A 115,343-nucleotide genomic window follows, 5' to 3' on the forward strand; every position below is an offset into this window, starting at 1 on the left:
AACGGGAATACTCTGGCGAGTGTTCCCGTTTGTTATTTAAAGCAGTTGATCCGGCGGCAGTTTGATTTGACACGCCAGACTTAGGATCTGGTGCCGCGAGGCATGGGGGTTCGAGTCCCTTCATCCGCACGAAATAACGGGAATACTCTGGCGAGTGTTCCCGTTTGTTATTTAAAGCAGTTGATCCGGCGGCAGTTTGATTTGACACGCCAGACTTAGGATCTGGTGCCGCGAGGCATGGGGGTTCGAGTCCCTTCATCCGCACAGAATGAAAATCAACAGGTTAGAAAAGCTTCCGCAAGGAGGCTTTTTATTTTAACCACCTTTTAAATGTGAAATGCCCTTTCAAGGTCCCTCCCTTTTTTCAACCTGAAATGAATAAAAAGCAATACCATAACAACCGGTGCCAGGCAGGCGGACACGATAACGCTCCAGCTTAAACGCCATATTTCGCTCCTGAAATGGGAAATAATCGCTTCCGTACACAGGCATAACAACGCAGCACCCAAAAACGCGTAGGCTATCAGGTTGATGCCCTTGTACCTCGCCGATCTGACAACCATTATATAAAGCACTGCTATCACGCTCAGGCACAAAAGTAATGGTATTGCCAGCCTGAATGCCCAGTTGACGCCACTCGTGATGATATCCAGGATAAACAGAAAAATGCCGGATAAAATAAATCCTCCCGCTATCTCCAGCACAGCATCCTTATTCCAGAAGGCAAAAACCGAAACATAACAAAATATCACGACCCCTATGCCAGTCGTGTATTCGGACCAGGTAATGCCATGACTGATAATAAAATCAACGATGAACGCAGCCACGATGCCGGACCCGAGCGCCAGGGAAACGATCTCCCATGTAAATTTCTTTCGTTTCCTGCTTACGGAAGGAGGAAGATATATCTCCTGTTTATCAAATGCGGAAGCGTGACTTTGAACAGCATCATGCGGACCATTGACAGGTTTCCCGCAGAGAGGGCATACCGGCATATCATCTTCCAGTTCTACACCGCAGTTTTTACAATACATGCCGTTATTATTTATAGATTTTTACAGGAATGCCGCTTTTTGCGAGGAAAGAAAGAAATATCCTCTCAAGTTCCCTCGAGCGCGTGATATTGCCAAAAGCCAACACCAGTTTATCCTCAAATCCCACCAACGCGCAATTGACTTTTAATACTTTGCTGGGCGGAGGAGGGATAAATATAAATTTGTCGATCAATGCGTTTACGTCCTTTCCCAGGTCCACCTTCCCAAGATTGGTAACTACCCCGCTGTATTGTTTGGTGCCGGTAGCATATAACCTCGACATGATAAAAGATTTGATAAACAACGGTACTCTCCTCAGAAAAGCGTTCCGCTCTCCGCTTACATTACGCGAGATCATTTTGCTGATCAGCTTTTTATCCGTCTCCAGCTGCATCTGATGATATACGGTTTTCACTATTTCTTCAAACGTAAAATGCCCGAGCCGCAAATCTATACCGGGGATCACATAAAGGGAAAAATTTCGCATGGTACGGGAGGGAAAGATCCGCCGGAGATTGACCGGCACCTCGATCCGGAGTATTTTGTTGCTTGTGCGTTTTTCAAACTCGGAAAGTTCTTCGTACAGCTGCTGCAACGAATAAAGATACACCGCCGTAAGATATTCGGTAAGGCTGACATTATATTTTTTGGCAACGTCCACAATGTCCCTGCTGGGCACAACCGCTTTCAACACATCGAAACGGGGATGGCCCTTCAGTTGAAAAGGAACATGAAACGCCGATTGAACTTTTAACTGCCTGACATTGATCTTCTTAAAATACTGGTTGTATGCATCGGCAGATTCTTCGGCATGCGGCGCTTCCCGCGCGTCGAAATGATGAAAGTCGGGCGGCACTGGCAGGCAACATTTTTCAAAATAAACCGCCAGCAGGGTTTTGAGAAATTCAAATGCTCCCGTGCCATCTGTAAGGATATGGGAAAACTCCACGCTGATCCTGTTTTCCCTCACCAGCACCCGGAACATCAGTTCATTTTTTTCGAAGGAACGGCAAGGCGTTGCGGTATCCGCCTCCACCGCAACAGGCAGATTTTCCGGCTCCAGGTAATACCAGAAAAACCCGGCCCGCAATTTTACTTTGTAATATGGGAACCTGTTTTCGATCCCGTTCACGGCCTCCAGAATTTCCTTTGCCCTGATACGTTCTTTCAGCTCCACCCCGATTCTGAAAACCGAGGTCAACTCCCTGTCCCTTATAGCCGGGTAAATCTTTGCGGCATTGTCCAGCCGGAACCAAAGGTCGTTATGATGAATGGGCGGTTTCATAAACAACAGTAAACATATTTGGAGAGATATGCCTTTCAAGATCAATTATAGTGCCCTTTTAAGTACCTTCAGTAAATCTCCTTTCATTACGTTAACCATATTATTTTGGCAAGTTTTCAAAGCAGAATTTTTACAGGTCTTTTACGGCTGGTCAACAAAAAGGGATTTCTCGGCCGGCAGCTGAAAAGAGGCAGGTTCAACCGGTTTGATTGCCCCGAACCGCCCGCTGCTTTATTTCACAGCATCGAGCGCGATGAGCTGCACGGCAGGAAGTATTTTTCGTTAAAACCACCGGGAGGGAGCAGTACGGGGAAACATATTTTATACCTGCATGGCGGCGCTTACGTTCAGTGTTTTACGCTGGCGCACTGGTATTTCCTGTCTGATGTGATCGATGGAACAGGCGCGGAAATCATCGCCCCCGATTACCCGTTGGCGCCGGAATATACCTATAAGGACGCTTTTGTTATGGTCGAAACATTGTACAAACAAATGCTTTCGATGTATTCCCATTCGGATATCGTCGTTATGGGAGATTCGGCAGGCGGCGGTTTTGCGCTTGCGCTGGCCCAGAAATTAAAAACTGAAAACATGCCTGTACCCGGGCAGATCATATTACTTTCCCCATGGCTGGACATAACGCTGGAAAATCCCGAAATAAATAATCTCGACCAACTTGACCCTTTCCTGGGGAAAAAGAGCCTACAGCAGGCGGGAAGGCTGTATGCCGGTTCCACCCCGCCGAATTATTACCTGCTGAGCCCGATTAACGGTCCGCTGGATAATCTTGGCAGGATCACCGTGTTTGCGGGATCTCACGAGTTGCTGGCCGCCGATACCAGAAAACTAAAACGCATGGCTTCATTAAAAGGAGTTGCCCTGGATTATCATGAATATCCCGAAATGGTCCATGCATGGATGCTTTTAAATTTCCCCGAATCGAAAAAAGCCCGGCAGCAGATCATTGACCTGGTTAACCAGGGTTAAATACGGAAAATGGCCGGGCCAGGCAGCCCATTGTGGAAAATACTACACGGTTGGACGTTTCACCGGGAACGAAGAAAAGGCTACACCGGCTTCCCGATTTTCAATATGTAAAAAAACCGCGCTTTTAATCAGCCCGGCTTTTAATTATTTAATAATCTCGATCTTCTGCCGGTCCACGATCACATTATTGTTATCCGTATCGTAGAACACCAGGAAATATACGCCCACGGCCGCATTGGCAACATTCACGGACATATTGGTGCCGGTAATTTTCGTCGTATAAATCACCTTCCCTTTGATATCGATCACATCCATTCTCAGCAGGTTGCGTACGCCGGAGAGTGTGATGGTAAATTGCCCGCGGTTCGGGTTCGGAGATGCGGTGATCTTGAAATTCCCGGGCACGGAGCGGATGGGCGAATACGTGCTGTCTCCGTTACGGCTGATGGTTTTGAGCCGGTAGTAGCTCATGTCGCCGTAATAGTTATCGTCCATGAACTGGTATTGCCGGTTCACGTTGCTGTTGCCGGTGGGGCTTTGCGTGGGAAGGACGGCGATGGCGCGGAAGTCGTTTTCATGCTCCAGCCTGCGTTCCAGCTCAAAATGCTGCACGTCGCGCTCGCGCATGGTGAGCCAGGTGGCCTGCACCTGCCGTACGTCGCGACGTATGGCGTCGAAGATCAGCGATACTTCAAAGCCGGGCGCCTCGGGCACCTTCAATGCGAACAGCGACAGGAAAGTTCCGCCCGGCGTGGCAGACAGCGTGCGCGAATGCATATACGCCTGCCTGAGCGGGTTGCCGGTAGTGAGCGTGCCGGGCTGCGAAAAACCCGTTCGCGGAACGGTGTCCCAGCCGGAAACGGGGCTGTAGCGGGAAATAAAGCTGCTGTCGATATTTCCGGTAAAACCCGTGTTCTGATCAGCGGCGTTGTGTTGAAGGGAAACGGCGATGCTGTCTCCGTTCGGTATCCCGTTCTGCAGGATCTGCCAGGTCTTCGGCACGAGATTTCCTTCAAGCCTGCTGCCGGTTTGGGCATTGGCGTACACATTGTCGAACACCCTCACGCGGAAGTTGTCTGCCCGCCGACCGTTATACCGCAAGGCGAGCGGTGTATAACTGTCCGTGCCTGTGCCGATGGGGAAAACCACCTCTCCTGTTGCGGCGTTCACGTTGTAGAGATATAAATATCCGCCGTAAGGCGAAGTGCCGGTTACGATAAAACGGCGGGACGTATAGCCTGTGATGCTACTTCTGCCGGTGGGCTCGCCCCCAACGGCAACGTCCCAACCGTTCAGGTATAGGTGCCCGCTCTCGAAATGCAGATTATAACGGATGCGCAGATCGCTGAGGTCCGCCAGCTGCACGCCGGAGGGGTTGTTGATATATAAGTTCGGAAAACTGGCGCCGATGCCGGTAGCGGAATTATACCCGCCGAAGATCGTTTGCCGCCCCTCGCCGGTCAATGGCTGCATGAACCTGAATACGCCGCCGCCAGGCGGCAGCGCAGGATCATAAAAACGTTCTTCCGGCAGCAAAGCCTCGTCGGTATTGCTCCACAGGCCACCGTAAAACAATACCGCCGAGCCGGTGGCGCTGCCAAAGCGTCCCTGGTTGGTCACATTGCTGAAGATGGACACCGTATCCGCACGGTGCGCCATCACGTTCGCGCCCGGCGGTATAAATACGCCGGTTTGCGCGCGAATGGCCTGGCCCGCGCACAGCAGGCATATGAATGATATGTAAAGTTTACGCAACAAACGTATTAAATGGTTTAGTTCCCTTCCACACGAATGTAGAGCCGGGTGTTCGTGTCCGTATGCGGCTCGAGCGCGAACTGCGGTGTATTGATATCCGCGCTTTCCATCACCCGTACCGTTACGCTGCCGTTCGTATTGCCCGTCACCACCGCGATGGGCGCATTTCCAACGTCTGTCCCTCCTTTTGCCGTTACCTGTATGCTCAGTACGTTAGCGAAAGAAATGTTAGCCGGGAAATTGATGGTCTGTTCACCGGAACTGGTATTGGGCACATCGGCCACCCACACTTTCGTTACTTCTTCCACTGCGGCGCTGCCGCCCGTTGCGCCGTTTGCTCCCGCGCCGCCGCTGTAATACACTACCTTGTTCGTTTTCACCACCTTTCCGTCTCCATCTATGCCCAGCGCCGCGGCATTGGGCGTAATGGCGGAAGATGCGGTCAGGTTCTCGAGCTTCAGCCCGCTGTCGTCCGGCTGGCCGGTACGTATATGCATTACCGTTGTAGGCGATGCAGTGCCGATGCCGACCCGTCCGTCTGCGGTGATGCGCATCCTTTCCAGGTTGTTGGTGACGAACGGAAGCGCCAGGTTGTTTACCGTGCCGAACGTGGCCAGCGCGGGAAGCGTGTTGCCGCCCTGCAGCCACCCGGTAACCGCGTCCGTCATCGGCCGCCAGTACCCTTCTTTGCGGACAAGTATGCTGTTCAGCGGCGTGTAATAAACGATCGTGCCGTCGGGCGCGGCAGCCAGGGTGCTCAACGTCGTGTCTGCCACGCGGGACAGTAAAAGCCCCTGGCTGCTGCTTTCCAGCTCCAGTATGGAAGATTTGTTGATACTCGCCGGGTTCTCGCCCAGCTTCAATTGCGCCCGGAGGGCGGAAGGGATCACCGTAATGGCGAGCAGCAGCAACGGCATCCAACCGTATGGTCGTATGTTCATAGCTGATCGTTTGGTGAAGCCTTATTTTTTGATCACGTACCAGTTGGTGCCGTCTGTCTGTAAGGTCACGAACGTCCAGTCGTTGTAAATGATGTAATCGGCGTTACCGTCGATGCTGCCTCCGGTGGGCAGAATGGTCAGCGCATTGTCGATGCCGCCGGTACCGATCTTTTTGATGGTGTATATCCTGCCCGCGATGGTGGTAGGCGCCGGAAGCGTAACGGTAATGGCGCCGGTGGTCGTGTTGGCGAGAATGGTATTATCCGATTCGCCGGCCGTATGGTCGCCGGTTACCGTCGTGATGGCGGCAGACATGGAACCATTCACCTGGAAAGTGGAGTTGGGGGCGGTACCCGCCGCGAGACCTACGCTCAATGAATCGCGCACGTTTTTGGCGCCGGCGAAAGTTTGCGCTACGATAGACACGCCGCCGGGATTGGATTCGTCCGCGGGATGCAGGCGAACGGAATCGCCGTTGATGCTAAGACCGGTAGCGGAAACGTCGCTGCTGTACGCGGTAGCGAGTATCTGATATTTTGCGGCGGAATCGAAACGCACCCAATCGTTATAAGAGAGGAAACCGCGGGAAACCGCGCTGGTACCTTCCTGCGTGGGAATGTTAAACACGTGCTCCGCATCGCCGGTGGTGCCGTTCACCGCGGAAGTGATGGTAATGTCGGAGGTAACGGCGCTGTCTATACGAAATGTTTGCACGGTGTCCCTCAACCCGTTGATCTGAACGATGGCGTTGCTGAACGCGGATTTGGCGATGGTTCTTTGCATGAGCGTGCGCGTAGTGGGATCGATCACCATCACCTGCACCTGGTCGGTACCTTCGGGGATCACGTTGTTACCCACGATGATGCTGCCGCCGGCGGTCAGCCTGAGGCGTTCTTCATCGTTGGTGCGGAAGATCACCGCCTGCTGGTCTGTAGTACCAAGGAAGTTTTTGGTAGAATCAAGACCGGCGTTGCCCAGTACGTTCCAGTTGGCGGCGTTGGCCACGCTGTCTACGCTCATTTTCTGCCAGAGGTCGTTTTTACGAATGAAGAGGCTGGCGGAATCCGGCACGTAAATGATCATACCGTCCGGCGCGGTGCTCAGCGGGGCATCGGCCAGGTTGGCGCCTGGTATCCTGGGAAGCAGCAAACCCTGGCGGGTGCTTTCCAGTTCGAGTATAGAGGATTTGTTGACGCGGCTGGGATTGGTGCCGACTTTCAGCTGTGCGGAAGCAACACTGCCAAGCAATAGCAATGCCGCAGCAAGAAATAAATGTTTCATGCAGGTGTACTTTACGGTTTAAATAGAAAAAATAAATTGCTTTGCCAGTTCAGGCGAACTGACGGTAATAGGAATACGGTATTCGGTTTCGGTTTATTTAGTATTAATTTTTTGCCTTAATTCTCTATATGGATTTCTCTAAAAAGGATGTGGTTAATATTTTGGGTATAGGCAAGGCGCAAAGGTATAAAGCCGATGTTGTAGTTTTCTGCTACGAGCGTGTGATTTTTTATTCCGGATATTTTTCTATCGGGAATTTCTTTCGCAGATGCGTGCCGGCGAGAAAATTTAACGGGAGGATAAAATGGGAACGTTCCCTGCGAAACCGTACTATTGAAAATCAATCCTTCATTCCGCACATCCGGTTATTGCCATTCTTCGTAAATTTCTTTGCCGATTTGCCCGAAACAGGTAATAAGGCCTTATTTTTGACATATCTTGTTGACAGCCATAGAACTAAGAGAGTCACAATAAAAAATTAAAACCGGATAGCCGGTATCGTTGTTACTATGAAAAAGCCGGGGCCGTTAAATTTTAATCCGTTATGAGTAAAATCCTCCTGATCGAAGACGACGAGGTGATGTCTACCATCGTCAAAAGAATACTTCAAAAGGCAGCATACCAGGTTGACCACGTTCGCAACGGAAAGGAGGCTTTCGAGATACTGGAAAAGACCGGGTTTGGTTTCGACCTGATCATCACCGACATCATGATGCCTTACGCGAACGGCTTCGAAATACTGAGCCGCGTGCGCAATCTCCCCGGCGGCAGGAAACTTCCCGTGATACTGCTTTCTAACGCCGGCGTAGACGATATGATCAACGAAGGCCTCAAGCTCGGGGCAGACGATTTCCTGAAAAAACCCGTGCTGCCGGCCGAACTGCTGATGCGCATACGGCGGCTGTTGAACGAAGAAGCCACCTGAACCGCACCAAAACGCTACAGACCCGCAGCAACATCCTACTGAAAAACACGTATATGAACTTTTCTCTGCTAGACTTCCTGGAGAGTATTTTTTTTGAATTCCGCTATGCGCCGCTGATCATACAGGTTGCGATCATATTTGTTTTCGTGGCCGTTACCCTCACCCTGCTCGCTTACTTTTCCATCCTCCGCCGCCGCTTCCGCGGCTCGCAGCGCGATAAAAAGATCACCCGGCTGAACGAGCTGATCGACGACCTGCTGATCGAAAACGTGCTCTCCCAAGATCCCGAAACCGTTGAAACGCCCGGGCAAACCGCCGAAACCGCCGCAGAGGCCTTTCATCTGCCGCAGTTCTCCAAACGCTGGGGCCGCCAGGTGCTGATCGACCGCCTGCTCAACTACCGCAACAACGTCCGCGGCGCCATGGGCGACGAGATCCGCACGCTCTACCTGCTGCTCGAACTGGACAAAGACAGCTTCAAAAAACTCAAGTCCCGCAAATGGAACCGCAAAGTACGCGCCCTCAACGAGCTTAGCAGCATGGAAATAGGCGTGGCTGATGTGATCATCCTTCCCCTCACCAATTCGCGCAACCGCGAACTGCGCGCCGCCGCGAGGCATGCGTATATCAAACTGTCGAAAAACGAGCCCTTCAAATTTTTCGACCTCGCCACCGAGCCGCTGCTGCTCTGGGACCAGGTGGAGCTTTTCCGCATCATCACCACCACCCGCCACATCGCCATTCCCAACTTCGCGCAGTGGATCACCTATTCCAGCAATAAAAGCGTCATATCCTTCTGCCTGAAGCTCGTGGTGCATTACAACCAGCTCAAAGCCATTCCCGCCGTGCTCAAACTGCTGGATACCAAAGACCACCTGCTCCGCGCCGAAGCCATCAACTGTCTTGGCAAAATGAAGATCGCCGACGTGGAAGACAAACTGGTGTACATCTACAACAACCAGCCGCTTAATTGCCAGATCGAGATCTTAAAGGCGCTCGGCCGCATCGGCAGCGGGAAACATACCGAATTTCTCCGGCAGGAATTTATGTTGTCTACCGACTTCGAGCTGCGCAAACACGCCGCCAAATCGCTCACCAATACCGAGCCGCCAGGCAGCGAACTGATCGGGGAACTAATGGAAACATCTACCCCCGAAAACCAGCTGATCCTGAAACATTGTATGAACCCATTAATCAAATTCTGATGCAGCGGATCTGGGAAATAGCAGGTAACTTTTTCGAAACGGCCGTATTCATTTACGGTGCGGTGCTGCTTGTGTCTTACGCCGTGCTGGCCATCTGTTCGCTGATCGCGGTGAGAAAATGGGTGATGTCTGAAAAATACCAGGGCGGCGACGTATTGCTCACTTCTCCCCTGGCGCCGGGCATTTCCGTGATAGCGCCCGCTTTCAACGAAGGGCTCACCATTATCTACAACGTGCGCTCGCTGCTGACTTTAAAATACGTGCGGTACGAGATCATCGTGGTGAACGACGGCAGTACGGACAACAGCATGGAACAGCTGATAAAGGAATTCAGCCTGGTACCCGTGGATTTTGCGTACAACGCCAAGATCCAGACGCGGCCGGTGAAAAAGATCTACAAATCGACCGATCCCGCCTACGCCAAGCTCACCATCATCGACAAAGTGAACGGCAAAAGCAAGGCGGACGCGGTGAACGCGGGCATCAACGCCGCGGCTTTCGATCATTTCGTATGTACGGACGTGGATTGCGTGCTCGACGAAAACACCATCATCGAGCTGATCAAACCGGTGATGAAAGAAAAGAAAAAACGGGTGATCGCTATCGGCGCCACGTTGCGCGTCGCCAATTCCAACATATTCGACCAGGGCGTGATGGTGGGCGTGCGGCCGCCGAAACAGCTGCTGCCGCGCTTCCAGGAAGTGGAATACATACGCGCCTTCGTGCTAGGGAAAATGGGATGGACGCTGATGAACTGCGTGCCGAACGTTTCCGGCGGCCTGGGCCTGTTCGACAAGGAAATTACCATCCGCTGCGGGGGGTACGACCATACTTCTTTCGGGGAAGACATGGAGCTGATGACCCGCATGTGCCGCTACGCGCAGGACAATAAAATTCCTTACGCCATCCGTTACATCCCTCAAACCCTCTGCTGGACGGAAGTTCCTTCCACCATCAAAATATTCGGCAGGCAGCGCACCCGATGGGCCAGGGGCCTCGCACAGCTGATGCACACCCACTTCAGCATGTTCCTCAAGCCGAAATACGGCAGAATGGGCATGATCGTGTTCCCGTACAACTTTTTCTTCGAGCTGCTGGCGCCCATCATCGAATTCGCCGGCATCGTGTATTATATCGTGATGGTGGCCATGGGTCATATCAACTGGCCAACGGCCCTGGTGCTGCTGGTGTTCGTGTACACTTATTCCATCATGATCACGACGCTGGCCATCCTGTACGACCAGATCACATTCCGATATTACAACTCCTGGCGCGACGTGGCATTGCTTTGCCTTACGCCGTTCCTCGAGTTTTTCCTTTATCACCCGCTGATCGTATTTTTTTCGCTCCGCGGGTATTATTTCTTTTTGACCGGGAAAAAAGCGGGCTGGGGGAATATGCAGCGCCGCGGCTTCCAGGTGGCGCCGAACCGGTAGCCGCCGGCATTTTAACCATAATAACAGCGCATGGAACTGTTCAGGAATTTCTACGAAGGATCGATCTTTTTTTATGGCCTCGCCATGCTGATCATGTATGCCTTGCTGGCGCTGCTTTCCTTCCGCGGCGTGGTCCGGTTCAAACGGAAAGACAGGAATACCGATTACACCTGCCTGCTCAACTCCGCCCTGGCCCCTGGCATTTCAGTGATAGCGCCCGCTTTCAACGAAGGCGTCACCATCATCTCCAACGTACGTTCCCTGCTTACCCTCAATTATTCCCGTTTTGAAGTGATCATCGTCAACGACGGCAGCACCGACGATACGCTGGAAAAGCTGATCCACGAATTCGAGCTGCGGGAAGTAGCCTTCGCTTACAACGAACGTATCAAAACGCAGCCGGTCAAAAGGCTTTTTAAATCGACCAACGTAGCGTACGACAAACTGCTCGTGATCGATAAAGTGAACGGCAAAAGCAAGGCGGACGCTTCCAACGCGGGCATCAACGCCGCCGCGTACGATTATTTCCTTTGTACGGACGTGGATTGTATTATCGAAAAAGACACACTGCTGCGCCTCATCAAACCCTTCATGGAAGAGGAATACAACAAAATACAGCAGGTGGGCGAGCCTTGCCCGGAATGCGGGTATGTGCACATCATCGAAGAAGGGGTGCGCGTGATAGCGGCCGGGGCTACTTTGCGGCTGGCGAACGACTGCGAGATAGACCAGGGGGTGATCGTGCGGGTGAGGCCGCCGCGCAAGCTGCTGCCGCGTTTCCAGGAAATGGAGTATATCCGCGCCTACGTGCTCGGCAAAATGGGCTGGAGCATGATCAACTGCGTGCCGAACGTTTCCGGCGGCCTCGGCCTGTTCGACAAGGAGATCGCCATCAAAGCAGGCGGGTACGACCACAAATCGTTCGCAGAAGACATGGACATCGTAACGCGTATGTGCCAGTACATGATCGACAACAAAATGCGTTACGCGGTGCGTTACATTCCCACCACGCAATGCTGGACGGAAGGGCCGCCCAACATGAAGGTCTTCAGCCGCCAGCGCACCCGCTGGGGCCGCGGTATGGCGGAGATCATCACCATTCACCGGAAAATGATCTTCAACCCGCGTTATAAAAAAATGGGCCTCGTGGTGTTGCCCTGCAGCCTGCTGTTCGAGTTCCTCGCCCCTATCATCGAGTTCACGGGCCTGTTGTATTACGTCTATCTCATTATCACGAACAGCATCAACTGGGATTTTGCCGTCATCCTGCTGGCTTTCGTATACCTCTATTCAGTGATGATCACGACCATCGCCATTTGCTGGGACCAGCTCACGCTGCGGTATTATAAAACCTGGCGGGAAGTGATGGGCCTGGCCCTGATGGCTTTCCTGGAACCGATCATTTACCATCCGCTCATCGTGTTTTTTGCATTGAGGGGATATTGGTTTTTCCTCACCGGCAAAAAATCCAACTGGGGAAATATGCAGCGGCAGGGCTTCGGGCGCAGAACAGTACAAACCGCATGATTTACGACATTCATCCATACAAGCATATGCAACGAACGATCAGCTACCTATTGACAGTGCTTTTGCTCAGCTTCGCCACCCTGGCGCAGGCGCAGATATTCAACACCAAAAAGAACAAGGATGCGGACGAATTGTACGCGGAAGCAGTTCGGGCCACCCGCGCCGGGCAATACCGGCAAGCGATCGATCTGAGCCAGCAGGCGTTGAAAATACGGCCCGATTTCACCGACCAGGAACTGCTGCTCGGCCGGCTTTACATGCTCACCAACAACTTCCCCGCAGCCCGCCAGTATGTGCACAAAGTGATCGGGAAAAGCCCCAATTACCGCGACGCATACCTTTACGCGGTAAATATAGAGATGCTGGCGCGGCAATATGCGCAGGCGGAAAAGTATGTGAACGATGCATTAAAACAATTCCCGGGCGATAAGGAATTTCTGCTCAAAAGGCTCGGCATCCTGGACGTAACCGAACGTTTCCAGGGCGGCAACGTGTTTGCTGAAAATTTGCTGGAAACCTTCCCCGGCGATACTTCCGTTCGCAAAGCCTATGTGGGCCATTACCTCCTGGCCGGTCATTTCTACCGCCAGCGCGGCATTCCTTCGCTGGCAGAGCAGCATTACGAAAAAGCGCTCGCCATGCAGCCCGGCAACCAGGAAGCCACCGGCGCCATTACGAACATGTACATGCGCAGCGGCAGTTATGAACGCGCGCTGGAACAGGTGAACGCGCAGCTGGCCACCAACCCGGCTTCTTACGACCTGCTGATGCGCAAGCTCGGCCTGTTGCAGGACATGCACAACTATCCCGAAGCGCTGAACGTGCTGCAACAGGTCCTGAAAAATTACCCCGGCGACGCAAAAGCACGCGGGCTGGACGTTTCCCTGCGCATGGAAGCCGCTTCCTGGTATGCCAATACCGATCCTTATATGTTGTATACCGGCATCCTGGAAAAAAATCCCGGCAACCGGGAAGCGCTGGACAAAGTGATCGGCCTGAGCATGGCGCGCGGCGCGTACCGCGAAGCCCTGGCATGGATCAACGCGGGATTAAAAAACAATCCGAACGACCAGCGCCTGCAATCGCTCAAGCTGGACGTACTGGAAAGCGACCGCAAATTCGGCGAAGCGGCAAACTTAGCCGAACGCCTGCTGCACACTGCGCCCACGGCAGAAAAACGCCAGCGGTACATTACCCTCCGGGTTGCTTCCGGCCGAGATTATCTCGCACAGCAGCAATACGATCTGGCCCTGGCGGAATTTGAAAGCGCCCTCCGCGAAAACCCCGCCGATACCGCCGCGCTCGATATGACGGCCAACGCCTACATCACTCAAAAAGATTACCCCCGCGCGCTCGAAGTGCTCAATACCGCCATCGCCGCCCATCCTTCCAACCCGTGTTTCCTCATGAAAAAAGCTTCCGTACTCGCCGAAACAGGGCAATACGACGAAGCTGCGGACATTGCAAGAGGGCTGCAGGCAAGGTTTCCCGGCAATCACCGCTACACGGACCTTATCACCGATATGCACCTCACCGCCGGCAGAAAGTTCATGCAGGCGGAAGAATACACGCTCGCCAAAGGGCAATTCACGCTCGTGCTGGACAACGAGCCCGGCAATATGGAAGCGCTCAATTATCTCGTCAATCTTGAATCCGCCCGCCAGCAATACGACAGCGCGATCTATTATGCGGATGTTGCCCTGCAACTCGAGCCGGACAACAAGGATATGCTGCTGAAAAAAGCCTCCGTATACACCGATATGAAACGATACGCGGACGCGAACGTCATCAACAACCAGCTGATGCAACGTTATCCCTACACCGTAAAATATCGCGCCGCATACGTGGAAGGCCTTGTGTCCGAAGCGCTCGCCCATTGGCGGAACAACCGGCCGGACAGTGCTTTTCCCATTTTCCAGCAGGCGCTGGCTATCAACAAAAAAGATTCGCTGGCGTTGCTGAACAGCATGAACATTCTTTATGCGCGGAAGTCGTACGACAGTGCGTTGGCATATGCCAACGAAGCATTGAGATATTACCCTGAAAGCGAAAATTTCCTCCAGCGGCGCGCATTGAACCTGGAGGGATTGCAGGACTATGAAGCCGCCGCCCGCGCGGCGGACACGCTGGCCAGGCGTTTCCCCACGGCGGACAATAAAGATTATGCGGACCTCATGGCGTCTAAAGGTTTGAAGAACCAGTTCGGCCTTTTTTATCTCAATTCCAATTACGACTACGCCAGCACCAATTACAATATTGCCACGGTAGAATACCGGCGTTTCTTCAAAAAAGGCTCCTGGGCGGCGCGCGCCAATTATGCGGGGCGCGAGGAAGGAACCGGGCTGATGGGCGAAGCGGAATTGTATTACACGCATAACAAAACACTGTATTCCTACGCGCTGGCGGCTTATGGCAACAAGATCGTGTTTCCCCGGCTGCGGCTCGCCTATTCCATTTTCAAAACATTCAACCACGAAATAGAAGGCGAACTGGGCGCGCGTTACCTGTTGACGGACAGCGCGAACGTGATCACCGGCGTTACCTCCGTCGCGAAACCTTTCGGGGATTTCTGGGTGAACCTGCGCGCGTATTTCATCAGCGATGAAGGGGATTTCAACACCTCCTTCAACCTCACGACGCGTTATTACATGAACCGCCGCCAGGATTATCTTTCGCTCATCGCCGGCCTCGGCACTTCGCCTGACGACCGCAGCCGCCTGGTACAATTCCCGCAGCTGAGCGGCCTGCTCACGCGAAGCATCGCGGCGGGCTACCAGAAAACGATCCGTTACCGCACTACACTGGGCCTTTTCGGTACCTGGATCAACCAGAAGATCGAAGATAACCGGTTCCAGAACCAATACGACATCTACATCACCGTACAACGTAAATTCTGATGGCGCACATGATGAACACCTTCTTTTTTACGCTCATGCTTTTCCTGCAACCCGGCTGTCATGCGGCCAAAGACATCGTGCTGGTGGAAAACGGGAAGGCCCGTCATAAGATCGTATTACCGGCAGACGCTACGCCCGCGGAAAAACGCGCGGCAATGATATTGAAAACTTATCTCGGGAAAATATCCGGCGCAACGCCCGCGCAGATCAGCGAAAATGCCTACAACGAAGGAGATGCGGCCATTTTTATCGGCAACACAGGGCACGTGGAAACGTTTGGGGCGGACAAATTAAAAGGAGAAGGATTTCTCATCGCCACAGACGACCAGCACCTCTACATCCGCGGCGGCAGCGGGAAAGGCTTGGTATATGGCGTGTATACATTGCTGGAACAATATTTCGGCTGCCGCAAATACGCCGCCGGACCGGCATTCGTGCCTTCCAAAAAAACGATCAATATAAAACCGCAGCTGCTCGACCGGCAGGAGCCGCAGTTCGTGTACCGCGAAACCTACTACCCCGCCCCGCTGGACGCCGAATACCAGGAATGGCACAAGCTGCATAGTTTTGAAGACCTCTGGGGCCTTTGGGGGCATTCCTATTTTAAGCTCGTGCCGCCGAAAGAATATTTTTCCGCGCACCCGGAATATTTTGCGCTGGTGAACGGCAAACGCCAGGCCACCCAGCTTTGCCTGAGCAACGAACAGGTGTTCAAAATCGTCTCGGATTATTTCCGGAAAGCGGTTGCAAACAACCCGGATGCGCTGTACTGGAGCATTTCGCCGGAAGACGGCACAGGTTATTGTACCTGCGACCAATGCGCGTTGACGGATAAAGAAGAAGGCAGTCATTCCGGTTCGCTGATACGTTTTGTGAACCGCGTAGCCGCGCAATTTCCAGCGCAACAGTTCACCACGCTGGCTTATACGTACACGCTGCAGCCGTCGGCACGCACCAAACCGGCTTCCAACGTGGTGATCATGCTCAGCAGCATCGACGCTTACCGCAACCAGCCACTTGCCGATGCGCCGTCCGCCGCTGTTTTCCGCAAAGCGCTCGCGGACTGGAAACACATTTCCAATAACATTTTCGTTTGGGACTATACCACGCAATTCACCAATTATCTTGCGCCTTTCCCGGATTATTTCCTTTTGCAAAAGAACCTGCAATATTTCGCGGACAACGGCGTAACGGGCGTGTTCTCCCAGGGCAGCGGCGGCACGTATTCCGATATGTCGGAACTGAACGCATACCTGCAGGCGAATGCATTGTGGCAGCCCAAAATTTCTACAGACAATGTTTTCAGCGATTTCATGAACGGCTATTACGGCCCGGCCGCGCCTTTCATTACAAAATACCTGGAAGCGCTCGCCCGGAACCTTCAAACTTCCAAAGCCCCGCTGGACATTTACGGCAGCCCGGTAAACGATCGCAACAATTACCTCGTCCCGGCTTTCATCGATGAATATTCCACCTTGCTCGACCAGGCTGAAAAAGCGGCGGGAGACGATGCGAAGCTGCTGGAAAAGGTTTACAGGGCAAGACTTCCATTGGAATATGCGGCGTTACAGCAGTCACGGTTATACGGAACGGCAAAATACGGCTACCTCGTGCCTTCCGGCAATGGTTTTGCCCCAAATCCGAAGTGGGCTGAAAGAGTAAAACGGTTCACGCAGCAAATAAAACAGGCCGGTGTAACGGAGCTTTCCGAAGGCGGCGTCAGCCCGGAAGCATATCAACAGGAATGGGAAGAGCTGTTGGCGCGCCCATGGAAATCCAGCCTGGCATTCCGCAAAAAAGTAACGTTGCAATATCCATTCACGCCGGAATACACCGCAAAAAAAGAAGCCACGCTTACAGACGGGCTTGTTGGCGGGAAAGATTTTTCACTGAACTGGCTTTTCATCTATGGCAACGACCTCGTGGCAACGATCGACCTTGAACGGGCGCAGAAACTCAGCCATATTCAACTTAATTTTTTACAGGACGCAAGACACAATATTTTTCTCCCGACGGCGATCAGCGTTGAAGTTTCCGCGGACGGCCGGTCTTTCCGGCAGGTAACACAGCAGGCGGTGAAAGCCGTAACGGAAGAAGATTTCAGCGCGCGCGTGGAAACGTTCAAACTGGCGGTGAATGCGCCGGATGCGAGATTTGTGAGGATTACCGCGAAATGTTTGCCCAAAATGCCGCTGTGGCGCGGGAATGACAAAAAACCCGCGATTTGCTGCGATGAAGTGTTCGTGAATTAGCCGCATTTCTTTATCTTAAGGTCATTATCCCCTCAACCTGGTGAAATGAAACCACTCGAACAGCTAAAGGCCATGCTTGGCAAAACTTACGAAAACGAAGACGGCGAAGAATATTCCATTGAGTTGCAACCGGGGCTATCCGATGAAGAAATCAATGCGCTCAGGCAACGTTTGCCAGGTAATTTTATACCCGCGGAAATCGAGGAGCTGCTGCGTTTTGCGGGAGGTTTCGAATTTTATGCAATGGAAGAAGGGCGGTTCGATTCATTGGAATTTGGGATGGAGGACCTGTTTCCTCATGCTATCCAGCTTTGCGGCGATGGTTTTGGAAACTTCTGGATCGTGGACATTAATGCTTCGGGAGAATGGGGGCCGGTGTATTATGTTTGCCACGACCCCGCCGTTCTCGTTAAACATTCAAACAACCTCGCCGAATTTATCGCACACCTGGACGAATACGGAAGATTACTCGAAAAATCCCACCTGGACCAGGTCCATGAGAAAATCGTTTTTGATATCTGGGAAACGAAAAATGGCATCATGGAACAATATGAAAAAGATCCCGGCTTCCCGCCGGAATTTATCCGAACGCTGCCCAAACTTTTCATGATCGCGGATCTTACCAATGCACCCAATGGAGCCGGTTTTGCATGGGGGAAATATGGGCCTAACACGAGGATCATCCGGTTTGAGGACAAACCCGTATGGGTGGTTGAAAAGAAAGTAAAACAAGGGTTCCTGCACTGGTTATTTCACCGGCAAAAGTAATTCCGGCCCGTGCATTAAACTCGCCAAAGCCACGCCCCGCGAATCTCCCACGTATGCAAACCAATGATCGCTGCCGGCGGGAATTTCAGCAACATATTTTTTCCCGGATTTTTGCGCGGGCACTGCAGTCCATTTTTTGTGCTGCCAGTCCGCCGACGGAGCGGCACAGTACAACATCACCGAATCAACGGTAATTCCTTTCGGCATTCGCACCGTTATTGTTACGTGCTTTTTTCCCGGCTTCGCTTCCACTTTTCCGAAGGGTTGCCCTTTTCCTTTGAGATAATAATCAAAATATAATTCCTGCATTTTCCCGCCGCCTGGGATCTGTTTGTGGTTGATGTTCGGGCCCCAGACGAGGTTCTTCTCTCCCTTTATCCGCCCGAGCGTGGCCATCACGGCTTCCGGCCAGAAGTAGGTGTCGTTGGAAGCGGCTTCCATAAAAAAGGGCGCTTTGATGTTTTTGGCGCGCCTGCCCGCATCGAAATATTGCAGCCAGGTTTTACGGTCGGCCTCCGGCAGTTGCGCGATGATCTCTTTCCAGAAAGAACCCAGGTCGTAGAAACCGCTGCCGAACACGGAATACGCGGCCTGTACTTTATTCCCGAGCAAGCCGGTCAGCATGGTGGTGGAATAACCGCCCCAGGAAAATCCCGTGATGCCCATGTGTTTTACATCCACATCCGGGCGGGAACGCAGCAGGTTGAAGGCTTCCAGCCCGGCGACGATCGCGTCCGCAAGCGTGCTGCTTTCAGGGCCGTTAGCCAGGTCGAAACGCGGGGCTTCGCCATTGGGCCGCGATTTCCAGGGACCGGTGGAATGGGGCGTTTTCCCATTGCCGCAAATGCCCGGCAGATCGGGCGCCAACGCCACATAACCACGCCGCGCATAATCCTGTACGCGGCCCAGCATATCTTCCGCGCGGCTGCCGCCGCCATGCAGGAAAAGCATGCCGGGATATTTGCCTTCACGCGCGGGGAAAGCCATCACGGCGTAAACCGTATTGGCCCCGTTCCGCGATGTAAAAGTGATCTTGCGTGTTACGATCGCTTCGGCGCCTTCGCCGGTAAGCGTATCGCCGATCACCGAAACAATTTCCGGAACGCTCGAAAGATAAGCCCTGAAAGGGTCCTGCGCGCTGACGGGCACGAACCACAACAGCTGCAGGAAAAAAATGATCCGTTTCATTATTTGCCGTTTCCTTGTTCTGAATGTTGTAATACCTTACCGGCTTTGGGATGACTGATAAACACTCCTGCTCCGCCGTTATATTGCGTGATATTTTTTTCCAGCGTAAAGTTCTTCACGCCGTCCATCAGCGCGTCCAGCCGGAGGCCGTTTTCGTCGTTGCCTTCTGAAAGATTATTTCGAAAGCGCACGTTGCTGCTTTCGGTGCAGCGGATGCCGGAAAGTTTGTTCCTCGCCGTTTCATTTCCTTCCACCCCCGCATTCGTACAAAAAGACAGATCTATGCCGCTGCCCCAGGGCGATGTATCGAAACGGCTGTTTTTCACCGAAACGCCCTGTACGTGAGAGAGATGAAGGTTATGGTGAAAACCCGCGCCAGGCACAACAGACGAGCCGTTGTCGCTGAAGTCGCATTCTTCCACCGTTACATTTTCAGCCCCGCGAACGGACACGCCGTTTTTGGTAAAGTTCTGCACCGTGAGCCTCACAAAACGGATGTTCCGCATCTGCCCCGCGCGATCGGACATAAACAAAATGCCTTCGCGGCTGGGAGCGTTCATGTAGGAACGATTGCGCCTGTCCGCATTCGGATCGTTGTTCGTCACCGGGCTCACCGCCCCTTCGATCAGCAGGTCGCGGATAGTAACGTCGTGCATCGTGGAATCGGCATTCACGATCGTTTTTGTGCGTTGTTCAGGTGAAAGTATGAGGATGGACCTGTTTCCTTTTCCCGCAAGCGTTACGCCGCCGGGCATTTTTAAAGGCGCTTTCAAAATATGAACGCCCGTGTCCAGCACTACCCATTTTCCTGTGCCAGCCGCCGCATCCAGCGCCTGTTGTATGTTTCCGCCCGGAGTTATCACCACCGAAGATGCAGGCGCTTCTTCAACAGCCTTTTCCAGCGCGCCGCGCAAAGGCGCATAAGGAAGAAATGCCGTTTTCACGGGCTTCGTTTTCAACGGCGCGCGGATGCCCATCAGCACGTCCACCGCGGAATCCCGGCGTGTATGCTCATCCAGCACTCTTTTTGTGAAAGGCATTTCCAGCCCTTTTACTTCGTGGTAATGATGATAGATACTTTCGTAAATATCGCGGTAATGCTCTTTTGCGCGGTGCGACAACACGCCGTACACAGGAATTTCGCCACCGAGCATAAACTTCGCGGTGTATTCGTAACCCAGCGCCAGCCGGTTGTTTGCGGCGCCGTAAAAATCCTCTCCCTGCGTCCACGCCACCTGCGCGGCTTTGGCGAACTCGCCGATGCCCAGCTGCACGTGGCCCCAGTCGCGCGTCGTTTCCTGCACCTGGCCGTTGGAATAGATATATTTCGTGATGCCCGAATTGCCCGGGCCGCGATAAAATCTTTCCACCGCCGAATTAAATATCTCGCGATTGTCCGTAAACACACCGATGCACAGCAAAGTATTGATGATCGCGGCGTCCCAGTTGCCGTTGGCTTCCGTGAAGAAGTCTTTCACCGTGGGATAATACACCGTCAGCATCAGCCGTTTGAACTGTTCCATGTCTTCCTGTTTCCAGCCGGAATCGCTGTATTTCAGTATTTCCGCGGCATTCAGGAAATAATACGCGGTGAGCGCCACGCTGAGCTTGGCGTTGTTGTCGTCGAAATCCCAAAGCCGGTATGCCCAGGCGTTCAATATTTCGATCGCTTTAGCCGCGTACGCCTTGTTGCCGGTAATATACCACATCAAAGCATGATCGTACACCGCGTTGGCGCTCATCGAAAGCTCGCGCCCGCCGCTGCTGTTGGCCCCATACGGGCCGATGGAAATATGCGCGCGCGGAGAAGGCTTGAAATCCAGCGAAGTATTTTTCTGCAGCTTCGCATAAGCATTTTTCCAGGGTTCTTTGCCGGAAAGCACCTGCTGTTTCATGTAAGCAAGGTCTTCGCGCGTCTGCATCATACCCGGATGTACAAATTGCTGCGCCTGCAAACTCCCCGCCAGAAATGTTAAAACGATGGTCAGTATCTTTTTCATAACCTGATCTGTAATTATGGCCTGCTGGCCGGTTTCGCGCCGAAAGCGTAATTCGGCTCCGGCCCCATCACGATCTTCATTTCCCCGCCTTTCACGATGTCGCTGTGAAGGATAAAGCTTTTGTCGTATTTTTTTCCACGCATGTATACCGCCTGCACGTATTTGTTCTCCGCGCTGTTGTTGCTCACTGTCACTTTAAAATCCTTTCCGTCCGCCAGGTGGATCACCGCTTCGTCGAACATCGGGCTACCGATCACGTACGCGCCACCCGCCGGGAATACAGGATAGAAGCCAATGGAGGAAAAAATGTACCAGGCAGACATCTGCCCGCAATCCTCGTTGCCGATCACGCCGTCGGGTTTGTCGTGGTAAAATTCCGTCATGATCTGCCTCGCCCTTTCCGCCGTTTTCCACTGCTGCCCGCCATACGCGTAAAGGTATGCGATATGGTGGCTGGGCTCGTTGCCGTGCGCATATTGCCCGATGCCGCCGGTAAGGTCTATCAATGCCTGCGGATCAGGCTCCGGCTCGAGCGTGAAGAATGTATCGAGTTTGTTGAGAAACATTCTGTCCCCGCCCAGCATGTCTTTCAGCCCGTGTACATCCTGCGGCGCAAGCCAGAGGTATTGCCAGGAATTTCCTTCCGCATAATCCGACGCCCAGGGCCGGTAAGACTTCACCGGGTCAAAAACAGGGTTCCAGCTGCCGTCGGACATCTTGCCGCGGATGAACATCGCTTTCGGATCGTAATAGAGTTGATAGTTTTTCGCTCTTTTGGAAAAATACGCAGCGTCTTCCTTTTTGCCCATCGCCTTGGCCATCAGGGCCACGCTGCCGTCGCCGATGGCGTATTCCAGCGCGCGGGCCACGGGGCGGAACACCTTCACGTCTGAAGGGATCGGTTTAAAATCGCGCACATAACCCAGGCCCAGTGTGTCAGACATCAAAGTGGCGCGGATCGCTTTCCAGGCGCGCTCCGCATCAAATCCCCTGAATCCTTTCAGGTACGCTTCCGCGATCACCTGCACGCTGCTGATGCCAACCATAGTCCCGGTTTCCCAGCCCATCAAATGCCAGATCGGCAACTTTCCCTGCTGATCGTAGATGGCCAGCATTGAATTGACCATATCGTTCACGCGCTGCGGCTGCGTAAGCGCGTACAGCGGATGCACGGCCCGGTACGTATCCCAGAGCGAAAACACGGAATAATGATCGAAGCCCGCTTTGGTCACCACTTTTTTGTCCGCGCCGCGGTAACTTTTGTCATGGTCGTTGAACAGGCTCGGGTTGATCATCGTATGATACAACGCCGTATAAAAAATGCGTTTATGCGCTTCGTTATTGGTTTTGATGCTGATGGCGGATAATTCTTTCTCCCACAATTCATCGGCGCGCCGCGCAATGCCGTCGAAGTTCCAGCCGGGTATCTCCGCTTCGATGTTCGCCAGCGCATTATCCGCGCTTACCGGCGACAATCCCACCTTCAGCTCGAGCGTTGCGGGCGGCGTGTTAAAACTGATCAGGCCTTTGATGGACAAGCCCTGCGCTTTGTTTCCCTGCAGCAACGAATCTTCTTCGTACACGGCAAATTTGCCGATCGGTTTAGACAGCCTGATGGCGAAATACACGCGCTGGTCTTTCGCCCAGCCGCGCGAATAACGGTATCCTTTCAGCGTTACAGCGTCCGTTTGTTCGATGTAGGTATCGTAACTTTTGTCCTGCATGCCTTCTTTCAGGTCGATGATCACATGCGCGTCTTTTCCCTGCGGGAAACGGTAACGGTGATAACCCACGCGCTGCGTGGCCGTCAGCTCCGCGTCTATGCCATGATCTTCCAGCCTTACGGCATAATAGCCCGGCTTTACTTTTTCATGTTCGTGCACGTACTTCGATCCGTAACCTTTCCGGTAGGTTTCCTGTTTGCTTTTTCCGGTGCGGATCTCGCCGGTGAAAGGCATCACGAGCACATCGCCGAGGTCGCCGATGCCGGTGCCGCTCAGGTGCAGGTGCGTAAACCCGATCAGCGTACTGTCCGTATAATTGTAGCCGGAAAGCCAGTCCCAGCCTTTGTAATAATTCATCGGCCCCGCCTGCACAGCCCCAAACGGCACGTTGGCACCCACAAACACGTGCCCGTGCCCGCCGGAACCGATGTAGGGATCTACATACCCCGTAAGCCGCTGCGCTTGCGCAACCGGGATCACAGCCAGCAGCAGCAGGCTTTTTAAGATCGATCTCAGAAACATATGCATGGTTTTATTTCCCCGGTTTTGCGGCGGGGATCTGTTCACGGAATGGCACTTCTTTACGCAGCATTTTCGCGGCATAGCCGGTGAGCTGCAGGTAGTGGTCAGACGGCTCGCCTGCGGCCAGCTGCACGAACGGGCTTTTGCCGACGGGCGGATCTTTGGATATTTTGAAGATGGCGGTCGCTTCGTCTACTTCGTCGAACATGGCCACATACAACATTTCAGCGCCCGCGCCGATGGCCCCGGAAATTTGCTTCCAGAAAAACGCACCGTTGTTGCGCGGGATCTGGTTGAGCGGGAAACGCGGGTACATGTTCGTCCAGCTGAAGCCGGGGAATACCACTGGCACGTAATCCACTTTATTTTCGCGGCACCAGGCAATGTCTCCTTTTATTTGCTGCAAATAGTTCGCATATTCTTCTTCATTTTTAAACCGCCCCACTGCCCATGGATGCACGATATCCGCGCGTCTGAGCACGTCGTGCAGGTGCGGGTCGCTGGCGGCGTCTTTCGCAAGATCGCGCCAGTACGCCGGAACGCCCAGCAGCACGGCGCATCCGCCATACACGGGATCGTTCTGTAAAAAGTCCATCAGCCTTTCGATGCTCCGCAGCGTGTAGTTTCTACCAGCGAAACCTACGCCCCATAAAGCTACCAGCGGTTTGCCGTTGTGATAAAGATAAGTTTGTTTGTTGCCGCCGTCCGTCATGTGCAGACTGTCTACCAGATTCTTCCAGTCGTCGATCAGCATCGGCACATCCACGCTGTCGCGCATCCCGGAAAGGTCGTACATCACGGCAATAGCGCGGTTGTACTTTTTGGATGCGTCCAGCGCATGATGCATCACGCGGTTGTTGTGATGCCGGTTGGCGCCGCCTCTTACCTGGCCTACGAAACGTTGCACAAATACGCCGTCTACCCCGTATTCCTTCATCCATTTGAAATGAAGGTCTGTGGTAGATGCATCGTAGGAACTGAAAACGTTGGCGGGACTGCCATCCGCGCGAACGAACGGCGTTTTATAGGTCTTTTCGTATTCTTTTGTTTCCGGCCAGAGGTCTACTTTGATATTCCCAGGCTCCAGCCGGCCTTTGGCCACCCAATGGTTCCAGTTGCGGCCGGCGCCGTCTTCCGGCGTGTTGAACCAGCCCTGGTACCCTGCCATCACGAGGCCTTTATAACTTTTGTAGTAGGACGTTTTGCTGTGTTTCTGCTGCGAGAAAGCGCTGCCGCATAAGCATAACATTGCCAGCAGCATGCCGCTTCCTTTTTGAAAAGTGCTCATCATGCCTGATTCCGTTTAAATAAAATGAAAAGAAAACCGGGGCGGGCCCACGAAAACCCGGCCCCGGCACAAGCGTTATCACGGTGCAACCGTGACAGTGCTGATAGTAGTGTAGTTGTATTTTTTGAAGCTGTCGTTCACACGTACGCCCACCCTCACGTAATAAGTGGTGGCATATTTCATCGGCGCAGTGGAAGTGATCGTTACGTCGGTAGCTTCTTTGCCGGGCGCGGCCTGCGCTGCGCCCACGATGGTATTGTCCCAGTTATTGTTGCCCACGTATTGCGTGGTGGAAATGAACAGCTGGTAATCCAGCAAAGCGGGCTGCGTTTTGCCAGGAGGCGCCGCGTTGCGGGTAAAACGGAATGTAGCGGTCACTTTTTTGTCCGCGGTAACGGAAGGCGGCGTCACCCATTCCACGTTGATGTAGGGCACCACGGTGAAATCCACGCGGGTGCTGGCGCCGGAGTGAAGGTCAACGATCTTCATGTCCGCGCTGTCGATGGGATAAAAAGGCCCGTCTACCGGCGCAACGCGGTATTGACCGGGGAAAAGTTTGTTATTGCTAAAACTGCCGTCCTGCCGGAAGTTAAGGAACATCGGGATGGGCGTGGCGCTCCAGCTCAGTTCGTCGAGCTTGAGGCGTACGCTGCCGCCGCCCTGCTCCAGCTGCATGCCGGCCTTGCCATCGCTCAAAGTACCTTCCAGCGTGGCGTCGGGCATGGCATAGTTGTCTTTTTTGCAGGCCGCGCCGGATACGATGGCGGCAAAACATAACAGGCTATAAAATATCTTTCTCATTACGCTTGTTTTAAAATCCATTAATAAAGGGCATTCTGCACCAGCTTCGGGTTCTTCGTCAGTTCGCCGCCCGGTATCGGTTCGTAATACATCCTTACCTGGAAAGTGAATGCGGAGTTCCGCTCATCGAAACGGCAGTCGAAAATGTATTTTCCTTCCACGTAATCGATCGTAACGGGGTCCGCGCCTTTGGCGAACAGGAAAGGATTGCATTTGCGCCATGTCCTGGCGTTCACTTCCTGGTCGAAGGTTCTCCAGCGTTTCATGTCCCAGTACAATTTATTTTCAAACGCCAGCTCTTTTCTCCTTTCGATGCGGATGATCTGCAGGCCGCGGTTGGGCGCGAGCACATAACCGCCCTGCTCTTTGGGAACGGATGCTCCTGCTGAAAGATCTGCGGGCGTAGCAAGCATTTCCGCTCCCGCTCTTTCGCGGATGGCGTTGATGGCATTAAATGCATCCTGCTGAAGATCTACTCCCGGCACGGAACCGCCGTTCTGCGCCAGTTCCAGCGCGGCTTCGGCGCGGTTCAGCAATACTTCGGCATACCGCATGTCTATCCACGACTGGGTGGAACGGTGCAAGGCCGTAGCCGCTGAAGGCAGCGCGGGGTCCATGTATTTCCTGCCGCAGAAGCCGGTTACCGTAGCGCCGTTGGTGGAAGTCGGACCGTCCAGCCCGCCGGGATATATTTTTTCACCGGAAGTAAGCGTGATAGCCACCTGGCCCGTAGGTTTCCAGTCGCTGGATTCTTTCACATGATCTTTGTACCACTGCAAACGCGAGTACGCAGTTTTTTCTTCATCAGGATAAAATTTATTGATGGGCACCGCCGGGTCAACCGATTCGATGAACGTGCCCCGGCGGATGTCCACAAACCCGTCTTTGAATTTCTGTCCGGGCAGCAGCACCGTGCCTCTCAGCCTCGGTTCGCAATCCGCCCACAGTTCGCCGACATTGTTGAATACTTTGTAAGTACCGTCCGCATTCAGCGTGTTCAGCTGACCTTTGGCGTTTTTCGGCAGGCCGTCGAACAGCTCCACGTAATCGAGCGTGGGACAAAAACGGTCGCCGTAAGTGGAGGTCAGGTGCGGGGGCGCGTTCACCGCATCCCAGCTGTGCACTGCTTCGGGATAGGAATAACCTTTGCTGAAAATGGTTTCCGGGCTGGATTTGTCCAGGAACAGATCGGCGTAGTTGTCTGCCGTGGCGATCTTGTCGGTGGCAGACCATTTCTTTTTATACAAACTGTACACGCCTTCCACGCTTTTTGCAGCGTCGTAGGCGGCTTTAAAATAATCGTTCGCTTTGGCGGCCGGAATGCCCGTTATCATTACGCCGTTAGGCGCGTAGGGTGTGCCGTAGCGGGCGATGGAACCGGCGAACAGCATCACGCGCGATTTGAACGCGGCGGCGATGTTTTTGTTCGCGCGGCCGGAATTTTCACTCGCCGGCCCCATGTTCTCCATCGCGTAGTCGAGGTCTTCACCGATAAAATCGTAACATTCCTCTTCGCTGCTGCGCGGCACCTGCAGCGGGGCTACGTCTCCGCCGTTAAATTCCTGCACTTCCGTTACGATGGGCACGCCCCCGTACCGTTTTACCAGCGCGAAATAAGTGTATGCGCGGATGAAGTGCGCCTCTCCCACCCAACGTTTCACATTGTCCGGGCTCAGCACGCCGCCGTATTTGGGCAGGTTGGTAATGAGGTTGTTTGCCTGGCGGATCACGCCGTAAGCCTCGCCCCAGTAGCCTCTCGCGGGATCGGTAAAACCGCCGTTGTTGCGGTTGGCGTTTTCGCCGGTGTTGATGGAAAGACTGTTGATGATGTTCCAGGTGTTGAAACCTTGCGTGCCTTCCACCGTACTGTATTTAAAATCCTCGATGGGCATGCGGCTGTACAACGCGGCCATATAGGCCATTACGCCGGCATCGTTGGTAAACACGTCCTGGTCTTGCAGCACGTTCACGGGCGGAATATCCAGCTTGACGCAGTTGAAACTTGCGCCGCAAAGCAGGAAAACAGCGATATATTTTAATTTCTTCATAGTTGCAGAATTTATTAGAATCGAATACTGGCGCCGAAATTCACCGTTTTGTTCAGCGGGTACAGGTACCCGTAAAGGTCGGTGGGATGTTCGGGGTCAATTCCTATGGCTTTAGTGAACGTGAGCATGTTGTACCCGTTTACATACACCCGCAGGTCCTGTATGCCGACTTTATTGATCCAGCGCGCGGGCAGGGAATAACCCAGCTCCACGGTTTTCAGGCGCAGGTAATTGCAGTTCTGGATGCCGCGCTCGGAGTTGATGTCGTACACGGTGCCGGTGTATGCATTGCGGCCGGGTATCCATTTCGTGGAAGGATTGTAAGGGTCCATGGTCGGGTCTTCCGGGTGCCAGCGGTCCATGAAAAAGTCGAGCGCGTTTTGGGAAATGGTCTGGTACATTTCGCCGAATGCCGCGTAAGACATGGCGCCGCCCTGCCAGAGCAGGTTCAGGTCGAAACCTTTGTATTCCGCGCCCATCGTAAGACCGAAGGTCATCAGCGGGTAGCTGTCCTTATCCCTGAAATCGCCCGCCGTCGGGTTTACCGTGGTGGCAATCGGGTGACGGTCCATATCGTCTATCACGCCGTCGCCGTTCCAGTCTTCGTAAATGTAATCGCCGGGCAGCACGGAGCGGCCGGTATACACAGGGTATTTCGCGATCTCGTCGTAAGAGGAATATTGCCCGTTATACCCCCAGCCAAACCACACGTCGTTGTAACGGTTGGTGTAGTTGTTCCGCCAGTTGGAATAAGAGTTGCCATCTCTCGCGCGCTCGATATACTTGCGCATGGCGCGTGTAAGAGCGATGTTGCCGCTGAGGTTGTACCGGAAATCGCGGCCGATGGTATTGTTGTGGGTCAGCATCAGCTCAAACCCTTTGTTCATATCGCTGTTCAGGTTTTCCTGCGGCAGGTTGGCGCCGAAAGTGCCGGGCAGGGACAGCAGCCTGTTTGCCAGCAAACCTTCGCGGTCGCGGCGGAACACGTCTACCGTTACGCCCAGCAGGCCTTTCCAGAAATTCGCGTCGAGGCCGAGGTTGAGCGTGCGTACTTTATACCAGGTGATGTTCATGTTGGGCGAGTTCCGGAAGCCGAGGGAGCTTACCCATTTGTCGCCGAACAGGTAACCCGCGGCCAGCGCCTGTGAATTGCCGCCGCTGGCGGGATAATCGTAACCGGAAATGAACTGGAAGGAAGAAGCGCCGTCGTCGCCCATTTCACCGTACGACCCGCGGATCTTGAGGTTGTCGATAAAGGCGAGCGATTGGTTGCCTTTCATGAATGCTTCTTCGGAAATACGCCAGCCTGCGGACACAGCGGGGAAAAAGCCCCATTGTTTGCCCGGCGGGAAGCGGGAAGAACCGTCGTAACGGAAGCTGAAATCCAGCAGGTATTTGGAATTGAAATCGTAGTGCACTTTACCCACCAGGCCGCGGTTCGCGTTTTTGAACACGCTGCCCGTGTTGTTGTTGCCGATCTGGTTGGCGGAGTTGCCCGCAAACAGGTACGGCAGCGGGATGGTCAGCTCGCGCTGCGCGAAAAAGCTGTCGCCCGTGCCTTCGCTTTCTTCATACAAAGCCAGCACAGACATATTATGCAATCTCGCGAAGGTACGGTTGTAGTTCAGCGAAAACTGCATCAGCGTGCCGGGCAGCACCGCGTAGCTCCTGTTGAGCGTATTCGGTATCTGGTATTTGTACGGTACGTAAATATCGCCGGCTTCGTTGTATTCGTATACGGAAAATTCTTTCTGGTAATTGGTATTGTCGTTGATGGTAGCGTCGTAGCTGAACATGCCTTTCGCCACCAGTCCGTCGATATACGGCACTTTATACTCGAGCGAGAAAGTGCTCATGAACGTTTTGGAATTGCGTTTCTTGAAGCCGGACACCAGGTCGTCTGCAATTGCGCCCGGGTGATAGTCGGCGAGGTTGTGATAGAGATATTTCGGATCGTTGTTCGCGTAATACGGATCGTCAGGGTGCGAGCGCCAGAGGTTTTTGAAGATCTCCCAGGAATCGCGGTACGGGCTGTCTTTCTGATCGAGAATGGCGTTGAGGCGCAGCGACGCCGTAAGCCGGTCCGTGATCTGCGCGTTGAGGTTGGAGCGCAGGTTGTAGCGTTTGTATTTAAGACTGTTGCTTTTCCAGAAGCCGCCCTGCTCGGTGTAGCCGAGATTCACGAAATAGTCCATTTTTTTACCCGCGTTGCCGTTCACACTCAGGTTGTGGTATTGCTGCGGGGCGTAATCGCGCATCACTTCGCCGTACCAGTCGGTGCTTTGTTTGGTGCCGTCGCGGTAAGGCGCAATGATGTCTTCGGGGAACACCCAGGTAGGACTGTTGATGTTGTGCATGCTCTGCTCGTTGAAGATCGTGAAACGGTCTACGGCATCGAGCGGGCTGGGCAGGCCGGAAGGTTTCTGCAGGCCGTAGTACATCGAATAATCGATGCGGGCTTTGCCGCTGGTGCCGCCGCTTTTGGTGGTAATGAGCACTACGCCGTTGGCCGCGCGCACGCCGTACACCGCCGCGGAAGCGTCTTTCAGCACGGAGATGCTTTCGATCTCGTTCGGGTCCAGCCGCTGGATGTTGCCGCGCGGAACGCCGTCAATTACGATCAGCGGCGCGCCGAAGCCGCGGATATCGAACTGGTTGGTGAAGTCCCCCGGCTCGGAAGTATTCTGGATCACACGCAGGCCTGGCACTTTACCGGTCAGCATGTTCTGCACGTTCTGGTTTTTGGTGGTCACGATCTCTTTGTTGGATACGGTGGCCACGGCGCCGGTGAGCGTTACTTTCTGCTGCTGGCCGTAACCTACCACCACCACTTCGTTGAGGCTTTTATTGTCTTCTTTCAGCACAATGTCCAGCGGCGCGGCGGAGGTTACCTGCACTTCCTGGGAAACGAAGCCCATGAAGGAGATCACCAGCGTAACGTTGGCGGAAGGCGCGGTGATGGAAAAGTTGCCGTCGCCGTTGGTGAGCGCGCCGTTGGAAGTGCCTTTCACCTGCACGGTTACGCCGGGCAGGGGCTCGCCTTTTTCACTCGTAACCTTACCGGTGATCTTTACCGGCGGCGCCGGGGAAGAAGACGAAGGCACCGCGCGGTCTGGCTTCCGCACGATGAACACCGTTTTCTGTTTGATGAAATATTCGAGCGGCTGGTCTTTGAAGCAGCTCTCCAGCAGGGCTTCCACGGTGCCCTGCGAAACGTTTACGGTAACGGGTTTCGCATTTTCGAGAATCGCTGCGTCGTAAAAGAATACGTACCCCGCCTGTTTTTCGATGGCGGTGAATACTTTTTTCAGAGGCACGTCCTTACCGGAATAAGTGACCTGCTGCGAGAACCCGGTGGCACTTACCTGCAAAGAAGCGGCGGTAAGCAGAAGAAAGGATAATCTCATAATCTCCCAGAGTTTACTTCGCTTGTGAAGCATTTTGGTTGTTCCAACGAAAAGGCCGGCGATCCGTTTGATACACTGGAATAGCGCACCGGCTTCGTTTTGGCACAAAGCAGTTAATTTCATAACTTCGATTTGGGTGATAAAAATGTGTTTTGCGACTTTTTTTACGCCTTTCAGGCCCTGTATGCTGAGAACATACAAGGTCCGTCCGCCTCGCTGAAACGGGGCGGATTTTTGTATAAGGCCTGCTTTAAAAAACTGGATTACTGATTCATAACTGGATTTTAGATCGGTTTCTGTAATGAAGTGGAATGTCTATTGTATCGTTATTGTCTCACTATGATCTTCCGGCCTTCGATCCTGAACTGCACGTTGTTTTTCCGCAATGCGTCCAGCACGTCCGCCAGGTTCAGTTCCCTTTGTATTTTTCCCTCGAATACTGCGTTGCTGTTGCCGCCTTCGTAAGCCACTTCCACATCGTACCAGCGGCTCAGCTGCCGCATTACGGCGCGCAGGTCGGCGTTTTTGAAGCTGAACATGCCCTCTTTCCAGGCAACCGCCTCTCCCGTATCTACTTCCTTCACCTGCACGGCACCGCCGCTGTTGCCATAGATTACCGTGCCCTGCTGGCCGGGTTTTAATATGTTTTGTTTCCCAAACACCGCCACGCTCACCTTGCCTTCGAGCAAAGTGGTGCGGATGTTCGATTCGTCTTCATACGCGTTTACGTTGAAGTGCGTGCCCAGCACGTTGATCTCCGTCGATTTATTGATCTGTACCGTAAAGGGCCTTTTTTCGTCTTTCGCCACTTCGAAATACGCTTCCCCGGTGATCTCCACCCTTCTTTCGCTGCCACCAAAAACGGCCGGGTAACGAATGGAAGACGCCGCGTTGAGCCACACCTGCGTGCCGTCGCTGAGCGCAATGCGGTACTGCCCGCCGCGCGGCGTGGCGATCGTGTTGTACACGCTGGCGGAAACTTCACCGCCATCGCCGACATAAGCCAGCTGGCCGTTCCCGAGCTTCACCACGTTAGTGCCGCCCTGCTGCGCCAGCGTACCGTCCGCCGCTTCGTCGAGCACGATGGTGGAACCGTTCGCCAGCGTAAGCACGGCTTTGTTTCCACCAGGGCGTATTTCGTGATGAACCGTGTCTGCCGCGGGTTTCAGCGATACGATCTGCCGCGGCTGGCGGTTGAACAGGTACGCTCCCGCGCTGAGCAACGCCAGCAAAACGGCCGCGGCCGCCCACCAGCGCGTACGCGTGCGCACAGGGCGCATTTCCCCCTCCATATCGCCGATCCGCTCCCTGATCCGCTCAAACAAAACGGTATCGGCTTCGCCGGGAACGCCGCGCTGCTCCACGATCTGCGCATACCGCTCCGTTACGGCGGTGAACTCCCGCCCGTCCAGCGATTGCAAAAGTTCCGACAGTTCGCGCTGCTCAGCGGCGGTCAATCCGCCGGATGCATATTTGTCCAGTAACTGGTAGATTTTTTCCTGGCTCATAACCTTGCTTGCTAATAAGACTGCCCGAAAAAGAGAAAGCACACCTTTTGCCGAAAAAAAAATTTCAGCCGGGGTCAGAGGTTGTGTAAAATATTGAAAATGAGGATAATGCTGCCGATCTTCAGGTCGGCGTGCGTGCTGAGGCAGGCTTTGAGATACCAGGTGGCCTCGTACAGCTGCTTTTTAACGGCGAACTTGGTGATGTTGAGCTCGGCGGCGATCTCGTCGAGGGAAAGGCCCTGCTCGTTGCGGAGGATGAAAATGCGGCGTTTCTGTTTGGGAAGGCGGTTGATAAGGGCGCGCGCGATGCGGTGATATTCCCGCAGCTGGAGATTTTCCTGCACGTCAGAATGCGCTTCGGATTGCTGCAATTGGAGCGTTTCGATCGCTTTGCGCTGCTGCGCCTGTTGTGTGCGTAGGTCAGACAGGCGGTTGCGCGCCATGGTAAAAAGGTATGCCTGCAGCGAAACGATATTCACAAGCGTTTCCTTGCGCAGCCAGAGTTTGATAAAAATATCCTGCACTACTTCATGGGTATCGGGCAGCGAAAAACCAGTGAGCGGATAAACGAAAAGATGCAGTTTCGGTTGGTAGATTTCATACAGGCTGGCGAACGCGGATTCATCACCAGCGGCCATCCGCCTGCACAACGCCGATTCTGATGAGTTACTGTTCATTTGGTTGAATATTGCGCCCTTCTGCAGGGCGGGCATATGTTTTGGTCACATGGAATTTTTTCAGGAACGGGTTCCTTGCGTTGTAAATCTAAATAAAAGGAATTGTCCAACCAAGCCTTTGCTAAATCCTTTTACCTAAATTACAGGAAACGTATCGCCGGGGCTCAAATTCATTGTTTTTATGAGCCGGTGTAATTTTTACACGTTAAATTCCCGGTCGTCATCCTATAAAAACCTTTTACCATGGACGCTTGCAAAACCGGCGGCGTCACGCAGCAGACATCACAAGCAACGGCATCGCCACCATATACGATCAATTTGCGCTGGAGAAAAGCGCCATTACCAGCGCCAACAGTTTCGACGTGGGCGGCGGGGTGTCTTTTTCGCTGGACCCGCTGAGCCTGGGCGTGGAAGCCCTGCACCGGAGCTACGTGGTGGAAGGCGATCTGCGGTCGCAGCGGGTGGTGGGTGTACTGAATTACCGGCTGGGGAAAGACCTGTACCTGATCGAAGATCCCGGCGCTTTTCGGGCTGAACTGGGGTTTTGGCAGCGAACGGCTGGCATTCCCGGAATAAGCGGCCGGAAACAAAAGCCGCCGCGGGCTTAGGGCTGGCGGCGACTTTCGTATTTCATTCCCTTTTTATATGACCGTTTTCCCCTTCAAATCTCGCATAAACGCACTATCTTCGCGCTTCGCCGGTGGTGACTTTTTTCTGCAAACAGCTGACAGTTACCGCTTTACAGCAACCGGCGGGATGTTCGGGAAACGGGCAGGGGAAAAGGCGGGAAATGATAATTTGTCCGCCCCTGCCTGTACGGTTTCTGCTAAAAAGGCAGGATTTCCCGCTCCGGGCCCCGTGGCACAATCTTCGCAGACTAGTGCTTCACAGCCATCAAAAAAGCTTTTTTATTCTGTGTTTTAATATATTAACAAAAAACAAATGGCAACCGTAACCAGAGAGAACATTGGTTTATTAAATGATAAGATCACTGTGAAAGTGAGCCAGGAAGATTACCTTCCCAATTTCGAGAAAGCAGTGAAGCATTTTTCAAAAAATGCGAACATCCCGGGATTCCGGAAAGGCCAGGTTCCTGCCGGCATGATCAAAAAAATGAGCGGCCAGGCCCTTTTCCAGGACGAGGTGCTGAAAACCGTTGAAAAAGAACTGATGGGTTACCTTCAGCAGGAAAAGCTGGAGATCTTCGCCCAGCCGCTGTCCCTGGATACAGAAGCCAAATCACTTGATTACGCACAACCTTCCGAATATAATTTCGAGTTCGAAGTGGGCCTGAAACCTTCTTTTGACGTAGACGCCCTGCTGGCTAAAACGGCGCTCACCCGCTACAACGTAACGGTAACCGACGAGATCGTGAACCAGGAAGTAGAACGCCTGCAGCTGAAAGGCGGCAAAATGTCCGAGCCCGAAACCATCACTTCAGAAAACAATGTGCTCAGCCTGGAATTCCGTGCATCAGACGCCAAAGGCAATGTAGCTGAAGACGCTGAGAAAAAGGAAAATTCCCTGCTGGTAAAATCCTTCTCCGAAGCCGCGCAGAAAGAGCTGCAGGGCAAAAAAGCCGGCGACACCCTCACGGTGCAGCTTTCCAAAGCCTTCGACAAAACGCAGGGCGAAGCGATCGTGAAAGACCTGGGCCTGGCAACCGATAAAGAAGCCCTGGACAAATACTTCCAGCTCACCATCACCAAAGTGGGGCTGATCGAAAAAAGAGAACTGAACGAAGAGTTCTTCAACGAAGTATATCCCGGCCAGGAGATCAAAACCGAAGAAGCATTCAGGGAAAAACTGAGAGAAGAGATCGGCAAGTACTGGAAGCAGGAAGCGACCAACCACATGCACAACGACCTTTTCGAGACCCTGGTGCACGAAACCCCCATCGAGCTTCCCAAAGATTTCCTCAAACGCTGGCTGCAGAAAGGCGGCGAAAAGCCGAAAACAGCCGAGGAAGCCGAGCACGAATACCCGAGCTTCGACCATCAGCTTCGCTGGACGCTCATCAGCGACAAACTGATCCGCGATAATTCACTGGAAGTATCCTTCGAGGAACTGAAAGAAAACGCCCGTGCGAAAATCATGGGTTACTACGGCCTTGGCGGCGAACAGGCAGAATGGATGGACAGCTACCTGGACCGCCTGCTGCAGGACGAGAAGTACGTAGACCAGACCTACCGCGAAATGATCACCCAGAAGCTGTTTGACTGGGCCGAAACAAAGGTGAACGTAAAAGAAGAGGAAATTTCTGCTGAAGAATTTGTTAAATTACCTCATAAACATCACCATCATGAACATTAATAACAACGAATTCAGGAAATATGCCATCCAGCACAGAGGGATCAGTAGCCTGGTTGTAGATAGTTACGCGCGCGCTCATCAGCATCAGATCAATTCGCTGACGCCGTACATCATCGAGGAGCGCCAACTCAACGTTACCCAGATGGACGTGTTTTCCCGCCTGATGGCAGACAGGATCATCTTCCTGGGCGACCCTATCAACGATTACGTAGCCAACGTGATCACCGCCCAGCTGCTGTTCCTGGAATCCGCCGATCGTAACAGGGACATCCAGATGTATATCAACAGCCCCGGCGGCTCCGTTTACGCGGGCCTGGGCATTTACGATACCATGCAGATCATCAGCCCCGAAGTGGCCACCATCTGCACCGGTATGGCCGCTTCCTTCGGCGCCGTGCTGCTCGTGGCAGGCTCCAAAGGCAAACGCACCGCGCTGAAACACGCACGCGTAATGATCCACCAGCCGCATGGCGGCGCCGAAGGCCAGACCTCCGATATCGAGATCACCGCGCGCGAATTCGTGAAACTCAAAAAAGAGCTCAACGAAATCATCGCCACGCACAGCGGCCAGTCCGTTAAACGCGTGGAAAAAGACGGCGACCGCGACTACTGGATGACCGCGGACGAAGCCAAGGAATATGGCATCATCGACGACGTTCTGGAAAAGAACCCGAAGAAAAAAGCAGCGGAAAATAATCCTCAATAATGCTGAAACGTCCCGCTCCGGCGGGACGTTTTTCTTTCATCCACCACCGGAAAACCCGGGGCCGTTTTTTCACCCTCCCCCCGAAAAAATGCTTAAATTTGTGGTTCCCGCAAGGGACACAGCATTCATATTAAAATTATTTAGATGAAAGAATCCAAGATTCGCTGTTCTTTCTGTAACCGTAACAAAGACGAGGTAAGGATACTGATCGCCGGTGCGGAAGGGCATATCTGCGAGAACTGCGTAACCAACGCGCAGGAGATCATCGAGCAGGAACTGAACCCGGGCGGCGAGGTGAAAAAATCCACCCCCTCCCATTTCGTTCCCAAAGTAGCCAAACCGGTAGAGATCAAGCACTTCCTGGATGAATACGTGATCGGGCAGGACGACGCGAAAAAAATACTCGCGGTAGCCGTATACAACCACTATAAACGCCTGAACCAGCAGGTAACGGAAGACGATGTGGAGATCGAAAAAAGCAACCTGATCATGGTGGGCGAGACCGGTACGGGTAAAACCCTTCTTGCCAAATCCATCGCCAAACTGCTGAATGTGCCTTTCACCATCGTAGACGCCACCGTGTTCACCGAAGCCGGTTACGTAGGCGAAGACGTGGAAAGCATTCTCACCCGCCTGCTGCAGGTGTGCAATTACGACGTGGAAGCGGCCGAAAGAGGCATCGTGTATATCGACGAGATCGACAAGATCGCGCGCAAAAGCGACAACCCGTCCATCACCCGCGATGTGAGCGGCGAAGGCGTGCAGCAAGGCCTGCTGAAACTGCTGGAAGGCACCGAAGTGCTCGTTCCCCCGCAGGGCGGCCGAAAACATCCCGAGCAGAAACTCATCAAGGTGAACACGCAGAACATCCTGTTCATTTGCGGCGGCGCGTTCGACGGCGTGGACCGCATCATTTCCCGCAGGATCCAGACGCATTCCATCGGTTTCACCGTCAATAAAGAAAAAGAAGAAGACGCGCGCAAACACATCCTGCGGTACGTGAACTCGCAGGACCTGAAACAGTTCGGCCTCATCCCCGAGCTGCTGGGCCGTTTACCGATCGTTACCTACCTGAACACGCTGGATAAGGAAGCGCTTTCCGCCATTCTTACGGAGCCACGCAACGCGCTCATCAAACAGTACAAAAAACTGTTCAAAGTAGAAGGCATCGAGCTGACCATAACACCGGAAGCGGTGGACTATATCGTGGACAAAGCCCTGGAATACAAGCTGGGCGCCCGCGGCCTCCGTTCCATCTGCGAAGTGGTGCTGGCCGAAGCGATGTTCAACCTTCCTTCCAGCAACGAAAAAACTTTTGTGCTCTCCCGCGAATATTGTGCGGAGAAGCTGGACAAGAGTACGCTCGTAACTTTAAAAGTAGCCTAAAAACGACCTCATGCAGGAACTGATCCAACAACTGAAAGACAAGGCCGGGATTAACGACGAACAGGCCGTAAAAGCGATAGAAGCCGTGAAGGATTTTGTGAAAAGCAAGTTGCCGCCGATGATCGCGGACAACGTAGACAAATGGTTCGAAGGAATGGCCGGCAGCCCCAAACAGAATGCCGCCGACGACTTCCTTGATTAAGCAGCCCGGAAAATGGCGCGATAAGCATCGTAAAAAAAGCACAACGCCAGGTCGCCCAGGTTCCTTACAGCAGAAATGATCAATAAAAGCATGCAGATGATATTTAAGCAGAGACGCCTTCGGGCGTCTCTTGTTGTTTATAATACGGTTCCAGTTCTTTAAAAGTACCGTTTTTCTTCGCTCTTTTGCCGAGATAACCGAACAGCCATTCCTGCAAACCGTGCGGCAGGAACGTCAGGTAAGTTTCGCCCAATGCCATCAGCGCCGCGAGGTGACTGAGTTTTTTCGGTATCCCTTTTTTATTCGTCTTTCCGTCGGTAGCCAGCCCGTAAGCCACGCGCAGGCAGGCTTCGAACTGCCTGGCCGGCCTGATCGTGACCTTGAAGGTCACGGGATGTTTGCCGCTCGGGTTAAAAAAGAGATGATGAATATGTAACGGCACACTTGCGGTGCCACCCCTACCCAGGAAAAGAAATTCTTTTCCCACACGCAGCCCCAGCTCCCCTTCCACGACTTCGAAATGTTCGGTGAAAGTAGTGTGGTAATGCAGCCCGTTCTTCCCGCCGGGCGCCAGTTCTACCAGTACGGTAACGTGCGAGCCGTTGGTGTCCTCCGCGGTTTCAAGAAAAGTTACCCTGTCGCCGATGTCAGGATTGGAAATTGTGCGCGGTAAAGCCATGATGAAACGTTTTAAGACCCCGGGAGGTTACAGTGTTTTGAGATAGAGGTACAATGCCTGCAATTCTTCGTCCGTATAATTCGCCGTCATTTTCCAGGGCATGTCTTCATTCTTCAGCTGGCGCCCATCGGGCGTTTTGCCGCTGCGCAGCACGGCGGTGAACTGGCTCAGCGACCATTTACCCACGTTGCCGGCGGCAGTGATGTCTCTCGCGGGAGTACCGCCCGGTACGGGATTGGGGCCGCCTTTGAGATGCGGCTGGTGGCAGCCGGTGCAGGACATGGAAAGATATTGCCCGTATTCCCTGGTGGGGCCGCGTTTCACGACTTCTCCGGGTTTGTACTGATGATCGATCTTTTCCGCGGGTATCAGCGGAAGTTTACCCAAACCCGACAGTACAATGCCCAGCGGGCCCAACTTGGGTTTCGGCAATTCATGATCCACCGAAGGCACAGATTTGAGATAAGCAATAAGATTCGCCAGGTCATGGTCCGACATTTTATAAAATTCGTAAGAAGGCATTACCAGCAAAGGTTTGCCGTTGGCTTTCAGCCCGTGGCGCATGGCCATCAGCCATTCGCGGTCTGAATAATTCCCCGGGCGGCCGCCTTTGCCGAAGGTGAGATTGGCTGCCGATAATTTGCCGAGCGCGTCGTCGTCGATAAAAATTTTCCCGGAAAGATCATCGCCATGGCAGTCTGCGCAGCCCTTGGTAGCGTAGATATGCGCTCCTTCCGCCACAGACGCGGAATCCGAGGGAATATCGATCATCCGTACTTCTACGTTGTACGTTTTGCTCTTCCTGTTATTCACCATCATATACATGGTGAAATAAAAGATAAGTATGAGGGCCACCAGTACACCTATGATGCCGCCCGTCCATTTCAGTATTTTCCGCAACATGTTTATGTTTATTTTTACGGGATCAAAATTAAACCGCGTAACCCCGGCGGTTAGTACGACAAACGGATAACTTAATACGTAAAACGGATTTTTAGAAATGACCCCAAAACTCACCCGCGACGCATTAAATGCGATCGCCAGCCACGCGTTCTTTAGAGATCATGCTACACTCGCACAAGAACAAACATTAGACAGCGACGACTTGTGGGACCCCCTGCAGGCATTGATGCATTTCCAGGTAACGGCGTTGCCGGGCGCACAACGTATATCCATCGTGGATGCGGAGCGTTTACAGGCCGTGAAAGATTACCTGCGCACGGAATTCCTGAGCCCGCAATTGAGCCTCGACCTGCTGTGCAGGCGTTTCGGGCTGAATGAATTTAAACTGAAGAAGGGTTTCAAGCAGCTTTTCGGCAACACCGTATTCGGTTTTGTGCAGGAACTGAAAATGAAAGCCGCCAGGCGGATGCTGGTGGAGGAAAGACTGAACGTGAACGAAGTGGCCGACAACCTGGGCTACAGTTCGCCCAATCATTTTTCGGCCGCATTCAAAAAGATGTACGGGTACCCGCCCGCACGGCTCAAAACATTTATCCAGGGCATCTTTCAGCCCCAATAGAAAACCGCCTCAATAGAGGCGGTTTTACAATTTGGAGTAGAAATTTTCTCGATCTTTCTGTTTTGTGTTTAGGTTGATAAATTGGTAAGGAAAGTAATTAACCCAAATTTAACTTTCTGTTTACACATTTCCATCACACTAAGGTGTAAATATTGAAAAAATTGTAAAAAACCAAGCGCTGGCCCACTAAGTTTTAGCAAGCCAGCGCCTTTACAATTTATCAAAAAATATACTTTGTTGAAAGAAAATTCGAGGATTGTTCGCTGACGATCTGGTTGATCAGCGCTTTGTTCTCTTCCGTCTGTTTGGTAGCCACCAGCGAACGGATGCTGAAGGCCCTGAGCGCGTCGAAAACAGACAGCGTGGCCTCGGCTGAATCTTTCCTGCCGGTGAAGGGGAAGATGTCTGGCCCGCGCTGGCATTGACAATTGATGTTCACGCGACTCACCTGGTTCACCAGCGGGTCTATCAGCGTAGCAAGCTCTTCCGCGTCGTTGGAAAAGATCGCCACCTGCTGGCCGTGGTCCGCCTCGATCAGGTAATCGATCGGCGTTTCGATGTTATCGAAGGGAATGACGGGGATCACCGGCCCGAATTGTTCTTCGCGGTACAATTTCATTTGTTCGTTAACCGGGTACACGATCGCCGGATACACAAAAGAGGCATTTGCAGCCCCGCCGTTGGGGTTGATCACCTTTGCGCCATGCGCTACCGCATCGGCCACGCAACTCTGCAAATAACCCGGTTTCTGCGGCTCCGGGAGGGGCGTGAGGAACACGTCTTTCTCCCAGGGCATGCCGAATTTCAGTTTACCGACGGCGGCGCTCATTTTTTCCAGGAAAGCGTCCGCCACGCTGCTGTGCACGAAAATTATCTTGATGGCCGTGCAACGTTGCCCGTTGAAAGAAAGCGAGCCGAGCACGCATTCTTTTACGGCGAGATCGATATCCGCCTTATCGGTGATGATCGCGGCGTTTTTGGCGTCGAGGCCGAGGATGGCGCGGAGGCGGTTCACCTTGGGGTGCATTTTTTTGAGCTGGTTGGCCACTTTGCTGGAACCGATGAGCGTGAGCACGTTGATCTTGCCGGATTCCATCAGCGGCTGGATGATCACGTTGCCGCGGCCGTATATGGTGTTCACCACGCCTTTCGGGAAACATTCGCGGAAAGCTTCGAGCAGCGGGTAATGCAACAGGGTGCCGTGTTTCGGAGGTTTGAACAGCAGCGTGTTGCCCATGATGAGCGCGGGGATGAGGGTGGTGAAGGTTTCGTTGAGCGGGTAGTTGAACGGGCCCATGCAAAGCACGACGCCCAGCGGGCTGCGCCTGATCTGGCCGATAATGCCCTGTTCTATCGAAAAGCCGGACGATTTACGGTCGAGGTCTTTTAAAGCGTCTATCGTAGCGTGGATGTATTCCACGGTGCGGTCGAATTCTTTTACGGAATCCGCGTAAGACTTGCCGATCTCCCACATGATCAGCGATACTACTTCCTGCTTTTTTGCGATCATTTTGCCGGTGAATTTCTCCACGCAGGCGATACGTTCGGCCACAGACATCGTGGGCCATTCGCCGCGGCCGTCGCGGTACGCGAGGATAGCGTCGTTGAGCGAAGCCATGGCTTCTTCGGCGCCACAGAGCGGGTACGAGCCGATCACTTTTCTTTCGAGGCCGCTGGCGGTTTTGATGCAAACGGGCGATAATACGGTGTGCGTGTCGCCGGTCCAGGGTTTCATTTCACCGCCGGAAAGATATTCGCGCTGGTGGATTTCAGCCGGCAGGCGGAACTCGGCGGGGATAGCGTCTGCTGTTAGGAAAAGATGGTCTAGTTGTTCTTCAAAAGTGGTCATAATCGAGGGTAGTTAAAATAAAAATATCGGATAATAAACTGGTGCTCATGCTATAACAGTGTAAAATACGACTTGCTGATAATAATTTCCCATTAGAATATGAGAAATTAATACCCATTGTTGGCTAAACACCTTAACCTTAGCACAGTTTGGATGCCGAATGCAAACGATTGCAAAAATACACGGATATTCGAACAAATTTGTCATGCGCGCTTAAAACTTCATCGCAGTAAAGCCTGCCATTGCGGCTATCGCCCAGCACACGTCAGAAAACTTTTACCAAAAAAAGTTAATGAACATCGTATGTAAAATTTGATCCGGACACGTCGCCGTTTTACTTAATGTAAAAACCATAGGTTGCAGCTATGCAATGCCTACGTCATCGAAACGCATGCGCCCCGAATATGCGATGCAAACATTTGCTTGAAAATTCGGCCGGCTGGAGTTCTACAACCGTCCGTAAGTCTTTTTCCTTACCGGCCTATAAACAAGAGGGTGTATCAGTTTTTGATACACCCTCTCTTTATTTGACCACTGTTGTTTGCTGCTGGATGTGAAACGTTACTGTTTCAGCGCTTCCCTTGCGATCACGATCTTCTGTATCTCGGAAGTGCCTTCACCGATGGTGCAGAGTTTGGCGTCGCGGTAAAATTTTTCCACCGGGAAATCTTTCGTATAACCATACCCGCCAAAGATCTGAACGGCGTCGTTAGCGGCGGACACGGCGATCTCGGACGCGTAGTATTTCGCCATGGCGGCCTGTTTGGTCATGGGCAGTTTTTTGTTTTTCATATCCGCCGCCTGCATGGTGAGCAGTTCGGCCGCCATGATCTGTGTAGCCATATCTGCGAGTTTAAACGACACGCCCTGGAAATTGGCGATCGGCTGATCGAACTGGTAACGTTCCTTGGAATATTTCAACGCGGCGTCGTACGCGCCTTTCGCGATGCCGAGCGACAGCGCTGCGATGGAAATGCGGCCGCCGTCGAGCACTTTCATGGACTGTATGAAACCTTCGCCTTCTTCGCCGAGGAGATTGGCGGAGGGAATGCGGCAATTGTCGAAGATCATTTCCGCGGTTTCGGAAGCGCGCATGCCGAGTTTATTCTCCTTTTTGCCGCCGCTGAAACCGGGCGTGCCGCGTTCCACTACGAAAGCGCTCATGCCCCGGCTGTCCCGCACTTCGCCGGTACGCGCGATCACTACGGCTACATCGCCGCTTTTGCCGTGCGTGATCCAGGATTTGGTACCGTTGATCACCCATTCGTCTCCCTCTTTTTTCGCCACGCATTTCATGTTCATGGCATCGGAGCCGGTGTTGGGCTCGGTGAGGCCCCAGGCGCCGATCCATTCGGCGGTGGCGAGTTTGGGAAGATATTCCTGTTTTTGTTCTTCGTTGCCGAATTGCAGGATGTGGCCGGTGCACAACGAATTATGCGCGGCCACGCTGAGGCCTATGGCACCGCAGAACCGCGCGATCTCGCTCACGACCGTTACGTATTCGAGATAACCGAGGCCGGAGCCCCCGTACTGTTCGGGCACCAGCACGCCCATGAGGCCGAGCTCTCCCATTTTCTTGAAAAGTTCAGTAGGAAATACCTGCTCTTCGTCCCATTCCAGCACGTGCGGCTGGATGTGAGCCTTACCGAAATCCCGGATCACCTGGGCGATCTGTTGTTGCATGTCCGTGGGCTGAAAGTTCATAACCTGAAATTGGGTTTAGTTGACCGTTAAGTATTTTTCAATTTTACGATAAATGGAATCATCTACCAAAGCAAGGCCGTGAAGCGCTTCCACCGCCCTGAAAGGCCCATGGGCACTGCGATAACGTACGATCACACGGGCCATATTCGTGTTGATGTATGGATGGAGGGCTAAAGATTTTTCATCTGTATCGTTGAGACTGATCTTTCTTAGAGAAACATCACCCAGTCGCAGGAACGGTTGAATTTTTTTAAATACGGAGTCCGCCAATCCATACACTTCCCCCACCTGGGCGGTAGCATAAAAGCCCCCGAGCCGCTCGCGGAAGCCCACAATCCTCTTTGCGAGCGTTGGCCCGATGCCTGGCAACCGCTCCCATTGCGCGGAATCTGCGGCGTTGATATCCACTTCCTGAATGGGCTTGCGAAAATGTTCGTTGTTCTTATAAAAGAACGTCTTTTTGTAACGGCTGCTGTCCCACTGAAACCTTTGTGTATACTGCCTTTCCCCGCGACGGTCCTTCCGGTTTTTCCAGGGCTTATTCCGGCCGCTGTCCCGCCACTTCGCGCGGTATTGCAGTTCAGCGGCTTCCCGTTCCGCTTCTATCAAAGCGGCCACTTCCGCGGCAACACGGCTCAATCCCGCCGTGTCCGCCATGGGCGGCGAACGGAAAACAACCTGCCAGGCTGAAGGTAAAAAATACAGGAGAACGGTCAGGCTTAACAAACACGCGATCCCCCATCGCTCCTTGCGGGAAAATTCAAAAAACGGGCTCGGCACAAACAATGGTATTGATGTATACCGAATGTCTGATTAATTATTGAACGGAAAAAATTTTCGGCGGAAAAAAATTATCATCACAATTCCACTTCCAAACCATCGTACGCCAGCGCCATGCCCTTGGGCAACGTAGGATCTACCTCCGCATGCAAACCAAGCTGGTGGCTGATATGCGTGAAATACACCTGCGGCACTTCCAGTTCTTTGCCCAACGCGATCGCTTCGTCGAGCGTGAAATGCGAGATATGTTTTTCGCGGCGCAGCGCGTTGAGCACAAGTACTTTTGAGCCGCGTATCTTTTCTTTTTCCTCCGGCGCAATGTAGTTGGCGTCGGTAATGTAGGTGAAGTCGCCGAAGCGGAAGCCCAGCACGGGCATTTTATGATGCAGCACGTTTATGGGAATGAACGTGAGGCCGTTGATGGTGAAAGGATCGTCGAGGATGGTGCGCAGGTTCATTTCGGGAATGCCCGGGTATTTGAAATCCGCGAAAGCGTATGAAAACTCGCGGATGATCACGTTCTGCGAATAATCCGAAGCGTAAATATCGATGGGCTGCTGCTGGAAATAATTGAACGCGCGGATGTCGTCCATCCCGGCGATATGGTCTTTATGCGAATGCGTGATCACCACGGCATCGAGGCGTTTTACTTTTGCCCGGAGCATCTGGTAGCGGAAATCGGGCGTGGTGTCTACCACGATATTGCCTGCTTCGGACTGGATGAGAATGCTGCTGCGCAGGCGTTTGTCCCGCGCGTCCGCCGAGGCGCAAACGTTGCAGGGGCAGGCGATCACCGGCACGCCCTGGGAGGTTCCCGTTCCAAGGAAAGTAACTTTCACGGCTGCTTATTCTGTTTCGGGTTCGGAGGTAGGCGTTTCTCCGGCGGCGGCTTCAGCGTCTTTGCTGTCGAGCACCTGGCGGTATAGTTTCTGGCTTTCCGGCGTCAGGAAACCTTCTTCCAGGTTAATGGAAGGAAGAATGTCCATCAGCGTGTTGATGCGCCCTTCCACATTCAGGAATTTATTGATCACCACCACTTTTTTGTGCTCCAGCACGCAGTAGCCGGAATTGAAGGTGCCTTTTTCGTACCGCAAAATGTATTTCGCCTCCTCGAATATCTTCTCCAGCTTCGCCAGGTTGTTGGGCGTACTCTTCAGATTCATATTGTCTCCTTTTTTTCTTATTTGCTGACCATTCTCGCTACCGGCACGATCATTTCCTCGAGGGAAATACCGCCGTGCTGGAAGGTATTGCGGTAATAGTTCACGAAATAATTATAATTATTGGGATAGCAAAGATAGCCGTCTTCGCGGGCAAAGATATAAGAAGAATTGACATTCGGCTTCGGCAGCCCCGCTTCGCGCGGGTCGCGGAAGGCCAGCACTTCTTTCGGATCGTAGTTCAGGTTGCGCCCGTGTTTGTAACGCAGGTTGGTGGTGGTTTGTTTATCGCCGATCACTTTTACGGGCGTTTTTACGCGCACGCTGCCATGGTCCGTGGCGATGATCAGGTTGATCTTTTTATCCGCCAGCCTTTTCAGCGCCTGGTGCAGCGGGCTGTGCTCGAACCAGCTGGCCGTGATGGAGCGGTACGAGATCTCGTCGCCCGCCAGCTCTTTGAGCACTTCCATTTCCGTGCGCGCATGGCTGAGCATGTCTACGAAGTTGTATACGATCACGTTGAGCGGGTAATTCAGCAGGTTGTGCATGTTATTCACCAAATGCTGCCCGTCCGCATGGTTCACCACTTTCGTATAACTGAACCGCGGGTCCATCTTCAGCCGGGCGAGCTGTGCGGCGAAAAACGCTTCCTCGTACAGGTTCTTCCCTCCTTCTTCATCGTCGTTCTTCCATTCCTGCGGGAATTTCGTTTCGATGTCTACCGGCAGCATCCCTGCGAATATGGCATTGCGGCTGTATTGGGTGGAAGTGGGAAGAATGCTGTAAAAAGTATCTTCATCCACCATCCTGAACGACTCGCCGAATATCGGCTGGATGGATTTCCACTGGTCGTACCGCAGGTTGTCGATGAGGATAAAAAAGTTCGGCATGGACGGATCGAGCTGGGGCACTACTTTTTTGCTGAAAAGTGTGTGGCTCATCACCGGCGCGTCCGTCGCTTTCGGCTGCATCCAGCTGCCGTAGTGGCGGCTGATGAATTTGGCAAACTCGGTATTGGCCTCGGCTTTCTGCGAGTGCAGCACTTCGAGCATTTCGGGCGCGTCGCTTTTGCTCATTTCCATTTCCCAGTACACGAGTTTTTTATAGATATCGGCCCATTCGTCATGGTTTGGGTTGTCGTTCAGCGCCATAAACAGCGTGCGGAACTGCTGCTGGTAGGCCGTGGTGGTCTTTTCAGCCACCAGTCTTTTGTTGTCGATGATCTTTTTGAGGCTCAGCAGTACCTGGTTTGGATTTACCGGCTTGATGAGATAATCGGTGATCTGCGAGCCGATGGCTTCGTCCATCACGTTTTCCGCCTCGTTTTTGGTGATCATCACCACGGGTATCTGCTGGTCCATCTCCTTTATTTTCCCGAGGGTTTCCAGGCCGGTGATGCCGGGCATGGATTCGTCGAGCAGCACTACGTCCACGATATTGTCCTTGAGAAATTCGAGGGCGTCGTATCCATTGGTAAGGGCTGAAACTTTATAACCTTTGTTTTCGAGGAAGATGATCTGGGATTTGAGCGATTCGATCTCGTCATCTACCCAAAGTATGTTGATTTGGCTCATGCTGAACGATTGATATGAATTGACAGGATGCCCCCCGGGGTTGTCAATTACGAATTACGAATATATTTATGATTTATTGCTATTTATTTGAAATTGGTCAAAAATCGTACCCGCCGGCATGATTTGAATGGGGGTAAAGACCTTGGCGTGCGTCAGTGTATTAAAAATTTTGTTAAATTATCGACTGTCACGTAATACCTTGCAATCGGAAAAGTTACCTTCAATGGTGTAGATTTGTACCGATTGTTCATAAAAAAGCCGAATGACTGACCGAAAACGCAAGATCGTGAACGACCCGGTGTACGGGTTCATTACCATCGATCATCCATTGATTTTCAGCCTCATATCGCATCCGTATTACCAGCGCCTGCGGCGCATTCACCAGATGGCGCTTGCACACCTGGTATACCCGGGCGCGATGCATACGCGTTTTCATCACAGCATGGGCGCTTATCACCTGATGAGCTGCGCGTTGATCGAACTCAGGGGAAAGGGCGTTATGATTACGGAAGACGAGGAAGTGGCCGCTAAAATGGCGATATTATTGCATGATATAGGGCATGGGCCTTATTCCCATGCTTTAGAGCATACCCTGGTGGAAGGCGTGTCGCACGAGGAGATCTCGCAGCTGCTGATGCAGACCCTTAACCGGGAAATGAACGGCGCCCTGGACCTCACGCTGGAGATATTTAACAACCGGTACCCGAAAAAATTCCTTCATCAGCTGGTTTCCAGCCAGCTGGACGTGGACAGGATGGATTACCTGAGCAGGGACAGTTTTTATACCGGCGTATCCGAAGGGGTGATCAGCTACGACCGGATCATCAAGATGCTGACGGTTCACGGAGGGGAGCTGATGGTGGAGGAAAAGGGCATCTATTCCATTGAAAAGTTCATTGTGGCGCGGCGGCTGATGTACTGGCAGGTATACCTTCACAAAACCGTACTGGCGGCGGAAAGTATGCTGGTGAAAGTGCTGCACAGGGCCAAAATGCTGGCCGGCAAGGGCGTGGAGCTGTTCGCATCGCCCGCACTTCGGTATTTCCTGTACAACCGCATCGGGCGGAGGGAGTTTGAAGAAGGGCGGGAATGCCTGGGAGAGTTCTGTTTATTAGATGACTATGATATTATGGGGGCCATTAAAGTATGGGCCCGCCACCCGGACAAAACGCTCAGCCTCCTTTGCGGCTGGCTGGTAAACCGGGAGCTTTTTAAGGTCCAACTCAGCGACAAGCCGTTTGAAACGGGGCTGGTGGCGGATCTTCGGGAGCAGGTTCGTAAACGCTGGGAATTGACGGAAGAGGAAGCGGATTACCTCGTATTTACGGATACCGCCAGCCTCAAAGCCTACGATGCAGACGACGAAAAAATCAACATCCTGTTTAAGGACGGACAGGTGCGGGATATTTCTTCTATCGACAATGCCCTTGTATCGCATACTTTGGCAAGACCGATAAAAAAATTCTACATTTGTCATCCAAAATTCCAGGCTTGACAACGTTTTATACGGACGCAACATGTTAGGGAATACATTTATATAATCCAGAGACGGCCTGGAAGGTAACATTTCAACTTATAATTATGCAATTTAGCGCATTACAGCTGGCAACCATACTGAACGGGAAGCTGGAAGGAGACCCGGAAGTGAAGGTGCACAATATCGCCAAGATCGAAGAGGCGGGAGATGGTATGCTGAGCTTCATCGCCAATCCCAAATACGAGGAGTTCATTTATACCACCCAGGCGTCTATCCTGATCGTCAACGATACGCTGGAGATCGAGGGGGCCATCAAGCCCACGCTCATCCGCGTAAAGGACGCGTACAGCGCTTTCGCCCTGCTGCTTGAGAAATACCAGCAAATGGTCGGTGCAGGGGCTAAAACCGGTATCCAGCAGCCTTCCCACGTGCCCGCCACCGTAAAAATGGGGCTGAACGTGTTTATCGGCGCTTTCGCCTACCTCGGCGAAAACGTGGCGCTGGGCGACAATGTGAAGATCTACCCCGGCGTATATCTCGGCGATAATGTGAAGATCGGCAACGGCACCGTGCTGTACCCCGGCGTGAAAGTATACGACAACTGCGTGGTGGGCCAGCGCGTAATTCTCCACGCCGGTTGCGTGATCGGCGGAGACGGCTTCGGCTTTGCGCCGCAGGCGGACGGTACTTATAAAAAAGTGCCCCAGGTGGGCAACGTGATCATCCACGACGACGTGGAGATCGGCGCCAATACCACCATCGACCGGGCCACCATGGGATCTACCGTGATCCATTCCGGCGTGAAGCTGGACAACCTGATCCAGATCGCCCACAACGTGGAGATCGGCAACAGTACCGTGATTGCGGCGCAAACCGGCGTTTCGGGCAGCACCAAGATCGGGAAGAACTGCGTGATCGGCGGGCAGGTGGGCATCGTTGGCCACATCCAGATCGCGGACGGCACGAAAATCAACGCCCAGAGCGGTCTTTCAAAATCAATAACCGCTCCCAACACGTCTTTAACGGGTTCCCCGGCTTACGATTATAAAAGTTCACTGAAAAGTCAGGCAATTTTTAGAAATTTGCCCGACCTTGAAAAGCGGGTCAAAGAACTGGAGGACATGGTAAAACAACTGCTGGCCGAAAAAGCCGGCGTATAGGAAGGGTTTCCCGCGGTACTGTTCCACCGAGAGAAAGGAGTTTTAACGCATTGAATAAGAAGCAATAATGATGGATACTCAGCAACAGAACCAACAAACCCTGCAGGGCCCCGTAACCATATCGGGAGTTGGTTTGCACACAGGCGCTCATGTGAATATGACGCTCAAGCCGGCGATGCCTGGCTTCGGGATCAAATTTCAACGCATAGACCTTCCCGATCAGCCGATTGTAAAAGCGGACGTGGACTATGTGGTAGACACCGCGCGCGGTACCACCCTCGAGCACAACGGCGCCCGCGTAAGCACCGTGGAGCACATTCTCGCCGCGCTCGTGGGCAAAGGGGTAGACAATGTGCTGATCGAGCTGAACGGCCCCGAGATCCCCATTATGGACGGCAGCTCCATGCCTTTCATCGAAGTGATCGAGGAAGTGGGCATCCAGGAGCAGGACGCCAAAAAGATCTGGTATTCCATAGACACCAATATCAATTATTACGACGAGGTCAAAAAAGTGGAAATGGTGGCCCTCCCCGCGGTGGATTACCGCATCACGGCCATGATCGACTTCAACTCGCAGGTGCTGGGCACGCAACACGCCAACCTGAAGAGCCTCGACGACTTCAAAAAAGAGATCGCCCCCTGCCGCACCTTCGTATTCCTGCACGAGCTGGAATACTTGCTGGCGAACAACCTCATTAAAGGCGGCGATATCAACAACGCCATCGTGGTGGTAGACAGGGCCGTGTCTCCTGACGAGCTGAAACGCCTGGCCAAGGCTTTCGACCGTGAAGAGATAGCGGTGCAGCAGCGCGAAGGCATCCTGAACAACGCGGAACTGCACTTCCCCAACGAACCGGCGCGCCACAAGCTGCTCGACATCGTGGGAGACCTTGCCCTGATCGGTTACCCGATCAAGGCGCACATTATCGCCAACCGCCCGGGCCACGCTTCCAACGTGGAATTCGCCCGCAAGATCAAGGCGTACATCAAAAAGAACAAACACAACAAGGACGTACCCATTTACGATCCTAATCAGCCGCCGATCTATGATATCAACCGGATCGTGCGCACCATGCCGCACCGTTACCCGATGCTGCTGGTGGATAAAATCATTGAACTGAGCGACACCCGCGTAGTGGGCGTGAAAAATGTGACTTTCAACGAACAGATCTTCCAGGGGCACTTCCCCGGGAACCCGGTAATGCCGGGCGTGCTGATCTGCGAAGCCCTTGCGCAGGTAGGCGGCATCCTCGCACTGAACCCTATGCCAGACCCTGAGAACTATGATACCTATTTCCTGAAGATCGATAACTGTAAATTCAAACAGAAAGTATTGCCCGGCGATACGATGGTGTTGAAGATGGAGCTGCTCAGCCCCATCCGCAGAGGTCTGGTGGAAATGAGAGGAACGGCGTTCGTAGGCAATAAAGTTTGCACCGAAGCCGACATGGTTGCTCAAATTGTAAAACGCGAAGGAAAATAACAGCATGATTCACCCGCTCACATACATTCATCCGGACGCCAAAGTTGCGCCCAACGTAAAGATCGATCCGTTCACCGTTATTCATAAAAATGTCGAAATAGGCGAAGGCACCTGGATCGGTTCCAACGTGACCGTGATGGAAGGGGCACGCATCGGCAAAAACTGCCGCATCTTCCCCGGCGCCGTTATCGCCGCCATCCCGCAGGACCTTAAGTTCGAAGGGGAAGATACTACCGTCGAGATCGGCAACAACACCACCATCCGCGAATACGTCACCGTGAACAGGGGCACCAAAGACCGCTGGAAAACCTCCATCGGCAACAACTGCCTCATCATGGCCTACAGCCATATTGCGCACGACTGCACCGTGGGCAATTACTGCGTTTTTTCCAACAACACCACCCTCGCGGGCCACATCACCGTGGGCGATCACGTAGTGCTGGCCGGAATGGTAGCCGTTCAGCAGTTCTGCAAGATCGGCAACCACGCCTTCGTAACCGGCGGCTCGCTGGTGCGGAAAGACGTACCTCCCTACGTGAAAGCGGCCAGAGAACCCCTCTCCTATGTGGGCGTAAACTCCATCGGTCTCAAACGCCGCGGTTTTTCGCTGGACAAGATCAACCACATCCTGGACATTTACCGGATACTTTTCGTAAAAGGCAACAATATTTCCAAGGCCATCCGCATCATTGAAGCCGAATTCCCGGCCACGGACGAAAGGGACGAAATACTCTCCTTTATCCGCGATTCCGGCCGCGGCATCATGAGAGGGTACAGCACCAGGGCGAATGACGATCTCGCTTAACCAGGTAGGCAAGCGGTTCAACTACGACTGGGTTTTCCGTCGTTTTACCTATACATTTTCCGGTACGGGCCATTACGCCATTCTCGGGCCGAACGGGTCCGGCAAATCCACTTTGCTGCAGATCGTAAGCGGCCATCATCACCACAGCGAAGGAGAGTTGCAATACCTCTTCAACGACCAGGTGCTTCCACAGGACCGGTTCTTCCGCCATTGCGCCATTGTAGCCCCTTACCTGGAGCTGGTGGAAGAATTTACCCTGCAGGAATGTTTCGATTTCCATCTCCATTTCAAATCTTTCCTGCCCGGCTATACCGGCCGAGATATTGCGGGCCTCGTCGGGCTCGACAAAGCCTGGCATAAACAGGTGCGCAATTTTTCCTCCGGGATGAAACAGCGCGCCCGCCTCGCCCTGGCCATTTTCTCCGATGTACCGGTGCTGCTCCTCGACGAGCCTTGCACCAACCTGGATGCCCCCGGCATTGCGCTGTACCAGCAGCTCGTACGCGACCACTGCGGCAACCGGCTCGTGATCGTAAGCTCTAACGACGAAGCGGAATACGGATTTTGCAGGGAACGTATACAGATCAGCGATTATAAGTAGTACATTTATTCATTCATGTGAATACTAAAAATTCCCTATGAGCATTCCAAACAAAAAAGTAGTGAATGGCTGGGCCATGTACGACTGGGCCAATTCAGTGTATAACCTCGTTATCACTACCACGTTTTTCCCTATTTTTTACCTCGGCGTTACCCGCAGCAAATTCGGTGGCGACGATGTGGAATTTCTCGGCGGCACCCTGAAAAACTCCGTGCTGTACGACTACGTGCTTTCCGCCGCCTATCTCATTATCGCGATCAGTCTTCCCATTCTCTCTTCCATCGCGGACACGAGGGGCAATAAAAAGAATTTCCTCCGTTTCTTCTGTTACACGGGCGCGCTTGCATGCTCTTCCCTGTTTCTTTTCCCGAACCTGCCGCTGGAATTGTCCATGCTTTCCGTGATGCTGGCGGCCATTGGTTTCTGGGGCGGACTTGTGTTTTATAATTCTTATCTCCCCGAAATCGCCGCGCCCGAATACCAGGACCGCGTGAGCGCACGCGGGTTTTCCTTCGGTTACCTCGGCAGCGTGCTGATGCAGCTGATCGGTTTTGCACTGGTAACACTTCACGGCGCGCTCGGCGTGAGCGAAGGAATGGCCGTGCAGATCACTTTCCTGCTCGTAGGCATCTGGTGGTTCGGTTTCGCGCAGGTCACCTTTAAACGCCTTCCCGCCTCTAAACCCGCCATCAGCGATCATACCGGCAGCGTGTTCAAAGACGGGTTCGTGGAGCTGAAAAAAGTGTACGCACAGGTAAGGGTGATGCCGGTGCTGAAACGTTTCCTCCGCGCGTTTTTCTTTTACAGCATGGGCGTACAGACCGTGATGATGGTGGCCGTTATTTTCGCTTCCGTGGAACTGAAAATGGAATCCACCAACCTTATCATCTGCGTGGTGCTGATCCAATTGGTGGCTATCGTTGGCGCCTGGGGAATGGCGCGGCTTTCCGGCCGCTTCGGCAACTTTAAAGTGCTGATCGCCACCGTGCTGCTGTGGATCGGCGTGTGCATCAACGCGTATTATATCACCACCGAAACGCAGTTTTACATCCTGGCCATGGCCGTGGGCCTGGTAATGGGCGGCATCCAGTCGCTGAGCCGCTCCACTTACGCCAAACTGATCCCCGAAACACGGGACACGGCTTCTTTTTTCTCCTATTACGACGTTACCGAAAAAATGGCGATCGCCATCGGCGTGTTCAGCTTCGGTTACATCGAGCATATGACCAACAATATGCGCACTTCCGTGCTCGTATTGATCGGATTTTTCACGATCGGCCTCATCTGGCTTTTTTCTGCTTTGCAGAAACAACGTAGATTAGCAAACGGAAAACCGCAGGCGCCCGCGTTCGAAAACCGGGCATAACCGCCACGGCAAATTTGAACAGATGCAACTACACACCATCAACACCGGCCTTTTTAAACTGGACGGCGGCGCCATGTTCGGCGTAGTGCCCAAATCTATCTGGCAGAAACTGAACCCGCCCGACGAAAACAACCTGTGCACCTGGGCCATGCGCTGCCTGCTGCTCGAAGACAATAACCGCCTCATCCTGATCGATAACGGCATCGGCAATAAACAGGACGATAAGTTCTTCAGTCATTATTACCTCCATGGCGACGATACGCTCGACAAATCGCTGAAAAACCTCGGCTATCACCGCGATGATATCACCGACGTATTCCTCACCCACCTGCATTTCGACCATTGCGGCGGCAGCATCGAGCGGCAGGGCGACAAACTCCTGCCCGCTTTCAGAAACGCCACTTACTGGAGCAACGAAGCGCACTGGAAATGGGCCACCAATCCCAACGACCGCGAAAAAGCCTCTTTCCTGAAAGAAAATATCCTGCCCATCCAGCAAAGCGGGCAGCTGAAATTCGTGGAGCAGAAAGACGGTGTAGCGTTTACCGATCACATGCGCGTGCGTTTCGCTTTCGGTCATACCGACGCCATGATGTTGCCCGAGATCCGTTACAACGGTCGTACCCTGGTATACATGGCCGACCTGCTGCCCTCCGCCGGGCACATCCCGCTGCCTTACGTGATGGCTTACGATATGTTCCCGCTCACCACCCTCGAGGAAAAGAAACGTTTTCTCATGGAGGCCAACGAGCGGCAATATGTGCTGTATTTCGAGCATGACCCGAACCTCGAATGCTGCACGCTGCAAAGCACCGAAAAAGGCATCCGGATGAAAGAATCGTTTCCCTTAAACGCATTGTAATTTATTCACCCATAAAACATTTAACCATGCAGCAATCATTCTTACGTATTCTGCCCGTAGCCGTGGCCATGGCCCTCGCAGCCTGCGGCGGCAACACAACGGCGAGCAAAGCCGCCCTCGCCGATTCCCTCGAAATAGATTCCCTTTCCGCCGTGGTGATGGGCATTCACGACGAAGGCATGGCCCAAACGATGGCCATCCGCAGGCTGAAAACCCGCGTGGAGGAAGTGAAAGACAGTCTTGCCGCCAAAAAGGCCGACACAGCCGCCTACGCCACCGCCGGCCGTTTGCTGGACAGCGCCAATGCCGCGATGGATGCCTGGATGCATGGCTACGACATGGAACTGAAAGACAAGACGGCCGCCGAGAAAAAAGCCTATCTCGAAGCCGAAAAAAAGAAGATCTCCGATGTGCACGACCTGATGGCAAGCTCCATCAAAGGCGCTAAAACATTGCTGAAAGAAGAATAGTTCCCTATATTGATCTACTGAAAATCTATCCACATGGCTAACCAGGAAGCATTTCTCGAATACATCAAAAACGGCTATACGTTCAAAGGCGAACATTTTAAATTGGGCTGCGCCATGCTGAACGGTGAAGTGATAACGGGCGCGGACGTGTTCCTCCCGCTCAAAACCCTCAACCGTCATGGTTTGATCGCCGGCGCCACCGGTACCGGCAAAACCAAAACCCTGCAGGTGATCGCCGAAGGGCTCAGCGACGCCAGCGTGCCCGTGATGCTGATGGACATCAAGGGAGACCTTAGCGGCATTGCCGCAGCGGGTGCTTCCAACGCGAAGATAGAGGAACGGTATGCGAAGATCGGCGGCACATGGTCGCCCGCGGCCTACCCGGTGGAGCTGCTGAGCCTCAGCCACGAAAAAGGCGTGCGCCTCCGGGCCACCGTTACGGAGTTCGGCCCCGTGCTGCTTTCCAAAATACTGGAGCTGAACGATACGCAGGCCGGCCTGGTAGCCATGATCTTCAAATACTGCGACGACAACAAACTGCCGCTGCTCGACCTGAAAGACTTCAAAAAAGTATTGCAGTACGTGAGCGACGAAGGAAAAAAGGAACTGGAAAAAGATTACGGCAAAATATCCACCACTTCCACCGGCACCATTCTCCGCAAAGTGATCGAGCTGGAACAGCAGGGTGGCACGGTGTTCTTCGGCGAAAAATCGTTCGAGGTAGACGACCTGATGCATATCGGCGACGACGGGCGTGGGAAAATTTCCATCGTGCGCGTAACGGACATACAAGACCGCCCGAAACTCTTTTCCACCTTCATGCTCAGCCTGCTGGCCGAACTGTACGCCACGCTGCCGGAAGAAGGCGATATGGACAAACCGAAACTGGTGATGTTCATCGACGAGGCGCACCTGATCTTCCAGGAAGCCAGCGACGCGCTGCTGCAGCAGATCGAGACCATCATCAAACTGATCCGTTCCAAAGGCGTGGGCATCTTTTTCTGCACGCAAAACCCGATGGACGTGCCAGCTTCCGTGCTGGGACAACTGGGCCTGAAAGTACAGCACGCTTTACGCGCGTTCACGGCCAACGACCGCAAGGCCATCAAACAAACGGCGGAAAACTATCCCCTCTCCGATTTCTACAAAACAGACGAGCTGCTCACGCAGATCGGCATCGGGGAAGCGCTGGTGACCTGCCTCAGCGAAAAAGGCACACCTACCCCGCTCGCCGCCACCATGCTCACCAGCCCCCGTTCCAGGATGGACGTGCTCACCGATGCGGAACTGGAAGCGCTGGTAAACGATTCCAAACTCGTCAAAAAATATAACACCGAGGTAGACAGCCAAAGCGCTTACGAGATCCTCACCGCCAAGCTGGAAGAAGCGGCGGAACGCACCAAAGCCGAAGAAGAGGAAGCACCCGCCAAAAAAGGAAGGGCGAAGGAAGAAAAAGGCCTCCTGGAAACGATCATGACCAGCTCCGCGGCAAGACAGGCCGGCCGAACCGCCGCTAACATGATCACGCGCAGCCTGCTGGGCGCGCTGGGCCTTGGCGGGAAAAGCAGAAAGAAAAGCAGCTGGTTTTAATCACAGCTTTTCGATAACGAAGGAAATCCGAAAAAATAATTCAAGATATGTCAGCACCGATCAAAACAGGTTTATGTTCCTACGGCCACAGCGGCTACGCTTTCCATGCGCCGTTCATTCACGTGCACCCGGGCTTTGAGCTTACCGCCGTAGTGGAACGCAGCAAACATCTTACGCAGCAGCGTTACCCGTACGTAAAAATATACCCGGACGTACAGTCATTGTTCAAAGACCCGAACCTTGAACTGATCGTGGTGAACACCCCGAACTACACGCATTACGAATACGCAAAAGCCGCGCTGATGGCGGGGAAGAACGTGATCGTGGAGAAACCTTTCACCGTTACTTCCGCCGAAGGCGAAGAGCTGATTCAGCTTGCCGCTTCGAAAAAGCTGCTGCTGAGCGTGTACCAGAACCGCCGTTACGACAGCGACTACAAGATCGTCCGGAAAGTGGTGAACGACGGGCTGCTGGGCGACATCCTGGAAGTGGAATTTCACTACGACCGTTTCAAGGAAGAGCTGAGCTACAAAGCGCATAAAGAAGTAGCGCAGCCGGGAACGGGCTGCCTGTACGACCTCGGCTCGCACCTCATCGACCAGGCGCTCACCATTTTCGGCATGCCCAAAGCCGTGTTCGGCGATGTGCGCATCATCCGCAAAGGTTCCGTGGTAGACGATTATTTCGAAATGCTGATGTATTACGACACCCTGCGCGTGCGCCTCAAATCCAGCTACCTGGTGCGTGAAGCGCTTCCCGCCTACATCCTGCACGGCCGCAAAGGTTCTTTCATCAAATCGAAGTCAGACATCCAGGAAGCCCTGCTCATGAAAGGCGTGCTGCCCGATACGCCGGATTGGGGCGCTGAAGCGCCCAACGAATGGGGATTATTGCATACGGAGATCGACGGCAAAACCGTAAAAGAATACCTGCCCGGCGGCAACGGCAACTACCTGGACTATTACCAGGGCATTTACGCTGCGCTGCGCGAAAACAAACCCAACCCCGTAACGCCGGAAGACGGGCTGAATGTTGTAAAAGTAATTGAAGCTGTTTTCAAAAGCAGCGAAGAGGGCCGCGTGATCAACCTTTAACGGCGGAGAGCATGCCGTCTGCGTCACGCAGCACGATACCTTCTGCGATCAGGAACTGCAGGGTGGCCAACACCCTGCTTTCCTCCGCATCTACACGGTCTACCAGCGCCTGCACGGTTCCTTTCTCCCGCAGGGCTTCCACGATAACCGCAGCCAGTTCGCCAAACTCTCCCGGTTTGATTTCTCTTTTCGATTTTTTCACGCATACGTCGCAAACGCCGCAGGGCTGCGCGTTTTGCTCTCCAAAATAGGCCACCAGCTGCTGCGTGCGGCAGGTATTGCTGTTGCGCGCGTAGGCGGCAATGGCCGCGATGCGCCTTTCCATCACTTTTTTCCGCGCCTCCACCCGCGCCATATTTACCTGCAGGAACTGCGCGCTGACGCGTTCTTCGAGGAAATTCAGCTGCGGATTGTCTTTACGCGGGTAATACCGGATGATCGCCTGCCGGTGCAATAGCTGAAGGTCGTGGATCACGTCCTGCTCGTCTATCCGCATCAGCCGCGCCACCTGTTTTTCGAATATGGGCACCGGGTTTTCGAGGATGCCTTCGTAAGTGCGCAACAGTGTTTTGATGAGGGGCTCCATGGAAGGATTGGCCGTTTCATATTCGTCCATTCTTTCGCGGCCGGTCACGAATTCCACTTTCGAAGGGAGGTATACGCTTTCGCTGAGCTGCCAGACGCCCTCCTGTTCCAGGATGCGCAGCACGCTGAGCGCGGTGGTGATATTGAGCGAAAAACGTTTTACAAATTCATTGATGTCGAAGTCGTAATACACGCCTTCCGTGCCTTTAGGCACCTGCAAAAAATTGACCACCGCCTGGAACACTTCGCGGATCTCGTCCAGCGACGGGAACTGCAGCGGGATGCGGGCTTCCATTTCGGAGATGTCCCGTTCGGAATACAACATTACGGCATAAGCTTTCTGTTCGTCGCGGCCCGCGCGGCCTGCTTCCTGGTAATATGCTTCGATGCTTTCGGGCGGCGCGTCGTGGATCACGAGGCGCACGTCCGGTTTGTCGATACCCATGCCGAAGGCATTGGTGCATACCATCACGCGGATGTCGTTTTTGATCCAGGCTTCCTGGCGGGCGGAACGTTCGGCGCCGGAAAGGCCCGCGTGGTAATAACTTGCGGTGATGCCGCGGGCGGACAAATGGCCGGCCACTTCTTTCGTTTGCCGCCGGTTGCGGCAATACACGATGGCGGCGCCAGGCACACGGTCCAGGATCTGCTGGATGCGGGTGAGTTTGTTTTCGCCTTCAGACACGCTGTAGGAAAGATTCGCCCGCGCAAAACTTTTTACGAACACGGCGGGGTTGCGAAGGTTGAGCTTTGCGCAGATGTCTTCCTTCACTTTTGGCGTGGCGGTGGCCGTGAGCGCGAGTACGGGCGCGTCGGGGAATTGTTCGCGGATGGATGCGACCTGCAGGTAGGCCGGCCTGAAATCGTAGCCCCATTGGGAGATACAGTGCGCTTCGTCTACCGCGATCAGTTTCACCGGCAGCACTTCGCAATACCAGAGAAAACGGCGGCTTTGCAGTCTTTCCGGGGACACGTACAGGAATTTGATCTCCCCTTCGCGCGCCAGCGCCAGCACTTTTTCCACGTCGCGGGCCTGCATGCCGGCGTAAATGGCGAAGGCCGGGATGCCGCGTTTGTTAAGGTTTTCCACCTGGTCTTTCATCAGCGCGATCAGCGGTGTAACTACAAGGCAAAGCCCGTCGTTCATCATGGCCGGCACCTGGAAACAGATGGATTTTCCGCCGCCGGTCGGCAACAGCGCCAACGTATCCCGGCCGCCGGCAACGGACGCAACGATCTCGTCCTGCAAAGGCCTGAACTGCTGGTAACCCCAGAAGCGATGTAATATGGAAAGCGCGGAAACCATTTCGTTTAATGTTTCTGTAAATAGGGTAACGACCAGCCTTTTTTCAGCGCGGTGAGCCGGATGCCGATCACCAGCAGGATACTCGCGATCATGTTCCAGTCGCCGTCTACCCCGAGATGCCGCAGCCCGATGTACAAAGCTGCGCCCGCAAGACAGGCCGTGGCGTAGATCTGCCGGCTGAAGATGAGCGGGATCTCGTTCACCATCATGTCCCTTATCACCCCGCCGAAAATGGCGGAGATCATGCCGAGGATCACCGCTGCCCAGGGATGCACGCCGTAAAGCAGCGCTTTCTGCAAACCGATGACGGTATAAAAACCGATGCCCACCGTATCGAAGAAAAAGATGGAACGACGGAAACGCAGCAGCCGCGCGCGGAATAAAATGGTGATCAGTACGCCTGTGCCGATGGCGATGATGTAATTACCGTCTCCCACCCACACCGGGCGTACACCCAGGATGAGGTCGCGCATAGTGCCGCCGCCGATGGAAGTAACGAAGGCGGTGAAGCTCACGCCAAAAATATCGTGGTACATTTTTTTGTCCCAGGCCGCGAGAGCGCCAGACATGGCGAAAACGCAGGTACCGAAAAGGTCTAGCCAGTATATCATTCAGTCAACCGGTTATGATATACGAATTAACGACAAATTTTAATGGCTTACGTTTTTGAAGCGGAGACGAACGGAATTAATCGCCAGCACCACGTCCGAAAGCCCCATCACGAGCGCGCCCACGATCGGGTTAAGAAAACCCAGCGCCGCGACGGGAATGGCCACCACGTTGTAGATGAACGCCCAGAAAAGGTTCTGTTTGATGGTGAGGTAAGTATGTTTGCCGAGGCCCATCGCCAGCGGCAGCGCGCCGAGGTGATTGTTGAGCAGGATCACGTTTGCGCTTTGCATGGCCACCTGCGTGGAATCGCTGAGCGATATGCCGATGGTGGCTTTTGCCAGCGCGGGCGCGTCGTTGATGCCGTCTCCCACCATGGCGGTGGGCGCGTGCTGCATCAGCTGGTCGATCTTTTGCAGTTTTTGCTGCGGTGATTGTTCGGCGAACACCTCATCGATACCCAGCTCTCCCGCCAGCTGTTCGCATTTGCGCCGCATGTCGCCGCTGAGAAGAATGGTGCGGATGCCGTTCTGTTTCAGTTCGGCGATCACTTTTTGGGCTTCGGGCCGCAGCTCGTCGATAAAATCGATCCAGCCGGCGAGCATACCGTTGCGCAGCAGGTAGATGCTATGTGTATCGTCTGTGGTCGCCTCTTTCGCCATGATGTAAGATCCCAGCCTCCATTCGTTGCCTTCTTTGTCTTTAGCCGCCATGCCGGTGCCTTTATGTTCGCGCACCTGCTGCAACGGGGTTTCCGGAACGCCTTTCCAGGCGGTGGCCAGCGAGCGGGCAATGGGGTGGGAAGAATATTTTTCGAGGCTGTACACCAGCGAGCGGAAGGTTTCGTTTTCCATCCCGATGGCTTTCCATTCCCCGATCTGCAATTTGCCCGTGGTAAGCGTGCCCGTTTTGTCGAACACGATCTGGCGGATATTGCGGAAAGATTCCAGCGTATTGGCGCCTTTGATGAGGATGCCGTTGCGCGCGGCGCGGCCCAGGCCCACCATCACGGCTGCGGGCGTGGCAAGGCCCATCGCGCAGGGGCAGGCGATCACCAGCACGGCTACACTGCGCATGATGGCAACGTCCAGCGGGGTGCCGCCGATAAAATACCAGCCCAGGAAAGTAAGCAGGGCGATGCCCAGCACCACGGGCACGAAAATACCGCTGATCCTGTCCGCCAGTTTTTGCATGGGCGGTTTGTTGTGCTGGGCCTGTTTTACCAGTTCGATGATGTAAGACAGCACCGTGTCTTTCCCCGTGGCCGTTATGTACATTTTGATACTGCCGTTGTCCAGAAGCGTGCCGCCGATCACTTTTTCCTTTTCATTTTTTGACACCGGCTCGCTTTCACCGGTGATCATCGATTCGTTCACATGGCCGCTGCCCCAGTAAATAGTGCCATCCATGGGGATCTTGTCTCCGGTGTTGACCAGTACCCGGTCGCCTACACGCAGCGCGCTGTTGTCTACCTCGTCGATATGTTCTTCCCCTTTTTCGTTCACATGTATCTTTTTTGCTGCCGTATGCTGCATTTTGGCAAGCTCGGCAATAGCGGTGGTCGTGGATTTGACGGACCTTTCCTCCAGGAGGTTGCCCAAAAACACCAGGGTGAGAATGGCGGCGGCGGTTTCATAAAAAAGATAATCCGCACCCATGTTCATCAGCGTACCGGTAAGGCTGTACAGGAATGCGGCGGTGGCGCCCAGGGTAACGAGCACGTCCATGTTCGCCATCCCGTTCTTCAGCGACCGGAAGGCGCTACGGCCGAAATGCAGCATGCCGGCGATGTATACCGGCAGGGTAAGCGCCAATTGCACCCAGGCATTGTGCAGCCAGTGCCAGTTCACCCACATATGCAGCAGCAAAGGCGCCGTGAATACGAGGCAGAACCAGAACTTAAACGTAAGGGTGGTATAAAAAGGCTTCGTGGCGCCGCCCTGGTCGGGGAGCACAACTTCATAGCCCAGGCTGTTGATACCGTTGATGATCTCCCCGGCGTTGGCGCCCTGGGGAACGTTAAAGCGCAATTCCTCCGTGGCTACGCTGATGGCCACATCTTCCATGCCTTTTTTCTCGAGGTATTTGGAAATGGTAAGGGCGCAGCTGGAGCAGTTCATCCCTTTTACCTTGCAACTGATCGTTTCCATCGCTTATCTGATTATTCGGGGGGTTAACCGGATGCAGTGCAAAATTACCACATACGGCCTTTGAAAAGGAGTGATTTTATTGCAACGGCGGTGCTTTTTACGGCCCGGGGCGGAACGTTTCCGGCTATGGGAGCGGCTTACGGGGAAGGGGAACTATTATTGCAACACCCGTGCTTTTTCGGTGAGGCGCAGCGGGATAATGGGAGGGAATTGCTAATTTTATGGCTTATACCAGGGATACAGCGTATGAGGATCACATTTTCACATGCGGAGCTGCCGGAAACCGCCCGCCAATTTTGGGAAACTTATGCCAGCGAGCAGGTCTTTGCGATGAATGGCGAAATGGGCGTGGGAAAAACCACTTTCGTAAAAGCGCTCTGCTCCGCCAAAGGCGTGGAAGATTCCACCGCCAGCCCCACTTTTTCCATTATCAACGAATACCGGTATACGGACGCGCGGAACCGGGAAAAACTCATCTACCACCTGGACCTTTACCGTCTCAAAAGCCTGGAAGAAGCGATAGAAGCAGGCGTGGAAGACTGTCTGTACCATCCGGACGCCATCTGTTTCGTGGAATGGCCCGATGTGGTGGCGCCGTTGCTGCCGCAGGACACGGTGTATGTATACCTGTCCGTAACGGCGGACCAGCGCAGGAAACTCGTCGCCGGATCGGCCGACCCGGGGGAATTTACGCCGTCGCTGCAATAATAAATGTATCTTTGGAAGCACCTAACACACTCAATTTTCTACGATTATGGAGCCAAGGCAAAAAACTGTCGTGAGTGCCGGATTTACATATTCCCCTTTGGAAGAAACGCTGGACATACCCCTGAAAAACTCGAGGTTGTTCATTGGTATCCCCAAAGAAACTTCCTTCCAGGAAAGCCGCATTGCGTTAACGCCCGATGCCGTCAGCATTCTCAGCAACAACGGCCATCACATAGTCGTAGAGCATAAAGCCGGCGACGGTTCCCACTTCTACGATACGGATTATTCCGAAGCCGGTGCGGAGATCGTGTACGATAAAAAGGAGGTATTCAAAGCCGACATCATCGTAAAATCAGCCCCGCTTAATGACGAAGAGATAGAACTGCTGCACCCTCACCAGATCGTTATCTCGCCCATTCATTTGTCCGTGTTGAAGGCCGAACAGCTGCAGAAGATGATGGACAAACGCATCACGCTGCTGTCTTTCGAGAACCTGAAAGACGATTCCGGCACATATCCCATCGTGCGGGCCATGAGCGAAATAGCGGGCGGCGCGGTGATGCTCATTGCCGGGCAGTATCTCAGCAATTCGAACAAGGGCAAAGGCATCCTGCTGGGCGGCGTTACGGGCATCCCTCCCACCAAGGTGGTGATCATCGGCGCGGGCATCGTGGGGGAATTCGCGGCGCGTACGGCGCTGGCGCTGGGCTCGTCCGTAAAAGTGTTCGACAACAACATCTACAAGCTCAAAAGGCTGCAGAACAATATCGGCGTACGTGTATTCACTTCCGTTATCCAGCCTAAAGTGCTGGCGGAGCAGCTGCGGAATGCAGACGTTGCGGTGGGCGCCCTTTCCTCGCAAAGCGGCAGAACCCCCATTGTAGTGTCGGAAAGCATGGTGAGCAATATGAAAGCCGGCTCGGTGATCGTAGACGTAAGCATCGACCGCGGCGGCTGTTTCGAAACTTCCGAGGTAACCACCCACGAAAACCCCGTTTTCAAAAAATACGACGTGATCCATTACTGCGTGCCCAACATCCCTTCGGGTTTCGCCGGCACTGCGTCGCAGGCCATCAGCAACGTCTTAATGCCCCTCCTGCTGGAAGCGGCCGACGACGGCGGTTTCGAGAACCTGGTATGGATCAAACGCGGCGTGCGCAACGGTATTTACCTTTATAAAGGCGCGCTCACCAATTATCATCTCAGCGAAAAATTCAAATTGAAGTACACCGATCTGGAGTTGTTGCTGGCGGTGAAGGGGTAGCCCGTCAGGACGGTTTTTTTCCTCGTCGTTGGTACAATCAAAACAACGTATACCTCACCAGCAATTGCAGGCTCATCACATGGGAGTTCAACGCCAGGAACGGGCTGATGTTATGCGGGAACGTATATCGCAATTCCGCGTGCAGTTTTTCATAACGCACACCCACGCCTGTCAGCACCGGGAGAAAAAATTCCCTGCCGCCGTCCAGCGCTTTTTCGGGCTCCGGCGTAAAAGAACTGTTCTCAACGATCCTTCTCAGTTCGTCTTTACCACCGATCGAGATCGCGCCGGCCACGCCAACGTTGGCGTAGGGCCGCAGCTTGCCTTTCGGGTAAGTGTATTTTACCAGCGTTTGTATTTGTATGTATTGCAGGTCGATGTCGGCTTCGTAATGGAGACCGCTGCGCATGAACGAGGATGACATGGGGCGGCTCGTGTACACCACCTCGTTGTTCCATGAAAATTTCTGGCGGTTGCGGGAAATCGGGATGTCCAGAAAAATGCCGGCCACGGGTGAAAATGTCGGGTCGTATTTGCCCCTGGCAAGCGGATGATCGCCGGTGAACCGGATGAAGTTCATGCTGCCGCCCGCCATCACGCCGAAGGTAGCTTTCGTTTGCCGGTCTTCCTTGCGAAGCGTCACCTGTTCGCCCGGGTACCGGCAGGTAACATACTGTTGCAGTATTTTCCGGATATCCTTTTCAGAATAATCCAGCCGCAGTACTTTTTGCTGCGCCACACATTTCCCGGCGATGTTCGCCAGTTGCTGCCGGTAGAAATAATGCGTCATCAGTTTGCTGTAGTCCGGGGAATCCTGGTCGTGAACATACACCACCTTTTTCACGAGCTGGGTAACGCTGTCTTTCTCCACCACGGCGAAATGCTCGCGGCTGTTACGGTCCGCGTACACCAGGAGTTTCACGGGGCCGTTCATGAGCACGCGGAAAAAAAACGCGCCGGAAACCCAATCCCTTTCCCGGGAATCGGAAAGAACGTCTACGGTTTCTTTTGTAACGTCCATCCTGGCGTTGATGGAAAGATAACTTTCTTCGTTCTCCGCTACGCGGAAACCTTTGATATCTTCGGGTTTATAAGTCTTTTCGGCGCCGCCGCCGTCGCGGAAAACGATCTGCAGCGGGCTTTTATCCCACTTGCGGTAATCGATCAGGCCGCGGGCGCTGTCTCCGTTCGGGAACGTAACGGTACCGGGAATGAAATTTTGCTGGGCGGAAAGGGATAACGTTGCCACCAAACAGGCACAGGTAAGGTACAGGAATCGCATGTATTAATTTTTTCCGTTTTTATGCTTCCATCCGGTAGCCCATAAAAAAGGCCGCCAGGATGATGATACCAACGACAATACGGTAGTAACCCCACATTTTGAAGCCGAACTTCTGCAAAGCGCCGATAAAGAACTTGATAGCGAGCATCGCCACGATAAACGCCACGATGTTGCCGATCGCCAGCAGTTTGAGATTTTCGCCGGAGCTGAGGAGAAGATCGCGGTGCTTTAACAGTTTGTAACCGGTGGCGGCGGCCATGGTGGGCACCGCCAGGAAAAAGGAAAATTCGGCCGCGGCATGACGGGTCAGCTTCTGCTGCATGCCGCCGATTATGGTGGCGGCGCTGCGGCTTACGCCGGGCACCAGCGCGAGGCACTGGAACAGGCCGATGCGGATCGCTTTGAAATAGTCCATTCCTTCATCAGAGGTGATAGTGGGAGAATTGAACCATTTGTCTACATACAGCAATACGATACCGCCGAGCAGCAGCGTGGCGCCAACGACTTCCGGTTTTTCCAGCAGGCTGTCTATCTGGTCCCCGAGCAGATAGCCGAGAATGAGCGCGGGCAGTACGCCCAGGAACAGTTTCAGGTAAAACTGGGGTTTGCTGAAATTGAAGAATTTTTTCCAGTACAGCACCACTACCGCGAGGATCGCGCCCAGCTGGATGCATACCTCGAAGAGTTTGGTAAATTCGTCTTTATTGATCCCCATCAGGCTGCTGGCTATGATCATGTGGCCGGTGGACGAAACGGGGATGAATTCTGTCAGTCCTTCTACAATCGCAATGATAATCGCTTCTAAAGTGCTCATGGTGCTGAAAAAATAACAAAAGCGATGAGGTGATCATCGCTGTATGAGAAATGTTTTCCGTTCCGGGTTATTGTTTGGGTTTGCGCATGATGGCGTATACTTCCACGGCGAGGCCGAGCAGTATCACGATGGGTGCCAGGGTAATGCGGCGGAAGCTGTAAACTTCATCGGGCGAAAAGCGGCTTGGATCGTCGCTGTTGCCGCCCATCATCAGCAAAAAGCCGATCACGATCAGCGCAACGCCGGCCAGCATCAGCTGGTAATTGGATTTTCCGAAGAGGCTTTGTTGTTCGCCCTGTTTAATTTCTTTAGCCATTATCGTAAGTTAACTTTTGATCAATATAAATCGTCCAGTTTCAGTTTCAGGTACTTCATCACCGCGCGGTGCGTGCTCAGCAGGGAGATCACGATGCCGATGGCGATAAGCCCGAGAAACAGCAGGCCCGTCATCCAATAATCGCGCATGCCTTTCAGTTCCGGCAGGGCCGATTCAGCCGTGTACATCAGGGCGATGAGGCCTGCGATGGCCAGTACTGCGCTGATGGCGCCGTTGATGATGCTGCGCATATCGAAGGGTTTGGCGATGAACCAGCGGGTGGCTCCCACCATTTGCATGGTTTTTATCAGGAAGCGGTTGCTGTACATTGCCAGGCGGATAGTATTGTCTATGAGGAAAAGCACGACGATCGCCATGACAATGCTGATCACGAGCAGCACCATCCCGATCTTCTGCGCCTTGTCCAGCACCTGGGTGACCAGGGTTTTCGGGTAATTCAGCTCACGAACGGCCACCCTGTTCTTGATATGATCTTCGATCATCTTCAGGCTGTCCGGATGTACGTAACGTTCGTACAGGGTGATGTCGATACTTGCGTCCAGCGGGTTGTAGCCCAGGATGGCGAAATTCTCTTCCGGGTTTTCCTTTTTGAAACGTTCGGCGGCCATGTCTTTCGACACGTATTCGATCTGTTTCACGAAGGGCAGAACGGCCAGTGAATCTTTCAGCAGGATGGCCTGCTGGTCTTTCACGGTTTCGCGCAGAAACACCTGTAACTCAATGCTTTCCTTGAAATAACGGCTAAGGTTCCGGGCATTGATCATAAAAAGGCCGAGTACGCCGAGCAATATCAATACCAGTGTAACACCAATGATTGAATAGATATACGACGGCTTCGATTTCTTTGCTGATGATTTCCCTGATTGAGCCATTCCTCTTTAGTTTATGGGCGAAAATAATAAAAATTAGGAGTTATGTTTACATTTGCCATCCCAAACGGTATTTTAACATTTTTTATTATGTAAAAATGGGGCCGGTTGGAAAATGCCGTGCAAAACATTAAATTACTTATAACCGCCCGGAAATCCGGGCTTTTTACGCATATGGAGTATAATTTCAGGCAGATCGAACGGAAATGGCAGGAGCACTGGGTAAAAACCGGGGCTTACAAGGTCAGCAACAACAGCAGCAAGCCCAAGTGTTACGTGCTGGACATGTTCCCGTACCCTTCCGGGGCGGGTTTGCATGTGGGCCATCCGCTGGGGTATATTGCATCGGACATATACGCCCGTTTCAAACGCCTTAAAGGATTTAACGTGCTGCACCCGATGGGGTACGACGCATTCGGCCTTCCTGCCGAGCAGTACGCCCTCGAAACCGGTCAGCACCCGGCCGTGACCACGGAAGCCAATATCAATTCCTTTCGCAGCCAGCTGGACAATATCGGTTTCTGTTTCGACTGGGACCGTGAGTTCCGTACCAGTGACCCTTCTTACTACAAATGGACGCAATACATCTTCCTCCAGCTGTTCAACGCCTGGTATAACCGCCACGCAAACAAAGCGGAGCCGGTGGAAACGCTCGTACGCATCTTCGAGGCCGATGGCAACGCGCACCACGAATGCCCCGGCGACCGGCAGATCCGCTTCAATGCCGACGAATGGAACCAGTTTTCCTACGAGCGCCAGCAGGAGATCCTGATGGAATACCGCCTGGCTTACCTGGCTTATGCCGAGGTGAACTGGTGCCCCGCGCTGGGTACCGTGCTGGCGAACGACGAAGTGGTGAACGGCGTGAGCGAACGCGGCGGCCATCCCGTGATCAAGAAAAAAATGCGCCAGTGGTTCCTGCGGATCACCGAGTATGCGGACAGGCTGCTGGAAGGACTGGAAAAAGTCTCTTACAGCGAGGCCATGAAAGACATGCAGCGCAACTGGATCGGCAAAAGCCAGGGCGCGGAGATCAAATTCAACATCGCCGGTTCGCTGGACGACATCGTGGTGTACACTACGCGGCCGGACACTATTTTCGGCGTGGACTTTATGGTGATCGCGCCGGAACATGAGCTGGTGGAACGTATCACCACTTCCGAACAACACGAAGCGATCGCAGCATACAAAGAATACGTACAAAGCCGCTCCGAGCGCGAGCGTATGGCCGAGGTGAAACAGATCACCGGCTGTTTTACGGGCGCTTACGCGGTCAATCCTTTCGACGGCCGGAAAATCCCGATCTGGACATCGGAGTACGTACTGGCCGGTTATGGCACCGGCGCCATTATGGCCGTGCCCTGCGGCGATCAGCGCGACTTCAGCTTTGCCAAACATTTCAATATTCCCATCACCAATATCCTGGGGGATGCGTTTAACGGTGAAGAGGCCAATCCGACCAAGGAAGGCAAACTGTTCAACAGTGATTTTATCACCGGCGTGGAAATGAAAGAAGCCATGAACCTGGTGGTCGACAAAATAGAAAACCTTGGCATCGGCAAGCGGCAGATCAATTTCCGCATGCGCGACGCGGGTTTCAGCCGCCAGCGTTATTGGGGCGAGCCGTTCCCGATCCTTTACCGCAATGGTATTCCCGAGGCGCTTCCGGAAGACCAGTTGCCGCTGGAACTGCCGCACGTGGAAAATTACCGTCCGGGCGAAGAAGGCGAAGGCCCGCTCGCGAATGTGACCGACTGGGTGAACCTGCCTGCAGCCGCGGGCACTTCATTGCGCCGGGAAACCAATACCATGCCCGGTTATGCCGGCAGCAGCTGGTATTTCCTGCGGTATATGGACCCGCATAACGACCAGGCTTTCTGCGACCGGAAGATATCCGATTACTGGGGCCAGGTTGATCTTTACATCGGCGGCACGGAACATGCCGTGGGGCACCTGCTCTATTCCCGCATGTGGACGAAAGCCTTATTCGACCTGGGTTTTATCGGCTTCGACGAGCCATATAAAAAACTGGTGAACCAAGGCATGATCACCGGCAGCAGCAGGTTGGTATACCGTGTTCGCGGTACGAACCAGTATGTGTCTGCCGGGCTGAAAGATAAATACGACACCGACGAGCTGCACGTGGACGTGAATATCGTAGACGGCGTAGAGCTGGATACCGAGGCGTTCCGTCAGTGGCGCGCAGATTACTCCAATGCCCAGTTCATCCTCGAAGACGGAAAGTACATTTGCGGCACACTCTCCGAAAAGATGAGCAAAAGCAAGTTCAACACCGTGAACCCGGATATGCTGGTCGATAAGTTCGGCGCGGACACGTTCCGTATGTACGAAATGTTCCTCGGGCCGGTAGAGCAGAGCAAACCCTGGGAAACCAAGGGCATCGAGGGCGTACACCGTTTTCTCAAGAAGTTCTGGCGCCTGTTTATGGACGAACAGAAGGGCCTGATCGTAAAAACCGGCGAGCCTACGGCCGACGAACTGAAAACTCTGCACAAGACCATCAGGAAGATCGAGGAGGATACCGAGCGTATGTCGTACAATACGGCAGTGAGCGCGTTCATGGTATGCGTAAACGAACTGACCGACCTGAAATGCAATAAAAAAGCGGTGCTCGAGCAAATGCTCGTGTTGCTGACGCCTTATGCTCCGCACGTCTGCGAAGAGCTGTGGCAGGCGATCGGCAACAGCGGTTCCGTGCTGGATGCTTCCTTCCCTGTATTCGAGGAAAAATACGTGGTGGAAAGCACCAAGGAATACCCTGTTTCCGTGAACGGCAAACTGCGTACGACCATTAATATTTCACTGGACGCGAGCACCGAAGAAGTGCACCAAATCGCACTTTCCAACGAGGTGATCCAGAAATGGACGGACGGGCAAACGATCAAAAAAATCATTTTTGTGCCCGGCAAGATGATCAATGTGGTGATCTGATGCAAGGTTGAATGATATCGGTCCCGGTTGAATTGTTTCACCCGGGATTTTTTTTGTCGCCCGTTTGCAGGATGGCAGTGCTTCGCTGCGGTCTGGTTGCATCGGCTGATCATACCTGCGCGGTATCCGCCGCTGTCTCCTTTTTGCATTATTGGCATAACGTTCTGTTGCCACCATGGCTACTGCGACCATGGGCTGCTGCAGCCAGTAACGCTATATACCGGCAATCCGGCACTTATCTGTTTTTGATTCTGCTTTGCTTACCTATATAGCAACCAGCAGCCCCATGCGGGCGTAAAGCCTCCAGCGCTTCGTTTTTCTAATGCCCTGCACTAAGACATGCCGCTGTGATCGCAGCCGTAGTTATCAACAATGCCTGTATCCAAGTTGTTCCCTCAACGATCGCGATCGCCCCATCTCCCGCGATCATGCAGCCGCCTCCTTCCAACGAACACGGCCACAGCCGCCGCGACGTTCCAAATGCAGCCAATCCTCCCCTTTGTCTTCATCCGGCCTCGTTATCCGGCCTCTTTATCCGGCTTCCAGACCCGCTCCGACGCCCTGCACCACAGCGGCCTAATCCCTGCGCCCGTACCCACAGCAAATGATCTTGCAGTAAATAATCATGATAAAAGGTTTCCACATCCCGCGATTCCTTCTTAATTTCCCATTAACTAAAATCACCCAGCTTTATGAGAGCTTTAATCCCCGTGCTCCTGGCCGTTTTCCTGTACCCGCCGGCCCAGGCGCAAACCACAGAAGCCTATTTCACCACCTATCCCACCCTTACCCCGGATGGACAGACCGTGATCTTCAGCTACGAAGGCGACCTCTGGAAAACAGATATACAACGTCCCCAGGCTACCCGCCTCACCGCCATGCAAGGCAATGAGACCCTTCCCAAGGTATCCCCCGACGGCAAGTGGATCGCATTTACCGCTACCCAGTTCGGCAACGCAGACGTTTTCCTGATACCCATAGACGGCGGCGAAGTAAAACAACTCACCATCCACGAAGCATCGGACCAGGTGGAATCCTGGAGCTGGGATTCCCGCTCCGTTTATTTCACTTCCAGCCGCTCCGGCAATGCCCACAGCTACAAGGTCGGCATCGACGGCGGAACGCCCGTGCGCGTATTTCCCCACTTCTTCAATCTCATCCACAACGTAGTGGAACATCCCACTTCCGGCGAACTGTTCTTCAACGATACCTGGGAAAGCAGCTCCATGGCGAACCGCAAACGCTACAAAGGCGACTTTAACCCGGATATCCAATCCTACATACCCGCCACCAAAACCTATAAAAGGTATACCGATTACCGCGGCAAAGACCTCTGGACCACCATCGACCGCAAAGGGAATATCTATTTCACCTCCGACGAAAGCAACGGCGAATACAATCTTTACACCTTCGCAGGCGGCGCCAAAAAAGCGCTCACCAGTTTTCCCACTTCCATCAAAAGGCCCTTTGCCAACGCCAACGGCGGCAAAGTGGTGTTTGAAAAAGACTACCAGATATGGATTTACGATGTTGCAGCCGGCAAAGCCGAAAAGCTGGCCGTCAAACTCTTCCGCAACCCTGTGCTTCCCAAGGAACAGAACTTCGAGGTAAAAGACAAGATCACGCACTTCGACGTTTCTCCCGATGGTAAAAAACTGGCCTTCATTTCCCGCGGTGAGCTGTTTGTATCAGACATCGAAGGCAAATTCGTAAAACAGCTCTCCCGCCCCGAAGAACGCGCGGTGCAGGTGCAATGGCTGGCAGACAACCGCACGCTGCTGTTCAACCAGACCCTCAACGGCTACCTCAACTGGTATACCATACCGGCGGACGGTAGCGGCAACGCCAAACAACATACCGGCGACAAACGCAACAACCGCGCGCTGAACATGAACAAAAAACGCACACAGGCCGTGTATCTCAGCGGGCGCGACGAAGTACGCATCCTGGACCTCAAAACCCTCGAATCCAAAACCATCGTAAAAGACGAGATCTGGGCCTTCCAGAACGCAGACCCCAGCTTCTCACCCAACGATGAATACGTTGTGTTCACCGCCTACCGCAATTTTGAGCAGGACATCTTCGTACACAACCTGAAAAAAAATACGACCACCAACCTCACCGGTACCGGCGTTACGGAAACGTATCCATACTGGTCGCCCGACGGGAAATATATTTACTTCACTTCTTCCCGCACCAAACCCGCTTATCCGTTCGGAATGAGCAACGCGAAAGTGTACCGCATCGCGCTGGAGAAAGTGGACCAGCCTTTCCGCGCCGATAAATTCGACGAGCTCTTCAAAAAAGAAGAAAAGAAAGATACTTCCAAAACAGCCGCCAAAACCGAGCCCGTCGTGAAAGACATCACGATCGACGCGGAAAAGATCATGCAGCGCACGCAACAGATCAGCCCCGACTTCGGCTCCCAATACGGGCCTTTTCATATTTCGCAGAAAGGCGATAAAACCACCGTATACTACGCCTCCAATCACTCCGACGGCAAATCCGCATTATGGAAAACCGTGATCGAGCCATTCGAGGAAAATAAAACGGACAAGATCGCCGGCACCGAAAGAGGTGTATCCGTTATCTGTGAAGTGGACGGCAAACTCTACGCGCTCGCCGGCGGCAATATCAACAAGCTGAACCCCGACGCCAACAAGCTCGACGTCATCAATATCAACCAGTCTTTCTACCGGAACCTCAGCGCCGAGTTCAGCCAGATATTTTATGAAACCTGGGCCAACGTGGAAGAAAATTTCTACAATGCAGACTTCCACGGCGCCAACTGGGCCAGGCTCCGCGACGATTACGCCCGCTTCCTCCCATATATCAACAACCGCGCGGACCTGCGCGTGATGCTCAACGATATGCTGGGCGAACTGAATTCTTCACATCTCGGGTTCAACAGCTACGGCGATGAAGAAAAGATCACGCTGAGCTACCGCACCATGGAAACGGGCATCCAGTTCGACAACCTGCAGCCCTACAAGGTAAACCGAATCATCACCAACAGTTCGGCAGACAAACAGAACATCGACATCCGGCAGGGAGACATTCTCACCAAAGTGAACGGCACGGCGGTAGATAACAAGCTCTGCCGCGATCAATACTTTACCCGCCCCGCCTTCGAAAGAGAAATGACGCTTACCTTCGAACGCAACGGCAAACCATTCGACGTAAGGCTGCACCCGCAACCCTACTACTATCTCAACGATCAGCTCTACGACGAGTGGATCGCGGATAACGAAAAACGCGTAGACCAGCTCAGCAACAACAAAGTAGCCTACACCTGCATGAAAAACATGGGCACTTACGAGCTCGAAAAATTCCTGATCGACATGGCCGCCAAACTCGGCAGCAAAGACGCGCTCATTCTCGATCTCCGTTACAATACCGGCGGCAACGTGCACGACGAAGTGCTGAAATTCCTGTCGCAGCGCCCGTACCTGCAATGGCAATATCGCGAAGGCAAACTCTCCCCCCAGCCTAACTTCGCCCCCGCCGGCAAACCCATCGTACTGCTCATCAACGAACAATCGCTGAGCGATGCGGAAATGACCGCCGCCGGTTTCAAAGCACTGAAACTCGGCAAGATCATCGGCACGGAATCCTACCGCTGGATCATTTTCACATCCGGCAAAGGACTGGTAGACGGCTCGTTCTACCGCCTGCCTTCCTGGGGCTGCTACACGCTCGACGGCAAAAACCTCGAGAAAGAAGGTGTTTCCCCGGACATCTATGTAAAAACAACTTTTACGGACCGGATGGAAAACAAAGACCCCCAGCTCGAAAGGGCCGTGCAGGAAGTACTGAAAGACATCAAATAACCCGCGACACGCCTCAATTTTCCCGACAGGGCCGGCACGCACCGGCCCTGTTTTATTTCAGCTCCTGCTCCATAAAAGCCCGCAGGTCTTCCGGTTCCAGCAACATACTGCGCAAAGCGGTCCTCACCGTGAATTGCGGAACAGGGTCCTGGTACATGCGGATAATGACAGGCCTGTATTTACCCGGACGGTGCCACTTCTCAAACCCGCCCGGAACAAACCTGAACTGGAACCCTTTCGACATTAAAAACGAGCGGAACAAATCCAGCGGAATACCGGACGGCAAACGATCATCGGTCATAACAAACAGTCTGGCGGTTAACACATCAAAACATTCAGGAAGCATTCGCCCGCGGGTAAGGCATATCGATCGTGCAGGTAAAACCCCGCACCGCCGAACCGTTCCGGATCAGCTTCAGCATATCGGTAATACCAGCTTTTTCCTCCAGCGGCGGCCAGATCAGTTCATCCCCGAAAGACCAGCCACGAGCGATCAGGTCTTCTTCCAGCATGCCCTTCTGCAGCATATCCTTAAAAAATTCCCGCAGGATCACTTCCAGGCATTCCTTCGCATCGCGCCGCGATTCGCCGTAACCGCTCAGGTCCAGCCCGGGGAGATGCGCGTGGAAACTTCCCTGGTCGTCCTCGAACGTAAGCCCCTGCAGCCTCACAGGGCAGTAGTCCTTCCCGGCGAGGTCCAACGAAAATCTGTCCATAAACATGCATTTTTTTCAATGTTGCGTTGGGGTAAAATTAAGTGAAGGGGGGAACCGGGGGAAAAAAAGAGGCTGAGAAAATCTCATGTTAAAAATAGAATATCTCCGTATTTTGGATGTATTCTGAAAAGTATAATTATTAACTTGTCGTCATGAAAAGGATCACCACCGTACTGCTGCTCTGCCTCTTCGCCGCCGCCACCGCGCTGGCGCAAGACCGCAATATCCGCGTCATGTCTTTCAATATCCGTTACAACAACCCGAAAGACAGCGCCAACGCCTGGCCTAACCGCAAAGACAAGGTCGCCTCCCAGGTTCTCTTCCACCAACCCGTTATCCTCGGCGTCCAGGAAGCCCTCTGGGACCAGATGGAAGACCTCGCCCAACGCCTCCCGCAATATAAGTTCGTTGGCGTAGGCCGCGACGACGGCGATAAAAAAGGCGAGTTCTCTGCCATTTTTTACGACACTACCCGCCTGCAACTGCTGCAATCCCAAACCTTCTGGCTGTCTGAAACGCCCGAAACCGTTGGCAGCAAAGGCTGGGACGCCCAGCTTCCCCGCATCGTGACCTATGCCCGCTTCCGCGACCGCCTTACCAAAAAAGAATTCTACCACTTCAATACCCATTTCGATCACCGGGGCAGGACCGCCCGCCACGAAAGCGCCAAACTACTACTGGAAAAAGTTGCAAAAATCAGCGGCAAACTGCCCGTCGTAGTCACCGGCGATTTCAATGCCATGCCGAAAGACGATCCCATCCGCGTGATCACTGACGAACAAAACCCGCTTCATCTCAAAGATTCCAAACCACTCAGCAAAATACCGCATTACGGGCCCGATTGCACGTTCAACAGCTTCCAGCCGCACGAAACCGCCAACGACCCGATCGATTATATTTTCCTGAAAGGCAACTGGAAAGTGCTGCAACACGCCACCATCACCCAATCATGGAAAGGTTTGTTCGCCTCCGACCACTACTCGGTTTTCGCTAATCTCACTTTATAAAAAGGAAAAGGCCGCTTCAACAGCGGCCTTTTTTTTAGTCTTTATTTTCCGGCGCAATCCGCGTCGGCGCGTCTTTCCCGCCTACAATACTCCCCGAACTGACAGCGATCGCCTCGATGATGTCCGCGATATTCTTCATGTCCAGCGATTCCACTTCGTCGTTTACGCTGTGGTACAGCGTATCCTTGTCGATCTGCGTGGTGGAAATAGTATGGGCCGGCACGCCGAGTCGCGCGAGCGTCGCATTGTCTGACCGGTAAAAAAGCCGCTGTTCCGGGTAAGGGTCAGGGTAAAAACGGAAGCTGGAGCCCTCGAGGTTCGCCTGCAATATCTTCCCGAAGTCCGACCGCTCGAAACCCGTAATGAACGCGCTGTTGCGGCCAAATTTGGATTCCTTTCCGATCATTTCGATGTTGAACATCGCCACGATCTTCGCGGGGTCCAGCTGCCGGGAAAAATAACGCGACCCGAAGCCGCCGATCTCTTCCGCGGTAAAAGCCGCGAATATCACACTGCGCTCCGGCGCATGTTCCCTGAAATAATTCGCCAGCAATATCACCGCCGTAACACCCGATGCATCATCGTCCGCACCATTGGCGATACTATCTCCTTCTTCCGCTTTTTGTATGCCGATGTGGTCGTAATGTGCGGAAAAGATCACGTATTCATCCGGTTTGCTGCTGCCTTTGATCATGCCGGCCAGGTTGTGAAGATGTTTTGGTTCCGCAACCGCGGAAGCCGAATCCAACGGCAACACTTTCCGGCCGCTGGTGATGAACCGCTGCAGGAAGTCCTTTTCCCCGGGAAGCGGCTCCAGTCCTGCTTTGCGGAACTCTTCCGCTATAAAAACGGATGCTTTTTCGATGCCCGGCGTGTAGGTCATGCGGCCCTGCATGCTGTCTGCCGCCAGCGTGCTGATGATGCGGGTCACTTCCGGTTCGCTGATCTGCTGTGCCTGCGCGGGCGCGATTCCCGCCGCCAGTACGCCTAAAAGGCATAGTGCGCTTAATTTCATGGATGGTAAAGATTTCGATAAAAATAAAGGAAATATCCTCTACAATTTCTCATTACTTTTGGTGCTGAAAGGCGAAGATATGTCCAATTCAAACCTGAGACCAGATGAGAACCGGCTGAGCGCCGCGGAGAAAGAATTTGAGAACAGCATCCGGCCCAGGGAAATCATTGATTTTTCCGGGCAGGACCAGATCATTGAAAATCTCAAGATATTTATCAAAGCGGCGAAAATGCGCGGCGAGGCGCTGGACCACATCCTGTTCCACGGCCCCCCGGGGCTGGGCAAAACCACCCTTTCCCGCATTGTGGCCAACGAGCTGGGCGTGAACATCCGTGAAACTTCCGGCCCGGTGATCGAAAAGCCGGGCGACCTGGCCGGCCTGCTGACCAATCTTGAGCCGAACGACGTACTGTTTGTAGACGAGATCCACCGGCTGAGCACGGTGGTGGAAGAATATCTTTATTCCGCGATGGAAGATTACCGGATCGATATCATGATCGATTCAGGCCCCAACGCCCGTTCCGTTCAGATCAACCTGCACCCTTTCACGCTGGTGGGCGCCACCACGCGCTCCGGCCTGCTTACCGCGCCGCTGCTGAGCCGCTTCGGCATCAAAAGCCGGCTGGAATATTACTCCGCAGGCACCTTGCAAAAGATCATCTGGCGCGCGGCGGGATTGCTGGGCTCCAAGATCACGTCAGACGCGGCGGCCGAGATCGCCCGCCGTTCGCGGGGCACGCCGCGTATCGCCAACGGCCTGCTGCGCCGTGTGCGCGACTTTGCGCAGGTGGTGGGCAATGGCGTGATAGACCTGGAGATCGCGCAGTTCAGCCTTAAAGCGCTGAGCGTAGACGAATACGGCCTCGACGAAATGGACAACCGCATCCTGAACGTGATCATCGAAAATTTCAAGGGCGGCCCCGTGGGCATTACCACCATTGCCACGGCAGTGGGCGAAGAAGCGGGCACGCTGGAAGAAGTGTACGAGCCTTTCCTGATCCAGGAAGGTTTTATCAAACGCACGCCGCGCGGGCGTGAGGTAACGGAAAAAGCCTACACGCATCTCGGCAAAACCCCGCTGAAAGGCGGCTCCAACCTGTTATTCTAAATTATTCCCCGCATAAAAAAAGCACCGCATGCGGTGCTTTTTTCGTTTTATGAAGCAGTTGTCTTAATCTTTCACTACCAGCCTGAAACCATTGCCGTGGATGTTCACGATCTCGATATTCGAATCGTCTTTCAGGTATTTGCGCAATTTGGCGATGTACACGTCCATGCTGCGGCCGTTGAAATACGTATCGCTGCCCCAGATCTTTTTCAGCGCCACTTCGCGCGGCAGCAGGTCGTTTTTATGCTCGCAAAGCATGTGCAGCAGCTCGTTTTCCTTGGGGGAAAGCGTATGGCTGTCGCCGGCTTTGGTGAGGGTGCGGAGCCTTGAGTTGAAGTGATATTGCCCGATATTGAACTCGAACTGTTCTTCTTCCTTATTGCTCAGTTCCTGGTTGCGTTTGAGGATGGCTTTTATTTTCAGCAGCAGCAGCTCACTGTCGAAGGGTTTGGAAATGTAATCGTCTGCCCCCAGCTTGTAGCCCTGGATAATGTCTTCCTTCATGGTTTTGGCGGAAAGGAAGAACAGGGGGATGTCCGGGTCTACATCGCGGATCTCTTCGGCCAGCTTAAAACCGTCCATATTGGGCATCATGATGTCCAGCAGGCAGATGTCGAACTTCTCGCGGCGGAAGGCGGCGAGCGCCAGTATGCCGTCCCTGCACAATTCCACGTCGTAATCGTTCAGTTCGAGATAATTTTTCAATACCATGCCGAGGTTGGTATCGTCTTCCGCCAGCAGGATCTTAGGTTTGCGTTCTTCCATATCTAAATGATTTTAAGCTGCAACAAATATAACTATCTTTTCTTCACCAGGGAGCTGAGGGCATGGCGGAGGTTGCTGTAATTGATCATGTCCACCTTGATGCTGCCCACGGAAATGGGGCTGTCTATGCGCAGGGGTATCTTGTTCCCGTCGTCGCTCACCCACACGGTCATTTGCTCGCCGCCTTCGAAGATAGTGCCTTTAATGAGCAGGGGCTTGAATTTGATGGCCCTGAACGTGCCGAAGCGCGTGGATACTTCCTCTTTGCCCATGTACCGGATGTAGATGTTGTACACTTCGTCGTCGAGGAACATGGTGAAGGGTATTTTGTCTTCCGGTTTGTATTTGGAAAAGTCGATGTTGCGGGCGTAATAGATGGCGCTGATCACGTCCTGTATGCAATTGGGCACTTTGAAGGTGCCATTGGTGCTGGTGGCGGTGCCGGCTTCGCGGTTGAAGCCTACGTTGTTGTAAATGGTATGGCCGCCTTCGCTTACGTTGCGGATGAAGCGCATGGGCAGCATGGTGGCGGTATCGATATAACTTTCGTATTTGTCGCGTACTTTGAAGATCCAGTCGTAGGTGCGGTAGGTGCGGCCTTCGCCGATGACGTGGTATACGTCTTTGCCGTTGTAACGTTCCAGTTTGGAGGAAAAAGTGGCTTCGCCGGCGCCTACGAATACGCTGCCGAGGTTGTAGAACACCTTGAGGGTGATGGATTCGCCTACTTTGAAGCTGGTATTGGTGATGCCGCAGAAGTTATCCTGCGCGCCGGCGCCGGTGGCTAAAACAGTTAACCCGCAAAATAACAATAGAAAATACTTCATCGATCTGTCGCTATTTGTCCTTGAAAATTTTTACCCCCAGCAGCAAAAGGCTGCCGATGGCAGCGGGTAATACCAGGTTGATGAGCCAGATGGCTACGGTGGCGGCGAGGATGCCGGCCGTATTATCGCTCAGCAATCCCAGGAAATGAAGGCTGACGCTTCCCCTGAGCCCGATCTCCGCGATGGCGATGGTGGGTAACACCGCCATTACGATATAGATCACATTGATCATGAAGAAACCCTGCCACCACACAAATGACACGCCCAACGCATATAATAAAATCAAATATTGTGCCGAGAACACCAGGTAACGCACCGTGCTCAGCAGCAGCAACTTTTCGAGTTCCTTCGGGGAATACCGGGCGATGATTTGTATGAAGACCTTTATTTTCCGGAGCCAGGGTATTTTGTCCACCAGGGTAACAATGATCCGCAACCGAAAATAAAGGATTAAACCGAGCGCGCAAATAACCGTGAGCACACTTAACAGTAATTTCTCGGCCGTTCCCGGCGAAAAGTACCCGCTTTTGCCCGTAATCCCGTATTTATTAATGTAATATACAAACCCGACGATCCCGAAAACCGCGGTGACGATCAGCTGGGAAAAGCTGCCCACGATGGTGGCGGCGATGGCTTTGAGTTTGTTCGTATTGCGCAGGTACAGGATGCGCCCACCGTATTCCCCGATGCGGTTGGGGGTGTTCACGGAAAGGGAAACGCCGCTGAGAATGGCCCCGAAGGCTATCTTGAAGGGTATTTCCTCCAGCGGTTTCACCAGCATCTGCCATTTGCGGGCCTCGAGGCCCCAGTTGACGAACATCATCGCCAGCACGAGCAGCATCCAGGCCCAGCCCTGGCCCAGTACCGTTTCCTTCATATGCTGCCAGGCCGCGGGGAGGTTTTGCTGGTGCTGCACCTGCTGGTAGATCGCGAAGGTCAGCCAGATGCACAACGCCCCGCCAAGCACATAATTGAGGATTATTTTGGTACTTTTGTTCAGACGTTTCAGAGTTTTGGCAAAAATAGTCTCCGCTTGGCAAACAATACGAAAATAATTCTCGGCATCGATCCCGGAACGATCATTATGGGGTACGGGTTGATCGCCGTAACGGGTCAGCAGGTACGCATCATCGAGATGGACGTATTGAAGATGAACCCGAAGAAAGACCATTACGAGCGGCTGCAGGCGATACACGACCGGATGATCGGGCTGATCAGGCAACACAAACCCGTTAGTTGCGCTATCGAGGCCCCGTTTTTCGGGAAAAACGTGCAGAGCATGCTGAAGCTGGGAAGGGCGCAGGGCGTGGCGATCGCTACGGCCATGCAGGCAGGGGTGCGTGTGTCGGAATATTCCCCGAAAAAGGTGAAACAGTCGATCACCGGCAATGGCAACGCCAATAAAGAGCAGGTGTGGCAGATGCTGCAGCGGATATTAAGCTTCAGCGAACAACCCGAATACCTAGACGCCACGGATGCTTTGGCCGTAGCGGTATGTCATCATTTCCAGGAAACCAGCCCGCTTCCAGCCGCCGGCAAATCAAAGGGCTGGGACAAATTCCTTCAGCAGCATCCGGAAAGGCTTTGCAAGCCATAGCGTCAATTGAACAAAAGAGGGAGGCCGATGTTTGTTAATTGAGAAAATGTACTTATTTTGAACTTAAATAAGGCTGAGGCGCTTTAAAAAGTACCATAAAGCGCAGCAAACTGCAACGTTACAAATGAAATTTTATTCCTTTTATCACCCCTAATATTTTTCGTAGATGGATACGAAGGCTAGAATATTACTAGTGGAGGATGATTATAACCTGGGTGCAATTACCAAAAAACGTCTGGAAGAATCGGGATACGAAGTGACGCATTGCTCTGATGGCGAAATTGCCTGGAAAACGTTTCAAAAAAGCCTGTACGACATATGCCTGCTCGATGTGGTAATGCCCAAAAAAAACGGGTTTGAACTGGCCAAGCAGATCAGGCAGCGAAACGACCTTATTCCTATTCTTTTCCTCACCTCCAAGTCGCAGGACGAAGACAAGATCAGCGGTTTCAAACATGGCGCGGACGACTATGTTACCAAACCATTCAGCATGCAGGAGCTGCTGCTGCGCATCGAGGTATTCCTCAAACGCACGCGGCCGCTGAATGCAGATAAACGCACCACGTTCACCGTCGGCAAAACCACCTTCGATTACGGGGAGCTGAAGCTGATGGACAAATCAGGGAAACTCAAAGCCAGCCTTACCCAAAAAGAGGCCGACCTGCTGAAATTCTTCTGCGAGAACGCCAACAAGACCCTCAAACGCGAAGAGATCCTGTACCACGTGTGGGGAAAAGACGATTATTTTCTGGGAAGAAGCATGGACGTGTTTATCACGAAGATCCGCAAACACTTCCTGGACGATAAGGATGTGAAGCTAGAAACGCTTCACGGCATCGGTTTCAAATTCTATGTAACGACCTTGTAAAACCTACAATCCCGCTACAATACGATCCTGTACCTGCTTAAACTCCTCCGGGCTCAATTTCAGCTTTGCCCGCGTAAAGTTCAGATCATCCGCAGAATTGATTGGCACCAGGTGCATATGCGCGTGCGGCACTTCCAGGCCCACTACGCTGACGCCTACACGGTTACATGGCACCGCCGCCTCGATGGCGCGGGCGATCGGTTTGGCAAACAGCAGCCATTCCGCCAGCAGCTCGTCGCTCACATCGAAAAACTTGTCGGTTTCCACTTTGGGGACGATCAGCGTATGCCCTTCCACCAGCGGGAAAATATCCAGGAATGCGTAAAACCGGTCGTTCTCGGCAATTTTGTAACTGGGTATCTCGCCCTTGATGATCTTGGAAAAAATTGTCATGGTAACAGGTTAAGCAACTACTAATCTACGGTATAAATTCTCATAAAAAAAGGCCCCAAGCCGGGGCCTTTTCAATATGCAGCGCCGCGTGAACGTCACACGGTGATATGATCGATCTTGAATTTCATGGTGCCGTTCGGCGCCACCACATCCGCCTCGTCGCCTACCTTTTTGCCCAGCAGGCCTTTGCCGATGGGCGAGGTCACGGAAATTTTACCCAGCTTCAGGTCCGCCTCTTTTTCGGACACCAGCTGGTAAGTCACCGTTTTTTTATTGGCCAGGTTGGTGATGGTCACTTTGCAGAGAATGGAAACCTTGGAAGTATCGATGGCATCGGCTTCCACTACCCTGGCGGTGGCAATGGCGTTTTCCAGCACGGCTATTTTTGCCTCGTGAAGGCCCTGCGCCTCTTTGGCGGCATCATATTCGGCATTTTCCTTCAAATCACCTTTTTCACGGGCTTCAGAAATAGCCCTGGCAATCTCAGCCCTTCCTTTAGTTTTGAGTTGCGTAAGCTCATCCCTCATCTGTGCAAGGGTCTCTTTGGTTACATAATTTACGCCAGACATAACCTTGTTTTGATTTAGTATAAAGAAAAAAAAATTAACGCCCCCGCTTGCGCGGAGACGTCAATTCAGTATGATTATTGCAAATATAACGAAAATATATTGTAGCTCTACACCCTGTTTCACATATTAAAATCGCTAATATACAACGCTCCCGGGGCCGCTAAACGTTTAGCTTTTCCAGTACGATCTTCGCCATTTTCACGCTCGCTTCGTGCGAATAACCGGCAATGTGCGGGGTGATCACCACCCGGGGGTGCGACAGCAGATAAGCGAATTGCCGCTGCTCCGTTTCATTGAACGTATCCAGCTTTTCGTTCTCCAGCACGTCCAGCCCGGCGCCGGCCAGGGTATCGTTTTCCAGCGCCGCGATCACGTCTGCCGTGCTTATCACTTTGCCGCGGGAGGTATTGAGCAGGTATACGCGTTTGGCGAAGGACTGAAAAAAAGCCAGGTTGCCCATATGCCGCGTTTCGTCGTTGAGCGGAAGATGAAAACTCACCACGTCCGCCTCCCGGAAAATCGTGTCCAGGCTCACTTCTTCCACCAATTCGTTGCCGAATCCCTGTTTGTATTTGTCGTACGCGATCACCCGCATGTCGAACCCGCGGAGCTTGCGCGCAAAAGCGCTGCCGGTGTGGCCGTAACCGATGATGGCGACGGTTTTGCCACCCAGTTCCCAGGCCCGGTTGCCGTCTCTTTCCCAGATGTTCTGCCGTAGTTCCAGGCTGCTTTTCAGCAAATTGTGCATCAGCATGATGAGCATGCCCACGGCCTGTTCGCCCACGGTTTCGCGGTTGCCTTCGGGGCTGCTCGCGCAATGAATGCCTTTGCTTTCCGCGTATGCCACGTCTATCAGCTCCATGCCGGAGCCCAGCCGGCCGATCCATTCCAGGGAAGCGGCGCGGTCTATCACGGCCTTATCTACTTTAATGCGCGTGGTCACGATCAGGCCCTGCACGTCGTGAACGGCCTCCAGCACCTGGCTGTAGGTGATGGAAGGCTGATAAATGACCGTATAACCTCTCAATTCCAGTTCGTTGACCAGGTATTCGTGGACCTTTGCGGTGATCAATACTTTTTTGCTCATAACATCTGTTCGGCCAGGGCTACAAAATCCGCTACGGAAAGTTCCTCTGCCCTTTTTGTAAATATCGGTTGCTGTAAATACTCCTTGTCGAAATACGCTTTCAGCGGGTTGCGCAGCTGTTTGCGGCGTTGCCCGAAAGCAGTTTTGACGAGCAGTTTGAATTTCTTTTCGTTTTTTACTTCGTACGGCTGCTCCAGCCGGGTAAGCCTGATCACGGCGCTTTTTACCTTGGGCGGCGGGTTGAAGCAGTTTTCATGCACTTCGAAGAGGTATTCAATTTTGTAATATACCTGCAGCAGCACGCTCAGGATGCCGTATTCCTTACCGCCGTGGCTGGCCGCGATGCGCTGCGCCACTTCTTTCTGGAACATGCCCACTACCACCGGCACCTGGTTTTTCCATTCCAGCACCTGGAACATGATCTGCGTGGAGATGTTGTAGGGAAAGTTGCCGATGATGGAAAACTGGCCTTCGTAGGGCGGCTTCATGTCGAGGAAACTCTCGTTGACCAGTTTTCCCCTGATGGCGGGAAAGGTGTGTTCGAGGTACTGCACCTTTTCGGCGTCCAGCTCAACGGCCTTGAACTGCAGGGGCAGCTCCAGCAGGTATTTGGTGATGGCGCCCGCACCCGGGCCCACCTCCAGCAGCTGCATGCCTTCCTGCACGGGCAGGGCCTCCACGATCCGGCGGCACATGTTCTCGTCCCGGAGGAAATGCTGGCCTAATGATTTCTTGAGCGTATACATGAAATGGAATAAGCCGCAAATTTAAGGAATCCCCGGCAGTTTGCCCCCGCCCCGTGATCTGTCAACATTTCACCGTATATTTGTCAGATACTTTTCGCAGATTATGAGCACACCCACTACACATACGCACCGCCCCGTGATCGGGATCTCGGTGGGAGACCTGAACAGCATCGGGATGGAAATCATCATCAAGACCTTCGCGGACAATCGTATGCTGGAAATTTGCACCCCGGTGATCTTTGCCTCCAACAAAACGATCAATTTTTACCGGAAGCTGCTCAACGAAAACAACTTCAATTACCAGAGCATAAAAGATTTCACCCGCCTCAACCCCAAACAGGTAAGCGTATTCAACTGCTGGGAAGAGGAAGTGCAGATCACCCCGGGCATTCTCAACGAAACCGGCGGCAAATACGCCGCGCGGTCGCTGGCCGTGGCTATCGAATGCCTGAGAGACCGGCAGATCGAAGGCCTGGTAACCGCGCCCATCCACAAAAAGAACATCCAGAGCAAGGATTTTAACTTCACCGGTCATACCCCCTACCTCCAGCAGTCGTTCCAAAGCAAAGACGTGCTGATGTTCATGACCGCCGAAAACATGCGCGTGGGGCTGCTCACCGAGCATGTGCCCGTTGCGGAAATTGCAAAATACGTTACGAAAGAGAACATCCTCAGCAAGCTGAATATCATGAAAGACAGCCTGGTGAAGGACTTTGGCATAGACAACCCGCGTATCGCCGTGCTGGGGCTTAACCCGCATGCGGGAGACGAAGGGCTGATCGGCGACGAAGAGATCAAACACATCACCCCCGCCATCAAACAGGCCAAACAAAACGGCATCCTCGCCTTCGGGCCCTACAGCGCCGATGCGTTCTTCGCCCGCGAAATGCACGCCCGCTTCGACGGCGTGCTGGCCATGTACCACGATCAGGGGCTGATCCCCTTCAAATCCCTCGCGCAGGGCGAAGGCGTGAATTATACCGCCGGCCTGCCCATCGTGCGCACTTCGCCGGACCATGGCACCGCTTTCGACATCGCCGGTAAAAACACGGCAGACGAAGCATCTTTCCGCCAGGCGGTTTTCACCTGCATCGACGTGATCACCCAAAGGCAGCAGTACGAGGAAAATACCCGCAACCCGCTCAAGAAAACGGAGCTGATTTCCGAAAAAGGCGCGGTGTAATTCATAGATAAAACGAGGTCATTTCCATAAATCCTTCCCCTTCCTCATAAAACAGCTCGTTGCGGCCGTTCAGCTTGAACTCTACGTCCTGCAGCGAATCCACGCCCGCCACGTCGCCATGCAGCAGCGATATGAGGCGGAACATGCGCGGCCGGCTGTAGGTCTGGAAACTTCCCCCGATAAATGTTTCGATCTTCTGTTTAAAAGCTGCGTACATGGGCAGCGTATGTTCCGGCACGTAATCTTCCGGCAACAGGTAATCCAGCATCGCCACGTTCGTTTTGTTCGGCGTTCTGAAAGCATGCATGGTATTGAGGAACTGTTCGTCCCGGATGTAATGGATCAACCCTTCAAACACAATAATGGCAGGCTTTTCAGGAGAATACCCCGCATCCCGGAGCTTATCCAGCAGATGCAGGGTATCCGTGATATCCGCCTGAATGAAATGTATAATGGATGGTTCGGGCAAAATCTTGTTGTATAAAGCCGATTTTAAGGGAATATGCGCATCGTCCACTTCAAAAATGCCGCTCACGGCATCGCGGCGGTTCTCCATCAGCCAGAGCGACAGCGGGTCCAGCCCGGCGCCGAGGATGCACACCTGCACGGGAAGATCGTTGTCCAGGTATTGTTCCAGCAGGTAGCGGATGAATTTTTTGCGGTAAAGCACGATGTCTGTAAAATGCCTGAACACTTTGCCGATCTCCGCGGAAACTTCCTGCACGCCGTCAAGATCGAGCATGGTATAATACCGGGCGGCAAGCCCGGAGGTGTAGAGGGGACGCGCCTGCAGCATTACAATCGCGGCGGTGGGCGCCACTTTGAGTTTTTCAAGTAGTTCCATCCTGTGTCTCTTTAAGGGTATACAATGTGCGCTGCGCGGACGATGAAGTTAACACACAACGCTGCATCCCATTGTCAGTTATGGAACGGAGTTCATTTTCTTTTTCCGGCGAAGAGGTAGGATTGAATGGAGCTGACGTAGGACTGGAAAGCGGCTTCGCCTTTTTCCGTGATGCGGCAGACGGTTTGCGGGTAATTGTCGCGGAACTGTTTGATCACTTCGATGTATTCCGCTTCTTTTAGTTTGTTGATCTGCACACTGAGGTTGCCCGCCGTGGCGTTTGTTTTTTCCTTCAGTGAGGTGAACTCTGCTTCGTGCTCGCTTATCAGTACCGACATTACGGCCAGCCTTAGCTGGGAATGCAGTACCGGGTCCAGTTCTTTAAAGTTCATCAACAGTTGTTTGGTGTGAATGTGAAAATCACGGGCAGGATGGTTTCCTGCCCGTAAAGTAATAAAAATTTATGGTACCTGTTTCATCAGCTCTTTCACGTACGCTTCGCCCCAGTTCGGCGCAATGTCGCTTTCCGGTTTGAAAGCCGCGTATTTTTTCAGCGCGAGATCGAACATTTCTTTCGCTTTTGTTTTGCTGCCGCCGAATGCTTCGGGCGTGTACAGGAAGTTCTGGCCTTTCAGCACGAACACGCGGGGATTTTCCGGGTTCTGTTGCTGCGCGGTTTCAAGTAGCTCCGCAGATTCCGGGCCGTATTTCATGCCGCGGGTCATCGGGTCCACGCCGATGCGTGCGGAAGCGATCAGGGAAAGAATGCAGGATATCTCGGAATCGGGTCCTTTCAACGCCTGCGCCTTTTCGATGTTCAATACCGCTTTGTCGATGATCTCGTCCGTCTTGCTTTTGTTTTCCGTAACGAACGCTTCGTTCACACGGCAATACGCCGCGTAATAATAAGGCAGCCACTGCGTTTTTTCCGCTTCCGCGATACGCTCGAAAGTGTTGGCCAGCTGCTGCATGCCCGCGGGGCTCCAGGTGCTGCCGCTGTCGATCAGCATGATCTGCTGTTTCATGGCGTCTTTGAACTGGTCACTTTGCGCCTGAACGGTGAAAATGGTGCCGGCTACAGCCATTAAAGAAAAAAGGATCCTTTTCATATGATGTCGGGTTTAGATGTTTATTGTCTGTCTATTACTTCCTGCCTGCGGTCGATGCCGAAGCTCATGAACATGCCCACGAAGAAAAAACGCGGCGCCATCGGGCCAACCATGTTCCTGCGCAGGCCGTCGGAGGAATAACGGAAACCGTATTCCTGGTCGTTGCCCAGCGCGTTGGTAACCGATAAAACGAATACGGTAAAGGCTTTCCCGACGGTGGTGAGATAATTCACGTTAACGCCGAGCGTGTTGAGGGAGCGCGTGCGGTCTTTCATAAACTCGCTCTGCGGGCGGTTTGGATTGTAATACGGCCGGCCTGTTGCGAATGAATATGTTGCGCCCAGGTTCAGCTGCACGGATGGAATATAATGTTTGTACACGAGCGATGCGGTATGGTCCGCCGCAAAGTCCGGCTGTACTTCATACGGGTAATTCAGGTAATCGCGTTTGGTATCGAGATACGAATAGGAAATCCAGTAGTCTACGTTTTTGAAGGTTTTCCGGTCCCTCCAGAACAGCTCCACGCCTTTCGCATAGCCGGTGCCGTTATTATTGAAAGAGGGAACGGTCTTCATCAGGTCGTGATACTTTTTGTAGAACACTTCGGTACGGAACGTGAAGAACTCCGATACGCGCTGATAACTGGCGATGTAATGCGTGGCGCGCTGGTAGTTGAGGCCGCGGAAAAAACGGAGGTACTGCTGCTCGGGTTTCTGGTAAAACTCGCCGTACGCGAAAGCCACCTGGCTTTTGGGGTCGAGCTTGTACGCGAGCGAGGCGCGCGGTGCGATGTTGGCGGCTTTGAGCACGGAAGTGTATTCGAAGCGGGCGCCGAAGCGGCCCACGAAACGCGGCGTAAAATACACGTCGGTTTCCGCGAACGTGGCCGTGTAACTGTCTGCATAATCCGCATGCATATCGTTGAGGGCGCTTCTTTCATCGTCGTATTGATACTCGCTGCCAAAACGCAGCATGGAAAATTGGCCGAGGTTTTTGCTCACCACGGTGCGCACCTGCGTAAAATCCTGCCGGGCTTTGATATGACTGGGCTCCGGCGATTTGTTGATGGTATCCATGTACAGTTTGTCGCGGTTGGTGCTGAACGACGTGCCCAGCTGGATCTTCCAGCCATTGCCCAAACTTTCTTTATAACTGATATTCGTATAGGCATATTTGTTATCCACCCTGAATTCTTCCTTGTCGCCCGGGTATTCCAGGCTTTCGCCGAGGAAGCCGAACTTGTTCCAGCTGCCGGTGAAAAAAACTTTCAGCATGCCGTTCTTCGAGGTTTTAAGGCGGTAATTGGCGGAGAAGTTGAGATTCTGCGGGGCTACTACCGGCTCCTGCTGTTGTTTCACCAGTTTGAAATAGGGGCTGAGGTTCACGTAATCCGCTTCAAAGCCGTACCCTGTTTTTTTGTCCTTCGACAATTTATCCACGCCCACGCTTCCCCCGATGCTCATGATTCCGATAGAGTACGACGAACGTTCCGGCAGGTCGATGGATTCGAGGATGAGCGCGCTGGACAGACCCTGGCCGTAGAGCGCCGAATAACCGCCGCTGCTGAAGGTGGTGCCTTTGAAAAGGAAGGGCGAAAACCGGCCGCGCGCCGCAAAGTCAGGCATGCCGGTGGTGAAAGGGTTGCGCACGATCATGCCGTCTATGAAGGTTTGTGTTTCGGTGCCTGTGCCGCCGCGCACGAACAGGCCTTCTTTTTCACCCACCTGTTGCGCACCGGGCAGGGTTTTGAGCGCGCTCACGATGTCTCCGTTGGCGCCCGCGGTGGTCACGATGTCCAGCGGTTTGAGCATGGTGTTTTTCTTTTCGTCGCTGGCTTCGAAGCTGCCGGCGGAGATGGTCACCATTTTAAGCTCGTTCACGGTTTCTTTTAATACGAGAACAAAATCGGGCTGGCCGGGGCCGAGGACCGCTTTTATTTCGAGCGTTTGATAACCGGTGAGCGAAGCGGTGAGGAAACGTTCGCCGGTGGCGGAAGTGGGAAAGGAAAAGCTGCCGTCTTTGGCGGAGGTGGCGCCGTCGTAGGAACCTTTAACGGCGATGTTGACGCCGGCCAGGGGCCGTTTTTTTACGTCGGTAATCCGGCCTTTTACGATGGTTTGCGCCTGGGTAAGCAGGGGCAGCAGGAGCATCAACAGGATGGGGAATGGCTTGAGCATACAGTCAGGTTAAATGGTGAATCAAAAGTAGACTAGTTTATAGTATAAACCAAGTGACCGGCAAAAGGCTGGATATCTGAAAAGTAGAGATTGATTCATTTTCAACCTGTTACAAAACCGGTTTTTCGGTAAAACGGGGTAAAAAGCCGGTGAAAATGCGGGAGTTGAGGGCAAAAAAAGCCCCGGCGGGATGCCAGGGCTCTTTATTATTTGAAGCAAATGCGATTAAGCGAAACGGGGTTTCAGCTCGTCTGCCAGCGCGACCATTTTCTTCAGGCCGTCTTCGGGCAGGTTGCCTTTTTTGAATTCGCCCAGTACTTCCGGCAGGCGCACTTCCATTTCATGCAGGAAGGCTTCTTCGAAAGCACGGGTGTTTTTCACGGGCACTTCGCGGAGCAGGCCGTTAGTACCGAGGTAGATGATGGCCACCTGTTTCTCCACGCTGTACGGGCTGAACTGGGGCTGTTTCAGGATCTCCACGTTACGCGCACCTTTGTCCAGAACGGATTTGGTAGCGGCATCGAGGTCGCCGCCGAATTTGGAGAACGCTTCCATCTCGCGGTAGAGCGCCTGGTCCAGTTTCAGCGTACCGGATACTTTTTTCATGGATTTGATCTGAGCGTTACCACCTACGCGGCTTACGGAGATACCTACGTTGATCGCCGGGCGGATGCCGGAGTTGAACAGGTTACCTTCCAGGAAGATCTGGCCGTCGGTGATGGAGATCACGTTGGTCGGGATGTATGCGGATACGTCGCCGGCCTGTGTTTCGATGATCGGCAGCGCCGTCAGGGAACCACCGCCTTTCACGAGGTGTTTGATAGAATCCGGGCAGTCGTTCATCTGCTGCGCGATGTCGTCTCTCGCGATGATTTTCGCGGCGCGTTCGAGCAGGCGGCTGTGCAGGTAGAATACGTCGCCGGGGTAAGCTTCGCGGCCGGGAGGGCGGCGCAGCAGCAGGGATACCTCACGGTAAGCCACAGCTTGTTTGGACAGGTCATCGTAGATGATCAGCGCGGGACGGCCGGTATCGCGGAAGAACTCGCCGATGGCGGCGCCGGCGAACGGAGCGTAGAACTGCAGCGGAGCGGGCTCTGATGCGGAAGCGGCAACGATCACGGTGTAAGCGAGGGCGCCGTTGTCTGCCAGGGTTTTCATCACACCTGCAATGGTGGATGCTTTCTGGCCGATCGCTACGTATATGCAATAAACCGGTTTACCGGCTTCGTAAAATTCTTTCTGGTTGATGATAGCATCCACGCAGATCGCGGTTTTACCGGTCTGGCGGTCGCCGATTACCAGCTCACGCTGGCCGCGGCCGATGGGGATCATGGCGTCGATCGCCTTGATGCCGGTCTGCAGCGGTTCTTTTACCGGTTCGCGGTAAATTACACCTGGCGCTTTACGTTCCAGGGGCATTTCATATAATTCGCCAGTGATGGGGCCTTTACCGTCGATAGGTTCGCCGAGCGTGTTCACCACACGGCCTACCATGCCTTCGCCCACTTTGATGGAAGCGATCTGCCTGGTGCGGCGTACGGTAGCGCCTTCTTTGATGCCGGCGGAAGAACCCATCAATACCACGCCCACGTTATCTTCTTCAAGGTTCAGTACGATAGCTTTCACACCGTTCTCAAATTCAACCAGCTCACCGGAGCGAACGTTGTTGAGGCCGTATACGCGGGCGATACCGTCGCCTACGGACAATACGGTACCTACTTCTTCGAGTTCAGCGGAGGCATTGAAGTTGCTCAGTTGCTGGCGTAATATCGCCGAAATTTCATCTGGCTTAATGTCAACCATTGTTATGTTTTTTTAAAAAAGTCGTTAAGGTTTAAACTTAAATATAACGACAACAGCTTTGCGGGTACGCAGCGGCTGCTGTTAAATGCTTGTTATCTGATTTCGGGCACGTAAATGTTCTTCAGGAACTGTTTCTTGATGTCCGCCAGGTCGCGCTGTACGGAAGCATCGAACAAATTGTTGCCGGTTTCCAGCACGAAACCGCCGATCAGGTCCGGGTTTACGGCTGTTTCCAGCTGTATCTTACGCCCCGCGGAAGCTTCCACTTTTTCGCGGATGGTATTGAGGAGTGCGGGTTCCAGCGGCGCGGCGGAGGTCAGTTTTACATGCGTGATATTTTTGATCACGTTGTATTGTTTGATGAACTCCCCGGCTATTTCAGCCAATACCGCTTCTCTTCCTTTGATCGCCAGCAGGCGGATAAAACCGGTGGTGATGCCGCTGATCTTACCGTCCAGGATGGCGCCCAGGATCTTTATTTTTTTGTCGGCCTTAATTACCGGGCTTCTCAGCAAAGCCACCACGTCTGCATTGCTGCGGGTAATGGCCTGCAACAGCAGTATATCGCTGTGCACCGCTTCCAGCTCGTTTTTCTCCACCGCCAGGTCTATCAGCGATTTAGCGTATCTGTTTGCTAAACGGGGATTCTGCATAATGTTCTATTCAGCCGGTTAATTAGTTCATTTTGATTTCAGAAGCCAGCTGGCTGATGTAAGCCTCCTGTGCTTTTTTGTCTGACAGTTCTTTGCGCAGCACTTTCTCGGCCACTTCGATCACCAGTGTGCCTACCTGGTTCTTCACCTCGGTAAGAGCGGCCATTTTCTGGTTCTCGATCGCAACGGAAGCGTCCTGCACGATCTTTTTCGCTTCAGCCTGGGCCTGCGCCTTGGCTTCGCCGATGATCTGGTCTTTCAGCTCCTTCGCTTCCTTCAGTATTTTGCTGCGCTCTGCTTTTGCCTCTGCCAATACATGTTCGTGCTCGGCTTTCATCTGGGCCATTTCCTCTTTCACGCGCTCCGCGGTAGCGATGGAATCTGTGATAGAGTCCTCACGCTCCTTCAGCGTGGCAAGAATGGGCTTCCAGGCGAATTTCTTCAGGATCAGGAAAACGATGATGAAGATCAGCAGTGAAATGGTGAATAAGCCTAATTGAGGCATCAACAAATCCATATATCTATATTTAAATTTTTAGTCTTCGTGTTGACAGGAGAATTACTGCATCCATTGCCCTGTGCGCCGGATGCAGTAATCAATTTGTTCTTACAGAACTACCGCGAGCAGGCCGGCGATTACACCGAAGAGGGCAACACCCTCTACCAGAGCGGCAGCCAGGATCATGTTCGCACGGATGTCGTTAGCAGCTTCAGGCTGACGCGCGATGGATTCCAGCGCGCTTTTGCCGATGTTACCTACACCGATACCTGCAGCGATTGCAGCGATACCGGCGCCGATAGCGCCACCAGCCTGAGCCAGGCCTGTAGAAGCAGCTTCAGTAGCCTGCATTAAAACAGTTAAAAGTGCCATAATGAAATTGTGTATTTGAAATTAAAGATTAAACAGTTGTTGATCAATGATGCGCATCATGATGACCCGTGTGCTCCATAGCCTGACCGATGAACACAGCGGTAAGGTTGGCGAAGATGAACGCCTGGATAAAAGCCACCAGCAATTCCAGCAGCATCATTACGATGTTGAACGCGATGGTCACCGGCAGGAAGCCGTAACCGATCGCCTTGTTCAGCGAACCGAAAATGAATACCAGTGAAATAATGCTCAGGATGATGATGTGGCCCGCCAGCATATTGGCGAAAAGCCTGATCATCAGGGAAATCGGTTTAGTGAACACGCCGATCAGTTCCACAGGCGCCAGGATCGGTTTTACGAAACCCGGTACCGGGGGATTAAAAATATGCGACCAGAAATGTTTGTTGGTCGCCACCATCATCACGACAAAGCTGATCAGCGCCAGCGCGGCCGTAACGGCGATGTTGCCGGTCACGTTCGCGGCGCCGGGCAACAGGCCCAGCAGGTTGTTGATCAGGATAAAAAAGAAGATCGTCAGGATAAAAGGAACATATTTGTCGGCTTTCGCGCCCGGGATATTCGGTTTTACCACCTCGTCCCTCATAAAAATGATCACCGGCTCCATCAGGCTCTGGAAACCTTTGGGCGCCTGGCGGCTGCCGCGGAGCCTGTAAGCTTTGGCAACGTTCAGCATGAGGATCACCAGGAATATAGCTCCCAGGATCATGGCGGTAATATTTTTGGTCAGGGACAGGTCGTAGATCTTTTCGCCGGTGGGCAAACCATGCCCGTCTACTGCAATGATCTGGCCTTCGGTGTACAGTTTCGCGTCCAGGTGATTTTCGTGCAGGTAATGCGCGTCTACGATACGGTAACCGTCGTAAGCGGCATGGCCGTGCTCGAAACGGGAAGAAGAAAACGCGGAAGTGCCGCGCGCAGGGTTATAAATAATAACCGGCAGGGGCAGCGTAACGTGCAGGTCGCCCAGGCTCAGCAGGTGCCAGTCGTGCGCGTCCTTAACGTGACCGAGGATCACTTCTTTCGCATTAAAACCTTTCTTTTCTTCGTGCCCGCCTTCAGCATGGGGGTCGTGGCCTTCATTGGCTGTGGCAAATGCGCCGGAAACGGCCATTGAAAATACCGTTATCAGGGCTACCAGCTTATATTTGAACCGAGTCAAGGAAATCACCGTTTTCTGAAATTTTGTGCAAAGGTAACCGATTTTACATTAAGTAGTAGCGGGGAGCGAAAAAACTGACGAGGATCATGTGGAATTGTTATGCTCCCGTAACTAACTGAGCCGTAGCTACTTACGAAAAAGGGCGCAGCCTCTCGCAGCTGCGCCCTCCCCTTTTCCCGCAAAGGGTTATTTGAATGAAATATATTTCTGCTCATTCTCGATTATCTTATTAAAGAAATCTTTCATGCCTGCGAAGGCTTCCGGCGTCACGTCCTTATTCAGGTCCGTGTTAAACACACGCCTGATCTTCAGTTTATTCCCCGCCAGCTGCTCGTAACTGAGCGCGTAGTCCATCCAATCGTATTTTCCCTTAAAACCCGCCGGCACCTGGTTGAACACCTTGCCTTCCGGCAGTTCGATCACCACTTCCGTCACGTATTTTTCCGTGTTCTCATAAGACCAGTACTCGAAGGGGTACCTCCGGGCTTCATCCGTAAAAATGCCCTGCGTGGCTACCGCTTCGTGGAACGAAGGGCGCAGCATGCTGAAGTCGCCCACATTCACCACTTCGTTCTTCACCACGTAATTCACGTTCTGCGCCACGGTATCGGTGAGATTGTCCAGGTTGCGGAAACTGTAATCTTTTACCTCTACATGGTTCTTATAAAAATTGGCCACTTCGGCGCGCACGCTCTCTTTGATCTCGTCCTGCGTACCGTTATGGAACTTGTCGCGCAGGATCGAAGCCAGGTTGCCGGTTAAAGCGCTGTGCGTTTTAACCTCCACGTCTGCCTGGTTCACTTTTACGTGTACCTGGCGGGTGATGGTGCTGCTGTTCGTTCCCGGCATCACTTTTACCTGCGACAATTTCTCATGGTTGTTTTTGTAGTGATAAGGGATCGCCAGCATCTGGGCGAACTGCACGGTTTGCGGCAGGGCGCCGAACGGCAGGTAACGGTCGGTCAGTTCGAGATAACGCGTTTCGTTGCCGGCTTTGTATTGTACGATGCAGTGGTTAAATTCCATGGAAGGCAGGCTGATGCCTTTTTCGCCGTTGTTGCGCGTGCTCACCAGCACCAGGTTGGCATCCAGCTTCGCTTTGTGCGCAAAGGCCAGGAAGAGGGCAGACATATCCTTGCAGTCGCCCAGCCGCGTGGCCAGCGTTTTAGCGGCGCGCTGCGGCACATACGCGCCCTGCCTGAAGGATACGGAGCTGTAACCGATATTTTCTTCAATAAATGCATAGATATCCCTGGCTTTCTGTTCGTCGGAAAGCCCTTCTGCCCCTTTGGGGAAGATCTTCTTGAAGGCCACGGTGATGTCGTATTCCTCACGGGACTGCATGCGGGTGATGTCGCTGTACCACTCGGCGATCACGTCCCAGGATTTTACGGTGCTCAGGTGCAATACGTCCCCGAAATCGTCTACCGCGGGCATGAAGGATTCGCGTTTGTAAGCCGGTACGTTCTTCATTTCCCAGGTGTAGAGCTTAAAATCTTCCTGTTTGCTGATGGCGGGTTTAATGCCGTTGTTGTTGGTAAAACCGTATTGCAGCGGTATCTGCTCCCCGGCCAGGATGCTGTACCGGGCCGATTTTGTAGGCACCGACGCGGTGAAATAGAACTTGTCCCAAAACTCCCTGCCGAGCCTGCCGAGGCCGTAGCTGCTGGTGCGGTAGTGGTAGAATATCGCGTCTCCGGGCTCCATTTTGGTGAACACCACTTCGTTGCCGTAGATCTCGCCGGGCACCTTGTTGCCGTTAGCTTTGATCACTTCAGCCTTTATGATGGTAATGGTTTCGTATACGCTGTTGTAAGGCAGGCTCATTTCCTTCCAGCTCTCAATGCCGTTGCTGTTCATCACGTGAACGGCGGTGAGCACTTCTTTTTCGCTGGCGCCGTCCGGGTACAGCACTACATTTTTTTCATCGAAGATGAAATAGTACGGATGGGTGGTGTCTTCCGGTTTTTTGACGGCCGCCTGTACGCGGTTGTACACGTCCGCGTCCGGGAAGTAGCTGAAGATGTCTTTTTTGCCTTCCAGCGTGCGGATCTGCTTGCGGTAGGTATACATTCCCCCGTGCAGGGCCAGCGCTTTTTTGAAATATTCCAGCGCCTTGTCGTTTTTGTTCTGCTGCAGGTAGCTGTACCCGATGTCTCCCAACGCTTTGTGATAATAAGGCGTAAAACTGTGCAGTTTATCCAGGTACACAATGGCCGAATCGTATTGCCGCTTGCCGAAAAAATAAGTGGCGAGCTCTTCGTAGGGCGCATTGTCGTAAGGCACGCATTCCAGCATCGTGCGAAGCACTTTTTCGCCCTTTTCCGGCATATTCTGCGTGAAATATTCGCTGGCAAGCTTTTTCAGTATCTCGTAGTTCATGGCATGCTCGCAGTATTTTTCCAGGATCTGCAGGCCTGCGGACGGATTGCGGTTCAGGTTCGTTTCCATGAAATGCATCATGCTTACGAACGATACGTTTTCCGGGTAAGCGGCGTAAGCTTCTTTCAGCAGCAGCAACATGCTGTCCAGCTTTTCCAGGCGGCCGATGTTGTTGATCCGCTGGAGGGTGGTAGCTTCCGTGGGACCAGATTTTGCGATCATTTTATACACTACGTCCAGCGCTTCCTGGTATTTTTTCTCTTCCTCAAGCTGCGCTACCTGTAGGTTCAGCATCCAGTAATTGTCCGGGTCCATGGTTTTAACGGTCTCCAGCTTTTCCGTCATTTCGGTATGGTGGCGCGCGGACGACAGCGTCCGGTAATACTGCATCTGCATGAAGCTGCTTTCCGGGTATTTTTCGATAAACGGCGCTATTACCGCCTTGGCCTTGTCGTTTTCTTCGTTCCTGATATACACATAGCTGAGCAACAGGTAGTTAGCCAGGTCTTTCGGGTTCTTTTCGATCTGGCGGCGGAAATATTCCTCCGCAAAATGCGGTACGGCAACCGGTTTGGAGGTAGACAGGTCTTTGGTATAAGGTTGCAGTTTGCTGGTAGACGTAATGCCTTTCAGCGGCGCATAACGTTCGTCTGTAAGGCGTACGATAAAGTTCGGGTTGCTGGTGGAAGTTGTGTAGCCGATCTGCACCAGTACGCGGTTATATCCTTTATTGAGACGGCATTTCACTTTATAGAAATCCAGCTCGGTGGTTTTTTCGTCCGCTTCGGAGATCAGTTCCTTGTCGTTCAGCCACACCCTGAAGGCGCCCGCGCCTCCCAGGCAAAGCAGCGCATCTTTTTCCGCGTCGGACTGCACGAAGGTTTGCATATAACCGATGGCGGGATTGGTGGGGAATGCCGTGCCTACAAACACCCAGCCCTGGCGGTTGGTAAGGCTCGGGGTAAACCAGTCAATAGCGGTATTGTTGTAGGAAATGAAGCCTTTCCCCGGCTCCAGCTGCGTGATGGGGCCATAGTTCTTGTTAAAGCCGCTGCCATTGATGTTGTCGAACGGGCCGGCGAACTGCCAGTCTTCCAGGGCCTGCATCTGCGCGTACATGGCGTTTGCATTCGCGAGGTCCATGGCGCTCAGGTTGTGGTGCCCCCTGGTGTAAGCCGCGGCGGCTTTCATGGAGCCGTTAAAACCGGGATCGGACAATATGTGGTCCAGGTTGGAAAGATTCGCGCTTTTTTTCTTGCCGTATTCGCTCAGCACGGCCTCGTTGAACCAAAGGGCGTACCAGTAGGCATCCTGGGTAAACTGACGGGCTGGATTGTTGTAGTTGCGGATCAGTTGCTCATGGAAACCTTCGTTGGAATCGAAAAGAATGAGGGTGGCCAATGCGCTGTTTTTGTTGTCGTTCCCGCGGATGGCCTTCTGAAACAGTTCGCGGGCCTTTGTTTTGTCGTTGCGGAGCAGCGCCTCCCACGCTTTTTCGTAATCGCCGGCCGAAGCAATGTTTGGGCTAACAAATAGAAAAACGAAGCCCAGGAGTACGGAGTTAATTGCAGATCTCATCTGGTGTAAGGTTATAGGGATTAAAGGGGCAAAGATACTTATCCTGCCGGGAAAACACAAATCCGGGCTCAGGCCGGGCTTTGGGTCTTCTGGAATTGCATCGTGTACAGTTTATGGTAATACCCTTCCATCCGCAGCAGTTCCTCGTGCGTGCCCATTTCCCGGATCTCCCCTTTGTCCAGCACGATGATCTGGTCTGCCTTGCTGATCGTGCTCAGCCGGTGGGCGATCACGATGGCCGTGCGCCCGGCGATCAGTTTGTCTATCGCATGCTGGATCAGCTGTTCCGATTCCGTGTCTACCGAAGAAGTGGCCTCGTCTAGGATCAGCACGGCCGGGTCGTACAGCAGCGCGCGGATAAATGAAATAAGCTGGCGCTGGCCGAGCGACAAAGTGCTGCCGCGCTCCATCACCGGGTAATCGTACCCGTCGGGCAATTGCAGTATAAAATCGTGCATGCCGATCAGTTTGGCCGCATGTTCCACCTGTTCCCGCGAAATGGCGGGGTTGCGAAGGGTGATGTTGTCGTAAATGGAACCGGAGAACAGGAACACGTCCTGCAGCACCACCCCTATTTTGCTGCGCAGCGCAGCCAGCTGGTAATCCTGCAAAGGCACGCCGTCTATTGCGATGCGGCCTTTCTGTATTTCGTACAGCCGGTTCAGGATGCTGATGATGGTGGTTTTCCCGGAACCGGTATGCCCTACCAGCGCGATGGTCTGCCCCGGCTTCGCATGGAAGGAAATGTCTTTTAACACGTAACGCTCGTCTGTATAGGCAAACCATACGTTCTCGAACAAAATGTCCCCTTTCATGCCCGCCGCGCCCCGCGTGCCATGGTCCGGCATATAATCCTGGCTGTCCAGCACCTTGAACACGCGCTCGCTGGCCACCATGCCCATTTGCAGGGTGTTGAACTTGTCCGCCAGGATGCGCAGCGGCCTGAACAGCATGTTGAGGTACATGATGAACGCGATCATGACGCCTTGCGTCACTTCGTAATTCAATACTTTATTGGCGCCCCACCACACCATGAGCCCCAGCGAAATGGCGAGGATGATTTCCACCACGGGAAAAAACACGGAATAAGCAAAGATGGCGTCGATATTGGCTTTGCGGTGGTCTTTGTTGATCGTCCTGAATTTGCCGAACTCCCTGTTCTCCGCGGAAAATGCCTGCACTACCAGCATGCCGGTGATATGTTCCTGCACAAAAGCGTTTAAAGCCGCCACTGCGTTGCGCACGCGGTGGAAGGATTTGTTCACCGCTTCCTTGAACCAGTACGTGGCGAGTATCAGCACGGGGAAAGGGGAAAGACTGATGAGCGTGAGCCGCCAGTCTTCATACACCATCACGCCCAGGATCGCCAGTATCATCAGCACATCGGCCACGATGGAGATAATGCCTTCGGAAAATATGTCGTTGATGGCTTCGATGTCGTTGATGGTGCGCGTGGTAAGGGTGCCGATCGGAGTTTTGTCGAAGAAGGAAAGGTTGAGCCGCGTCACCTTGCGGTACACCGCCACCCGCAGGTCTTTGATCACGGATTGCCCCAGCCAGTTGGTGATGTAGGAAAAAAAGAACCGTACGCCGGTTTCGATCACCAGCATGATAACCTGTATGACGGTAACGATCACCAGCATCTGCATCCACTGGTTGGAGATATATTTATCTACGGTAAGCTGTATGAGGTACGGCCGCACGGGGCTGAGCAACGCCAGCAGCACCGTGAGGAACATGGAGATGTAAAAATAGCGCTTGTAAGGCGCCGCAAAAGAAAATACCCTGTTCAGCAGGCTGAAATCAAATACACGTTTGGCCTTTCCGTTGTTCATTCAGTAAAAATAAAGGGATAATCCCAGAATGCAAAAAGGGAGCGGCTGCTCCCTTTTTTAAATATTTGTGAATCAGTTTTCGTCTTTCATCACCTGGCGGTATGCCTTGATAAAAATGGCCCCGAGGTTCTTGTGCGGCGGCACATAGTCGTCGAACAGCGGTTTGTTGGCCGGTTCCGCCGAGAATTTTTTGCTGAGGCCCGCCCACATGTGCACCCAGTCTACATTTTTCCCGCCGCGCACCAGGTCTTCCAGGCTGCGGATGATGGGCTCGTTCACCCAGCGGGTGCCCACCTGTTTGGAGGAAATAATGTGCGCTTCGGGTGCTTTTTCCAGCACGGTGGCCAGGTTGTGATAACCGCCGCAGCTGCCGAGTATCACGATGCGCGCGGTGCTCTGCAGGTTGTCGAGCGTCGTGTTTACATGGTAGCTGTGCCCGCGGTGGATGAATATGGTGGGATGAATGTCTTTTTCATCGAGGTATTCCGCCAGTTTTTCGATGGCGGTCTTATCTTCCGGCTCGTCCAGCGGGTTATTGGCGAAAATGGTGGTGGGCTTGCCTTTCACGGAGGTGATGGTGGTCCAGTACTTGTTTTTGTTCACGTCCCACTCGCTGCGGGGGAAGTTGCCCATAAAGCTGGCGTAGGAGCTCACCCCGTCTTCGTCCCCGTAAAAGAATACCTGCTGGTATACGCGGCCGCTGTCGCTGGGCAGGTCTTTAAACTCCACGTAATTGATCGGCGGCAGTTTGAGTTTGGCGCTCATGTCGCTGGCCCAGCTGGAATCGCCGCCCGCGCCTTCGTCGGTGAAAATGCTGTTAAGCAGTTCGTAGATGGTCATGCCGCGTTTGTCTTTTTTCCCGGTCACGAACACGAGGTTTTTGCGCACTTCGGTGCGTAAAAAGTCGAGCAGTTTGGGGTCGCGGATGGAGCCAAAGGAATTGGCCACGTCCACGGCGTCTTCCAGGTCTTCCGTTTTTTCCAGGCTGCGTACGAATTTCACCATCAGGTAGTTGGCGTTCTCCGGGTCCATGGATTTAAGGAAATGGTCCAGGGTGTTGAAGCCCGCGGCCATGGCGATGAATTTCTTGAAACGGTCGAAGCTTACGAGCATCAGCAGGCTGTCTCCCCGCGAAGGTTTCATACGCAGCATCATCTGGTCGTACAGGCCGTTTTTGGCGGCATTGGTATAACTGGAGGTATACAGCTCTTCCTGCCCGTTGATGATGAGGTAATACAGTTCTTCCGGCGTAAAGTCTTTTACCACGCGGAAACGCACGGTATGGCTCTCGTCGTGCAGGTCGTTGATCTCACGGATATAACGGAGCGATTTGGCTTTCATGTTTTCCTGCATCGACTTAAGGCCCAGCGGGTTCTCCCCGTTGGCTTTGCGTTTCTGCAGCACGATGGACGCTTTTACCATCTGGCGGAAATACTGGTCGTCGTCGCTGACGGATGCTTCCAGTTCGCTGATGGTGGTTTTCCCGTCAAGCAGCTGGTCGATAAAGGGCATGAGCTTGGTGCTCTGGTTCGACCGGCCGATCTGCACGATCTGCTGCACCAGCGGGTCCTGGTTGCGGCGGATGGCCGATGCCGTGGGCGTGTACGATGTGGCGTAGGTCAATACCTGGTTGGGGTACTTTTTCGCCACGGCCGCCACTACCGAATCGGTTACCGGGTTATCGAGATAAGGCCCGAGTTTGGGCATGATGGTTTCGAGGTTCTTAAAAGCGTATTTGGCGAACATTTCAGCGCGGGATTCCTTATAACCGGGATTGTCGCCGAAAGGCTCGATCATCCGCTCCCCCGCTTCGAAGCTTAGTTTTCTGGCGATGGGATAAATACTTTCCCCTTTGACGTCCGCATGCATCATGTCGCGGTAGGCATGCACCATGGCGGGCGCTTCTTCCGCGTCTATTCTTTTGAAGGCCCGTTTGGAATTGTAATCCTTGAGGGTTTGCTGCAGCCCGGAGAGGTATTTTACCTTGAGGCGGTGGTCCAGCGCGGTATCCAGCTCTATTTCGGTCTGGATATCGTCTACCTGTTTCAGCAGTGCGTTGGTGACCTGCAGGTTCATGCTTTCGTCGTCAGACACTTTTACGCGTTCGTCCAGCTTGCCGTCGAATTTGTCGGCAGCAGTCTGTTCTTTGTCGATATTGTCATGAAAGCCCTGCCGGCTGATGGGGATCTGTACTTTCTGGCCAAAGCTCCATCCACTGTAAACAATGCCTAATGCTATGATTAGTAATATTTTTCTCATATAAAATGATTACGCCTCCCGAATACTACAAATTTACTACCAAATATTGCGAAAACACAATTCCGGGCAACTAATGCAAATTTATTTTAATGCAAAAAATCATTCATATCAGGTCAGGAATGGCGAGTGCGGGGAATATGTATCTTTGCGGGCGGAGAGAGGGCCTGAATTAACAATTACATAATGTTATCTTTTCATGAATGGGCGATATGCTGATTAATTTTGTGCCGTCTTAAAAACCAAATTATGTTGATGGAACCTTCAGTAGCAGTAGGAAAAATCCTGGTAGTAGACGATGAGACGGATATTCTTGAGATCATCAGCTATAACCTGAAGAGCGCCGGGTACGATACCGTTACAGCGAAAGACGGGATTGAAGCGATCCAGAAAGCGAAGATCTTCCGTCCGGACCTGATCATGCTGGATATCATGATGCCCAACAAAAATGGCATCGACACCTGCCGCGAGATCCGCAAGCTGCCTGAGTTCAAGGAAACCATGGTGCTTTTCCTCACCGCCCTCAACGACGAAAAAAGCGAGATAGAAGGGCTGAATATGGGGGCAGACGATTACATCGCCAAACCCATCAAGCCGAAACTGCTCGTAAGCCGCATCAACGCCCTTTTCCGCAGGCTCAATAAAGTGGAAGAGCAGCAGATGCACCTGGGCGACCTGGTAATCGACCGCGAAAAATTCACCGTAACATACAAAGGCGTGGAGATCATTCTCGCCAAAAAAGAATTCGAGCTGCTGCAGCTGCTCGCTTCCAAACCGGGCAGGGTATTCCTCCGCAACGAGATCCTCAACCAGGTATGGGGCACCGAAGTGATCGTGGGAGACCGCACCATCGACGTGCATATCCGCAAGATCCGGCAGAAGCTGGGCGTAGACCTGATCACCACCGTTAAAGGCGTAGGCTATAAATTCGAACTGTAACCCACCTGTATATCCCGCTCTCCTGTTCCATGCTTTGTGCGTGACCCCGGCTCGTGAATTATGGCAAGTAAAAAATTTGGCTTAATTTCCCTTTATTACAAAAATTACTCACTCTGGAGTATGTTCAAAGCTAAGAACCTTTCGCCGCAGAAGCTGGCGGGCTTTACAGCGCTGGTGCTTTCCGCCATTATGGCCACAGGCTGCCTTATCATAGGCGCCTCCTACCGGGAAACCCTCATCGCTTTCGCCCTCACTTTCCTCGTGGCTTATTACCTGTACCTCTATACCCTGCAGAACTTCATCTACCGCAAGATCAAGCTCATCTACAAATTCATTTACCAAACGAAAGCCTCCAAACGGGAAGATTTTTTCAACAAAAACATCCTTCCGCTCAAAACGATCGACGAAGTAAGTGAAGACGTGGAAAAATGGGCTTCGCAGAAAAAAGAAGAGCTGGATAACCTGCGCCGCAACGAAGCCTTCCGCAAAGAGTTCCTGCTCAATCTTTCCCACGAGCTTAAAACGCCCATTTTCGCCGTGCAGGGCTACATTCACACCCTGCTCGATGGCGCCATCGAAGATCCTTCGGTCAATAAAATGTTCCTTAAGAACGCCACCAAGAACATCGACCGCCTCTGCCGGCTGATCGACGATCTCGACGAGATCTCCAAGCTCGAAAGCGGTGAAATGACCATCAACAAAGAGCTTTTCGTGATACAGGACCTCGTGAAGGACGTGTTCGACACGCTCAGCATCAAGGCCAAACAGAAAGACATCAAGTTCAGCATCAAAAAAGGCTGCGAAGCGCCCGTGCATGTAAATGCCGATAAGGAAAAGATCCGCCAGGTGCTGATCAACCTCATCGAAAACTCCGTGAAATACGGCAAGCAGGACGGGCAGACCATCGCCAGCATTTATAACATGGACGGCAAACGCGTGCTGGTGGAGATCTCAGACACGGGCATCGGCATGGCGGAAGAACATCTTCCCCGCGTGTTCGAGCGTTTTTACCGCACGGATCGCGCGCGCAGCCGCGACATCGGCGGCACCGGCCTGGGCCTCGCCATCGTTAAACATATCGTGGAAGCGCACGAGCAGACCATCAACGTGCGCAGCAAAATAGAAGTGGGCTCCACCTTCGGTTTCACCCTCGAGCTCGGCCGCGATACCTGACCCGAAACTTAACATTGGAATTGTAACCTTTCATTTTTCTTCCCGTTTTACAGGCGGTTTAAAACTATTATCCCCTATAAACTACCTGTAATGAAACATGCTTATCTCCTGCTGCTCGCAGCCGGGCTTTTCGCCGCATCCTGCAAAAAAGAAAACACGGACGTTGCAGTGCCTCACAGACCACCGGAAACGCTTGAAGAAAAAGCCAAAGGCACCGGTTTTTCGCTCACGGGCGGTTATTGGGTGATCACGCCCTCGATCATGCGTCACGACCAGATCGGCTATGGCCCGGACGCTTATGCTTTCCCCACGGACAGTACTTATGGAAGATTAATGCTCGGCGATATCGGCGAATCCGGTAAATATAAAGCGGTGGCCCAAAGCGGCACCGCGACGGTAACGTTCGAAATGGCGCCGGAGCGCAGCGACCGGCGTTATTACCTGCTGATAGAAAAGATTTCCTACCGTTACATCCGGGTCAACGGGTTGAACTTTTTCAGGAAGGAACGTTAAAAACTGTATTGCAGCCTGGCGGTGAACACGTTGTCGTCCACATCATCTTCAAACCCTTCTATGCCGGTGGATTCGTTCCATACGCGGTCGAACCAGAAAGTGGCCTTCATGTTTTCGTTGAAATAATACACATACCCGAAACCGAAGGTATCGTAACGGATATCGGCCATGGAAAGATGCGTGGTTAACGGGTTGGACAACTGTTTTCCTTTTACGTCGGTATTGGGGTCGTACCAGTCGTACTTCAGCCCCAGCTGGTGTTTTTCGCTGCCAAGGTGTTGCAGGAAGGTGAAGTATGCCCCGTCGAAGTTACGGATGTATAAAGGCGCAAAACCCGCGGGCGTAACGGGGATCACGCCGGGCGTTTCGCTGCGCTCGCGCGTGGCGGTTTGTATGCCGCGGATATATTCTCCCCTGAATTGCGTTGAGCCTTCCCTGTTAGGGATCACGAATTGCGCGTCTGCGCCGTAATAATGACGCGGAGCGATCTTGCCGATATTGGTCACGGCCGAATCCACCGTAAAGTCCGGATGGCCGTTAACCGCTTGACCCATCGTGTAAATTTCTTTGGTAAACTGTTCCATGCCGCCGTAAAGAATGCTTGCGCCGGCAGACAGCAGCCAGCCCTGGCGGTTGATGCGCCTGGGTTTCATGGCTACGCGGGCGATGAGGTCTTTATTGCTGTCGAAATCCGCCGGTCCGGAAAGGCCCTGCCCGTTGAACAGGCCCACGTCTATTTTCAGCGAATGCAGCGGATGCGCTTTGTCTCTCGGCTCAAAAGTGAGCATCGCGCCCATGTCGCGCTCGCTTTTCATCAATATCTGCGACATGCGGCCGCGTTCGGGCGCTTCGCGGTCGCTGGAAGAAAGGTTCACTTCATAGCCGAACGGCCGCGCGAACATACCCATCGTAAGCGCCGCAACGTCCCAGCGGCCATCGAACACGCGGCCCCAGAAATCGCGGATGTTCACGCCGCGCTCCGTGCCGTCGAACTGGAATACGAACTGTACGGTTGGAAGATTTCTTTTGTTGTAATGCGCGTAGTCGAACTTCACCCGGCCACGACGGAGCATGAAGCGGTTATTGCTGTTGCCCGTAAAGTTGCCGCCGGAATAAGTTTCGATGCCTTTGCCGGACGCATACTGGAACTGCGGCTGCATATAGCCGCTGATGCGGAGGGCGTCGTAATGTTTGTACATGGAGATCATTCCCCTGCCCAGCCTGGTAGTGGTGTCGATCATGTCCATCAGGAATTGTGCTTTGGACGCGAACGAACTAAACATTAAAATTCCGATCAATATTACCTTCCGGGCGGTGGTCTTCCTGTTTCTCATACCGCGCAAAAATAGCAAATGCGCGTTTCAAACAAAAACGCCCCGACTTTCGTCGGGGCGCGCGTTAATTATAATCGACAGATGAAATGATTAGTAAGCGTTGTTCTGGGGGTTGAAATTAGCCCAGCCGGTGAGCCAGTTGGTGGTACCAAAAGCGCCGCGGAAAGTAGCCGTTTCGATCGCCGAGCCAGGGAAGGTGGCGAAAGTACCTGTCAGTGCGGGAGAACCGGTCTGGGGCAGGAAGTTCGGGCTGGTCAGGTTAAAAGGATCGGTCAGCTTCACGTCAGCTGCGGAAGCGGCGATGAACGTGCCTACGCCGGCTTCTTTCAATTTAGCCAGGATAGGAGCAGCTGCTTCCGTGATCATCGCGTCTCTTTGAGCGGAGGTCATCGGGTTGGGATAACCGGCAGTGTAGAGGCGTGCGGTGGAAGAATCGGTCCAGGCAACTTTGTTGGTAGCTACTGTATAGATGATATTGTTTTTATAAGCGGTTGCCGCGTTAGCCAGCATGTAATCGTAAGTCGCTTTGGATTCGAAAGCCGCGCCGCCTTTTTGTGAACCGAGGATGATGGAGTTCAGGAACACGAAGTTGGTTGCTCTTCTCCAGCGGTTGCCGTAGTTGTGGTTGCTGGCAGTACCGGCAGCGCCGTTGGGGCCTACGATGGTCATGTTGGAAATTACCGGGCGGGTGAACGGGGTTGCAGCGGATGCAGTACCGTCGTTGTCGCACTCGATGCCGTTACCGGCGTCTCCCGGGTCTACGAATTTCGGGTCGCGGAGGGCTACAGCGTACTGTACGGTGCCCTGGAAACCGAAGTCGAAGTCGAAATCATCGTCCGCAGTAGCATAAGCTACCAGGTGTTTCGGGTTTACGGTGCCGCCGAAAAATTCGAAAGCATCGTCGTTGCCGTATGTAGACATTACATAATCGATAGTGGTGCCGCTGCCTACGCCGCCGCAGGTCAGGGAGTTGGTTTCGGAGTTCTGAAAAGCTGCGATACCGGCGTATTCGATACGCACGTATTTCAGGATGCCGGAGTTGTCTGCAGCGTCTGTGCCGCCATAATGCTCGTCGATACCGCCTTCGATGAGGGGCTCGGTTTTATTGGTGGGCGCTTTACCCAGCAGTACGATGCCGCCCCAGTCGCCGGGATTGCGGCTGCCTGCAGGCCTGCCGGAAGTGAACACGATCGGTTTCTCCGCAGTGCCCTGCGCTACGATCTTGCTGCCGCGGGTGATGATCAGCGCGCCTTTTTCGGTTACGTCGCTTTTTATTACTGTGCCTTCCTGGATGGTGAGGGTTGCGCCATTTGTTACTTTAACGTATCCTTTCAGGATCCAGGCCTTGTCGTTGGTGAGCGTTTTATTGGCGGAAATGTTGCCGGAAATGGTTTCGGGCAATACCGGCTCCAGGTCGTCATCATCCGTGTCGTTGTTACGGCAGGCGGAAAATGTAACGGCCGCTCCCAGCATGAAGGCAAGAAATTTTGCAAGTTTCATTAGTACTCAGTTTTAATTTTTTCGGTGAATATGCGTTGCAAAGATGTCAGTTGAATGTTACAGGCACTTTAACAAAACATTACCGAATTGTTAAGCCCCTGTTCATTATTTCTTTTTCCCCAATCCGAACTGGTAAGAAAATGTGAGCGACACGTTGGTGCCGTATTTGAAGCGGCTGATCAGCTGGTCGTCGCTGTTTTTCTTATAGCTCTTTTCATCCGCCCCAACAGGGTTCTGATAAAAAACCGCATCGTTGTTCAGGATGTCGCTTACGTTGAGGCGCAGCTCACCTTTCTTTTTAATTACTTTTTTCGCTATCTGGAAGTCCAGGATGTTGCGGCCGTTCTCGTAGATGTCTGCATAGTTATCAAAACCTACCAGGTAAATACGCGGGCCGATCTTGTTATACAGCACGCCAAACACGAGGTCATTGTCTTCCGTGGCATACTGCAGCCCTGCGTTGATCAGGTACGGGCTCTGCCCCTGCAGCGCGCGTGAGCCGCCGTCTGACGTGTAACCCTGCAGGTCTACCGTAGAATAGATGTAGGAGAAGTTGGTGAACGCGGTAACGCGGTTGAAGAAAGGTTCTGAGCTGATGAAGTCGAGTTTTTTCCGCAGTTCCACCTCGAAGCCCAGGGCTGAAGCGGAAGGCGCGTTCCTGAACAGCAGCTGTCGCCTGTTCGGGGTAGATCCCGGGTCTACGTACTGCTCGATCGCGTCTTTGAATTGTTTGTAGAACACGGAACCGGTAATGGCCTCGCCCACACCGGGGTACAGTTCGTACCGTACGTCCACGTTGGTGATGTTCGCGCGTTTCAGGTCAGGGTTGCCCTGTACGGTGCTGTAGGTCACAAAGTCGTAGTAAGTAAAATTGCTCAGCTCGCGCAGTTCAGGACGGCTCACCGTTCTTGAACCGGATAAACGGAGGTTTGATTTTTCGTTCAGCGCGTAAGAGATATTTGCCGAAGGCAGGAAGTCGAAATACGTGATATCTTTTTTGATGCGTTTGCCGGAGATGTCCGCCGTTTTGATGTATTGGTAATAAGATTCGCCGCGGCCGCCCCAAACGATCCTCCATTTGTCGCCGATCTTGTTGTCGAACTGCACATAACCTGCCATCAGGTCGGAGTTGGCGGAGTATTTATCGGAGTTGTTGGTGATCTCGTTCATCACGAAACCGTTCCTGCTGATATTCCCGTCTGCAAATATCTCCCCGGGGCCGAGCTGCAGCAGGCTTTGGTCGTGATTGGCAAAATCCGTCCAGATATAACCCAGCACGCGCGCGCTGAATTCACGCTGCCTGTAAAGTTTCTGGCCGCCGATCTTCACGCTCTGCTTTGCGCCCGAAATGCTGAACGGTACGGTGAGAGACGCCATGCCGCCGATATTGTCTTCCGTCATCAGCGAATAAAAGCGGGATGCCTGTCTTGAAGCGGAACCGAAAGGTATCTGCGCTTCGTACGGCCTGCCGGAGCCCAGGTCGCTTTTGTAAGAAAGGATCTTCATATCCGGCTGGTCGCGGTCTATCAGCGAGTAGTTCAGGTTCCAGTCCAGTTTCCAGTCTTTTTTGTTCAGTTTATGACTGCCTTCCAGCTGCGAGTTCAGCAGGGTTTTCATCACCAGCTCCTGGCTGGTTACCTGCTGGTCGCCGATGATGTCGTAATTGGTGCCGGAACGGTCGGTGAAGTTATTGTCCAGTATGCGGTTGAAGAGGTTTTTGAAAGATACCTTGTTGTTGCCTTTCACATAAGTGAAGTTGGCGATGGCGCCGAGGCTGGTATTATATTTATAGATGTTGTCGGTATAATTGTAGCTGGCCGCTTTGCCGCTTTCGTAATCGTATCGGTTGCCCGGCTGGATGTTTTCCGCGTTGCGGTAAGTAAGACTGATGATGCTGCCGAAGGAGCCGTCTTTTTTCAGGCGGATGCGGTTGCCCCAGGTAAGCTGGTAAGACTGCGAAGGCAATGCCGCGCCGAAGTTCTGCGTGGCGAAGGTGTTTTTAAAATCCTTCGTCAGTTTCAGCTGCTGCTCCTGGCCTTCGGTAGTGTTGCCGAGGTTGGAGTATTTGGCGCGGGTGGAAGGGAAGGAAGACGGCAGGCTGCGCAGGCCGTCGTCGAAGCCCAGCCAGTCGGTCTTACCGCGCTCCATACCTTTCGTATCCTTAAATGTGCTTTGTGTGTTGTAACCATAACCGATGCTGATGCCGATATAGTTTTCGGTGGGAATGTCTTTCGTATATACCTGCACCAGGCCGCCGGCAAATTCGCCGGGCATTTCGGGCGATGCGGTTTTGTTGATCACGATGTTGTCGATCAGGTTCGACGGGATGATGTCGAAGGAAAACGTTTTCCTGTCAGGCTCGGTGCTGGGCAGAATGGCGTTGTTGATCGTGGCGGTGTTGTAACGGTCGCTGAGGCCGCGCACGATAATATATTTGTTGTCCTGGATGGAAGCGCCGCTCACGCGTTTCAGCACTTCGGAAGTATTGCGGTCCGGAGAACGGCGGATGCTTTCGCCGGAAATACCGCTGGAAATGCTGGGGTTGTTTTTCTGCGCAACATACAGCGCATTGATGGTTTCCTGTTTGTAAGAGCCGCGGATCACGACTTCTTTCAGGTCTTTGGACCTGGGCTCGTCCAGCGCAATGTCCAGCGTGGTCACCTGCCCGTTCTTCACCACTACTTCCGAAATGGATTTGGTGGCATAGCCCATGTATTTGAAATCAAGGGTATAGGTGCCGGGGTCCAGCTGGAGAAGATAACGGCCTTCCACGTCGGTAACGGCGCCTTTGGAAGTGCCCTGTACCAGTACTGTTACGCCGATGAGCAGCTCGCCCGTTTTTTTGTCGGTCAGTTTACCGGTTACTTTACCGGTAGTGTTTTGTGCCTGGACGTTGAAACATCCCAATAATAAAATCCCGATTAATTGTACAACGATAATGCTACGTTTCACGATCTGTTTTATTTATGCCGCAAAACTACCGGGAGGGTATTACGCCTGTGTTAAGCCAATATTACCAGAATGTTAATTGTTAAGAAATGATTAAAAAATCGTTAACCATTATCCCGGGCGCAACAGTTCAACGTTTAAAAAAAGGGTATAGGTGAGATAGGACGTGCCGGAGAACCGGCTGGAGTACTCAATAAGGGGGCTTTCAGAGGGTTTTTCAACTAGCTTTGTTTTGCCTGGTCAGCTGCTCGATGGATATATCCAGCTGCCGGTCTGCCCCACTCCCGCTGCATGGCGTGATCTGGAACAATCGCAGGCTTTTATTCATGAATGGTTTCGAATCCTGGTTGCACAGCTCGAGCGAAAAATGGAACTTTTCTTCAAGCTCTTCTTCAAATTCACGCAGGCTGAGGGTTTCGTCGATAGGATGTTCCACCATCACGTCTTCCTCCAGCCCCGCTTCGCGGAGCGTGTCAAATGCATTGGCAAGGGAATGGTGAATGTACACCGCCGCGTTGCAATGAAGCAACCGCTGTATCTGCATCTGAAGTAAGGATATCGTCATTAATGGATGTAACTTGAGCGTCTTCATCTATATACTAGCTGGTTTCCCAAACTTACGCCGGCAAGGTTAATTAAATATTACCGCAAGGTTAATTTAAGTGTAATTTCCTGTTCCTTAATTGTACGGTCAGGTACCCGGAAAGGTGACTACTTTGGCTACCGCGGCCCATTCCGCCAGGCTCGTCTCTTCTTCCTCTTCCACCGCCGGCGCTTTTTTATCGGCATGCTGGTAGAGCTTCCATTCGCCCTGGTGATATTCCAGCGAGGTGAGACTTTCCACCCAGTCCCCGGAATTGAGATAGGTAATGATTTTGCCGTTGAAGCGCATCTCCTTGATCTCGGGCTGATGGATGTGGCCGCAGCATACTACGTCGAACTGTTTGTCTACGGCTATCTCCGCCACCGTCTGCTCGAAATCCGAAATAAATTTCACCGCCTGTTTTACGCTTTCTTTTACTTTTTTGGAGAAAGACATCTTTTCACGGCCCATTTTTTCGAGCAGGTTGTTCACCAGGCGGTTGAGGATAATAAGGATATCGTAGCCTTTGCCCCCGAGCTTGGCGAGCCATTTGGAATTTTTCATGGTCACGTCGTACACGTCTCCATGGAAAAACCAATGCCTTTTGCCATCCACTTCCAGGATCAGCTTGTTGTCAATCACAAAATTGCTGAGCCCGAAACCGGCGTATTTGCGCAGGGCTTCGTCGTGGTTGCCGGTGAGGTAATACACTTCCGTGCCTTTGCCGATCATTTTGAGGATGCGGCGGATCACTTTGGTATGGGATTTCGGGAAATAACGTTTGCTGAATTGCCAGATATCGATAATATCCCCGTTCAGCACGAGAATACGCGGATCGATGGAGTCCAGGTAATGGACGAGCTCTTTTGCGTGACAGCCGTAGATCCCGAGGTGTACGTCGGAAATGACAACAATATCTAATGGTCGTTTGTCGGACATTTTTCAGGTATTCGGGGAAAATCCGGTCTCCTTCAAACTATTTAATATGAATTTTGTTAGTTATGTGTTTGGGTGTACCGGAGCCCGTTTTTTCTTCCGCAAAGGAAAAAATGCTATATTACTTTTATATTAATCCAGTGTTACCAAAACATTAATTCTTAAAATTTCTTGGCTCCTATAAATATTGAAAGCTAATTTTGCGGCAAATTCTCAACTAACAACAAACTAATATGGGAGGCTTTAATTCTATTGTGAAACTGTTCATGCCGAAAGACAGGGTATTTTATTCTCTTTTTGAAGACGTGGCGGCTAACCTTGTGGAAATGGGCAAAGTGCTGGTGGAACTGGTGGAAACCAAAGATATGTCTGTCAGAAAAGACAAAGTGAACCTGATCGAGCGGTTAGAGCACAAAAACGATGACTATACCCATCGCATTTTCGTAGAATTGGGCCAGAACTTCATCACCCCGTTCGACCGGGAGGATATCCACTACCTGGCCTCCACGCTGGACGACGTGGCCGATTACATTCACGGCTCCGCCAAACGTATCGATATTTACAAGGTGAACGAGATCAACGACAGCGTGCGCAAGCTCGCCCAGCTGATCAACGAAGGCGTGCAGGAGCTGGCGCGCGCCATCCCCGAATTGCGCACCATGAGCAATATGCGGGTGATCACCGATGCCTGTGTGAAGATCAACAGTCTGGAGAACCATGCGGATGACATCTACGACCGCGCCATTGCAGACCTTTTCGAGCAGGAAAGCAACGCCGTGGAGCTGATCAAGATGCGCGAGATCTATCAGGCGCTGGAAATCGCTACCGACAAGTGCGAAGATTCCGCCAACGTGATAGAAACCATTATCATCAAATACGCATAGCCGCAAACTGCATCCTCATGGCTTTTTTAGTAGTAATCATCATACTGGCTTTCATTTTTGATTATATCAACGGTTTCCACGACGCGGCCAACTCCATCGCCACCATCGTGTCTACCAAGGTGCTCACGCCGTTCCAGGCGGTATTGTGGGCGGCCCTTTTCAATTTTGCGGCCTTTTTTGTTTCCAAATACATTTACGGGGAGTTCAAAGTGGGCAATACCATCGCGAAATCAGTGTTCGAGCAGTTCATCACCCTCAAGGTGATCTTCTCCGGCCTGGTGGCTGCCATCGCCTGGAACCTGCTTACCTGGTGGTACGGCATCCCTTCCAGCTCTTCCCATACGCTCATCGGCGGCTTTATCGGCGCTGCCGTAGCCAACGCCGGCGGCTCATTCGACGTGATCAACTATGCCAAAGTATTGCCCACGGTGTATTTCATCGTACTGGCACCCTTCATAGGGATGGTGGTGGCTTTCATCATTACGGTCATTATCGTCAATATCTGTAAAAGAGCCAATCCGTACCGCGCGGAAAACTGGTTCAAACGCCTGCAGCTCGTGTCTTCGGCCGCCTTTTCGCTCGGCCACGGCGGCAACGACGCGCAGAAAGTAATGGGCATCATCGCGGCGGCCATGGTGGCTCACGGCGGTATTCCGGGGGTAAAAACCATTACCGACGTGCCGGACTGGGTGCCTTTCGCCTGCTTCACCGCCATCGGCCTGGGCACGCTCAGCGGCGGGTGGAAGATCGTAAAGACCATGGGCACGCGCATCACCAAGGTAACCCCGCTGGAAGGCGTTAGTGCCGAAACAGCGGGCGCCATCACGCTGTACCTCACGGAATCTTTCGGCATCCCGGTGAGCACCACGCACACCATTACCGGTTCCATTATCGGCGTAGGCGCTACCAAACGCCTCTCCGCCGTTCGCTGGGGCGTAACGGTGAACCTGCTCTGGGCCTGGATCCTGACCATTCCCATCAGCGCATTGCTGGCGACCGGTGTATACTTCGTCGTAAA

The 115,343-nt window shown here is 53.1% G+C and carries 94 protein-coding genes and 2 tRNA genes (1 of these 96 cut by a window edge); 40 read left to right on the top strand and 56 right to left on the bottom strand.

The window, feature by feature from the left end; all coding sequences use genetic code 11:
• Positions 1-53: 53 nt before the first annotated feature.
• Positions 54-129 (top strand) — tRNA-Leu (locus J7I43_RS09180).
• A 59-nt stretch (positions 130-188) separates the two neighbouring features.
• Positions 189-264 (top strand) — tRNA-Leu (locus J7I43_RS09185).
• Positions 265-326: 62 nt separating this feature from the next.
• Here J7I43_RS09185 and J7I43_RS09190 read toward each other — a convergent pair.
• Entirely contained in the window at positions 327-1,034 is a 708-nt protein-coding gene (locus J7I43_RS09190; RefSeq protein ID WP_209145373.1) for a DUF6320 domain-containing protein, read from the bottom strand.
• A 7-nt stretch (positions 1,035-1,041) separates the two neighbouring features.
• On the bottom strand, positions 1,042-2,319 hold the full coding sequence (locus J7I43_RS09195) for a hypothetical protein (protein WP_209145374.1): 1,278 nt from the start codon (positions 2,317-2,319) through the stop codon (positions 1,042-1,044).
• Positions 2,320-2,424: 105 nt separating this feature from the next.
• Here J7I43_RS09195 and J7I43_RS09200 point away from each other — a divergent pair, with 105 nt between their 5' ends.
• Positions 2,425-3,306 (top strand): alpha/beta hydrolase fold domain-containing protein, encoded by an 882-nt coding sequence (locus J7I43_RS09200; protein ID WP_209145375.1) that lies wholly within the window; start codon positions 2,425-2,427, stop codon positions 3,304-3,306.
• A 144-nt stretch (positions 3,307-3,450) separates the two neighbouring features.
• On the opposite strand, the gene J7I43_RS09205 is transcribed toward J7I43_RS09200, so the two are convergent.
• The 3 genes from J7I43_RS09205 to J7I43_RS09215 are packed head-to-tail and all read right to left on the bottom strand — an operon-like array spanning position 3,451 to position 7,283.
• Positions 3,451-5,064, bottom strand: coding sequence for a T9SS type A sorting domain-containing protein (locus tag J7I43_RS09205; protein WP_209145376.1), 1,614 nt, complete (start codon positions 5,062-5,064; stop codon positions 3,451-3,453).
• Positions 5,065-5,078: 14 nt separating this feature from the next.
• Positions 5,079-6,002, bottom strand: a complete 924-nt coding sequence (locus tag J7I43_RS09210; protein WP_209145377.1) for a hypothetical protein — start codon at positions 6,000-6,002, stop codon at positions 5,079-5,081.
• A 21-nt stretch (positions 6,003-6,023) separates the two neighbouring features.
• Entirely contained in the window at positions 6,024-7,283 is a 1,260-nt protein-coding gene (locus J7I43_RS09215; RefSeq protein WP_209145378.1) for a hypothetical protein, read from the bottom strand.
• A 544-nt stretch (positions 7,284-7,827) separates the two neighbouring features.
• Here J7I43_RS09215 and J7I43_RS09220 point away from each other — a divergent pair.
• The 7 genes from J7I43_RS09220 to J7I43_RS09250 are packed head-to-tail and all read left to right on the top strand — an operon-like array spanning position 7,828 to position 18,293.
• On the top strand, positions 7,828-8,208 hold the full coding sequence (locus tag J7I43_RS09220; RefSeq protein ID WP_209145379.1) for a response regulator: 381 nt from the start codon (positions 7,828-7,830) through the stop codon (positions 8,206-8,208).
• Between the two features lie 53 nt (positions 8,209-8,261).
• Positions 8,262-9,413 (top strand): HEAT repeat domain-containing protein, encoded by a 1,152-nt coding sequence (locus J7I43_RS09225; RefSeq protein ID WP_209145380.1) that lies wholly within the window; start codon positions 8,262-8,264, stop codon positions 9,411-9,413.
• Positions 9,413-10,849, top strand: a complete 1,437-nt coding sequence (locus J7I43_RS09230; protein WP_209145381.1) for a glycosyltransferase family 2 protein — start codon at positions 9,413-9,415, stop codon at positions 10,847-10,849. Before J7I43_RS09225 ends, J7I43_RS09230 begins: the two co-directional genes overlap by 1 nt.
• Positions 10,850-10,879: 30 nt before the next feature.
• A complete protein-coding gene (locus tag J7I43_RS09235; RefSeq protein ID WP_209145382.1) occupies positions 10,880-12,376 on the top strand; it encodes a glycosyltransferase family 2 protein in 1,497 nt (498 codons plus the stop codon).
• 26 nt (positions 12,377-12,402) lie between these two features.
• Positions 12,403-15,273: a tetratricopeptide repeat protein gene (locus J7I43_RS09240; RefSeq protein ID WP_209145383.1), complete on the top strand. Its 2,871-nt coding sequence runs from the start codon at positions 12,403-12,405 to the stop codon at positions 15,271-15,273.
• 8 nt (positions 15,274-15,281) lie between these two features.
• Positions 15,282-17,525, top strand: coding sequence for a DUF4838 domain-containing protein (locus J7I43_RS09245; RefSeq protein ID WP_209145384.1), 2,244 nt, complete (start codon positions 15,282-15,284; stop codon positions 17,523-17,525).
• Positions 17,526-17,570: 45 nt separating this feature from the next.
• The gene (locus tag J7I43_RS09250; protein WP_209145385.1) at positions 17,571-18,293 is read left to right on the top strand and encodes an SMI1/KNR4 family protein; all 723 of its coding nucleotides are present in this window, start codon (positions 17,571-17,573) and stop codon (positions 18,291-18,293) included.
• On the opposite strand, the gene J7I43_RS09255 is transcribed toward J7I43_RS09250, so the two are convergent.
• The 9 genes from J7I43_RS09255 to J7I43_RS09295 form a co-directional block, all read right to left on the bottom strand.
• Positions 18,273-19,481, bottom strand: coding sequence for an alpha/beta hydrolase family protein (locus J7I43_RS09255; protein WP_209145386.1), 1,209 nt, complete (start codon positions 19,479-19,481; stop codon positions 18,273-18,275). The two genes, J7I43_RS09250 and J7I43_RS09255, sit on opposite strands and share 21 nt — an antisense overlap.
• Positions 19,481-21,481 (bottom strand): alginate lyase family protein, encoded by a 2,001-nt coding sequence (locus J7I43_RS09260; RefSeq protein WP_209145387.1) that lies wholly within the window; start codon positions 21,479-21,481, stop codon positions 19,481-19,483. The genes J7I43_RS09255 and J7I43_RS09260 overlap by 1 nt, the downstream gene beginning before the upstream one ends.
• 14 nt (positions 21,482-21,495) lie before the next feature.
• A complete protein-coding gene (locus J7I43_RS09265) occupies positions 21,496-23,727 on the bottom strand; it encodes a GH92 family glycosyl hydrolase (RefSeq protein ID WP_209145388.1) in 2,232 nt (743 codons plus the stop codon).
• Positions 23,728-23,737: 10 nt separating this feature from the next.
• Positions 23,738-25,018: a glycoside hydrolase family 71/99-like protein gene (locus J7I43_RS09270; RefSeq protein WP_209145389.1), complete on the bottom strand. Its 1,281-nt coding sequence runs from the start codon at positions 25,016-25,018 to the stop codon at positions 23,738-23,740.
• A gap of 75 nt (positions 25,019-25,093) precedes the next feature.
• Positions 25,094-25,816, bottom strand: a complete 723-nt coding sequence (locus J7I43_RS09275) for a DUF3823 domain-containing protein (RefSeq protein ID WP_209145390.1) — start codon at positions 25,814-25,816, stop codon at positions 25,094-25,096.
• Positions 25,817-25,836: 20 nt separating this feature from the next.
• On the bottom strand, positions 25,837-27,864 hold the full coding sequence (locus J7I43_RS09280; protein ID WP_209145391.1) for a RagB/SusD family nutrient uptake outer membrane protein: 2,028 nt from the start codon (positions 27,862-27,864) through the stop codon (positions 25,837-25,839).
• Between the two features lie 14 nt (positions 27,865-27,878).
• Complete coding sequence (locus tag J7I43_RS09285) at positions 27,879-31,271, bottom strand: TonB-dependent receptor (RefSeq protein WP_209145392.1); 3,393 nt, start codon at positions 31,269-31,271, stop codon at positions 27,879-27,881.
• A gap of 326 nt (positions 31,272-31,597) precedes the next feature.
• Positions 31,598-32,779 (bottom strand): FecR family protein, encoded by a 1,182-nt coding sequence (locus J7I43_RS09290; protein ID WP_209145393.1) that lies wholly within the window; start codon positions 32,777-32,779, stop codon positions 31,598-31,600.
• A gap of 74 nt (positions 32,780-32,853) precedes the next feature.
• A complete protein-coding gene (locus J7I43_RS09295) occupies positions 32,854-33,456 on the bottom strand; it encodes an RNA polymerase sigma factor (RefSeq protein WP_209145394.1) in 603 nt (200 codons plus the stop codon).
• A gap of 251 nt (positions 33,457-33,707) precedes the next feature.
• On the opposite strand from J7I43_RS09295, the gene J7I43_RS09300 reads away from it, so the two are divergent.
• The 5 genes from J7I43_RS09300 (at position 33,708) to J7I43_RS09320 (ending at position 38,063) form a co-directional block, all read left to right on the top strand.
• A complete protein-coding gene (locus J7I43_RS09300) occupies positions 33,708-34,064 on the top strand; it encodes a hypothetical protein (RefSeq protein ID WP_209145395.1) in 357 nt (118 codons plus the stop codon).
• A 334-nt stretch (positions 34,065-34,398) separates the two neighbouring features.
• The gene (locus tag J7I43_RS09305; RefSeq protein WP_209145396.1) at positions 34,399-35,769 is read left to right on the top strand and encodes a trigger factor; all 1,371 of its coding nucleotides are present in this window, start codon (positions 34,399-34,401) and stop codon (positions 35,767-35,769) included.
• Positions 35,759-36,475, top strand: a complete 717-nt coding sequence (gene clpP / locus J7I43_RS09310) for an ATP-dependent Clp endopeptidase proteolytic subunit ClpP (protein ID WP_209145397.1) — start codon at positions 35,759-35,761, stop codon at positions 36,473-36,475. Before J7I43_RS09305 ends, clpP begins: the two co-directional genes overlap by 11 nt.
• Positions 36,476-36,619: 144 nt before the next feature.
• Positions 36,620-37,861, top strand: coding sequence for an ATP-dependent Clp protease ATP-binding subunit ClpX (gene clpX, locus J7I43_RS09315; protein ID WP_209145398.1), 1,242 nt, complete (start codon positions 36,620-36,622; stop codon positions 37,859-37,861).
• Between the two features lie 10 nt (positions 37,862-37,871).
• Complete coding sequence (locus J7I43_RS09320) at positions 37,872-38,063, top strand: hypothetical protein (RefSeq protein ID WP_209145399.1); 192 nt, start codon at positions 37,872-37,874, stop codon at positions 38,061-38,063.
• 103 nt (positions 38,064-38,166) lie between these two features.
• Here the strand turns inward: J7I43_RS09320 and J7I43_RS09325 are convergent, their stop codons facing one another.
• Both J7I43_RS09325 and J7I43_RS09330 read right to left on the bottom strand, forming a co-directional pair.
• On the bottom strand, positions 38,167-38,742 hold the full coding sequence (locus J7I43_RS09325; RefSeq protein ID WP_209145400.1) for a cupin domain-containing protein: 576 nt from the start codon (positions 38,740-38,742) through the stop codon (positions 38,167-38,169).
• Between the two features lie 27 nt (positions 38,743-38,769).
• Positions 38,770-39,645, bottom strand: coding sequence for a c-type cytochrome (locus J7I43_RS09330; RefSeq protein WP_209145401.1), 876 nt, complete (start codon positions 39,643-39,645; stop codon positions 38,770-38,772).
• 97 nt (positions 39,646-39,742) lie between these two features.
• On the opposite strand from J7I43_RS09330, the gene J7I43_RS09335 reads away from it, so the two are divergent.
• Positions 39,743-40,264: a helix-turn-helix domain-containing protein gene (locus tag J7I43_RS09335; RefSeq protein ID WP_209145402.1), complete on the top strand. Its 522-nt coding sequence runs from the start codon at positions 39,743-39,745 to the stop codon at positions 40,262-40,264.
• 220 nt (positions 40,265-40,484) lie between these two features.
• Here J7I43_RS09335 and J7I43_RS09340 read toward each other — a convergent pair whose 3' ends face one another.
• The 6 genes from J7I43_RS09340 to porX form a co-directional block, all read right to left on the bottom strand.
• Positions 40,485-42,113: an NADP-dependent glyceraldehyde-3-phosphate dehydrogenase gene (locus J7I43_RS09340; RefSeq protein WP_209145403.1), complete on the bottom strand. Its 1,629-nt coding sequence runs from the start codon at positions 42,111-42,113 to the stop codon at positions 40,485-40,487.
• 561 nt (positions 42,114-42,674) lie between these two features.
• Positions 42,675-43,817, bottom strand: coding sequence for an acyl-CoA dehydrogenase family protein (locus J7I43_RS09345; RefSeq protein ID WP_209145404.1), 1,143 nt, complete (start codon positions 43,815-43,817; stop codon positions 42,675-42,677).
• A gap of 15 nt (positions 43,818-43,832) precedes the next feature.
• A complete protein-coding gene (locus J7I43_RS09350) occupies positions 43,833-44,597 on the bottom strand; it encodes a ComEA family DNA-binding protein (RefSeq protein WP_209145405.1) in 765 nt (254 codons plus the stop codon).
• A gap of 77 nt (positions 44,598-44,674) precedes the next feature.
• Positions 44,675-45,436, bottom strand: coding sequence for an MBL fold metallo-hydrolase (locus tag J7I43_RS09355; protein WP_209145406.1), 762 nt, complete (start codon positions 45,434-45,436; stop codon positions 44,675-44,677).
• A 6-nt stretch (positions 45,437-45,442) separates the two neighbouring features.
• A complete protein-coding gene (locus J7I43_RS09360) occupies positions 45,443-45,760 on the bottom strand; it encodes a hypothetical protein (protein ID WP_209145407.1) in 318 nt (105 codons plus the stop codon).
• Between the two features lie 17 nt (positions 45,761-45,777).
• Entirely contained in the window at positions 45,778-47,331 is a 1,554-nt protein-coding gene (gene porX / locus J7I43_RS09365) for a T9SS response regulator signal transducer PorX (RefSeq protein WP_209145408.1), read from the bottom strand.
• 262 nt (positions 47,332-47,593) lie between these two features.
• On the opposite strand from porX, the gene J7I43_RS09370 reads away from it, so the two are divergent.
• The 10 genes from J7I43_RS09370 to J7I43_RS09415 all read left to right on the top strand — a co-directional run bounded on the left by J7I43_RS09370 (position 47,594) and on the right by J7I43_RS09415 (position 58,239).
• Positions 47,594-48,826 carry an HD domain-containing protein gene (locus J7I43_RS09370; RefSeq protein ID WP_209145409.1) on the top strand — a complete coding sequence of 411 codons (1,233 nt, stop codon included), beginning with the start codon at positions 47,594-47,596 and terminating at the stop codon, positions 48,824-48,826.
• An 86-nt stretch (positions 48,827-48,912) separates the two neighbouring features.
• Positions 48,913-49,968, top strand: a complete 1,056-nt coding sequence (lpxD, locus tag J7I43_RS09375) for a UDP-3-O-(3-hydroxymyristoyl)glucosamine N-acyltransferase (RefSeq protein ID WP_209145410.1) — start codon at positions 48,913-48,915, stop codon at positions 49,966-49,968.
• 67 nt (positions 49,969-50,035) lie between these two features.
• Positions 50,036-51,451: a bifunctional UDP-3-O-[3-hydroxymyristoyl] N-acetylglucosamine deacetylase/3-hydroxyacyl-ACP dehydratase gene (locus tag J7I43_RS09380; RefSeq protein ID WP_209145411.1), complete on the top strand. Its 1,416-nt coding sequence runs from the start codon at positions 50,036-50,038 to the stop codon at positions 51,449-51,451.
• Positions 51,452-51,455: 4 nt separating this feature from the next.
• On the top strand, positions 51,456-52,256 hold the full coding sequence (lpxA, locus tag J7I43_RS09385; RefSeq protein ID WP_209145412.1) for an acyl-ACP--UDP-N-acetylglucosamine O-acyltransferase: 801 nt from the start codon (positions 51,456-51,458) through the stop codon (positions 52,254-52,256).
• The gene (locus J7I43_RS09390; RefSeq protein WP_209145413.1) at positions 52,240-52,857 is read left to right on the top strand and encodes an ABC transporter ATP-binding protein; all 618 of its coding nucleotides are present in this window, start codon (positions 52,240-52,242) and stop codon (positions 52,855-52,857) included. Before lpxA ends, J7I43_RS09390 begins: the two co-directional genes overlap by 17 nt.
• A gap of 37 nt (positions 52,858-52,894) precedes the next feature.
• Positions 52,895-54,223 carry an MFS transporter gene (locus J7I43_RS09395; RefSeq protein ID WP_209145414.1) on the top strand — a complete coding sequence of 443 codons (1,329 nt, stop codon included), beginning with the start codon at positions 52,895-52,897 and terminating at the stop codon, positions 54,221-54,223.
• 22 nt (positions 54,224-54,245) lie between these two features.
• Entirely contained in the window at positions 54,246-55,085 is an 840-nt protein-coding gene (locus J7I43_RS09400; RefSeq protein WP_209145415.1) for an MBL fold metallo-hydrolase, read from the top strand.
• 26 nt (positions 55,086-55,111) lie between these two features.
• Positions 55,112-55,555, top strand: coding sequence for a hypothetical protein (locus J7I43_RS09405; RefSeq protein ID WP_209145416.1), 444 nt, complete (start codon positions 55,112-55,114; stop codon positions 55,553-55,555).
• Between the two features lie 33 nt (positions 55,556-55,588).
• Positions 55,589-57,145 (top strand): helicase HerA-like domain-containing protein, encoded by a 1,557-nt coding sequence (locus J7I43_RS09410; RefSeq protein WP_209145417.1) that lies wholly within the window; start codon positions 55,589-55,591, stop codon positions 57,143-57,145.
• Positions 57,146-57,192: 47 nt separating this feature from the next.
• Positions 57,193-58,239, top strand: coding sequence for a Gfo/Idh/MocA family oxidoreductase (locus J7I43_RS09415; RefSeq protein ID WP_209145418.1), 1,047 nt, complete (start codon positions 57,193-57,195; stop codon positions 58,237-58,239).
• Here the strand turns inward: J7I43_RS09415 and J7I43_RS09420 are convergent.
• Genes J7I43_RS09420 through J7I43_RS09430 form a run of 3 tightly spaced genes read right to left on the bottom strand, consistent with a single transcriptional unit; the run spans position 58,229 to position 62,889 of the window.
• Positions 58,229-60,130, bottom strand: a complete 1,902-nt coding sequence (locus tag J7I43_RS09420) for a RecQ family ATP-dependent DNA helicase (protein WP_209145419.1) — start codon at positions 60,128-60,130, stop codon at positions 58,229-58,231. The two genes, J7I43_RS09415 and J7I43_RS09420, sit on opposite strands and share 11 nt — an antisense overlap.
• 5 nt (positions 60,131-60,135) lie before the next feature.
• Positions 60,136-60,741, bottom strand: a complete 606-nt coding sequence (locus tag J7I43_RS09425) for a trimeric intracellular cation channel family protein (RefSeq protein ID WP_209145420.1) — start codon at positions 60,739-60,741, stop codon at positions 60,136-60,138.
• Positions 60,742-60,780: 39 nt separating this feature from the next.
• Entirely contained in the window at positions 60,781-62,889 is a 2,109-nt protein-coding gene (locus J7I43_RS09430) for a heavy metal translocating P-type ATPase (protein WP_209145421.1), read from the bottom strand.
• Between the two features lie 246 nt (positions 62,890-63,135).
• Between J7I43_RS09430 and tsaE the strand changes: the two genes are divergently transcribed.
• Positions 63,136-63,597 carry a tRNA (adenosine(37)-N6)-threonylcarbamoyltransferase complex ATPase subunit type 1 TsaE gene (tsaE, locus tag J7I43_RS09435; RefSeq protein ID WP_209145422.1) on the top strand — a complete coding sequence of 154 codons (462 nt, stop codon included), beginning with the start codon at positions 63,136-63,138 and terminating at the stop codon, positions 63,595-63,597.
• Between the two features lie 46 nt (positions 63,598-63,643).
• A complete protein-coding gene (locus J7I43_RS09440) occupies positions 63,644-64,861 on the top strand; it encodes an alanine dehydrogenase (protein WP_209145423.1) in 1,218 nt (405 codons plus the stop codon).
• A gap of 37 nt (positions 64,862-64,898) precedes the next feature.
• Here the strand turns inward: J7I43_RS09440 and J7I43_RS09445 are convergent, their stop codons facing one another.
• From J7I43_RS09445 to J7I43_RS09460, 4 genes are all read right to left on the bottom strand, one after another.
• Positions 64,899-66,143 carry an outer membrane beta-barrel protein gene (locus J7I43_RS09445; protein ID WP_209145424.1) on the bottom strand — a complete coding sequence of 415 codons (1,245 nt, stop codon included), beginning with the start codon at positions 66,141-66,143 and terminating at the stop codon, positions 64,899-64,901.
• A gap of 19 nt (positions 66,144-66,162) precedes the next feature.
• Positions 66,163-66,957 carry an undecaprenyl-diphosphate phosphatase gene (locus J7I43_RS09450; RefSeq protein WP_209145425.1) on the bottom strand — a complete coding sequence of 265 codons (795 nt, stop codon included), beginning with the start codon at positions 66,955-66,957 and terminating at the stop codon, positions 66,163-66,165.
• A 67-nt stretch (positions 66,958-67,024) separates the two neighbouring features.
• Entirely contained in the window at positions 67,025-67,273 is a 249-nt protein-coding gene (locus J7I43_RS09455) for a DUF3098 domain-containing protein (RefSeq protein ID WP_209145426.1), read from the bottom strand.
• A gap of 20 nt (positions 67,274-67,293) precedes the next feature.
• Positions 67,294-68,166 carry a cell division protein FtsX gene (locus J7I43_RS09460; RefSeq protein WP_209145427.1) on the bottom strand — a complete coding sequence of 291 codons (873 nt, stop codon included), beginning with the start codon at positions 68,164-68,166 and terminating at the stop codon, positions 67,294-67,296.
• Positions 68,167-68,337: 171 nt separating this feature from the next.
• Here J7I43_RS09460 and leuS point away from each other — a divergent pair, with 171 nt between their 5' ends.
• Both leuS and J7I43_RS09470 read left to right on the top strand, forming a co-directional pair.
• Entirely contained in the window at positions 68,338-71,115 is a 2,778-nt protein-coding gene (gene leuS / locus J7I43_RS09465) for a leucine--tRNA ligase (RefSeq protein ID WP_209145428.1), read from the top strand.
• 692 nt (positions 71,116-71,807) lie between these two features.
• Complete coding sequence (locus tag J7I43_RS09470; protein WP_209145429.1) at positions 71,808-74,945, top strand: S41 family peptidase; 3,138 nt, start codon at positions 71,808-71,810, stop codon at positions 74,943-74,945.
• Between the two features lie 52 nt (positions 74,946-74,997).
• On the opposite strand, the gene J7I43_RS09475 is transcribed toward J7I43_RS09470, so the two are convergent.
• Complete coding sequence (locus J7I43_RS09475; protein WP_209145430.1) at positions 74,998-75,246, bottom strand: hypothetical protein; 249 nt, start codon at positions 75,244-75,246, stop codon at positions 74,998-75,000.
• A gap of 34 nt (positions 75,247-75,280) precedes the next feature.
• Positions 75,281-75,661: a hypothetical protein gene (locus J7I43_RS09480; RefSeq protein ID WP_209145431.1), complete on the bottom strand. Its 381-nt coding sequence runs from the start codon at positions 75,659-75,661 to the stop codon at positions 75,281-75,283.
• A 152-nt stretch (positions 75,662-75,813) separates the two neighbouring features.
• Between J7I43_RS09480 and J7I43_RS09485 the strand changes: the two genes are divergently transcribed.
• Entirely contained in the window at positions 75,814-76,668 is an 855-nt protein-coding gene (locus J7I43_RS09485; protein WP_209145432.1) for an endonuclease/exonuclease/phosphatase family protein, read from the top strand.
• Between the two features lie 34 nt (positions 76,669-76,702).
• Here J7I43_RS09485 and J7I43_RS09490 read toward each other — a convergent pair whose 3' ends face one another.
• The gene (locus tag J7I43_RS09490; protein WP_209145433.1) at positions 76,703-77,683 is read right to left on the bottom strand and encodes a M20/M25/M40 family metallo-hydrolase; all 981 of its coding nucleotides are present in this window, start codon (positions 77,681-77,683) and stop codon (positions 76,703-76,705) included.
• Here J7I43_RS09490 and ruvB point away from each other — a divergent pair.
• The gene (ruvB, locus tag J7I43_RS09495; RefSeq protein WP_317197067.1) at positions 77,682-78,791 is read left to right on the top strand and encodes a Holliday junction branch migration DNA helicase RuvB; all 1,110 of its coding nucleotides are present in this window, start codon (positions 77,682-77,684) and stop codon (positions 78,789-78,791) included. The two genes, J7I43_RS09490 and ruvB, sit on opposite strands and share 2 nt — an antisense overlap.
• Before the next feature lie 63 nt (positions 78,792-78,854).
• Here the strand turns inward: ruvB and J7I43_RS09500 are convergent, their stop codons facing one another.
• From J7I43_RS09500 to J7I43_RS09510, 3 genes are read right to left on the bottom strand one after another with little or no spacing between them, the layout of a single operon-like run.
• The gene (locus J7I43_RS09500; RefSeq protein ID WP_209145434.1) at positions 78,855-79,556 is read right to left on the bottom strand and encodes a response regulator transcription factor; all 702 of its coding nucleotides are present in this window, start codon (positions 79,554-79,556) and stop codon (positions 78,855-78,857) included.
• Between the two features lie 32 nt (positions 79,557-79,588).
• Positions 79,589-80,383, bottom strand: a complete 795-nt coding sequence (locus tag J7I43_RS09505; protein ID WP_209145435.1) for a DUF3108 domain-containing protein — start codon at positions 80,381-80,383, stop codon at positions 79,589-79,591.
• Between the two features lie 10 nt (positions 80,384-80,393).
• A complete protein-coding gene (locus J7I43_RS09510; RefSeq protein ID WP_209145436.1) occupies positions 80,394-81,350 on the bottom strand; it encodes a lysylphosphatidylglycerol synthase domain-containing protein in 957 nt (318 codons plus the stop codon).
• Between the two features lie 66 nt (positions 81,351-81,416).
• Between J7I43_RS09510 and ruvC the strand changes: the two genes are divergently transcribed.
• Entirely contained in the window at positions 81,417-81,980 is a 564-nt protein-coding gene (gene ruvC / locus J7I43_RS09515) for a crossover junction endodeoxyribonuclease RuvC (protein WP_209145437.1), read from the top strand.
• Between the two features lie 166 nt (positions 81,981-82,146).
• Positions 82,147-82,848, top strand: coding sequence for a response regulator transcription factor (locus J7I43_RS09520; RefSeq protein ID WP_209145438.1), 702 nt, complete (start codon positions 82,147-82,149; stop codon positions 82,846-82,848).
• 3 nt (positions 82,849-82,851) lie between these two features.
• Here the strand turns inward: J7I43_RS09520 and J7I43_RS09525 are convergent, their stop codons facing one another.
• From J7I43_RS09525 to rsmA, 4 genes are all read right to left on the bottom strand, one after another.
• A complete protein-coding gene (locus J7I43_RS09525; protein ID WP_209145439.1) occupies positions 82,852-83,241 on the bottom strand; it encodes an HIT family protein in 390 nt (129 codons plus the stop codon).
• A 95-nt stretch (positions 83,242-83,336) separates the two neighbouring features.
• Positions 83,337-83,810 (bottom strand): transcription elongation factor GreA, encoded by a 474-nt coding sequence (greA, locus tag J7I43_RS09530; protein WP_209145440.1) that lies wholly within the window; start codon positions 83,808-83,810, stop codon positions 83,337-83,339.
• 160 nt (positions 83,811-83,970) lie between these two features.
• Entirely contained in the window at positions 83,971-84,897 is a 927-nt protein-coding gene (locus J7I43_RS09535) for an NAD(P)-dependent oxidoreductase (protein WP_209145441.1), read from the bottom strand.
• Positions 84,894-85,643, bottom strand: coding sequence for a 16S rRNA (adenine(1518)-N(6)/adenine(1519)-N(6))-dimethyltransferase RsmA (gene rsmA, locus J7I43_RS09540; RefSeq protein ID WP_209145442.1), 750 nt, complete (start codon positions 85,641-85,643; stop codon positions 84,894-84,896). Before rsmA ends, J7I43_RS09535 begins: the two co-directional genes overlap by 4 nt.
• Positions 85,644-85,746: 103 nt before the next feature.
• Here rsmA and pdxA point away from each other — a divergent pair, with 103 nt between their 5' ends.
• Positions 85,747-86,826, top strand: a complete 1,080-nt coding sequence (gene pdxA / locus J7I43_RS09545) for a 4-hydroxythreonine-4-phosphate dehydrogenase PdxA (protein ID WP_209145443.1) — start codon at positions 85,747-85,749, stop codon at positions 86,824-86,826.
• A gap of 1 nt (position 86,827) precedes the next feature.
• Here pdxA and J7I43_RS09550 read toward each other — a convergent pair whose 3' ends face one another.
• The 12 genes from J7I43_RS09550 to J7I43_RS09605 all read right to left on the bottom strand — a co-directional run bounded on the left by J7I43_RS09550 (position 86,828) and on the right by J7I43_RS09605 (position 103,517).
• Complete coding sequence (locus J7I43_RS09550) at positions 86,828-87,670, bottom strand: class I SAM-dependent methyltransferase (protein WP_209145444.1); 843 nt, start codon at positions 87,668-87,670, stop codon at positions 86,828-86,830.
• Positions 87,671-87,762: 92 nt separating this feature from the next.
• Complete coding sequence (locus J7I43_RS09555; RefSeq protein ID WP_209145445.1) at positions 87,763-88,062, bottom strand: winged helix-turn-helix domain-containing protein; 300 nt, start codon at positions 88,060-88,062, stop codon at positions 87,763-87,765.
• Positions 88,063-88,131: 69 nt separating this feature from the next.
• Complete coding sequence (locus J7I43_RS09560; protein ID WP_209145446.1) at positions 88,132-88,779, bottom strand: hypothetical protein; 648 nt, start codon at positions 88,777-88,779, stop codon at positions 88,132-88,134.
• Positions 88,780-88,799: 20 nt separating this feature from the next.
• A complete protein-coding gene (locus J7I43_RS09565; protein ID WP_209145447.1) occupies positions 88,800-90,956 on the bottom strand; it encodes a TonB-dependent receptor in 2,157 nt (718 codons plus the stop codon).
• A gap of 225 nt (positions 90,957-91,181) precedes the next feature.
• Entirely contained in the window at positions 91,182-92,759 is a 1,578-nt protein-coding gene (gene atpA, locus J7I43_RS09570; RefSeq protein WP_236023349.1) for a F0F1 ATP synthase subunit alpha, read from the bottom strand.
• 92 nt (positions 92,760-92,851) lie between these two features.
• Positions 92,852-93,412, bottom strand: a complete 561-nt coding sequence (gene atpH, locus J7I43_RS09575; protein WP_209145448.1) for an ATP synthase F1 subunit delta — start codon at positions 93,410-93,412, stop codon at positions 92,852-92,854.
• A gap of 22 nt (positions 93,413-93,434) precedes the next feature.
• A complete protein-coding gene (atpF, locus tag J7I43_RS09580) occupies positions 93,435-93,929 on the bottom strand; it encodes a F0F1 ATP synthase subunit B (RefSeq protein WP_209145449.1) in 495 nt (164 codons plus the stop codon).
• Between the two features lie 90 nt (positions 93,930-94,019).
• Positions 94,020-94,283: an ATP synthase F0 subunit C gene (atpE, locus tag J7I43_RS09585; protein ID WP_120518686.1), complete on the bottom strand. Its 264-nt coding sequence runs from the start codon at positions 94,281-94,283 to the stop codon at positions 94,020-94,022.
• 43 nt (positions 94,284-94,326) lie between these two features.
• Positions 94,327-95,472, bottom strand: coding sequence for a F0F1 ATP synthase subunit A (gene atpB, locus J7I43_RS09590; protein ID WP_317197068.1), 1,146 nt, complete (start codon positions 95,470-95,472; stop codon positions 94,327-94,329).
• A gap of 177 nt (positions 95,473-95,649) precedes the next feature.
• Positions 95,650-99,423: a DUF3857 domain-containing protein gene (locus J7I43_RS09595; RefSeq protein ID WP_209145451.1), complete on the bottom strand. Its 3,774-nt coding sequence runs from the start codon at positions 99,421-99,423 to the stop codon at positions 95,650-95,652.
• Positions 99,424-99,491: 68 nt separating this feature from the next.
• Positions 99,492-101,258: an ABC transporter ATP-binding protein gene (locus J7I43_RS09600; protein WP_209145452.1), complete on the bottom strand. Its 1,767-nt coding sequence runs from the start codon at positions 101,256-101,258 to the stop codon at positions 99,492-99,494.
• A 72-nt stretch (positions 101,259-101,330) separates the two neighbouring features.
• Complete coding sequence (locus J7I43_RS09605) at positions 101,331-103,517, bottom strand: hypothetical protein (RefSeq protein WP_209145453.1); 2,187 nt, start codon at positions 103,515-103,517, stop codon at positions 101,331-101,333.
• A gap of 252 nt (positions 103,518-103,769) precedes the next feature.
• Here J7I43_RS09605 and J7I43_RS09610 point away from each other — a divergent pair, with 252 nt between their 5' ends.
• From J7I43_RS09610 to J7I43_RS09620, 3 genes are all read left to right on the top strand, one after another.
• On the top strand, positions 103,770-104,453 hold the full coding sequence (locus J7I43_RS09610) for a response regulator transcription factor (RefSeq protein WP_209145454.1): 684 nt from the start codon (positions 103,770-103,772) through the stop codon (positions 104,451-104,453).
• Positions 104,454-104,573: 120 nt separating this feature from the next.
• Positions 104,574-105,626, top strand: coding sequence for a sensor histidine kinase (locus tag J7I43_RS09615; protein WP_209145455.1), 1,053 nt, complete (start codon positions 104,574-104,576; stop codon positions 105,624-105,626).
• A gap of 90 nt (positions 105,627-105,716) precedes the next feature.
• Positions 105,717-106,139 (top strand): hypothetical protein, encoded by a 423-nt coding sequence (locus J7I43_RS09620; RefSeq protein ID WP_209145456.1) that lies wholly within the window; start codon positions 105,717-105,719, stop codon positions 106,137-106,139.
• On the opposite strand, the gene J7I43_RS09625 is transcribed toward J7I43_RS09620, so the two are convergent.
• The 5 genes from J7I43_RS09625 to J7I43_RS09645 all read right to left on the bottom strand — a co-directional run bounded on the left by J7I43_RS09625 (position 106,136) and on the right by J7I43_RS09645 (position 113,444).
• Positions 106,136-107,422 carry a hypothetical protein gene (locus tag J7I43_RS09625; RefSeq protein ID WP_209145457.1) on the bottom strand — a complete coding sequence of 429 codons (1,287 nt, stop codon included), beginning with the start codon at positions 107,420-107,422 and terminating at the stop codon, positions 106,136-106,138. The genes J7I43_RS09620 and J7I43_RS09625 overlap by 4 nt on opposite strands.
• 141 nt (positions 107,423-107,563) lie before the next feature.
• Positions 107,564-108,973: a hypothetical protein gene (locus J7I43_RS09630; RefSeq protein ID WP_209145458.1), complete on the bottom strand. Its 1,410-nt coding sequence runs from the start codon at positions 108,971-108,973 to the stop codon at positions 107,564-107,566.
• Between the two features lie 105 nt (positions 108,974-109,078).
• Positions 109,079-111,925 (bottom strand): TonB-dependent receptor, encoded by a 2,847-nt coding sequence (locus J7I43_RS09635; RefSeq protein ID WP_209145459.1) that lies wholly within the window; start codon positions 111,923-111,925, stop codon positions 109,079-109,081.
• Between the two features lie 214 nt (positions 111,926-112,139).
• Positions 112,140-112,487 carry a hypothetical protein gene (locus J7I43_RS09640; protein ID WP_209145460.1) on the bottom strand — a complete coding sequence of 116 codons (348 nt, stop codon included), beginning with the start codon at positions 112,485-112,487 and terminating at the stop codon, positions 112,140-112,142.
• Positions 112,488-112,613: 126 nt separating this feature from the next.
• Entirely contained in the window at positions 112,614-113,444 is an 831-nt protein-coding gene (locus tag J7I43_RS09645; RefSeq protein ID WP_209145461.1) for a UDP-2,3-diacylglucosamine diphosphatase, read from the bottom strand.
• 230 nt (positions 113,445-113,674) lie between these two features.
• On the opposite strand from J7I43_RS09645, the gene J7I43_RS09650 reads away from it, so the two are divergent.
• Together J7I43_RS09650 and J7I43_RS09655 are read left to right on the top strand one after the other, a co-directional pair.
• Positions 113,675-114,325 carry a DUF47 domain-containing protein gene (locus tag J7I43_RS09650; RefSeq protein WP_209145462.1) on the top strand — a complete coding sequence of 217 codons (651 nt, stop codon included), beginning with the start codon at positions 113,675-113,677 and terminating at the stop codon, positions 114,323-114,325.
• A 17-nt stretch (positions 114,326-114,342) separates the two neighbouring features.
• A protein-coding gene (locus tag J7I43_RS09655; RefSeq protein ID WP_209145463.1) for an inorganic phosphate transporter crosses the window boundary here: on the top strand, positions 114,343-115,343 show its 5' portion. The gene runs 13 nt beyond the window's last position; 1,001 of the gene's 1,014 nt are visible here — the first part of the coding sequence; the start codon lies at positions 114,343-114,345; its stop codon lies beyond the right edge, outside the window.

The sequence above is a fragment of the Chitinophaga chungangae genome, assembly GCF_017742215.1.
Taxonomy (GTDB): domain Bacteria; phylum Bacteroidota; class Bacteroidia; order Chitinophagales; family Chitinophagaceae; genus Chitinophaga; species Chitinophaga chungangae.

What these genes read in the sequence shown, in the direction of transcription:
- atpH (WP_209145448.1), bottom strand. Translation starts at nt 93,412, where the DNA reads ATGCAGAATCCCCGTTTAGCAAACAGATACGCTAAATCGCTGATAGAC.
- J7I43_RS09370 (WP_209145409.1), top strand. Translation starts at nt 47,594, where the DNA reads ATGACTGACCGAAAACGCAAGATCGTGAACGACCCGGTGTACGGGTTC.
- rsmA (WP_209145442.1), bottom strand. Translation starts at nt 85,643, where the DNA reads ATGTATACGCTCAAGAAATCATTAGGCCAGCATTTCCTCCGGGACGAG.
- J7I43_RS09285 (WP_209145392.1), bottom strand. Translation starts at nt 31,271, where the DNA reads ATGAGATTATCCTTTCTTCTGCTTACCGCCGCTTCTTTGCAGGTAAGT.
- ruvB (WP_317197067.1), top strand. Translation starts at nt 77,682, where the DNA reads ATGGATGGTAAAGATTTCGATAAAAATAAAGGAAATATCCTCTACAAT.
- J7I43_RS09225 (WP_209145380.1), top strand. Translation starts at nt 8,262, where the DNA reads ATGAACTTTTCTCTGCTAGACTTCCTGGAGAGTATTTTTTTTGAATTC.
- J7I43_RS09650 (WP_209145462.1), top strand. Translation starts at nt 113,675, where the DNA reads ATGGGAGGCTTTAATTCTATTGTGAAACTGTTCATGCCGAAAGACAGG.
- J7I43_RS09520 (WP_209145438.1), top strand. Translation starts at nt 82,147, where the DNA reads ATGGATACGAAGGCTAGAATATTACTAGTGGAGGATGATTATAACCTG.
- J7I43_RS09475 (WP_209145430.1), bottom strand. Translation starts at nt 75,246, where the DNA reads ATGACCGATGATCGTTTGCCGTCCGGTATTCCGCTGGATTTGTTCCGC.
- J7I43_RS09245 (WP_209145384.1), top strand. Translation starts at nt 15,282, where the DNA reads ATGATGAACACCTTCTTTTTTACGCTCATGCTTTTCCTGCAACCCGGC.
- J7I43_RS09250 (WP_209145385.1), top strand. Translation starts at nt 17,571, where the DNA reads ATGAAACCACTCGAACAGCTAAAGGCCATGCTTGGCAAAACTTACGAA.
- J7I43_RS09415 (WP_209145418.1), top strand. Translation starts at nt 57,193, where the DNA reads ATGTCAGCACCGATCAAAACAGGTTTATGTTCCTACGGCCACAGCGGC.
- J7I43_RS09280 (WP_209145391.1), bottom strand. Translation starts at nt 27,864, where the DNA reads ATGAAGAAATTAAAATATATCGCTGTTTTCCTGCTTTGCGGCGCAAGT.
- J7I43_RS09460 (WP_209145427.1), bottom strand. Translation starts at nt 68,166, where the DNA reads ATGGCTCAATCAGGGAAATCATCAGCAAAGAAATCGAAGCCGTCGTAT.
- J7I43_RS09480 (WP_209145431.1), bottom strand. Translation starts at nt 75,661, where the DNA reads ATGGACAGATTTTCGTTGGACCTCGCCGGGAAGGACTACTGCCCTGTG.
- J7I43_RS09535 (WP_209145441.1), bottom strand. Translation starts at nt 84,897, where the DNA reads ATGAGCAAAAAAGTATTGATCACCGCAAAGGTCCACGAATACCTGGTC.
- J7I43_RS09410 (WP_209145417.1), top strand. Translation starts at nt 55,589, where the DNA reads ATGGCTAACCAGGAAGCATTTCTCGAATACATCAAAAACGGCTATACG.
- J7I43_RS09325 (WP_209145400.1), bottom strand. Translation starts at nt 38,742, where the DNA reads ATGGCTTTACCGCGCACAATTTCCAATCCTGACATCGGCGACAGGGTA.
- J7I43_RS09345 (WP_209145404.1), bottom strand. Translation starts at nt 43,817, where the DNA reads ATGAACTTTCAGCCCACGGACATGCAACAACAGATCGCCCAGGTGATC.
- J7I43_RS09340 (WP_209145403.1), bottom strand. Translation starts at nt 42,113, where the DNA reads ATGACCACTTTTGAAGAACAACTAGACCATCTTTTCCTAACAGCAGAC.
- J7I43_RS09620 (WP_209145456.1), top strand. Translation starts at nt 105,717, where the DNA reads ATGAAACATGCTTATCTCCTGCTGCTCGCAGCCGGGCTTTTCGCCGCA.
- J7I43_RS09600 (WP_209145452.1), bottom strand. Translation starts at nt 101,258, where the DNA reads ATGAACAACGGAAAGGCCAAACGTGTATTTGATTTCAGCCTGCTGAAC.
- J7I43_RS09455 (WP_209145426.1), bottom strand. Translation starts at nt 67,273, where the DNA reads ATGGCTAAAGAAATTAAACAGGGCGAACAACAAAGCCTCTTCGGAAAA.
- J7I43_RS09220 (WP_209145379.1), top strand. Translation starts at nt 7,828, where the DNA reads ATGAGTAAAATCCTCCTGATCGAAGACGACGAGGTGATGTCTACCATC.
- J7I43_RS09265 (WP_209145388.1), bottom strand. Translation starts at nt 23,727, where the DNA reads ATGTTTCTGAGATCGATCTTAAAAAGCCTGCTGCTGCTGGCTGTGATC.
- J7I43_RS09260 (WP_209145387.1), bottom strand. Translation starts at nt 21,481, where the DNA reads ATGAAAAAGATACTGACCATCGTTTTAACATTTCTGGCGGGGAGTTTG.
- J7I43_RS09605 (WP_209145453.1), bottom strand. Translation starts at nt 103,517, where the DNA reads ATGAGAAAAATATTACTAATCATAGCATTAGGCATTGTTTACAGTGGA.
- J7I43_RS09490 (WP_209145433.1), bottom strand. Translation starts at nt 77,683, where the DNA reads ATGAAATTAAGCGCACTATGCCTTTTAGGCGTACTGGCGGCGGGAATC.
- J7I43_RS09440 (WP_209145423.1), top strand. Translation starts at nt 63,644, where the DNA reads ATGGAGCCAAGGCAAAAAACTGTCGTGAGTGCCGGATTTACATATTCC.
- J7I43_RS09550 (WP_209145444.1), bottom strand. Translation starts at nt 87,670, where the DNA reads ATGGAACTACTTGAAAAACTCAAAGTGGCGCCCACCGCCGCGATTGTA.
- lpxA (WP_209145412.1), top strand. Translation starts at nt 51,456, where the DNA reads ATGATTCACCCGCTCACATACATTCATCCGGACGCCAAAGTTGCGCCC.
- J7I43_RS09615 (WP_209145455.1), top strand. Translation starts at nt 104,574, where the DNA reads ATGTTCAAAGCTAAGAACCTTTCGCCGCAGAAGCTGGCGGGCTTTACA.
- atpA (WP_236023349.1), bottom strand. Translation starts at nt 92,759, where the DNA reads ATGGTTGACATTAAGCCAGATGAAATTTCGGCGATATTACGCCAGCAA.
- J7I43_RS09425 (WP_209145420.1), bottom strand. Translation starts at nt 60,741, where the DNA reads ATGATATACTGGCTAGACCTTTTCGGTACCTGCGTTTTCGCCATGTCT.
- pdxA (WP_209145443.1), top strand. Translation starts at nt 85,747, where the DNA reads ATGAGCACACCCACTACACATACGCACCGCCCCGTGATCGGGATCTCG.
- J7I43_RS09195 (WP_209145374.1), bottom strand. Translation starts at nt 2,319, where the DNA reads ATGAAACCGCCCATTCATCATAACGACCTTTGGTTCCGGCTGGACAAT.
- J7I43_RS09275 (WP_209145390.1), bottom strand. Translation starts at nt 25,816, where the DNA reads ATGAGAAAGATATTTTATAGCCTGTTATGTTTTGCCGCCATCGTATCC.
- lpxD (WP_209145410.1), top strand. Translation starts at nt 48,913, where the DNA reads ATGCAATTTAGCGCATTACAGCTGGCAACCATACTGAACGGGAAGCTG.
- clpP (WP_209145397.1), top strand. Translation starts at nt 35,759, where the DNA reads ATGAACATTAATAACAACGAATTCAGGAAATATGCCATCCAGCACAGA.
- J7I43_RS09360 (WP_209145407.1), bottom strand. Translation starts at nt 45,760, where the DNA reads ATGAATCTGAAGAGTACGCCCAACAACCTGGCGAAGCTGGAGAAGATA.
- greA (WP_209145440.1), bottom strand. Translation starts at nt 83,810, where the DNA reads ATGTCTGGCGTAAATTATGTAACCAAAGAGACCCTTGCACAGATGAGG.
- J7I43_RS09330 (WP_209145401.1), bottom strand. Translation starts at nt 39,645, where the DNA reads ATGTTGCGGAAAATACTGAAATGGACGGGCGGCATCATAGGTGTACTG.
- J7I43_RS09420 (WP_209145419.1), bottom strand. Translation starts at nt 60,130, where the DNA reads ATGGTTTCCGCGCTTTCCATATTACATCGCTTCTGGGGTTACCAGCAG.
- tsaE (WP_209145422.1), top strand. Translation starts at nt 63,136, where the DNA reads ATGAGGATCACATTTTCACATGCGGAGCTGCCGGAAACCGCCCGCCAA.
- J7I43_RS09190 (WP_209145373.1), bottom strand. Translation starts at nt 1,034, where the DNA reads ATGTATTGTAAAAACTGCGGTGTAGAACTGGAAGATGATATGCCGGTA.
- J7I43_RS09255 (WP_209145386.1), bottom strand. Translation starts at nt 19,481, where the DNA reads ATGAAACGGATCATTTTTTTCCTGCAGCTGTTGTGGTTCGTGCCCGTC.
- J7I43_RS09595 (WP_209145451.1), bottom strand. Translation starts at nt 99,423, where the DNA reads ATGAGATCTGCAATTAACTCCGTACTCCTGGGCTTCGTTTTTCTATTT.
- J7I43_RS09445 (WP_209145424.1), bottom strand. Translation starts at nt 66,143, where the DNA reads ATGCGATTCCTGTACCTTACCTGTGCCTGTTTGGTGGCAACGTTATCC.
- J7I43_RS09625 (WP_209145457.1), bottom strand. Translation starts at nt 107,422, where the DNA reads ATGTTTAGTTCGTTCGCGTCCAAAGCACAATTCCTGATGGACATGATC.
- J7I43_RS09450 (WP_209145425.1), bottom strand. Translation starts at nt 66,957, where the DNA reads ATGAGCACTTTAGAAGCGATTATCATTGCGATTGTAGAAGGACTGACA.
- porX (WP_209145408.1), bottom strand. Translation starts at nt 47,331, where the DNA reads ATGAGCCAAATCAACATACTTTGGGTAGATGACGAGATCGAATCGCTC.
- J7I43_RS09470 (WP_209145429.1), top strand. Translation starts at nt 71,808, where the DNA reads ATGAGAGCTTTAATCCCCGTGCTCCTGGCCGTTTTCCTGTACCCGCCG.
- J7I43_RS09565 (WP_209145447.1), bottom strand. Translation starts at nt 90,956, where the DNA reads ATGCTCAAGCCATTCCCCATCCTGTTGATGCTCCTGCTGCCCCTGCTT.
- J7I43_RS09430 (WP_209145421.1), bottom strand. Translation starts at nt 62,889, where the DNA reads ATGGAAACGATCAGTTGCAAGGTAAAAGGGATGAACTGCTCCAGCTGC.
- clpX (WP_209145398.1), top strand. Translation starts at nt 36,620, where the DNA reads ATGAAAGAATCCAAGATTCGCTGTTCTTTCTGTAACCGTAACAAAGAC.
- J7I43_RS09505 (WP_209145435.1), bottom strand. Translation starts at nt 80,383, where the DNA reads ATGAAGTATTTTCTATTGTTATTTTGCGGGTTAACTGTTTTAGCCACC.
- J7I43_RS09380 (WP_209145411.1), top strand. Translation starts at nt 50,036, where the DNA reads ATGATGGATACTCAGCAACAGAACCAACAAACCCTGCAGGGCCCCGTA.
- J7I43_RS09320 (WP_209145399.1), top strand. Translation starts at nt 37,872, where the DNA reads ATGCAGGAACTGATCCAACAACTGAAAGACAAGGCCGGGATTAACGAC.
- J7I43_RS09235 (WP_209145382.1), top strand. Translation starts at nt 10,880, where the DNA reads ATGGAACTGTTCAGGAATTTCTACGAAGGATCGATCTTTTTTTATGGC.
- J7I43_RS09395 (WP_209145414.1), top strand. Translation starts at nt 52,895, where the DNA reads ATGAGCATTCCAAACAAAAAAGTAGTGAATGGCTGGGCCATGTACGAC.
- J7I43_RS09215 (WP_209145378.1), bottom strand. Translation starts at nt 7,283, where the DNA reads ATGAAACATTTATTTCTTGCTGCGGCATTGCTATTGCTTGGCAGTGTT.
- J7I43_RS09210 (WP_209145377.1), bottom strand. Translation starts at nt 6,002, where the DNA reads ATGAACATACGACCATACGGTTGGATGCCGTTGCTGCTGCTCGCCATT.
- J7I43_RS09500 (WP_209145434.1), bottom strand. Translation starts at nt 79,556, where the DNA reads ATGGAAGAACGCAAACCTAAGATCCTGCTGGCGGAAGACGATACCAAC.
- J7I43_RS09335 (WP_209145402.1), top strand. Translation starts at nt 39,743, where the DNA reads ATGACCCCAAAACTCACCCGCGACGCATTAAATGCGATCGCCAGCCAC.
- J7I43_RS09240 (WP_209145383.1), top strand. Translation starts at nt 12,403, where the DNA reads ATGCAACGAACGATCAGCTACCTATTGACAGTGCTTTTGCTCAGCTTC.
- J7I43_RS09630 (WP_209145458.1), bottom strand. Translation starts at nt 108,973, where the DNA reads ATGAAACTTGCAAAATTTCTTGCCTTCATGCTGGGAGCGGCCGTTACA.
- J7I43_RS09230 (WP_209145381.1), top strand. Translation starts at nt 9,413, where the DNA reads ATGCAGCGGATCTGGGAAATAGCAGGTAACTTTTTCGAAACGGCCGTA.
- J7I43_RS09305 (WP_209145396.1), top strand. Translation starts at nt 34,399, where the DNA reads ATGGCAACCGTAACCAGAGAGAACATTGGTTTATTAAATGATAAGATC.
- J7I43_RS09290 (WP_209145393.1), bottom strand. Translation starts at nt 32,779, where the DNA reads ATGAGCCAGGAAAAAATCTACCAGTTACTGGACAAATATGCATCCGGC.
- J7I43_RS09400 (WP_209145415.1), top strand. Translation starts at nt 54,246, where the DNA reads ATGCAACTACACACCATCAACACCGGCCTTTTTAAACTGGACGGCGGC.
- J7I43_RS09270 (WP_209145389.1), bottom strand. Translation starts at nt 25,018, where the DNA reads ATGATGAGCACTTTTCAAAAAGGAAGCGGCATGCTGCTGGCAATGTTA.
- J7I43_RS09645 (WP_209145461.1), bottom strand. Translation starts at nt 113,444, where the DNA reads ATGTCCGACAAACGACCATTAGATATTGTTGTCATTTCCGACGTACAC.
- J7I43_RS09390 (WP_209145413.1), top strand. Translation starts at nt 52,240, where the DNA reads ATGACGATCTCGCTTAACCAGGTAGGCAAGCGGTTCAACTACGACTGG.
- J7I43_RS09405 (WP_209145416.1), top strand. Translation starts at nt 55,112, where the DNA reads ATGCAGCAATCATTCTTACGTATTCTGCCCGTAGCCGTGGCCATGGCC.
- atpE (WP_120518686.1), bottom strand. Translation starts at nt 94,283, where the DNA reads ATGGCACTTTTAACTGTTTTAATGCAGGCTACTGAAGCTGCTTCTACA.
- J7I43_RS09560 (WP_209145446.1), bottom strand. Translation starts at nt 88,779, where the DNA reads ATGAAAAGGATCCTTTTTTCTTTAATGGCTGTAGCCGGCACCATTTTC.
- J7I43_RS09485 (WP_209145432.1), top strand. Translation starts at nt 75,814, where the DNA reads ATGAAAAGGATCACCACCGTACTGCTGCTCTGCCTCTTCGCCGCCGCC.
- J7I43_RS09555 (WP_209145445.1), bottom strand. Translation starts at nt 88,062, where the DNA reads ATGAACTTTAAAGAACTGGACCCGGTACTGCATTCCCAGCTAAGGCTG.
- J7I43_RS09610 (WP_209145454.1), top strand. Translation starts at nt 103,770, where the DNA reads ATGGAACCTTCAGTAGCAGTAGGAAAAATCCTGGTAGTAGACGATGAG.
- J7I43_RS09295 (WP_209145394.1), bottom strand. Translation starts at nt 33,456, where the DNA reads ATGAACAGTAACTCATCAGAATCGGCGTTGTGCAGGCGGATGGCCGCT.
- J7I43_RS09640 (WP_209145460.1), bottom strand. Translation starts at nt 112,487, where the DNA reads ATGACGATATCCTTACTTCAGATGCAGATACAGCGGTTGCTTCATTGC.
- leuS (WP_209145428.1), top strand. Translation starts at nt 68,338, where the DNA reads ATGGAGTATAATTTCAGGCAGATCGAACGGAAATGGCAGGAGCACTGG.
- atpF (WP_209145449.1), bottom strand. Translation starts at nt 93,929, where the DNA reads ATGGATTTGTTGATGCCTCAATTAGGCTTATTCACCATTTCACTGCTG.
- J7I43_RS09525 (WP_209145439.1), bottom strand. Translation starts at nt 83,241, where the DNA reads ATGACAATTTTTTCCAAGATCATCAAGGGCGAGATACCCAGTTACAAA.